This window comes from Pseudomonas asuensis (genome assembly GCF_014646755.1).
GTDB lineage: Bacteria > Pseudomonadota > Gammaproteobacteria > Pseudomonadales > Pseudomonadaceae > Chryseomonas > Chryseomonas asuensis.
The window spans coordinates 113701-229043 of record NZ_BMNW01000005.1; the positions used below are offsets into that span (position 1 = coordinate 113701).

Here is a 115343-nt window from a genome sequence, read left to right on the forward strand (position 1 = left end):
TCCGGCAGACAAACAAGAGATGCAGCGTCTGATCGAGCAGTACCACAGCGGTATTGTTCCACTGGTTGTGCCTTTAACACTGCTCAAGCATCACTTCCGCCGCCATCCTCATGATTATGTGATTGAGCAGTCCTACATGCAGCCACACCCGGAAGACTTGAGCCTAAGAAATGCCATCTGATATGCAACCTCTACCCCACCCGCCCTCTGCCGAAACCGAAGGGGACGGCGACTACCAAGCCGCCTTGAATGAAGGTTGGCTTCCTATACGCGAGGTTGCTCGCCGCACAGGCGTTAATGCCGTCACCCTTCGTGCCTGGGAGCGGCGTTATGGCTTGATCATTCCCAAGCGTACGCCTAAAGGCCACCGGCTTTATGGCGAAAGCCATATCGAGCGGATCAAGAATATCCTGGCTTGGATTAACCGCGGTGTTGCCGTTGGCCAGGTCAAGACACTTCTGGACAGCCAACGACCTCTTTCATCGCCCAATGATACGCCTTGGGTCTCGCTACGCCAGGAAATGCTGGACGCGACTCGTGAACTGGCGGGTCGGCGCCTGGATGAGGCTTACAACCGTACAGCTGCCCTCTATCCACCGCGGGTGTTATGCGAGCAGTTGCTGATGCCACTGGTTGAACACCTTGAGCAGCACCGCAAAGCGCCCTTGATCGGCCCCTTGGAGCAATCCTTTTTCCTTTCCTGGCTACGCAGCAAGCTTGGCGCGCGGATTTATCACAACAATTATCAGCTCAAGGGACAACCCGTTCTTTTCGCCAGTCTGGCAGAAACGCCCATGAACGCAGGACTATGGCTTAGCGCCTGGCTGCTGAGTAATGCCGATTGCCCCATTGAAACACTGGAATGGCCGCTTGCGCTGGACACCTATGCACTTGCAGCAGAACGTATGTCTCCGCGCGGGCTTGTTCTGTATTTGAACGCCCCGCTGGAGTCACAACAGACACAGCAGTTACGAAAGCTGGCCGAGACGTGTGTCATGCCACTCATTGTTGCCGGTCCGGCTGCCAAGCTGTTGGATGACGTTAGCAAGACCGCATTGAATGTTGCCTACGATCCTCTGGATGTTTTTAGTCGCCTTCAGGCGTTAGGGTTGATGGCAGAGCACGTATGACCCAACTTGTTTGGTTCCGTACCGATCTTCGTGTACGGGACAATACAGCACTGACCGCAGCCTGTGCGGCCGGTCCAGCGCTGGCTATTTATTTACTGACTCCCGGACAATGGCAAGAACACGATGACTCGCCAGCCAAGGTCGACTTCTGGCACCGTAATCTGAAAACTCTAACTGAAGCACTAAAGACACTCAACATTCCGTTATTAATCCGCCAGGTCCCCCGGTGGACAGATGCAGCGCCTGTTCTCGTCAAAACATGCCAGGAGTATGGAATTCATACTGTTCATGCCAATACAGAATACGGCATCAATGAGCAGCGCCGTGACGAGGCAGTCAACCAGGCTTTGAGCGGTTACTATGTTGATTTTCAGCGACATCTGGATCAGCTCTTCTTCGAGCCTGGATCAGTACTGACGAAAAAGGGCGGCTACTTCAAGGTCTTTGGTCAGTTTCGTAAAACCTGCCTTACGCTTCTGCAACATAGCCTTCCGCCTCTTCATTTACCGCCTCGTCCTCAGGCCCTGCGAAATATTGAGTCAGATGCCGTACCTGACCAGATAACCACCTATCCCGCAGTTTCAAGGTTAATACAGCAGCATTGGCCTGCCGGTGAAAACGAAGCACACGCCAGATTGAGCCGCTTTGTAGATGAGCGCATGGAGGTTTATCACCATGACCGCAACTTCCCCGCTCGCCCTGGTACCAGCGAGCTGTCTGCGTATCTTGCAGCTGGCGTACTATCACCTCGTCAATGCCTGCATGCTGTACTAAGCGCCAATCAAGGCGAACTGACCACCGGAGCGCCGGGCGCATCAAGCTGGATCGATGAGTTGCTATGGCGAGAGTTCTATAAGCATATCCTGGTGGGCTACCCCCATGTTTCGATGAGCCGAGCCTTTCACCGGCACACCGAAGCGCTTCCCTGGCGGCGAGACGAGAATGACCTCCGGGCATGGAAGCACGGCAAAACCGGCATTCCGATCATTGACGCCGCCATGCGCCAGATGTTGGAAACAGGCTGGATGCATAATCGGCTACGCATGATTGCAGCAATGTTTCTCACCAAGAACCTGCTGATCGACTGGCGTGAGGGTGAGCGCTGGTTCATGCAGAACCTGATTGATGGCGATTTAGCTGCCAATAATGGCGGCTGGCAATGGAGCGCCTCGACCGGTACCGATTCCGTACCCTACTTTCGAATATTCAATACCTATTCTCAATCAGAACGGTTCGATCCCAAGGGTCAATTCATTCGTACTTGGGTTCCAGAACTGGCAATGCTCGATAGCAAGGCTATTCACAACCCGTTCAAAAAGGGTCAGCGTGCTATCAAGGACTACCCAGCGCCTATCGTAGAGGTCACGGAGAGTCGTGAGCGCGCCTTGGCAGCATTCAGAAATCTCCCCAAGCCAGATAAAGGCCAGGCATGAAAAAGCCGGACTTAAAGTCCGGCTCTGGCAAAACGACTGCTATCAGATCGTGTGGCTGTAGAACAGCGCGTAGGATTCGATACCGTCGTTAGGCTTTTTAATACCAGCATTGGAGTAATGGGTTGCGCGAATGCCCACTCGCTGGGTTTCGCCGATCTTCACGCCAGCGCCAATGCGGTCTTCAAAGTTGAAGGCTGAGCCCAGATCCTTTTCGCCGACACGAGTGCTCGAAAAGACAGACACACCAATACCGGCTTCGATAAAGGGCTTAACAGAGCCATTACCGAATTCGTATACGAACACAGGTGCAAAAGACAAAGAGTGCTTGGCAGAAGAGTAATGGTCAGCGCCTTCCCAATAGGTGTAGCCAGCATCCCAATAACCTGTCAGTCGTCCTGTGGACGTCTCCCACCAGCTCTTGTTCCAATCAAAGCCCACACCCACGCGATAGGTCATATCACCCTGGCCTGTTGCGCCAATAGCACCAGATATTTCGGCGGCTTGGGCGGAAAGCATGGATCCGGCAGAAAGCGCGGCTGCAATGGCCAGCGGAAGCAATTTTTTCATCTGAAAGTCCTTGTATTAATTTGTAACACGTCAACCTTACATTATGGGAGACACTTTTCATCCTGAAAAGATAGCAAACTAACTGTTTTCAGAAAGACAGCGTTTCCACTGACGCAACTTTACCCCATAGGCTAGGCAAGACCGCCGAAAACTGCTCGACATCTCCACTCGTCCAGAAACGGCATTCTGAAGGAGCTCCCGTCGCCATCTGGTTTCGCTCATGGATCAACGAACCGAGTCGACGCGCAACAGCCGAGCCGGTATCGATAAGAGTAATCCCGGCAGGCAGCAGTTCCTTTAACAAAGGCTTTAAAAAAGGATAATGCGTACAGCCTAAAATGATCGTGTCACAGCCGGCAGCTAACAGTGGCGTGACATATCCCTTCAACAATGCTCGTGTAACAGGCCCCGTCAGGTCACCAATTTCCACTTGCTCGACCAAGCCTGGGCAAGGTTGGGTTATGACCTCTACCGTGCTGGCGAAACGGTCCAGCAAGGCAGCGAACCGCGCACTTTGAAGCGTTCCGGTTGTTGCCAGAACCCCAACGACCCCTGATCTTGTTGCTGAAGCAGCCGGTTTTACGGCGGGCTCCATCCCTACAATGGGCCACTGCGCATGGCGCTCACGTAGATCGTTCACAGCAGCCACTGTAGCGGTATTGCATGCCAGCACCATTGCCTTGGCACCTTGCCCAAGAAAGAACTCAGCCACGCGCTGGCAACGTTCACGGATAAAAGCCGGTTCCTTTTCTCCATAGGGGATATGCGCGCAATCTGCTACATATAAAAGCGACTCACCAGGCAAAAGACTATGGATTTCGCGCAGGACAGACAGCCCACCTACACCAGAATCAAAGACGCCAATAGGCGCATTACTGGGCATGGCGTTTTCCACACACCTCACAAGCCGGGTCACGACGTACCTTCAGCTCTCTGAAACGAGATGTGAGCGCATCGACCAATACCAGACGTCCCACTAGCGGAGAGCCGAACTCTGCAATTAACTTCAAGGCCTCCAGTGCCTGAAGGCTACCAACCAGCCCTACTAGAGGCCCGATGACACCTGCCTCGCTGCACGTCAACTCCGCCTCGCTACCATGACCGTAAAGGCAGTGATAGCAAGGGCTTTCTTCGCGTCTTGGATCGAATACGCTGAGCTGTCCCTCAAGTCGAATGGCCGCACCACTTACCAAAGGCCGCCTGGCTGATACGCAAGCGGCATTGACCGCCTCTCGGGTAGAAAAATTATCCGAGCAGTCCAAGACCACATCTACTTGCCCGACCGCAGATGCCAGGGAGTCGGCATCCAATGCAGAACGGTGAGCTATATAAGTAATTTCAGGATTGATGGCCTGTAGCCGATCCAACGCTGAATCGACCTTACTACGACCCACGTGTGTGGTGTCGTGTATGACCTGTCGTTGCAGATTGGTCATATCGACCGTATCAAAGTCGGCCAGATGTAACTCGCCAATACCTGCTGCTGCCAGATACAACGCAACTGGGGAGCCCAAGCCGCCTAGCCCAACTATCAACGCCTTGGCGTGTTTGAGCCGCAGCTGCCCTTCTATATCAATCTGGGAAAGCAGGATTTGCCGACTGTAGCGCAGCAGTTCCGCATCGGTCAGCACGGTAACTGTCCCAATGTAATGCGCTCATGTCCAGCCAGATCACGGCGGCTCTCAACCGATATAAAGCCTTGAGCAGTCAGTAGCGCGCTAACGGCTGGCGCCTGATCGAACCCATGCTCCAAGAGCAGCCATCCATTCGGCAGCAAATGATCCGGTGCCTGTTGAACGATAAGGCGAATATCATCCAGGCCGTCATCACCGGCTACCAACGCAGAGGTAGGCTCATAGCGAACATCCCCTTGAACAAGATGCGGGTCATCTTCGGGAATATAGGGAGGATTACTAACGATCACGTCAAAGCGCTCTTGGGTAAGCGCTGCAAACCAATGACTCTGCCGAAAAGATGCATTCGGAATATTGAGTCGTGCTCTATTGCGCTCGGCAAGCGCGACCGCACCGGTCACCCGGTCCACTCCCATTACCTGCCATTGCGGGCGCTCGTGGGCCAGGGCTAGAGCAATGGCACCGGTACCCGTCCCAAGATCCAGCACACGCCTTTGTTCGGCTCCCTCCAAGGCCAGTGTGGTTTCAACCAGAAGCTCCGTATCAGGACGCGGTATCAAGGTGTCAGGCGACACCTCCAGATCAAGCGACCAGAAACCCTGATGGCCTAGAATATAAGCTATAGGCTCCCCGTCCCGACGACGTTCGATAAAGGAGCCATAAAGATCCTTGGCCTCACGCGTCACGATACGCTCAGGCCAGGTACGCAGGAAGCTACGCGGTTTTCCTAACGCAGCCGCTAGTAGTAATTCAGCATCCAGGCGCTCGCTGGGTGAGTCCGGCAGGCGCGCCTCCTTGAGCAATGCCCCGATAGTGGCCATATCAGTCCCCTAAGGCCGCCAGTTGGTCAGCCTGATATTCCTGCAGGAGAGGCTCGATGACTTGCTGCACCGCGCCCTCCATAACCTCGCCTAAAGAGTACAAGGTCAGGTTGATGCGGTGATCGGTCACACGACCCTGTGGAAAATTGTAGGTCCGGATGCGCTCGGAACGATCCCCCGAGCCTACCAGCAATTTACGGGTGCTGGCGATAGCCTGCTGATGCGCCGCCTGCTGCTGATCGTTGAGCTTGGCAGCCAACCACGCCATGGCCTTGGCGCGATTCTTGTGCTGCGAGCGTTCTTCTTGACATTCGACGACAATACCGCTAGGAATGTGCGTAATACGAATAGCCGACTCGGTCTTGTTGACGTGCTGGCCACCTGCGCCAGAGGAGCGATAGGTATCAACACGCAAATCGGCCGGATTGATTTCGATAGCCGCCTGCTCGTCAGGCTCGGGTAACACAGCAACCGTACAAGCCGATGTATGAATACGCCCTTGGGATTCTGTCTCGGGAACACGCTGGACGCGGTGAGCACCGGACTCGAACTTAAGCTTGGCGTAGACGTTATCGCCCTCTACGCGGGCGATCACTTCTTTATAGCCGCCATGCTCACCCAGGTTTTCGGACATGATCTCTATGCGCCAGCCTTGACGTTCAGCATAGCGCGAGTACATACGGAACAGATCACCAGCAAAAATAGCAGCCTCATCCCCACCTGTTCCGGCACGGATTTCAAGAAAGACGTTGCGACTATCATTCGGATCGCGAGGCAACAACATCCGTTGCAGCCGCCCTTCCAGATCGACCAACGCGATTTCTGCCTGCCCAGCTTCTTCTTCGGCCATGGCACGCATATCTGGATCGCTGTCCTTTAATAAGGCACGAGCACCTTCCAAGTCGGACTGCACCTTGCGAAACTCACGAAGTGCCGCGATAACCGGCTCAATCTCTGCGTACTCCTTCGAGTACGCACGAAACTGGGTCTGATCACTGATGACATCGGCATCACCAAGTAACGCCGTCAGCTCCTCGAAACGATCATTCAATCCATCGAGCTTTTGCAGCAAAGAGGCTTTCATTTTTTATCCACGCCCTCATCGAGAGCGAACAGTTCCTGAGCCAAAGCCAACGCATCAACACGTCCTTCAGCAGATAATTTTTTGAGCTGTACACTGGGTGCATGCAGCAATTTGTTAGTCAGGCTCCGTGCTAGAGAAGCAAGCACCTGATCAGGCGCAACCCCGTTCGCTAGTTGTCGTTGTGCACGCGCCAGTTCTTCATCACGCAATTGTTCTCCCTGCTGACGATAAGCGCGCAGCACGTCTACCGCAGCCAACTCACGCAGGCGATGCATGAACTCATCAACACCTGCCAGAACCAACTTTTCAGCCGCCTGGGCAGCCCCTTGTCGACTCTTGAGGTTTTCCGTAATCACCTCATGCAAGTCATCAACGGTATAGAGATAAACGTCCTCTAACTCACTGACCTCAGGCTCAATATCGCGCGGCACGGCAATATCGACCATAAACATAGGTTTATGCTTACGCTGCTTAAGCGCTCGCTCAACCGCACCTTTGCCAAGGATAGGTAACTGACTGGCTGTAGAGCTGATCACAATATCGCTATGGGGTAGCTCTTGCGGAATATCGGCCAGCAGAATCGTATGCGCACCAAACTGCTCAGCCAAGTGATTAGCGCGCTCAAGTGTCCGGTTAGCCACCACGATTCGCTTGATGCCCTGCTCGTACAGATGCCTTGCCACCAGCGTAATGGTTTCTCCTGCTCCGATCAAAAGTGCCTGGCTGCGATTGAGATTGCTAAAGATTTGCTTAGCCAGACTGACTGCCGCAAATGCAACCGAGACTGGATTCTCACCAATTGCCGTATCCGTACGGACACTTTTAGCCGTATTGAACGTTGCCTGGAAAAGACGCCCTAACAAGGGACCTACGGTGCCTGCTTCGCGGGCCACCGCATAGGCTGACTTCATCTGACCCAGGATCTGTGGCTCGCCCAGAATCATGGAGTCCAGACCGGACGCTACTCGCATCATGTGCTGGACCGCCTCATCATCCTCGTGGATATACGCGCAGGCGCGTAGCTCATCCAGCGAAAGATGATGATAGCGAGCAAGCCATGCCAGAACGCTGTCCGCGATGGGCTGCTCCATTTCTAGGTAGAGTTCACTACGATTGCAGGTCGACAGAATGGCCGCCTCGCGACTCAGGGTCTCTCGGCACAGTTGCCGTAATGCCTCTACCATTTGCTCAGGGGTGAACGCTACACGTTCGCGTACATCCACTGAGGCGGTCTTGTGATTGATGCCAAGCGCGAGGAAAGCCATGCAGAATCGCTAAGTTTTTTGGAAAGCCGGTAATTGTCCTACGTCGTCGATTGAACGACAACTATCACGCCCATGTGCTTGCCTAATACCTTGTGGCATGATGGACTGAATGCAGAGAGGCCGCTTCGATCTCATGACTAAATATCTCGCGCTGCTGACCACTGCGCTGCTACTAGGTGGCTGCCAGAACCTGGCCAGCCACACGAATTCTGAACAAAGCAAACCTGAACAGGCTGCACCCGCTACTGCCCCAGCCCAGCCGGAAAAATATGGCTCCTTCAGGGAAGACACCTTATATGACCTGCTGGTTGCAGAACTGGCAGGGCAACGTAATCGATTCGACATTGCACTGGCCAATTATGTTGAGCAGGCCCAGAGCACCCAGGATCCTGGGGTAGCTGAACGTGCTTTCCGTATTGCAGAGTACCTGGGTGCAGACAGTTCCGCCCTGGATACTTCTGTTATATGGGCAAAGAACGCGCCAGACAACCTAGATGCTCAACGCGCCGCCGCTATCATGTTGGCACGTGCCGGTCAGTATGACGAGTCTATGACCTATATGGAGAAAGTTCTTCAGGGTCAGGGCGACACTCATTTTGATTTCCTTGCCCTATCGGCAGCTGAAACAGATGCGGACACCCGTGCGGGCTTGCTCAAGAGCTTTGATCGTCTACAAGCCAAATACCCTGAGAATGGCCAGCTGCTTTTTGGCAAGGCGTTGTTGCTTCAGCAGGATGGCCGGGTCGATGAAGCCCTGAAATTACTGGAAGATCACTCCGCTGCAAGACACGAAGTCGCGCCGCTGCTGCTTAGGGCCCGTATGCTTCAGAGCCTTGGCCGTAGCAAGGAAGCCCTTCCGCTGCTGGCAAATGGAATCAAGGAGCATCCGGACGACAAACGCCTGCGACTCGCTCATGCGCGCCTTCTGGTTGAACTCAACAAGCTCGATCAAGCCAAGCAGGAATTCGCGGATCTGGTTGCCCAGTTCCCCGACGACGATGACCTTCGCTTTTCACTGGCGCTGGTATGCCTTGAAGCTGAAGCCTGGAGCGATGCACGGACTTACCTGGAAGACTTGGTCCAGCGGGGTAGCCATGTAGACGCTGCCCATTTCAACCTGGGGCGTGTCGCTGAAGAGTTGAATGAGACAGAGCAGGCGCTGACCCAATATGCCCTGGTCGGCCCCGGGAGTGATTATTTGCCCGCCCAGCAGCGGCAGGCAGAGATACTGATGGGTCAGGGACGCTTTGAAGAAGCCAAAACCCTGTTGGCCGCTTCTCGTCAGCGTCAACCTGATTACGCTGTCCAACTCTACCTGCTCGAAGCAGAGAGCCTGACCAACAACAATCAGCCAGAAGCGGCCTGGAACACCATCCAGCAAGGTCTCAAGCTGTACCCAAGCGATCTTAACCTGCTTTATACCCGGGCCATGGTCTCGGAGAAACGGGGCGACCTGGGTCAACTGGAAAAGGATTTACGCCTTATCCTAAAACAGGACCCTGATAACGCCATGGCGCTCAACGCGCTTGGATACACTTTGGCTGATCGTACAACGCGCTATGCCGAAGCCCGCACATTGATCGAGAAGGCTCATCAAATCAATCCAGATGACCCTGCCATCCTCGATAGCATGGGATGGGTCAACTACCGGCAAGGCAAGCTTGAGCTTGCAGAACAATATCTACGCCAGGCGCTACAGCGCTTTCCCGACACAGAAATCGGGGCGCACTTGGGTGAGGTTCTCTGGGTACGCGGTAAGAAGCAGGAAGCACGCAAGGTATGGGCTGCCGCTGCTGAGCAGTCCCCTGATAATGCTGTGCTACGCAGCACGCTTAAACGATTGACAGGTTCAGAAACGCTGTGAAATTCAATATCCGCTTTTTCCTCATAACTGCTCTTCTGGCTTTTTTGGCTGGCTGTGCAGGGCAAGTCACTCACGAAACTGTCGAAGGGCACGGTAACGCTGCTGCCTGGAAAGCCCACAAAGAGCGCATTACGACGCTCGATGGCTGGCAGATCAACGGGAAAGTTGGCATACGCGCGCCTAATGAATCCGGCAGCGGTACGCTTTTCTGGCTGCAGCGGCAAGGGTATTTTGATATACGCCTGTCGGGTCCCTTGGGCCGTGGCGCTGCCCGTCTTACCGGCAGACCAGACGATGTAACACTGGAAGTGGCCAATCAGGGCCGCTATCACGCTGATTCCCCCGAGGCGCTTCTTGAGCAGCAGCTTGGCTGGCGTCTACCTGTTTCTCATTTGCTCTGGTGGGTCCGCGGCCTTCCGGCTCCCGATAGCCGTAGTCAACTTACGCTAGACAGCGATAGCCATCTATCCCGCTTAGTACAGGACGGCTGGACAGTAGAATACACTCGCTACACCGAGCAGAAGGGTTACAGCTTACCTGAACGCCTGAAGCTAAAAGGCCAAGATCTGGACGTGACACTGGTTATCAAGGACTGGCAACCGCGCCAGCTGGGCCAATGAAAGACATATTGACCTTACCAGCCCCCGCCAAGCTGAATCTCTTTCTTCACATAATAGGTCGCCGAGAGGATGGCTACCACGAACTGCAAACACTGTTTCAGTTTGTTGATTATGCGGATGAGCTCAGATTTGCAGCACGCGATGACGGTCAAATCCGATTGCACACGGCTCTTCCCGGTGTTGAGCATGACTCCAACCTGATCGTCCGTGCAGCCCGATTGCTTCAACAATCAGCGCACTGCTCTCTCGGGGCAGATATCTGGCTGGATAAGCGGTTACCCATGGGGGGCGGTATAGGCGGCGGCAGCTCAAATGCCGCGACGACCCTGCTCGGACTCAACTATTTGTGGAATCTCAATACCAGTGAAGACGCTCTAGCGGCACTCGGGCTTACGTTAGGTGCTGACGTCCCGGTATTCGTACGGGGCAAGGCAGCCTGGGCGGAAGGCATTGGCGAACGCCTGACTCCAGTAGAGATAGACGAGCCCTGGTACCTTGTGGCTGTTCCACAAGTATTTGTAAGTACAGCAGAAATTTTTAACGATCCCCTGTTGACACGTGACACTCCTCCCAGTAAAGTTCGCCCCGTTCTCGAGTGGGGCGGTCGAAACGACTGCCAGAGCGTGGTAGAAAAGCGTTATCCAGAAATACATAACGCTTTGATCTTGCTAAACAAATTTGTTTCAGCTAGGTTAACCGGCACTGGAAGTTGCATATTTGGGGGATTCCCAAGTGAGACCGAAGCTGTTAAAGTTGCGGACCAACTTCCAGCTACCCTGCCAAGCTTCATAGCTAAGGGAAGCAACACTTCAATGTTGCACCGTAAACTGAGAAGTTTGTTCTGAGAAACAGATACAGGTGTATCTGATACGTCACAGGGGCGTCGCCAAGCGGTAAGGCAGCAGGTTTTGATCCTGCCATGCGTTGGTTCGAATCCAGCCGCCCCTGCCATTTCCTTTTCATCAGGTCCACCCTCAGCCGGCAGGTACTGCAGCGTGTCCAAGATGATGGTCTTTACGGGGAACGCTAACCCCGATCTGGCACGGCGCCTCGTGCGTCAGCTGCACATTCCTCTAGGTGATGTTTCTGTCGGTAAATTTTCCGATGGCGAAATCAGCGTCGAGATCAATGAAAACGTTCGCGGTAAGGACGTCTTCCTGATTCAGCCGACCTGTGCACCTACGAACGATAATCTGATGGAACTGGTCGTGATGGCTGATGCCTTCCGCCGTTCTTCAGCCACCCGAATCACTGCTGTTATTCCCTATTTTGGCTATGCACGCCAGGATCGCCGCCCGCGCTCCGCACGTGTTGCTATAAGCGCCAAAGTAGTGGCTGACATGCTCACCGTTGTCGGTGTCAACCGCGTTCTGACTGTCGACTTACATGCCGATCAGATTCAGGGCTTCTTTGACATCCCCGTTGATAACATCTATGGCTCCCCTGCCCTGGTCGACGACATCGAAGATCAGCGTTTCGAGAACCTGATGATTGTATCTCCCGACATCGGAGGTGTTGTTCGCGCTCGCGCCGTGGCCAAAAGCCTTGGCGTAGATCTTGCGATCATTGATAAACGCCGCCCGAAAGCCAACCAGTCAGAAGTGATGCATATCATCGGTGACATCGAAGGCCGCACCTGTGTGCTGGTCGACGATATGGTTGATACAGCCGGTACGCTTTGCCACGCGGCCAAAGCTCTCAAAGAGCATGGCGCCTCCAAGGTATTGGCGTACTGCACGCATCCTGTGCTTTCTGGTCGTGCAATCGAGAACATCAATAACTCTGTTCTTGATGAGCTTGTCGTGACCAACACCATCCCGCTTTCTGCTGCTGCACAAGCATGTACTCGTATCCGCCAACTGGACATTGCGCCAGTCGTAGCCGAGGCCGTGCGTCGCATCAGCAATGAGGAATCCATCAGCGCCATGTTCCGTTAAGGACAGGCGTTGGTATAACGGCCCCGCATAATGCGGGGCTTTTTAGTCAATAGTCTGATCGCTGGTCGCAAGTGATTCAGGCAATTGTCTTTTTTAGGAGACTACAAATGGTCGACTTTACTCTGAATGCCCAAGCGCGTTCCGACCTGGGGAAAGGTGCGAGCCGCCGCCTTCGTCGTAATGCCGAACAAGTTCCTGCCGTAATTTATGGCGGTGAACAAGCGCCTGTATCCGTTACGCTGCAAGGCAAGGATCTGGCCAAGCTGCTGAATAACGAAGCTGCATTTAGCCACGTAATCAACCTGAACGTTGATGGCCAGAACGAAAGCGTTCTGATCAAGGCCCTGCAGCGCCACCCTGCCAAGGGTTTCGTTCTGCACGCTGACTTCCTGCGCGTAGTTGCTGACCACAAGCTGACTGCAACTGTTCCGCTGCACTTCATCAACCAGGAAACGGCTGTTGGTGTTAAGCAGGGCGGTGGCGAAGTTTCGCACAACGTGAACGAAGTTGAAGTTTCTTGCCTGCCAAAGGACCTGCCTGAGTTCATCGAAGTCGACATGTCCAAGGTTGAGCTGAACCAGATCGTTCACATGAGCGACCTGAAGCTGCCGGCCGGCGTTGAGCTGGTATCCCTGGCTCATGGTAGTGACCTGCCTGTAGCAAGCATCCACCTGTCCCGCGTCCAGGCTCCGGCTGAAGGCGAAGGTGAAGGTTCTGCTGAGTAAGACATTGCCTAAGGCTTGTTGAGGATAAGGCAAGGCTACTGCAACAGAATATTGTGAGCGTATCTTCCAGATGCGCTTCTCGATAAGGTTATTCTGTCTGTATAGTCGCTGCCTTAACCTTATAGACAAACTTAGGAAGAAGGGCTCCCGTTATGACTGCCGTACAACTGATCGTTGGCTTGGGTAATCCAGGCGCTGAATACGAACAGACACGGCATAATGCGGGGGCCCTTTTTGTTGAGCGTCTGGCGGCTCAACAAAACGTTAGTTTGGTCGCTGATCGCAAGTATTTTGGCCTGACAGGTCGATTCACGCATGCAGGTCATGACGTTCGTTTATTGATTCCAACCACCTACATGAACCGCAGCGGTCAATCTGTCGCGGCGCTTGCAGGCTTTTACCGTATTCCTGTGGAGGCCATTCTGGTCGCCCATGATGAGCTGGATATGCCACCCGGTGTTGCCAAGTTAAAAAAAGGCGGTGGGCACGGTGGTCATAACGGCTTGCGCGATATCATTGTTCAATTGGGCAACCAAAACGGTTTTCATCGCCTACGGCTTGGCATTGGCCATCCAGGGCATAGCAGTCTAGTCTCCGGCTACGTATTAGGCCGAGCGCCACGTGCCGAACAAGAACTGCTGGACACCAGTATCGATTTTGCCCTCGGCGTGCTGCCGGACATTCTGGCCGGGGATTGGACCCGTGCCATGCAGCGCTTGCATAGCCAGAAGGCCTAACCTATTCCGCGAGGGACAATTTCATGGGATTTAACTGTGGCATCGTCGGCTTGCCCAACGTTGGCAAGTCCACTCTATTCAACGCCCTCACCAAGTCCGGCATTGCTGCAGAAAACTTTCCATTCTGCACCATCGAGCCGAACAGCGGCGTAGTACCAATGCCCGATGCTCGACTCAATGCATTGGCCGAGATCGTCAAACCTGAGCGCGTTATTCCTACGACTATGGAGTTCGTGGATATTGCCGGCCTAGTAGAAGGTGCATCCAAAGGCGAAGGCCTTGGAAACAAGTTCCTGGCGAACATCCGTGAAACCGATGCCATTGCCCATGTGGTTCGCTGCTTTGAAGACGAAAATGTTATTCACGTAGCCAACTCTGTCGATCCCAAGAGAGACATCGAAGTCATTGATCTGGAGCTGATCTTTGCGGACCTGGAAAGCTGCGAAAAGCAATTGCAGCGGGTAGTTCGCAGCGCGAAAGGCGGTGACAAGGAAGCCTTGGCTCAGAAGGCGCTCCTGGAAAAGCTGATTCCTCACTTTGAAGCAGGCAAACCTGCCCGTAGCCTGATGAAGGGCATGGATGACGAGCAGAAGCGCATGGTACGCGGCTTTCATCTACTGACTAGCAAGCCGGTCATGTATATCGCCAATGTGGCTGAAGATGGATTCGAAAATAATCCTCACTTGGATGTCGTCAAGGCTATTGCCACCGAAGAAGGCGCTATCGTCGTTCCCGTGTGCAACAAGATCGAAGCTGAAATTGCTGAGCTGGACGATGGCGAAGAAAAGGATATGTTTCTTGAATCGCTCGGCCTGGAAGAGCCCGGCTTGAACCGTGTGATTCGCGCAGGCTATGAGCTGCTTAACTTGCAAACCTATTTTACTGCAGGGGTAAAGGAAGTACGCGCCTGGACTGTCAAGATAGGCGCTACAGCACCGCAGGCAGCGGCTGTTATTCATACTGATTTTGAGAAGGGATTCATCCGTGCTGAAGTAGTCGCCTATGACGACTTTATCCAGTACCGGGGTGAAAACGGCGCTAAGGAAGCAGGTAAATGGCGTCTGGAAGGTAAAGACTATATCGTCAAAGATGGCGATGTGATGCACTTCCGCTTCAACGTCTGACCGGACTAGCGGACCTGCCTGACAGGTCCGCCCTCTTCTCCCCTGCCTATAGAAAACGCGCAAAGACGATACTCCTCGCGCTACTGCCTGACTGGCAAAAAACAGTACACAGCCGTGTCAGGTCATTGCTCCACCTATATGGCTTGTCAGCCCTGTTAGCTATAGCAGAAGGCATGAACTGACCAGGCTTAAAGAAGCCACTGCCATCCTAATAACTTCCACTGCGCTTCATCGCTGCATAAAGCAATGGCGATGTCTTGGTTGGTGCCTGCCTTAAGAAATTAAGGTGCTGCGAAAGCAGCAAAATAAGCTATTGGGTTGTCAGCTGGCGAAATATACGCAGCTCGCAGCGGTAAGATAGATGCAGAGCCACGCTGCGATATAGCAGCGTGACTCCAATGAATAGCGCCGGATTAGTTGCCGGCGGACAGGCCTGCATAGAGGCGTGTCAGCTCATTCATTTGCTTGAACAGCGTATCGGCACTAGAGGCCATTGCAGTAGGGACATAGTTTTCGGGGGTAGTCAGGTCTACTGCTGTACGGGTGAACTTCCACTGAGCCTCAGCTTTACGCAGCGACGTGGCAATCTCAGGATTAGGAGCGCCCGCGGTATCGAGCTCCGTCATAACTGTGTCGAACTCGCCAACGGACTTGTCAAACGCATCGTCCAGCCCAGGCGCTTGAACATCCCAGCTCTTGGCCATGTATAGCATGGCGATACGCTGGCTCAGTACGCGGTTCCAGCCACTACGGTTTACAAGACGGGAAGACTCGCCGCCATTATTCTTTTCAACAAGGTCAGTCAGCTTTTGACACTGCTCTAGCAGCTGATCACTTACGCTCAGCATGGTTACCGCTTGATCCTTGTCAGGAGTGGCCTGCACCAGCTGCTTGTATTGCTGCCAAGTCTTATCTATTTCGCTTAGTTTGTTACGAATTTCAGTCGTAGGCGCAAACTCGACGAGTGATTTGTGATGATCATCGAACAGCGCAACGGTATCTTTGAGCTGCTTGGTTGCGACGTCTACCCGTACGCCGGAGCCCATCATCAGATAATCTTTGGCCATACGCTGGCCCAACGTGCGCTGCAGACCGGCCATGTTCATGGCTTCTTCAGGGGTGATGTCAGCCCAGCAAGAGGCGCTGATAAGACTGACGCCCAATACGGCTACACGCAAAAAATCCTTTAGCATTTACTTCTCCAGAAGGGCCATTCGCTGGCCAGGCAAAGCGGGGCCTTTTTTCAAAACAACAAGGCACCGCGAACACTTAAAGCTCCGCGGTTATCGGTTTAATTAGTGCGGGGTCTGGCATGAAGTCGAGCCATCACAGTGAGTGATGTCATAACGCGGTCGATTCATGGGGCCACTATTGTAACGCCTTAAAAAGTCAATAGGACGTTTTTACTAGGGCATAATGTCGCCCCTACGCAGCAGCTTATCTGGAATAGGGGCACATCAAGGTTAGCCTGGACGATTAGCCACTGACTCGTAGAGGGCCACCAACGGGAACGTATTCAACAGGTGTTTCGGCTGGCATTGTCTCGATGGGATCTTCCTTGTAGCCAAACCCTTCTTCCTTGAGGTTGATGGAATGGGTACTGTGCTCGCGGGCAGTCGTATCGCTTAACTTGGTAAATAGACGGTCATCATCTTGCAGAGTGAAGCGGTCTCCTGGGCGGAGCTGGGCGAAAGTAATAGGGGTAACGGCGGTCATCTAACAGTCTCCTTTAGGTCTCTCATGAATGGAGAGTTTCCAACCGGTCAAGGTTCCGGGCGGTAGCCGAGACTTGCTTCTTGAGCACTCATTACACACATAAAAAGGCCCGCCCAAAAGCGGCGAGCCAAGACGTGGAAGCTTTCAGCGTTTGACCTTACGCTTGTTTCGATACTGGTCGATAACCACAGCCACAACGATAATCATGCCTTTGATAATGTCTTGGATATAGGCATCGACGCCAAGAAAGGTGAGGGCGAATGTCCTGATAGATGCTGCCGCCCTCCAAGCGCTCGGAAGTCTCGCTGTGAATTACGGTGCATCCCAGCTTGATCACTAAGGTCACCTCGCTGACTTCATGCACCTTCCGCAGTGCAGTCAGCAGGTCGTCCGAGTCGCCTGCAATTATGAACTCTTCTTCAGTGCCGACCACCAGATCGAAACACGGTAGTATGCGCTGAACGTGAGCGCTAACCTCCGCATTGGCAATAAAAGCATGAAGGATTCGTCGATGTCTTCTTCGCGCAGTGTCATGTCGGCGCAGTTTTCGCGATAAAACATCAGGGGAAAGGTTTCGTGGTCCTTGATTCCCAGCAGGACTATGGCAATCAGCCGTTCGGAATCGACCTTGATAGCACGCGTATCACAGCCTTCCTTGTCCAGGGACTCCACCAGGAAACTACCCATATGGTCGTCGCCGACGCTGGTCAGCATGGCGGACTTCAATCCCAACCGGCAGTGCCGAAGGCGATGTTGGCGGACGAGCCGCCCAGATACTTGGCAAACTGCTCACCTCTTCGAGCCGTGCCCCGATCTGCTGTGCACACAGATCGACACCAAGGCGCCTAAGACATATGACGTCCATTGGCAAAGGTTGTATTGCCCATGGTAGCTCCTATTTATTTTTGTCGCCTGATTCTGGTCGCTGGGCATAATCTGCTGGATGGGGTCCATTTCCCAGTAGGCTCGCCCTTCCATATTCTATGGGCGATATTGCATGACCGCGGCTGGATCGAGCTTGGCGAAAGCCTGCGGCTGCGCACGTCCTATCCGCTTCTGCCCTGGATTGGCGTGATTGCACTAGGCTATGCGGCGGGCCCGTGGTTCACTCAACTGAACCCGTCCGAGCGCCAGAAGCGCCTCTTGATCGGAGGGCTGGGCGCCCGCTGCTCTTCTTTGTATTGTGGATGATCAACGGCTATGGCCAGGCGCAGCAGTGAGTAACGGGCGAGACGCCCCTGCTGACCATGATGAGCTTTCTGAACATCACCAAGTACCCGCCACCCCTGCTGTTCCTCTCGCTCACCTTGGGCCTTGGCCTGCTACTGCTGGTGCTGTTCGAGCGCAAGTCAGAGAGTCGTCTGTTGGGCTGGTTTACCGTATTTGGCGCAGCACCGATGTTCTTTTACATCCTGCATCTGTATGTGCTGGGTGTGCTGTACCGGATTACGGTTGCCCTGTTCGGTCTCAATCAAGGCACGTATTTTGGCTTTGATCGTGTCTGGGCACTCTGGATCAGCGCTGTAGTCTTGGCTTTTGCGCTGTACTGGCCGGTGCGCTGGTTTGCGGGCCTCAAGGCACGCCGCCGCGATATCGCTTGGCTGAAGTACTTCTAAAAAAGACGGGGCGCCCATAGGCGCCCCGTCTTTTATGCAGTGCTCACCTGTTTTACAGGCCTTATTGCCGACGCTCCCAGACCTCCAGTGCATACGCAGGGCGGCCTTCCTCCGACGGATGCTCATCACGCGAGACCCGCTGCCACTGCTGCTCATCCCACTCAGGGAAATACACATCCCCTTCAGGCGCCAGCGCAACACGGGTGAGGTAAAAGCGATCCGCATCGGGCAATGCCTCGATAAAAAGCTGCGCCCCGCCAATCAGCATGACTTCACTGGCGCCCTGCTCTTTGGCCCAGGCTTCCGCTCGCGCCACAGCATCGTCCAATGACGTAAAGGTTTCGGCACCTTCGAGCGTCAGATCGGTCTGACGGCTGACGACCAGATTCAAGCGTCCGGGTAAGGGACGACCCAGCGAATCCCAGGTCTTGCGACCCATGATCACCGGCTTGCCCAGCGTTACGGCCTTGAAGTATTTGAGTTCTGCCGGCAGATGCCAGGGCAGACGGTTTTCGTGGCCGATCACGCCGTTATCGGCGACCGCCACAATCAAGCTAAGAGGAAGTGTCTTGTTCATAGTCGCGCAGCATAGCAGAGCTAAAACGCCTTGCCAGTGGCCTGCCGGTTAACACGCCGGATGCCGACCGTTATCCTCCACGCATCCCCAGGACGAGTTTGACGAGTGACCGAATCCACTACTATCCCCTCCGACCCTACCCTTGATGCGCTCTGGCTGACTGAAGCCGTACGCCTGACTGAGGAAGAAGCCAGCCCGCTGGAAGACAGCGAAGCCAATCGCCGTGCACGTGCAACCGGCGGCACCTTTGTCCAGCGTCTGATCCTGCGTGCTCATCTGCTAGGCCAGCGCGACGGCCTGATCGAAGCCCGCCGCCACTGGCGCCAGGGCGCTACCCTAGCCTTCTGGCTGCTTGCTTTTCTGGCGGTCCTGTCCGGCGCAGGCCTGGGCTTTGGCGCGCTGGGCGATGGTCTGCGCCCCGTAAACGTTTTCTGGGCGCTGGGCAGCCTACTGGGACTGAATCTTCTGACCTTGCTGCTATGGCTGGCCGGCTTTTTTGGCGCAGGCCGCAGTACCAGCCTGTTAGGCCGCCTCTGGCTCTGGCTTGCCGGCAAGCTGGCCAGGGATGCCCGTGCCGCCCAGCTCGGCCCGGCGCTGATTATTCTCCTGGGTCGCCAGCGGCTGGTGCGTTGGGGGCTAGGCACCCTTGTCCATGGGCTGTGGCTGCTGGCCTTGAGCGCAGCCTTGGGCATTCTGCTGGCCTTGCTGGCCACCCGTAGTTACAGTTTTATCTGGGAAACCACCATTCTGAGCAGCGATACCTTTGTCGCCATGACCCACGCGCTGGGCGCCTTGCCCTCGCTGCTGGGCTTTCCCATGCCGGATATCGACACTATCCGCGCCAGCGGTAACGCGGCGCAGGGCTTGGAAGCCGCACGCCATGCCTGGGCGGGATGGCTGGTAGGTGTACTGACCGTCTATGGCCTCGCGCCCCGTGCCCTTCTGTTCATCCTCTGTTTCTGGCAATGGCAACGCCGCCGCCAGCAGCTGGCACTGGATACCGAACAACCCGGCTATGCACTGCTGCGCGAAAAGCTGATGCCTGCCACCGAACGCTTAGGTGTCAATGATGCAGCCCCCGAGCAATTACCAGAGCCTTCTGCCGGACATCTGGAGATTGCTGGCGAAAGTGCCGTACTCGTAGCCATCGAGTTGGACGATACCCGCCCCTGGCCGCCAGCACTGCCAGAAACAGTGCGCGATGCCGGTGTGCTGGATGATGGACAGCAGCGCCGCCGCCTGCTGGAACAATTGACCCGCTATCCGCCCGTGCGCCTGGTAATTGCCTGCGACCCACGCCGCTCGCCGGATCGGGGCACCCTGTCTTTGATTGGTGAGCTGGCTCGTTGCGCAGGTACTACCCGTATCTGGCTACTACCCGCGCCTGCAGGGGACCAGCTGGATGCCGACCGCCTTGATGACTGGCGCCAGGGGCTGGATCGAATGGCACTTCCCCACGGAGAACGGTCTCCGCTGGAATGGCTGGAGACCGGACATGAATAAGTGGCGCTTGAACACTGGTGGACATCGCCCCAGCTTCACTCCAACTCGCCAGAGCGTTACGGTAACAGTGAGCGAGGCGATGCCCAACAACGCCTCCTGCGTCTCAGGAGAACACCCATGACCCAACCGCTCGTTCTGGCTGTCGTGGGCCATACGAATGTTGGCAAGACGTCCCTGCTGCGAACGCTGACCCGCGACATCGGGTTTGGCGAAGTCTCCCATCGCGCCAGTACCACGCGGCATGTAGAGGGCGTCCGGCTTTCAGTAGACGGCGAAGCCCTGATTGAACTCTACGACACACCAGGCCTGGAAGATGCCATCGCCCTGCGGGACTATCTTGAGCAACTTGACCGCCCCGGCGAGCGGTTGGACGGCCCTGCTCGCGTGGAGCGCTTCCTCGATACCGCCGAGGCCCGCAACCGCTTCGAGCAGGAGGCCAAGGTCCTGCGGCAGTTACGCAGTTCGGATGCCGGACTGTATGTCGTCGATGCTCGCGAACCGGTACTGGCTAAATACAAGGATGAATTGGCCGTACTGTCCAGCTGCGGCAAGCCACTGCTGCCAGTGCTGAACTTCGTGGCAGCCGAGCAGCATCGTGAAGAGGAATGGCGTACAGCGCTGGCGCGCCTGGGGCTGCATGCACTGGTGCGCTTCGACAGTGTCGCCCCGCCCGAAGACGGCGAGCGTCGCCTGTATGAGAGCCTGGCCTTGCTCATCGAGCCGGCGCGCCCTCGACTGGAGCGGCTGATTGCCGATCACGAGGCTCAGGCAGTGGCACGCCAGCACGGTGCTGGTGGGCTTATTGCCGAATTACTGATTGATGCTGCTGCCTGCCGCTATGTAGTGCCGCCAGAGGAGGACGCAGTAAAGGCCGCAACTCAACGCCTGCGGGACGACCTGCGTAAGCGTGAGCAGCGCTGTGTGGAGGATTTACTCAAGCTGTACGGCTTTCGCTCTGGCGATGCACGCGCCGCTGACCTTCCGTTGCTGGATGGCCGCTGGGGCGATGATTTATTCAATCCCGAAACTCTGCGCATTCTGGGTATCCGCCTGACCGGGGGTGTTGCTGCCGGTGCTGCGGCAGGGGCCGGTATTGACCTATTGGCGGGTGGCCTGATGCTGGGTGCTGCAACGGCACTGGGCGCCCTGGCAGGCGGATTGCTGCAAACCGGCGGTCATTATGGCCAGCGTCTGCTTGGCAAGCTACGCGGCCAGCGTGAGCTGACTGTGGATGATGCGGTACTGCGCCTGCTCGCCCTGCGCCAGCGTCAACTGGTCAAGGCACTCAATGCCCGCGGTCACGCGGCCCTGAAGGCCATCGAAGTGGAAACACCTGAGGATCAACGCTGGCGTGAGGGCAAGCTTCCTGCTGCCCTGAATCACGCCCGCGCCCATCCAGAATGGTCTTCGCTCAACGCGTCCCACAAGCTACGAGACGCCAACCGCCGCGAGCACATCGAGAGTCTGGCGGGACAGCTAGCCCAGCAGCCTGACTAACCGTCAGGCGCTGGCTCGCCCTTCTTCGTACAACCGCTTTACTGCCTGCTCATCGGCTTTCAGGAGGCCCGGCAGGATATCGCGCAGAAAGTCCACCAGGGTTCGGATCTTTGCATCCAGGTACTGACGGGAGGGATACAAGGCATACACGTTAAGCGGATACAGGCTGTGACCCGGCAGGACCTGTTGCAGCGTTCCGTCTTTCAATCCCTTGACAGCGGCATAGATCGGTAGCGCCCCGATGCCCATGCCAGAGGCAATGGCTTCCATCAACGCATCCGCCGTATTGACCTGAAACAGGGTCTGGTCAATGGTTACCAGCTCTTCGCCTTTTGGGCCTTGGAACAACCATTTATCCAGTGACATCGCTTTGTTCACCAAGCGCAGGCAACGGTGCTGACGCAAGGCAGCTGTTGTTTGAGGCGTGCCGTACTTTTCCAGATAAGCCGGTGAAGCGCACAGAATGCTGTGGGTACTGCCCAGGCGTTTGGAGAAGTAGCCTGAGTCCTTGAGCTGCGAAGCCAATATGACGGAAACGTCGTAACCGTCTTCGAGAATATCGGTAAAGGTATTGGTTAATCGGAGATCGAAATTTACCTCCGGGTACTTTTCGCAATAGCGGGCAATCGTCTTGATCAGATAATGCTGCCCTAGCCCAGTCATACTATGGATTTTAAGCTTGCCTACCGGATGCGCATGGGCATGACTGGCTTCGGCCTCTGCCTCTTGGATATAGGCAAAGATCTGTTGGCAACGCTGCAGGTAACGCTCACCGGCCTCGGTCAAGGCAATCCGGCGAGTGGTGCGGTGAAGTAAACGGGTTTGAAGGTGTGTTTCCAGGTTGGTGACCGCCTTGGAAACGTAAGCGGTGGTAAGCTCAAGGCGTTGGGCCGCCGCGGTAAAGCTGCCGGCTTCCACAACACACATGAAAGCACGCATATTAAACAGATTGTCCATCATACTCCTCTCAGAGCGGCAGATTCTGGCACAACTCCCCACCCCTTGATTACTCGCTTTATAGTTAATAATCCTTCACGATTTTCCTGCTTATTCCCGCCGCCCTGATCTACATAGAATGGATAGCGCTCGCCTGAGCTAGTGATTCTTTGAGTAGGCCACTGTGCTGCAATTGTTTCGGAAAACGCTTCCGCTTCCCGCCCCATCCCACCTGATCATGCTGCTCCTGTCAGCAGCCCTGTTCGGACCATTGTCTCGTCTGTTCAAGACGATCTTGCCGCCGCTTCACGGTCAGCCCGCGCTCCCCCTGCGCTGACCGCCCTACTGCTGTTTACCCTGACCGATCCATACCGTGCGCCTTTCTGAGCGTCGAGGTTACCGTTGCGCGCTATTTCTTTTGTCAGCCGATTACCGAGCCGTTCGGCCTGGCGCCGCGCCCTGCTGGAATGGGCCCGAACCGATGGCATTACCTGGGCATTCATCTTCAAGGCATTGCTGACCGCCCTGATCGCACTCTGGTTGGCCTACCGACTGCAACTGCCCCAACCCAGCACCGTATTGGTGACGGTATTCATTGTCATGCAGCCCCAGAGCGGACAAGTACTGGCCAAGAGTTTCTATCGCATCATCGGCACTCTAGTGGGCCTGAGCGTCATGGTGCTGTTTATCGCTCTGTTCGCACAGGAGCGCATCCTGCTGCTTGGCTCGCTCGCCGTATGGGTAGGGATTTGTACTGCCGGAGCCGCCCGCTACCGTGACTTTCGCGGCTATGCCTTTCTGCTGGCTGGATACACAGCCAGTCTGATCGGCTTGCCAGCCACTAGCCATCCGGAAAATGCCTTTATGCAGGCCCTGTGGCGCGTATTGGAGATTGGCCTGGGCATCTGCTGCACCGGCGCAGTGAGTGCTGTCGTACTGCCGCAAACGACCCGAACTGTGCTGCGTAATACCCTCTCCCTGCGTTTTCGTGATTTTGCCCGCATGGCCCATGAAGGCTTGAGCGGCGCATTGATGCGTGAAGGGTTCGAAACCCTGGCGGCACGGTTTGCCGCCGAGTCGGTAGGGTTTGAAAGCCTGCGCAGCGCCAGCGCCTTTGAAGACCCGCACCTGCGCCAGCGCAGCGGACGGCTGGCTAATCTGGGTAGCCAATTCATGCAGCTCAACACCCGCTTCCATGCGCTGAACCAGTTACTGACCCGGATACGGCAGCACCCCTTGCTACTGGATGCCATCACCCCATGCCTGACGGAAATCACGTCTCTTCTAATACCTTTTGGCGAGCGACTGACCACTGAAAACGATGCAGCCCGTCTAGCCGAAAAGCTTGCTCTGCATCGCGAACCGCTGATGCAGCAGATTAGGGAGTCACGCGGCCAGCTTCAGGAAAAGCAGGTAAGCGACAGTGACCTGCTGGATTTCAATACGGCGGCAGAGCTGCTCTATCGCTTTGCCGAAGACCTGTACAGCTACTGCCTAGCGTATGCCACCCTGAATGGTCCCAGGCCATCCAAAACACCGCCACCCGAGAGCTTCACTCCTGTTGCCAACCCCATGGCAGCGGCTATTTCCGGCGTTCGTAGCGCCCTTGTTGTCCTCGTGCTGGGGCTTTTCTGGATTGAAACCTCCTGGCCCAGTGGCGATACCTGTGCGCTGGCAGCTGTGCTGATTTCGGCGCTCTCATCTACATCGCCCAACCCACGGCGCTATTGCCTGCAGTTGGCCGTCGGTACGCTGGCTGGCTCCCTGGCTGGCTTTTTCCTAGTGTTCTGGGTGCTGCCCCAACTGGACGGCTTTCCCCTGCTGTTTTATGCCTTGTCGCCTGTGTTTGCCATTGGTGCGTTCTTTATTACCCGCCCCCAATGGGCCGGCTATGGCACAGGGCTGATGGTGTGGTTCTGCTCGGCCGCCTTACCGGCCAACGTCACGCTGTATGACGCCAATACCTTTTTCAACCAGTACCTGTCCTATCTGCTCGCCGCCTTTATCGCCGCGGTCGCCGCTGCGGTCATCATGCCGCCAAATCGCCCATGGTTGTGGGGGCGTTTGGAGCAGGATCTTCGAATGCGCGTCGTGTACGCCATCAGCGGCAAACTCAAGGGCTTGGCATCAGGCTTTGATAGCAGCACCCGTGACCTGCTCAATCAAGCCTATGTACTTTCCACAGGCCATACGGCTGTACAGCGCCAACTCCTGCGCTGGATGTTCCTGTCTCTAGAGATTGGTCATGCCATCATTGAGCTGCGCTACGAACAGGAAAACCTGCCGCTGCATCCCTGCTATCAGGAATCCAGACCCTGGCGACAAGCTATCCGCATCATGGGCCGCGCGCTGATCCGCCTGTTCGTGCAACCCAGTCCCAAGCACATGGAGCGGGCCTTGTCGGCAGTAGATCATGCCATCGAAACGGCACAGACCGCCCAGATCCATCAGGAGCCCAACTCGGGCCAGTTCGAACGCTCGCCGCTACGCCGTGTGTGCAGTTACCTGCATTTCATCCGGACCTCGCTGCTGGACCCCAACTCGCCATTGAGCAAGCACAATAGAGGCTTCACGCAGACACGCTCTACCAGACTGGATGAACTATAGGTGTGCTATACGGCAGCGCTACGCAGCCGCGTTGCCCAGATAGCAGTCGCTACAATCAGAAAACCACCGATCCAGCCTTGAACCGCCAGGCTTTCCTGCAGCCAAAAAACCGCGAACAGGGCACCAAACACCGGCTCGGTCCCCATCAGGAGCGAAACACGGGTCGGGCTGGAATAGCGGATAGCCTGGATCTGGACCACAAAGGCAAACAGGGTGCAAAAGACAACCAGGTATCCCGTGGCTAGCCAGAATGTGTACGTGGCTGGCAAGGCAGGTAATCCCGCCGGCAGCAGGCAGGCCATTACAAGGCACCCCAAGCCAGCCACCGCAGCTTGCACAGCAGTAAGCGCAAGAGCAGGAATAGCCTGTGTGCTGAAGTAGCGCTTCGTCACGCACATCATGAGCGCGCGAAGAACAGCCGCTGCCACCATGAGTGCATCGCCCAGATTGAACTGTAGCTCGCCTGTGCCCTCTCCCGTCAGCAGCCAGATACCCAGCAGCGAGACAGCTGCGGCAAGAAAGGCTTCCCGTGCGGGTCTCTGACTCAACAGCACCCACTCCAGCAGCGGTGTGAAAATCACAAACAGGCTGATCAAGAAGGCGGCCTTGCTCGCTGTAGTCTGTGCCACGCCAAAGGTCTCGCACAAAAAGATCGCTAGCAACATCAGGCCCAGCGGTAGCCCCGGCCGGATTGCCTTTCGCCCCTCGCCTCGTAATTGGGGCAACAGCAACAGCGCCGTCAGGCAAAACCGGATAGCCAGAAAACCAAGCACGGGATAAAACAGTAAGGCTGTTTTGGCAATGCTGTAACTGGAACCCCAGACTATTGCCACTAATAGAAGGCTAATGTCAGCCAGCCAGACAGGGCGCTGGGCAAGATGCCCACCATGCGACAACATGAGAGGCATGCTCTAGGAAACAAGGCTGCTTAGTATGACGGCATGCTCGAAATGACATAAGCCAACGAACCTGCATAGAACTTGTTCCCCAGGCGCATGAATCGGCAGCGCTGACGACTATTGAAAACAAGATCAAGCTGCCTGGATGCTTCGCACGTGCACAGCACCCAGGCAAAGCATCAAACGGCGACGGGCGCCTTGATGTGGGGGTGGGACTCGTAGCCAACCAGCTCGAAGTCATCAAACGTGAAGTCGAACAGATCCTTCACCTCTGGGTTGAGCTTCATGGTAGGCAGAGGCAGCGGCTCGCGGGTCAGTTGCAGGTCCGTCTGCTCCAGGTGGTTGGCATACAGGTGGCTGTCACCGCCCGTCCAGATGAACTCGCCCGGCTCGTAACCTGTTACCTGCGCCACCATCATGGTCAGCAGCGCATAGCTGGCAATATTGAAAGGCACGCCCAGGAAGATATCCGCCGAGCGCTGGTAGAGCTGGCAGGAGAGCTTGCCGTCCGCCACATAAAACTGGAACAACGCATGGCAGGGTGGCAGGGCCATTTCGTCCACCAGGGCGGGGTTCCAGGCGGAGACGATCAATCGGCGCGAATCGGGATTCTTCTTGATCATCTCGATGACGTTGGCAATCTGGTCAATATGGCGGCCATCCGGCGCGGGCCAGCTGCGCCACTGATAACCGTAAACCGGGCCGAGGTCACCGTTTTCATCGGCCCACTCATCCCAGATGGAAACCCCATTTTCCTTGAGGTAGGCGATATTGGTCGAGCCTTTGAGGAACCACAGCAGCTCATGAATAATGGAGCGCAGGTGCAGTTTCTTGGTAGTGACCATGGGAAAGCCATCGGCCAGGTTGAAGCGCATCTGATAGCCGAACACGCTGTAGGTGCCGGTGCCGGTACGGTCGCTTTTGAAGGTGCCGTGCTCACGCACGTGTCGCATCAGGTCTAGGTACTGTTTCATGCTGGGCTCGGTGCGGCGTCTTTAGGGACGCAGGAGAAAAGTCAGCCCCTATGATAGCGGAAGCCGACTGTTTGGATCACGCGCCCGGTCGTCGCGCAGCCAGTTGGGCCATCTTTCTCTAGCAACAACGCACTCTCCTGAAAAATGAGAGGAACAAACGCTCGCTTAGACGCTCACACCTCCTAGTGCTGTTCCGTCGTATGCAAGTCGACTGTCGAGATGGCGCAACGCCAATAGCTTGGCCGGACGCTCATCCAGGCCCTGCGCCGCCATAACCGGCATGGAAGGACACCGAACGGCTGTTCGTGTCTATAGCCTCTTCAAGACAAAAGACCGCGACGGCATTCCAGCTATTTGCTTCCACGCTCCAATCGAGGAATCCGCAATGTGCTCTGCCAATACCACTTCTTCCAACGACCAAAACACTGAGCGTGACCAGCTGTGCGTGAACACCATACGCACCCTCTCCATGGACGCCGTGCAAAAGGCCAACTCGGGTCACCCAGGCACGCCCATGGCGCTGGCACCCGTGGCCTATACCTTGTGGAGCAAGTACCTGCGCTATCACCCTGAGCATCCGGACTGGCCCAACCGTGACCGGTTCGTCCTGTCGGTCGGCCATGCCTCGATGCTCCTGTATTCGCTGCTGCACCTGGCAGGCGTCACCGAGATCGATGAGCATGGCAAGCCCTCCGGTAATCCGGCGGTCAGCCTGGACGACATCAAACAATTCCGGCAGATGGACTCCAAGACCCCTGGCCATCCTGAGTACCGGATGACAACCGGCATAGAAACGACTACCGGCCCGCTTGGCCAAGGCTGTGCAAACAGTGTGGGCATGGCAATGGCCCAGCGATGGCTAGGACAACGCTTCAACCGTGACGGCGCCACCCTCTTCGATTACAACGTTTATGTGTTGTGTGGCGATGGCGACATGATGGAGGGCATTAGTGGCGAAGCGGCTTCCATAGCCGGGCACCTGAAGCTGTCCAACCTGTGCTGGATCTACGACAACAACACCATCAGTATCGAAGGCCACACAGACCTGACGTTCAGCGAGGACGTAGGTACGCGCTTCAAGGGTTACGGCTGGAACGTGGTGCATGTCAAGGATGCCAACGACGCCCTGACCTTTGGTCAGGCGATCGAGTACTTCCAGGCCCATGACGATGCGCCAACCCTCATCATCGTCGACAGCATCATTGGTTATGGTGCGCCCAACAAGCACAACACCGCAGCTGCCCACGGCGAGCCCTTGGGCGCTGACGAAATCCGTCTCGCCAAGAAATCCTACGGCTGGCCCGAAGATGCCGACTTCCTAGTGCCGGATGAGGCCCGTACCTGGCTGCGCGACCAGATGGTTGAACGCGGACAGAGTCAGTTCGAGCAATGGCAAGCAGCGCTGAAAACCCTTGAACAGCAGGAGCCCACTCTTGTAGATGAGCTTAACCGCATGCGCGCCGGCCAAATGCCTGAGGGCTGGATGGATGCATTGCCTGAGTTCGAAGCCAATGCCAAAGGTGTTGCCACCCGCGAGTCCGGTGGTAAAGCATTGAATGCCTTCGCCAGTAAAGTCCCATGGCTGATTGGCGGCTCGGCAGACCTGGCACCATCTACCAAAACCAAGCTGACCTTTGAGGGCGCTGGCAGCTTCTCGGCGCAAAACCCGGGCGGCCGCAACCTCCATTACGGGGTACGCGAGCATGCCATGGGCGCTATCGCCAACGGCCTCGCACTCTGCTACCTGCGTTCCTTTACTGCGACCTTCCTGGTATTCAGCGACTATATGAAGCCGCCGATTCGCCTGGCCTCGATCATGGAGCTGCCTGTAGTGTTCGTCTTTACCCACGATTCCATCGGCGTCGGGGAAGATGGTCCTACTCACCAACCTATCGAGCAACTGACTCAACTGCGTGCTACACCCGGTCTTCTGACCCTGCGTCCCGGTGACGCCAATGAAGCGGTTCAGGCGTGGAAGGTTGCGCTTGAGCAGACCAATCGCCCCTCCTGCATCGTACTCTCACGTCAGCCCATGCCAACGCTTGATCGCACCCGCTATGCCTCGGCCGAAGGCACCGCGCGCGGTGCATACGTTGTCGCTGACGCAGAGAACGGCAAGCCCGATGTCATCATCATGGGTACCGGCAGCGAAGTGGGCTTGTGTGTCGAGGCCTATGAGCAGCTCAAGGCCAGCGGTATTGCCGCTCGCGTAGTCTCTATGCCGTGCTGGGAGCTATTTGAGCAGCAGGATGAAGCCTACAAAGAAAGCGTACTACCTGATGACGTAACCGGCCGGGTTGCTGTCGAGCAGGCAGGCCCGATGGGTTGGGAACGTTACGTAGGCCGCAAAGGCGCCATGGTTGTCATGAACAGCTTTGGTGCTTCCGCGCCTATCGGTAAGCTGCAGGCGAAATACGGCTTTACTGTAGAAAATGTTGTCAAACTGGCTACCGAACAGGCAAAAGCCGGGAGGTCATAATGAGCAGCCTCTTGCGTGAGTTGGGCGTAGCCGGTCAGGCCGTCTGGCTGGACTTTGTCAGCCGGGAGTTTCTACGCAAGGGTGAGCTGCAAACGCTCATCGAGCGGGATGGCCTGACCGGCGTTACGTCCAACCCGTCGATTTTTGAGAAGGCCATGGGGCATGGTACGGATTACGATGCCTCATTGGAGCGTTTTCTCAACCGGGCCGATGCCTCACCGGTCGATGTCTATGAGTACCTTGCCGTTGAAGACATCCAGCAGGCTGCCGACATCCTTCGGCCTGTCTATGACCGTTTAAACGGCAGGGACGGCTACGTCAGCCTGGAGGTGTCGCCTTATCTGGCTATGGATACTGAAGCCACCCTGATAGAGGCACGCCGGCTCTGGAAGGCTGTCGATCGACCGAATCTGATGGTCAAGGTACCCGGTACCGAGGCGGGCGCCGCAGCCATCCAGCAGCTGATTGCCGAAGGCATCAACGTTAACGTGACACTGCTGTTTTCCCGCGAGTCTTATCGCGCAGTAGCCGAAGCCTACATGGCTGGGCTGGAGGCGCGTGCTCAGGCGGGAGAAGACATCAGCCGCATTGCCAGCGTTGCCAGCTTTTTCATCAGCCGGATCGATTCGGAAATCGAAAAGAAGATCGATGAAAAGCTAAAAGCTGGTGGCGATGAAGCCACACTCAAATCGCTCAAGGGTCGTGTAGCCATTGCCAATGCCAAACTGGCCTATGCCGACTATCAGACCATGATGGCCAGCGAGCGTTGGCAAGCCTTGGCAGCTAAAGGCGCTCAACCCCAACGACTGCTGTGGGCCTCTACCGGCACCAAGAATCCAGAGTATCCCGACACGCTGTATGTTGATGAATTGATCGGACCCGACACTGTAAATACCATGCCACCCAAGACCATGGATGCCTTCCGTGATCATGGCACCGTCAGGGAAACGATTACTCAGGGTCTGGATGAGGCTCGAGCCACGCTTGAAGCCGTCGAGCGCCTTGGGTTGGATTTACCAGGAGTGACGGCAGATCTGGTAACGGCAGGTGCCAAACTCTTCTCCGATGCAGCCGATGACCTGCTTGGCGCTGTTGGAGGTAAACGCCTCAAGCTGCTCGCAGGCAAGCTCAACCAGGCGGCATTCAGCTTGCCAGATGACCTGTCTCAGGCAGTCGAGCAACAGCTGGAGGTAGCTCGCCGCGAAGGCTGGTCGCGTCGCCTGTGGGAAGTGGATGCCTCACTTTGGACCAACCAGGACGAAGCCAAATGGGGCGGCTGGTTGAAAGTAGCCACCGAACCTCATATCAATACCTCCGCCCTGGTGATTCTGGAACAATCGCTCAAGGCAGAGGGTTACACCACTGCCGTACTGCTGGGTATGGGCGGTTCAAGCCTTGGGCCGGAGGTACTGGCAAAGACCTTGGGCACTACGCCGGAAGGCCTGCGCTTGCACGTACTGGACTCTACTGACCCAGCTCAGATAGCGGCCGTTGAACACTCTATTGACTACGCCTGTACGGTCTTTCTGGTTTCCAGTAAATCTGGTTCGACTCTGGAACCTGAGATTCTCAGCACTTATTTCTTCGATGCCGCCTGCAAGGCAGTCGGCCGTGAGCAGGCCGGTCATAATTTCATCGCAGTTACTGACCCAGGCTCAAAACTCGAAAGCAGCGCCAAGGCACAGGGTTACCGCACCCTGTTCTATGGTGATCCGACTATCGGAGGACGTTATTCGGTACTGTCTGCCTTTGGTCTCGTGCCCCTGAGCCTGCTTGGACACGATGTGGACAGCGTGTTTGAGATTAACAGGCCAATGGTATTGGCGTGTGGGCCTAGCGCTCCCCCATCAATCAACCCAGGCGTATACCTTGGGGTGGTCATGGGTGAAGCCGTCAAGGCCGGGCGAGACAAACTGACGCTGTTCGCCTCCCCCCAGGTTGCCAGTATTGGTGCCTGGCTTGAGCAGTTGCTGGCCGAGTCCACAGGTAAACAAGGCAAGGGCATTATCCCGGTCGATCTGGAACCCCCGACCGATCCGTCTCACTACGGGGATGATCGCTTATTCGTTTATCTGAGAGCCGATAATGATGGCAGCGAATTGGATGCCCAAGTCGATGCTCTTGAAAAAGCCGGACACCCGGTTGTCCGAATAAACCTGATGCGGCCTGACCTCATCGGTCAAGAATTCTTCCGCTGGGAGGTAGCCACTGCCATGGCAGGTGCTGTAATAGGCATCAATCCTTTCGACCAGCCTGATGTCGAAGCCAGCAAGATCAAGACACGCGAGCTGACCGATGAGTACGAGAAAACCGGTCAGCTCTCAAGTGAAACGCCCTTTTTCACCGATGGCGAGCTGGCTTTTTACAGCAACGCCCCCTTGGAGGGAGATTCGGCCGAACAGGTGCTTAAAGAACACTTTACCCGGCTTAACCCTGGAGATTACGCAGCTATCCTTGCGTACATTGAGCGTAACGGTGCCCATGAAGCCCTGTTGACTCGGCTGCGCACCCTGTTACGAGATCGCTACCGTGTCGCCACGGTTGGCGGCTTTGGACCACGTTTCCTACACTCCACTGGCCAGGCCTACAAAGGTGGGCCAAACAGCGGGGTTTTCCTACAGATCACTGCAGAACCACAGCAGGATCTGGCCATCCCCGGACGCAAGGTAAGCTTTGGCATTGTTGAAGCTGCCCAGGCTCAAGGGGACCTTTCCGTGCTCGCCGAGCGAGGTCGTCGACATTTACGTATCCACATTCAGCACGGCAATAGCGAAGCGGGGCTGCAACGTATCGTACAATTAGTCGAGGCGGCTATCGCCTGACGTAAAAGCTCGTGGAGGCAACAACATGCAACTTGGCATTATCGGACTAGGCCGGATGGGCGGAAACATTGCCCGCAGGCTGATGAAAAACGGGCATGAGGTCTTCGCATATGACCACAGCGCCGACTCCATCGAGACGCTGGCCAAAGAAGGCGCTAAAGCAACAACAGGTCTTGAGGACATGATCCAGCAAATGGCTAAGCCACGTGCCTTATGGGTCATGCTGCCGGCGGGTGACCCAACCGAACAGACTATTGAAACCCTGGGCCAGATGCTGGAGCCGGGCGATACCATCATTGATGGCGGCAATACCTATTACAAGGATGACCTGCGCCGCGCCAAGGCGCTGGCTGAAAAAGGTATCCACTACCTCGACGTGGGCACTTCCGGTGGCGTCTGGGGCCTTGAGCGCGGCTACTGCATGATGATTGGCGGCGACAAGGAAACCGTAGATCGTTTGGATCCCATTTTCGACACCCTGGCCCCTGGCTATGGCAACATCGAGCGCACCCGTGGCCGCAATGCCCCGGACGAGCGTGCCGAACGTGGCTATATTCATGCAGGCCCGGCTGGCTCGGGTCACTTCGTGAAGATGATTCACAACGGTATTGAATACGGCATGATGCAGGCGTACGCCGAGGGCTTCGACATCCTCAAGATGCGCGGCTCCGGAAATGTACCGGAAGAAGAACGCCTGCAGCTGGATTTGGCAGACATCGCTGAAGTATGGCGCCGCGGCAGTGTCGTTTCCTCCTGGCTTCTGGACCTGACCGCTCAGGCACTAGCTCAGGACGTGGAGCTGGAGAAATTCAGCGGGTTTGTATCTGACAGTGGCGAAGGTCGCTGGACCATTGAGGCAGCCATCGAGGAATCTGTGCCCGCCCCAGTACTGACGTCCGCACTGTATGCCCGTTTCCGCTCACGCCAGAAGGCGACTTATGGCGACAAGCTTCTGTCGGCCATGCGCTTCGGCTTTGGCGGGCATGTAGAAATCCCGCAGTAACGTTTTCCGAGCAGGCTTGAAGGTGACGCATCAAGGCGCGCCTTCAAGCAGCCTGTCGCTCTTTTCCGAAACAGCCTGATGGAGCGATAATGACGAACCATCCTTATCAACTGATGCTGTCGGATGTCGACGGCACTCTCTTGCGTACCGATAAACAACTAAGTAAGGCCACGATACAGGCCGTACAAGAATTGCATGATGCTGGGATCGATTTTACCCTGGTCAGTAGCCGTCCCCCGCGGGCCATGCACTGGCTGATCGATGCACTCGATCTTACGCTCCCCGTGGCGGCCTTCAATGGCGGTACTCTACTCCAGCCAGACGGCACGCTTTTGCAGACACACCGTCTGCCACGCGATGCAGTGGACAGCGTATTCGAGAAGCTCAAGGATGAAGACCTGGATATCTGGCTCTTTGCTGATGATGAATGGATCGTTACCAATCCAGACAATCATTACATAAGTCATGAGAAAAAAGCGCTGGGTTACGATCCGCTAATCGTTGAGCATTTTGACGACTACCTTAACCGAGTCGACAAACTGGTAGTGGTCAGTAGAAATCACGATCGCCTCGCCAGTTTGCAACCGGAGCTGGACCAGAGATTAGGACAAAAAGCACACACTGTGCGCTCGCAGCCCTACTACCTAGATATCACCGCCGCTCAGGCCAGCAAAGGCCATGCGCTGATTGCACTGGCTGAACAACTAGGTATCCCGCTCGCTCGCACCGTAGCCATCGGAGACGGTGAAAACGACATCTCAATGTTCAAGAAAGCCGGGCTTTCCATCGCCATGGGACAGGCAGAGGATGACGTTAAGGCTCACGCCACACACGTAACAGCCGAAACCGACAAAGACGGTCTGGCAGAAGCCATCCACCGATTTATCCTGACGAAAGGCTGATCCGGCCGGTATAAAAAAAGCCACCTCGCGGTGGCTTTTTTCGTATCAGCTATTGGTGGGCGGTGCTGTGAAGCGTTCAACATCACGCTCGTTGGCACTTTCCGTCACCGTTGACTCCATGGCCTCTTTAAGCCCCTCTAGCCGCTTCTTCTCGGCTCGACGTGTGAAGTACCAGGCCAGGAAGGTAAACAGCGAGACCGCTAGCAGAATCAGGCTGGCAATTGCGTTGATTTCCGGCTTCACACCCAGACGCACAGCAGAGAAAACCTCCATTGGCAAGGTAGTCGAGCCAGGGCCGGATACAAAGCTTGCAAGTACCAGATCGTCCAGCGACAGCGCAAAGGACATCATCCCACCTGCGGCCAGCGAAGGCGCAATCATTGGGATGGTGATCAACATGAACACCTTCCAGGGACGCGCGCCTAGATCCATGGCTGCTTCTTCAATGGACAGGTCAAGCTCACGCAAACGCGCCGATACGACAACCGCTACATAAGAGGCGCAAAAGCTGGTATGGGCGATCCAGATCGTCACCACACCGCGATCCTGCGGCCATCCAATAAGTTGAGCCATAGAGACGAACAAGAGCAGCAGCGACAGGCCGGTAATCACTTCAGGCATTACCAGCGGCGCCGTTACCAAGCCACCAAACACCGTACGGCCACGAAAGCGCGGGATACGTGTCATTACGAATGCTGCCAGAGTCCCTAGGATCACCGAGGAGATCGCCGTGTAAAAAGCGATCTCCAGCGAGCGCCCTACAGCGCCCATAAGCTGGCTATTGTTCAGGAGCCCCGCATACCAGTGCACCGACCAGCCACCCCACACGGTTACCAGCCGCGAGGCGTTGAACGAGTAGATCACCAGAATGACCATCGGCAGGTAGATGAACAGCAAGCCCATTACTAGCATCAGGTTCGTGAACTTCAGGCCTCTCATAGCTTGCCCTCCAGTTCCTTCGCCTGATTCCTGTTAAACAGGATGATAGGCACGATCAGGATAATCAGCATGACAACCGCCAAGGCCGACGCTACGGGCCAGTCGCGGTTATTGAAGAACTCCTGCCACAGTACTCGACCAATCATGAGTGTTTCCGGCCCACCCAAGAGTTCTGGAATCACAAATTCACCCACTGCCGGAATGAATACCAGCATGCAGCCCGCAATGATCCCATTCTTGGACAATGGCACCGTAATCCGCCAAAAGCTGGTAAAGCGGCTAGCACCAAGGTCGGAAGCGGCCTCCAGCAACGTTAGATCGTGCTTTACCAGATTGGCAAACAACGGCAGGATCATGAATGGCAGATAGGAATAAACAATCCCCAGGTAGACCGCAAAGTTCGTATTGAGCAGGCGCAGGGGTTCATGAATCACACCGATAAACATCAGGAATTCATTGATCAGGCCATTGGTAGACAGCAGTCCCATCCAGGCGTAGACCCGGATCAGAATGGCCGTCCAGGTAGGCATCATGATCAGGAGAAGCAGAACCGTCTGCACATCCTTACGCGCCCGGGCTATTGCATAAGCCATGGGATAACCCATGAACAGGCAGATCAACGTGCTGATGCCGGCAATTTTCAGCGATCCTAGATAAGCCTGCAAATACAGCGGATCTTCCGTGAACATCAGGTAATTCCCGAAATTCAAGGCGATATCCAGCTGCTGGTCGGCATAGGTCAGCAGTTCGGTATAAGGCGGAATCGCGACGTCCGCGATGGAGAAACTGATCTTCAGCACAATGGCGAACGGTAGCAGGAAGAACAGGATCAGCCATGAGAAAGGCCCTGCCAATACAAATCCTCGCCCTAGGCGAAGACCTGTCAAGCGTGCAATCAAAACGCTTAACAGCATGTAAATGATGAGCCCTGCAAACAGATAGGCCAAACCTTCCGTTACTTGCCAGATGGCAGTGCCTAGCGACCAAACTACATCATGAAAGGTAAGCGTTACGTCATCGGCAGATGACGAGAACGATATTAGATTCCTAACCCACATGATAAGAACGGCCAATATCACTACACCGATCACAGCGGCGACTTGAGCCGCCGAAGGTCGATGCAGCCAGCGCCTAGGTATCAGCGGCTTCGAGGAAGTGTTGAGACTCATGATTGCAGTACCACGCCACTGTCATCTTCCCAGTACACCACGACAGGATCGTCCCACGTCGGGCGCTTGCCCAGGCGTACGGCGTTAGCGATAAAGCACTGGACCAGTTGTCCAGACTCCAGTTTGATGTAGTACACCGAATGCCCGCCCAGGTAGGCGATGTCGTGTACCGTACCATTCAACCAGTTGTAATTCGGATGCTCATGATCATCCGGCAGACGGCTGGCCATCAGGAGCTTTTCCGGGCGAATCGCATAAGTCACACGCTTGTCTTCAGCACGGGTACTGATACCGTGACCTACGTAGATATGCCGTTCGAACTGAGGCGAGGCAATAATGGCGTGATCTGCATCATCCTCAATGAGTTCACCGTCGAACAAGTTCACGTTACCGATGAACTCACAAACCAGACGACTGGCTGGAGTCTCATAGATATCCATCGGGCTACCCACCTGCGCAATCCAGCCCAGGTGCATAATCGCGATGCGCTGAGCCATGGTCATGGCTTCTTCCTGGTCGTGCGTCACCATTACGCAGGTCACACCCACACGCTCGATAATCTCTACCAGCTCCAGCTGCATCTGCGAACGCAGCTTCTTGTCGAGTGCACCCATCGGTTCGTCGAGCAGTAAAAGCTTGGGTCGCTTGGCCAGCGAACGGGCCAGAGCCACCCGCTGGCGCTGGCCACCGGATAGCTGGTGCGGCTTGCGCTTGGCATATTGAGTCATATGCACCAGCTTGAGCATCTCGGTCACGCGCTGGTTAATCTCTGCCTTGGGCAACCTGTCTTGTTTCAAGCCGAACGCAATGTTCTGCTCGACCGTCATGTGCGGAAACAGGGCATAGGACTGGAACATCATATTGATGGGCCGATCATACGGCGGTATATCCGTGATGTCCTGTCCGTCCAGGAAGATCCGTCCCTCGGTTGGCCGCTCAAATCCCGCTAGCATACGTAGCAGCGTGGATTTACCAGAACCGGAGCCACCAAGCAGCGCAAAGATTTCGCCTTTATTGATGGTCAGCGATACATCATCAACTGCCACCGTTTCATCAAATTTCTTGGTTACCCGATCGATCTTCACCAGCACTTCTTTAGTCTGCTGAACACCGGTCACGGCTTTTTTAAAGGCACCGGAGGCTATCGCCATTATTTACTCCCCAGGGGTCTTGAAATCCTGTCTGACAGCCATGGCATGAGGTTCTAGGGTCGGTGCGGAAAACCCCTCCGCCGTTCTTGCCCTAGCGCCGACCGTGCCTCTTTTCACCTTGTTACCAGACAGGCATGCAGCCTGGCTCACTGGCCAGACTATCGAATTTGGAACGCTATTTACCGGATTTGATCCGGGTCCAACTGCGTGTACCAATCCGCAATATCTGCGGAGGTAATTCCGCCATCACGTACAACTTGTCCATAACCTCTTGAGGCGGGTAAACCTTTTCGTCCTGGCGCACAGCCTGATCCATCAGTTCGCCTGATTTAGGATTAGGGTTAGCGTAGCCAACAGAATCGCTCACCTTGGCAATCACTTCAGGCCGCAGCAGATAGTTGATAAACGCATATGCTTCTTTCACATTGGACGCATCCTTGGGAATGGCTAGTAGGTCAAACCACAGGTTTGCGCCCTCCTTGGGAATGGCATAAGCGATCTTGACGCCCTTGCCGGCCTCCTCGGCACGTGATGCCGCCTGGAAAACATCTCCCGAATAGCCAAATGCTACGCAGATATTACCGTTTGCCAGGTCAGAGACGTATTTCGAGGAATGGAAGTACGTTACATACGGGCGAACCTGCAGGAGCTTCGCCTCAGCTTTCTTGTAATCGTCAGGATTTGTGCTGTTAGGGTCGAGGCCCAGGTAGTTCAACATGGCCGGAATGACTTCATCCGGCGAATCCATAAAAGAGACGCCGCACTTGGTCAGCTTCTTCATGTTTTCCGGCTCGAACAGCACGGCCCAGGAGTCAATCTTGTCGGTGCCAAGCACCTCTTTGACCTTGTCGACATTATAACCAATGCCGTTGGTTCCCCACAGGTAGGGCACACTATGCTCATTGCCCGGATCGTTGGTCTGCAGCTGCTTGAGCAGGGCAGAATCCAGATTCTGCCAATTGGGTAGCTGGCTGCGGTCCAGTTTCATGAAGGCGCCAGCCTTGATCTGCTTGCCCAGGAAATGGTTGGACGGCACCACCACATCGTAGCCGGTTCGACCAGCAAGGAGCTTGCCTTCGAGGGTTTCGTTGGAATCGAACACATCATAGATCGGCTTGATTCCAGTTTCCTTCTGGAAGTCCTCCAGCGTGGTTTCACCGATGTAATCGCTCCAATTATAAATATGTACGACTTTCTCGGCGTGGGCCAATGGGGCAAAGGCCAGCGCAGCGGCAGTGGCAAGCAGCGTCTTACGAAGGGAAAGAAACACTCGGTCGTCCTCTTGGTTAGTGGCCAGTCCATACCTGACTGTGCGGCCGATTTCCTTGTTAATAATCTATAAATGAATTACAGGTTTGACGTGACAGTTACGCCAACAAGAGCCATTGACTCCCCCTGGAAAGCATCCGGAAATAGGCCTGCGTCAGGAATACCGCAGCCCCTTGGAATCATAGCGATCACAGGAACTGACAACAGCGCATTGGTTTATTGCACGGCCTGCTATACAACGGGCCGCGTTGATACAGGATGAACATGGAAATGTCACGGACAAACTGATTTTTCGTTTGGGCGCAGCGTATCGCTACTACAGCCAGACTCGATATCAGGTCAGATAGTTGCTGCGTCACAGACATACCCTGTCCTTCCGAACAAGCCCTCCCGGCAGGTACCGGAAGGGCTTGTGAGTCGCTTACTTGCCAGACTTGATCGTTGTCCAGGCACGCGTCATGGCACGCTGTACCTTGGCTGGCAGGTCCGGGAAGGCATACAGCTTGCTCATGACTTCCTGGGTTGGGTAGATACCTGGGTCGTTGCGAATTTCGTCGCTGACCAGTGCTGTGGCTTCCTTGTTGCCGTTCGGGTACTGAACGTAGTCGCTAACCGCGGCAATGATTTCCGGCTTCATGATGAAGTCGATGAATTTATAGGCGCCTTCGGTATTTGTTGCATCCTTTGGAATGGCCATCGTATCGAAGAACGTGCCGGCGCCTTCCTTAGGAATGTTGTACTTCACCGTCACGCCGTTGTTGGCATCAGTAGCGCGGGCCTTAGCCTGAGCGATGTCGCCCGAATAGCCGACCGCCACACAAACGTTACCGTTGGCCAGATCCGAAATGTACTTGGACGAGTGGAAATAGGTAATCGACGGGCGAATCTGCATAAACAGATCCTGAGCCGCCTTCAGCTCGCTGGTATCCTGGCTATCGGGCTTGTAGCCCAGGTAATGCAGGCCGGCCGGAATGATTTCGGTCGGCGAGTCCAGCAGCGCCACACCACAGCCCTTGAGCTTGGAGATGTTTTCCGGCTTGAAGATCAGGTCCCACGAATCCACCGGGGCGTTGTCACCCAGTGCAGCCTTTACCTTGTCAGGGTTGTAGCCAATACCGATAGTGCCCCATAGATAGGGAATGGCATACAGGTTACCTGGGTCGCTAATCTCAAGGGCCTTCATCAACTGGGGATCGAGGTTTTTCCAGTTGGGCAGCTTGTTTCTGTCCAGCGTCTGATAGACGCCAGCCTTGATCTGCTTGGCCAGAAAAGAGTTGGAAGGAACGACCACATCATAGCCCGACTTGCCCGCCAGCAACTTGGCTTCCAGTACTTCGTTGCTGTCATACACGTCATAAACCACCTTGATGCCTGTTTCTTTCTCGAACTTGGCAATGGTGTCTTCAGCGATGTAATCGTTCCAGTTGTAAACGTGCAGAACTTTGTCGTCTGCCATCGCGTGACCGGCAAAGGCGCCAGCCAGACTAAGTGCGAGCAGTGTCTTGCCAAAAGCTTTCATGCGGAAATGCTCCTAAACAGGGTCGTATAAGTATTCCGGAGGAGGCTTTTTGGAACCTCCCCTGGTGCGTCTGGCCAACGCACCGGCGCAGTCTGGCAAGGTCTGGCGCATGGCTCAAGAGCGCGCCACCATTCCTTTTGATTTTTGCCATCACCCAGGGTGCTTATCTGTCAGACAAACAGCCCTGGATGCTCGTTCTGCTCGCGACTCGTGTTAACTACCGGTGCAAGTCGGCAGCAGTCAGATCCAGGCACTTGCGTACCAGCATCATCAGCTCATCGATCTGTTCAGGCGTAATGACCAGCGGTGGTGAAATGATCATGGTATCCCCCACTGCGCGCATGATCAGGCCATTGCGGAAACAATGTTCCCGACAAATCATGCCTGCCTCACGGCCCGTGAAGCGCGCCCGTGTCTGCTTGTCCTGTACCAGCTCCAGCGCAGCTACCATGCCAATGCCCCTCGCCTCGCCTACTAACGGGTGATCGGCCAGCGTCTGCCAGCATTTCTGCAAATAAGGTGCCGTTTCGCTTTTAACTCTCGCGATAATGCCTTCGTCGCGCAGGATACGGATATTTTCCAGCGCCACCGCTGCTGCCACCGGGTGCCCCGAGTAAGTAAAGCCGTGATAGAACTCGCCGCCCTGGTTCAGCACCTCGACAATCTCGTCCCTGACAATCACCCCTCCCATCGGGATATAGCCTGAGGTCAGCCCCTTGGCGATGGGCATGAGGTCAGGCGTCATACCGTAATGCTGGCTGCCGAACCATTCCCCAGTACGCCCGAAACCACAGATAACCTCATCGGAGATGAACAAGATGTCGTATTTCGCGAGGATTTCGCGAATCCGCGGCCAATAGGTCTCTGGCGGAACGATTACACCTCCAGCACCCTGGATCGGCTCGGCAATAAAGGCGGCAACCTTATCTTCGCCCAGCTCCAGAATCTTTTTCTCCAACTGATCGGCCACCTGAATCCCAAACTCGTCCGGGCTCATGTCGCCACCCTCACCATACCAGTAAGGCTGATCAATGTGCTCGATTCCTGGAATTGGCAGGTCGCCCTGTTCATGCAAGGCCTTCATGCCTCCCAGGCTCACGCCGGCAACGGTTGACCCGTGATAGCCATTCCAACGGCCAATGATGACCTTTTTCTGCGGCTGCCCCTTGGTCGCCCAGTAATGGCGAACCATGCGCAGCACAGTATCGTTGGACTCCGACCCCGAACCCGTAAAGAAAACGTGGTTCATGCCCTCCGGGGCAATATCTGCAATGGCCTTGGCCAGTTCGATGGCTGGCGGATGCGCTGTCTGGAAGAAGAGATTGTAGTAAGGCAACTCTCGCATCTGCCGGGTAGCAGCCTGAACCAGCTCCTCGCGTCCATAACCAACGTTTACACACCACAGCCCGGCCATTCCATCAAGGATGCGATTGTCGTCGCTGTCCCACAGATAGATGCCTTCGGCACGCGTGATGATGCGCGAACCTTTCGCGTTGAGCTGCTTGTAATCCGTAAAGGGCGGCAGGTGGTGGTTCCGGCTGAGTGCCTGCCAGTGTGCGGTACGCTCGCTGACGGTCCTGTCGTTCATAACACCTCCTGGGTTGAAATGCGCCGGCTGCACCGGCGCGGTCAGGTCATACGCTCATCAACAGGAACTCACGCTCCCAGGAACTGATGACCCGTTTGAAGTTTTCATGCTCGGCACGTTTGACGGCCACATAGCCTCGCGTGAAACGTGTGCCCAGGTATTGCTCTATGGTCACAGACTGTTCCATACGCTCCAGGGCCGCCTCCAATGTCAATGGCAGACGCAGGTTGCGCCGCTCGTAGCCGCGCCCCTTGACCGGAGCGCTAGGCTCAATGCCCTCGATCATGCCGAGATAGCCACACAAAAGGCTGGCAGCCAGCGCAAGGTATGGGTTGGCATCTGCACCTGCCAGACGGTTCTCCACGCGACGATTCTGTGGGTCCGAGTCAGGTACACGCAGACCTACGGTGCGGTTTTCTTCACCCCACTCCACGTTTACCGGAGCAGAGGTGTCTGGCAGGAAGCGACGAAACGAGTTCACATTGGGGGCGAACAGCGGCAAGGCTTCGGGAATGTATTTCTGCAACCCGCCGATGTGATGACGGAACAGCTCGCTCATCGTGCCGTCGTCTTCCGAAAACACCGTCTTGCCTGTCTTCAGGTCCACGACGCTCTGGTGCAGATGCATCGCGCTGCCGGGCTCACCGGTCATGGGCTTAGCCATGAAGGTCGCGGTAACGTTGTGCTTCAAGGCGGCCTCGCGCATGGTCCGCTTGAATACAATGATCTGATCCGCAAGATGCAGGGCATCGCCATGACGGAAATTGATTTCCATCTGGGCAGTGCCCTCCTCGTGGATCAAGGTATCCAGGTCCAGTTTCTGAAGTTCGCACCAGTCGTACATATCTTCAAAGAGCGGATCGAACTCATTGGCAGCATCGATCGAGAATGACTGGCGGCCCGTCTCCTGGCGGCCGGAACGACCTACCGGAGGCTGCAGGGGATAATCCGGATCATCGCTACGCTTGGTGAGATAGAACTCCATCTCGGGTGCAACGATCGGTTTCCAGCCTTTATCGGCATACAGCTTGAGCACCTTCTTGAGGATGTTACGCGGAGATAGCTCGATCGGGCGACCCTGCTTGTCGTAGGTGTCGTGAATGACTTGCGCCGTGGGCTCGATGGCCCAGGGCACGACAAAGACAGCATTTTCGTCGGGCCGGCAGAGCATGTCGATGTCGGCCGGATCGAGAAGCTCATAGTAGATATCATCCTCGACATAATCTCCCGTCACGCTCTGTAGCAGAACGCTCTCCGGCAGGCGCATGCCCTTCTCATTGATGAATTTCGAGGTAGGCGAGATCTTGCCGCGGGCGATGCCGGTCAGGTCGGAAATCAGGCATTCGACTTCGGTGATCTTGTGTTCTTTCAACCACAGGGTGAGCTGGTCAAGCTGGTTAGCCATAAAGACCTCAAGGTTTTGGAAAACCTGCCCGAAAGGTGTTTGGACTTACCGTCCAGGCAGGATGATACGGCGGTCAAAGACCGTCGTCAGCGCTGCCCGGCCCGCTGCCGGCAGGCATCGCCAAAGGCGTTGAAAATCGCCAGGTAATTCGGATTGGAGCCAACTTGCCACTCAGGGTGCCACTGCACCCCAACGGCAAAGGCTTGTGCCCCCTCTACAGAAAACGCTTCCACCAGACCATCAGGCGCCAGAGCTTCAGCTCTAAGCCCTGACGCCAGACGCTCGACTCCCTGGCCATGCAGCGAGTTGACCTGGAACTGCTCGGGCAAGCCCATGCGCTCAAGTACCCCGCCCGACTGGACGTGAACGGCATGACTGGGGGCATATTGGATATCGAGCGGATCATCCGGCTGCTCACGATGATCCGCAAATGGCCCTGCTTCATGGACCTTTTGATACAGGCTGCCTCCCATAGCCACATTCATCTCCTGAAAGCCGCGGCAGATGCCAAGAATAGGAACGCCAGCATCTACGGCTGCCCGTATCAGAGGAAGGGTGGTGCGGTCACGCTCGGGATCATGGGAGGTGCCCGGTGCACTGGACGGCCCCCGGTAATGATGAGGCTCCACATTGGAAGGCGAGCCGGTAAACATCAGCCCATCAAGGCGCTTGAGCAACGTGGGCTGATCGAGAAGATCAGCCAGTGCGGGGATGACCAGTGGCAGGCCACCCGCCCCCGTTACGACGGCGCGCAGATACTTGTCGCCGGCTATATGGAAGGTATGCAAACCGATCTGCTTGGTGCAGGCGGTCACGCCGATCAACGGCAGGCACGACATGGGACACCCGTTACGTTTGCCATGGCTGGATGACTTTGAGAGTAGTCTTGTTCATTTTTTTCCACAACCGTTCTTTAAGAACTGCCTATGCAGTCTGTGCACTCCTCTTCAAGCGGCGCGCTGCGGGCGATCAAGCGGAGCCCTCTGCCCCAATGAAAGGCCTTGATGCGGCCTTCAAGCACCAACACAGAGCAAAGTTGACTTTAGGTGCCCTTTCGGATTGACTCCTAGGAGAAGTCCCCCGCTGATTGATATTTTTAACAACTATAGGTGTTGCATCATGTCGGTACCCCCGCGTGCCGTTCACTTGAATGAAGCGACCGACTTCCTCCAGGCACATCCTGAAGTGCAGTTCGTCGATCTTCTGATCTCGGACATGAACGGCGTGGTGCGTGGTAAACGCATCGACCGAAACAGTCTACCCAAAGTCTTCGAAAGAGGAATCAACCTACCCGCCTCCCTTTTTGCTCTCGACATCACCGGCTCTACCGTAGAAAGCACAGGCCTTGGCCTTGATATTGGTGACGCTGACCGCGTCTGCTACCCCATCGCCGGAACGCTCTCCATGGAGCCCTGGCAGAAGCGTCCTACCGCTCAACTTCTAATGACCATGCACGAAATGGAAGGCGCGCCATTCTTCGCCGATCCTCGCGAAGTGCTGCGTCAGGTCGTCGAACGCTTTGCTCAGATGGAACTGACGGTTGTTGCAGCCTTTGAGCTTGAGTTCTACCTGATCGACCAGGAAAACATCAATGGTCGGCCCCAGCCGCCCCGCTCGCCTATCTCAGGCAAGCGCCCGCAGTCCGTTCAGGTCTACTCCATTGATGATCTCGATGAGTATGCTGACTGCCTGCAAGATATTATTGACGGCGCTCGTGCCCAGAATATTCCAGCCGATGCGGTTGTGGCAGAGTCCGCCCCAGCCCAGTTCGAAGTTAACCTCAACCATGTGGCCGACCCGATCAAAGCATGCGACTACGCGGTGCTGCTCAAGCGGCTGATCAAGAACATTGCCTACGACCATGAAATGGACACCACCTTCATGGCCAAGCCTTATCCTGGGCAGGCAGGGAACGGTCTGCATGTGCACATTTCACTGCTGGACAAGAATGGTAACAATATTTTTACGAGCGAGGATCCCGAGCAGAACGCCGCGTTACGTCATGCCGTCGGCGGTGTGCTCGAGACCCTGCCCGCCTCGATGGCCTTTCTATGTCCCAACGTGAACTCCTACCGCCGCTTCGGCTCGCAGTTCTACGTACCCAATGCACCGAGTTGGGGGCTGGATAACCGCACCACGGCCCTGCGTATCCCCACCGGTACACCGGATGCCGTACGGATCGAGCACCGCGTAGCGGGTGCTGACGCAAACCCTTATCTGCTCCTGGCAGGCGTGCTTGCGGGTATCCATCACGGCCTGATCAATAAGATCGAGCCTCCGCCAGTAACAGAAGGCAACTCCTACGAGCAGCATGAGCAGAGCTTGCCAAACAACCTGCGCGATGCTTTGCGGCAACTGGACGACAGCGAAATCATGGCGCGGTATATCGATTCGAAATACATCGATATTTTCGTAGCTTGCAAGGAGCATGAGCTGGAGGAGTTCGAGCACTCTATCTCGGATCTCGAATATAACTGGTATCTGCACACCGTTTAGCGTGCTGGTTTTAGATAACGGCCGCTCGTCCTCGCCGGGCGGCCATTGTCTATATGCGAGAACGCCGTCACAATTTGCTGCTTTTCGTACCGTCCTGGCCTTAAATCCAAGGAAGGTCCCATGATGGAACACAAGGAGTTTCCATGCGAAAGCTGCTCATGGCATTGGCCATTCTCCCTTTGTTTGCACAGGCCGAAGAGGTCTTGCATGTGTATAACTGGGAAGATTACATCGACCCGCAGGTCATCAGTGATTTCCAAAAAGACACAGGCATTCGTGTCGACTATCACACCTTCGCCTCATCTGAAGAGGCCAATGCGGTGCTCGATAGCAACACACCCGTCGATGTCTATTCCCCCTCCCATGATGAAATCAAGCGCCTCATCCGGGAAAACAAGCTTCAAAAGCTCAATTCGGAGCAGCTGCCTAACACCGGCAAACTAGACCCGTATGTTTCAGGCATCCTGAACGCCGTTGATCCGGGTAACCGTTATGCGGTCCCCTACCTATGGGGCGCGGTAGGCTTGGCAATTAACGTTCCCAAAGCACAGGAAGCCTTTGGCGGCCCGCTACCGGAAAGCTGGAGCGTGCTGTTTGATCCAGAGCAGATCAAGCGTCTTTCCAAATGCGGAGTCAACCTGCTGGACGATCCTATCTATGTTGCTTCGATCCTGATGAACTATCAGGGCAACATTCCCGAGCGCAGCTCTCCCGCGCAGATGGAGAAAATCGCCAAGGACCTGATGAGCATTCGCCCCTACGTTCGCTCCATCGATAACGACGCCACGGTTGATGCCTTCAAAAATGGCCAACTGTGTGTAGCCATGGTGTACAGCGTAGGGGATGCAATCAATGCCCGTAAGGCAGGCCAGCCGGTCAGCTATGTCGTGCCACAGGAAGGTACCTATGTGTTCGTGGACACGCTGGTTATCCCCAGTAAATCACGCAATGCTGAACTGGCGCACCGCTTCATCAACTATGTGATGAGCGCTCGGTCCCTGGCCCGTATCACCGAAGAGACGTCCTATCCAAACGCCAACCCGGACTCGATGAAGCTGCTTTCGCGGGAGCTTCAGAAAGAGGAGGCCCTCTATCCCAATGGAGCACTGCGCCGTCGATTGTTCGCCTTGATTCCACCCCCAATCGAAGCCCGTAAAACATTCGAAGGCCTCTGGCAGACGTTCAAGGCAGCCCGCTAGTACACCAGGTCAAAGACTTAGTGAGCGTTGAACTGGGTCCAACGGCTGGCCAGCCATGAAGAGGGCTTTATCCGGTTCTGACGAAACGCACTATGCTAGAGCAGGCGTCGTCAGAACTGGGCCGACCTTCAAGCCATGACACCTATAGAGTCATGGCCCGTCAACCGGTACTAGCAGTTACCAACGTATCCAACAGGCCTTGGCAGCTGCTTAGCGGATATCAGCAGAGCAGGACTTGGCACGTTTCAGCCTTTACGACGTCGCCAGAGTGGTGGGTCCGCTGCCTTTCCTGCGTTATCCCTTCTTTCTTAGCGTAGCGCTGCTGCCTGAGACCACCTGCGACACTCATATAGCGTCTCGTGCCGGCCTGCAGGCACGGCTTGATCATGCCATGGCGCTGGGTGATTGCCTCTGTGTCAGATCGATTCAGCAATATGGCATTATCACGGCTATTGGCAGCAGAAAGCTCTTGAGTCTCACTGCCTATCCCAATCTTTACCTTCCGCCTTATGTGCCAAGCGAACGGAAGCGGTCCAGCCAAACAGTTATCAGTTGATTCGATATTTCTCTGCCCATTTATTGTGTGCATAACCGATACGGCTTAAATTCATTTTTAAGCCGTCTATTTATCCGCTATAAAGCACGCCTTCGCCCGTTGACATATTGTCTTGACGGTAGTGGTAATTGAATCTGCTACCGTTATTGGTATGTCCTGCTTATTTGTGACCGTAACCCAAACCTCTACGGTCCGCTCAAACCCTTCATGGAGAATTGCAATCATGAGTCTGCTCGCCTCGACACCTCGCGCCGAAGGCTTTCGTATGCCTGCGGAGTGGGAGCCCCAAAAGCAGGTCTGGATGATCTGGCCCGAGCGCACAGACAACTGGCGCCTCGGTGCCAAACCAGCCCAACTGGCCTTCGCCGAAGTGGCACACGCCATTGCACGCTTCGAGCCGGTGACGGTAGGCGTTTCAGCCGCGCAGTTCGACAATGCCTGTGCACGCCTCAATCACCCTGCCATCCGTGTCGTTGAAATCAGTAACGACGATGCCTGGGCGCGCGATACCGGTCCGACCTTCGTTACCAACGATCAGGGCGAAGTACGCGGTGTGGACTGGACCTTCAACGCCTGGGGTGGCCTGGTAGGTGGATTGTATTTCCCCTGGAAGCGGGACGATCAGGTTGCCAGTAAAATCCTGATGATGGAAAGCTGCCCGCGTTACCGGACCGAAGACTTTGTGCTGGAAGGCGGCTCTATTCATGTCGATGGCGAAGGGACGCTTATCACAACAGGCGAGTGCCTGCTCAATCGCAACCGTAACCCGCATCTGTCCCAGCGTGAAATCGAAGCGATCCTAAGTGATTATCTTGCTGTGGACAAAGTCATCTGGTTGCCGGACGGCCTGTATAACGACGAAACCGATGGCCATGTGGATAACTTCTGCTGCTATGTACGCCCTGCTGAGGTCTTGTTGACGTGGTGTGATGACGAAAACGACCCGAACTATGCGCGCTGCCGAGCAGCGCTCGAAGTGCTGGAAACCAACACCGATGCCAAGGGCCGCACCTTTACGGTACACAAAATTCCAACGCCCGGCCCGCTGTACGCGTCGGATGAAGAATACGAAACCGTAGATGCCTCAGTGGGTAGCCAACCGCGTAAGTCGGGCGAGCGCCTGGCGGCCTCGTATGTCAATTTCCTGATCGTCAATGGAGCCATCATCGCACCGACGTTCGATGTTCCAGAAGATGCCGAAGCCCTGGAAGTCCTTCAACGCTGCTTCCCGGAACGCGAGATTGTTCAGGTCCCAGGCCGCGAGATTTTGCTAGGGGGCGGCAATATTCACTGCATTACCCAGCAACAGCCAGCGCCTAGATCGCGAAGCTAAACATTCGCCTTCACTGCGCTTATGAGATCCGGGGCCTTGCATAAGGCTCCGGTTTTTTTGCGTGAGAAAACGATGGAAGCATAACGGGGCTCCTCCTGATAGAGCTGAATTGTCCGCCTGGATGTAGTGTCAATACTCATACGATGCTCTACAGCAAGCCTATAAGACACACCCCAACGGACCCATCACATGAATGTTCTTCTCGTACTGACGTCCCACGATCAACTAGGCAATACAGGCAAAAAAACCGGCTTTTGGCTGGAAGAATTTGCGGCGCCCTATTACGTATTCAAAGACGCTGGTGCCACGTTAACGCTAGCTTCACCCAAAGGAGGCCAGCCTCCTCTTGATCCGAAAAGCGATGAGCCGGAAGCGCGGACAGAAGCGACAGAACGCTTCCGTAATGATCCCGCCGCACAAGAGGCCCTTGCCAATACGGTAGCACTCGCAAGCGTCAAGGCGGACGACTACGACGCTGTCTTTTATCCAGGCGGCCATGGCCCCCTCTGGGATTTGGCAGAAGATCAGAACTCCATCGCGTTGATTGAAGCCTTTTACACCGCTGACAAGCCAACGGCTTTGGTTTGCCATGCGCCCGGTGTACTGGCCAACGTTAAAGACGCTGCTGGCGAGCCCCTGGTCAAAGGTAAGCAGGTAACAGGCTTTACCAACACTGAGGAAGAAGCGGTTCAACTGACCGATGTTGTGCCCTTCCTCGTAGAGGATATGCTCAAGGCCAAAGGGGGCCTCTATAGTAAGGGTGCTGACTGGGCCCCTTACATATTGACCGAGGGACACTTGATTACAGGCCAAAACCCCGCTTCTTCGGAACCGGCTGCCAAAGCATTGCTCGAGCAGCTTTCCCGGTAACCCCAAGCAGCTTGACCGGAAACGTAACGGATGAAATAAAATGCCGCCCCCTAAAAGAGGGCGGCATTTATAGATGACAAGTCATCTTGATCGGTGGCGTCATTCGCGCATCAAAGTAGCGGAATCGAGTAACTCAGCATCAGGCGATTCTCGTCTTGATCACGGGTATTTGCTACATCATTACGCCATACCGCATTGCGCCATTGAACACCCAGGCCTTTCAAGGCACCCGTAGGTACGGTATAGCCCAATGTAAAATCGCGCTCCCACTCGCTCGGGTTACTACCAGCCGCCTCGATATGATCTCCCTTCAGGTAAACTACGCCTGCTGTAAGCCCGGGCATACCTATTTGTGAGAAGTCATAGGAGTAACGCACTAGCCAAGTTCGTTCGCCTGCACGTGTGAAGTTCTGATTCTGCGAGAAGGTAATCAGATATGGCGTAGCGCCATCCCCCTGGTTCAGAAAGGGGAAATTGCTGTCTCCATTGAGCACTTGGTAACCGCCGCCAAAGGTATGACCTGCCACGCTGTACAGGAGCTGACCGCTGTACAAATCGTTATCGACCTTACCCTTCGTTACGCCACTGCCATAGTAACCATTGGAGTAGTAGCCTGAATTATGTCCATTGGCACCGTCATCCGTGCTGTGGAAGTAGCGCAAATCACTTTTTAGCATACCCGGCCCGACCTGCCAGTTATGCACTAGCCCCAGGAAGTGCTGCTTGTAATAGTCTTCAAGGTTCGCGTAGTAGTAACTGACCGTCAGGTCCTTGGTCAACGTATAGTCGCCGCCTGCAAAGTAGAACTCGTTACTACGCTCGGTACCGCCCAGAATGCGCAGACTGTCCATGTTTGAAGAATTACGCGCCTTGGAATGCTCCAGGCGACCGGCATTTAAGGTCAGACCCTCGATTTCCCTGGAGGTGATCATGCCGCCCTCAAAGGTTTGCGGTAGCATGCGGCTGTCGTTATAGGTCACGACCGGCAGCGTCGGCATCAGCGTGCCGTAACGCAGTTCGGTCTTGGAGACGCGGACTTTCGCCGTCAGGCCCAGCGTTGAGAAATTATCAACACCACTGCCACTGCTGTTAGCCGGAAAAACGCTATTGGCGTCTGTACCATGCGTACCTTTGCCAGAGTCAAGTTTAAGCCCCAGCATGCCTAAGGCATCGACACCAAACCCTACCGTCCCTTCAGTAAAGCCGGACTGGTAGTTAAGCATGAACCCCTGCCCCCACTCCTCTGCCTTAGAGGCAGATTTAGGCGCAGCCGAATCACGGTTGTCTTGGTTGAAGTAGAAATTACGCAAGGTAAGGGTAGCTTTACTGTCTTCCAGAAAGCCCGCTGCGTGAGCAGCGCTGTTTAGGGTCAGGCCAAGGCAGCTGGCAGCCATGGCTGCGGCAAGAGGTTTTACGTTCAAAAGATGCTCCACAACTCACAACAAGATCGGCTCGTACGGCCGCACGGCTAGCCGGCAAGAGAGCAGATAGATCAGCGGTTGGCTTTATAGCGCCCTGTGCTTCCAGTCCCTGGAGAGTAAGGCTGCTCGCTAACGTATCCCCTGTCGGCGACGCAAAACTAAATGTAAACAAATGTTTCGTCCATAGCACAGTGCCATCTTTTTGGGCAAAACACTTTTTCACTGGGCCGATTGAATATCCAGCGAAGGCGGTTGTTCTTGGCTAATCACAGGCTTGAAAACGCTTGCCATGACGGGTAAGCCCTAATCTGGCTAGAGTTGCGAAGGGGTATATGCGCTGCCTTAAGGCAAACCATTTTGCACTAGGTAGCGCTTTCACATGTCTACCTATCGGTACAGTTCACGCTGTGAACAGGCATAAAAAAGCCCGTCATAAAGACGGGCTCTTTTGAACCGCTCGATTAGAGCAGCGGCAGCGAGTAGCTGACGATCAGACGGTTTTCGTCCTGATCGCGCTGGCCAGGGAACTCAGAACGATACACGGCATTTTTCCATGTAACGCCCAGCCCTTTGAACGTGCCTTCAGGAATAACATAAGCGACGGAGATATCACGCTCCCACTCGCTCTTATCACCTGTTGAGTGTCTAGCGTTATCCGCGTTCAGGTAGGTAACACCTGCAGTCAGGCCTGGTACGCCAACAGTTGCGAAGTCATAGGCGTAGCGAACCTGCCAGGTATCTTCGCCAGCACGAGCAAACTTGGCAATCTGGGCATCAGTATTGATGTATGCAGAAGCGCCTTCGCCAGTGTTGATGAAGGGGAAGTCACTGGAACCGTTCGTAACCTGATAACCAGCAGCTACTGTGTGGCCAGAAATGGTGTATGCAAACAGTGCGCTATAGAGCTGGTTGTCTACCTTGCCGCGGGTACGGCCGCTGCCGTAGTAGCCAGTAGAGCCATAAAGAGCTGTTTGCGTGTCAGCATTTTTATTATTGCCCTCACCTTTGCTGTTGAAGTAGCGCAGGTCAGTTTTGAATGTACCGTCGCCTAGCTTGACGCTATGACCCAGGCCCAAGAAATGCTGGTTGTAGAAGTCTTCCAGCTGGCCAAAGTAGTACTGCAACGTCAGGTCTTTAGTGACAGCGTAGTCAGCACCTGCAAAGCGGAACTGGTTGGAATCACTAGCGGTACGGCCGCTGTTGGAGCCGCCAATTGAAAGCGATTCACTGCTGCTGGAGCCACGAGTCTTGGTGTGCTCAAGCTGACCCGCAATGAAGGTTACACCATCAATTTCCTTGGACGTAACTTGACCGCCCTGGAACGTTTGAGGCAGCAAGCGGCCATCGTTGATGGTTACAACAGGAAGCTTTGGAGAAAGCGTGCCGTAACGCAGTTCAGTCTTGGAAATTTTAGCTTTGGCAGTCAGGCCCAAGCTGCTGAACTCGTTTTCATAGCTTCCATCTGTATCCAGAGGAAAGCTACCGCTAGCACTAGGCTGACGCTCTGCCGTGGACTTGCCGACACGACCGCCGCCATCCAGGCGCAGGCCCAACATACCAACAGCATCGACACCAAAACCAACGGTGCCTTCAGTAAAGCCGGATTGATAGTTCAGCATGAAACCTTGGCCCCACTCTTCCACTTTGGAAGGGTTGGCAGAGCCATTACGGTTATCGGTGTTGATATAGAAGTTCCGCATCGAAAGCGTTGCCTTGCTGTCTTCTACGAACCCAGCAGCTTGAGCGGAGGAAAAGGAGTACAGAGACAAGCAAGCGCTGGCGACAGCCAGAGCCAAAGGCTTCTTACCCATGAAAATAGATGCTCCAAACTATTTTTGTGTTGCTACTGAACTTATCGGTTGATAAGAACAGAACTTAAGCGTAGACCACTAATAACCCCGTTTTAATGCTTTTAGGAATAAGGTTTCCCCGTCTTATTTCCTACAGCTATTAAAACTGTTATTGGTGGCCAGTTCCTTTGCAGCGAGCAAACTAAATGTAAAAAGGGTTTTAGTCTAGCCCTGAACGATTTGATCTTTACCTTGCCGCTTGGCTTTATACATGGCTTCGTCAGCACGGGCGTAAAGGGCGTCGAGTCCTTTGTCATCTTCTTTGACAACGGCCAATCCCTGACTGATCGTGACTCGTAGAGGGCCCTGGGGAGTAGGCACCATCAATTGGCGTACCGCTCGTTGCAAGCGCACCCCTATTTGCTCCGCCAGCTCTCGGTCACAGCCCGGCAAGAGCAAGGCAAACTCTTCTCCACCAATACGGCCAAACAGGTCTCCTCGGCGGATCATTTGAGCGCCACATTCGGCCACACGCTGGAGTACCAGATCGCCCATTTGATGGCCAAAGCGATCATTGATTTTTTTGAAGTCGTCAATATCGAAAAGCAGAAAAGCTAGCGGCTCAGCGGTCGTTTTAGCTAACTCAAAGGCACGCTGTGCGCTTTCGAAAAAGTGACGCCGGTTACTGCTTCGCGTCAATACATCAGTAGTGGCCAAGCGCTGGAGTTCTTCTTCCATGCGCTTTTTCTCGGTAATGTCTTCAGCAATGCCGACCACCAGGAGCGGCATACCTGCCTCACTGCGCTGGCTGACGAAACATTTATCGCTCAACCAACGGATTTCTCCATCGCCTCGAATAATGCGGTATTCACGCGACTCCATGGCGCCCTGTTGAAGCACCTGATTAAGCGTTTCCTGCACGTACTCCACATCGTCTGGATAAACGTTGTTTATCCAGACGTCATAGCTTGTCATGGCAAGCGCGATAGGTCGGCCAAAGACCTGCTCATAGGCAGGGCTTACATAGATGATTTCACCAGTCTGCCAGTTGAGTGCCCACAGGACTGAATTAACGCTCTCAAGCAGAGCGCTAAAAAGTCTTTCACGTTCCCGCAGACGCTCAGCCTCAGCACGCGAATGCAGTAACGCGAGCATTGTTTCATCCGCAGAGAGCGGACCTAGCAGCTGTTCGTCCATAATGTCGCCGTTATATCAATCCAGCAGCATAAGAACATCATTAAAATTTTCAGTTCCACTGCCTAAAAGACAAAAGCCCGCCATTTGGCGGGCTTTTGTACAGGTTTCTTTAAGAAAGCGCTGAAGCCGTCGCCGGTCGTAATGAGTACGTCTTCAGGTGCTCTGCAAATTCTTTCAAGGATTGAATGCCGCTTGTTTCCGCCTCGACAATCCATTCCTTCATAGCCGCTAGCATGTCATGTCCGTTCGCGCTGGTCTTGACCCAGATATGCTGTAATGCCAAACGTTTCTCATAGATCAGCTTGAGCGACTGACTTTGCTCCAGCAATGATTGAATTGTAGCGTGTTGGCGCTCTTCAAGCAGACTGGTTTCACGGGACAGTAAGCGCTTTGCTCTGCGGATTAACGGACGCTTGGCAGGATCTGCCGAGAGCCATTCCTGCTTAACTAAAGGCGCGATGACCTGCTTGCGATATTGCGCCATGATCTGAAAGCGATTGTTAAGAATGGCCATGGCGGTGTCCATGTCCAACAATCCCTTTCCTTCTACGCGATGAGCGATAGGCGCTACGCGGTTGACCTTTGCCAACTTGAGCCAGGAGAACAGCTTGATCCAGGCCCAACCCATGTCGAACTCCCACTTCTTGACCGACAATTTGGCTGAGTTTGGATAAGTGTGGTGATTGTTGTGTAGCTCTTCACCGCCAATGATGATGCCCCAAGGAACCAGATTGGTAGCAGCATCGCGGCACTCGAAATTACGATAGCCCACAGCGTGACCAAGACCATTCACCACACCGGCTGCCCAGAATGGAATCCAGGCCATCTGGATCGCCCAGACGCTTAGTCCAAGCGTACCAAACAGGGCGATATCGATTAAGAACATAACCAGAATACCGCCATTGGGATAGCGGCTATACACGTTACGCTCGATCCAGTCGTCCGGGCAGTTCTTGCCATAGATACGTAAGGTTTCTTCGTTCTTGGCTTCAGCCTTATAGAGCTCGGCACCCTTGCGTACAACCGTGCTCAGCCCTTTATGGACCGGGCTATGAGGATCATCTTCGGTTTCGCACTTAGCGTGGTGCTTACGATGAATGGCTGTCCATTCACGAGTATTCATGGCCGTGGTCAACCACAGCCAGAGACGGAAAAAGTGCTTAAGCGCCGGATGAAGATCCAGCGAGCGATGAGCAGAATAACGGTGCAGGTACACCGTGACGCTTACGATGGTGATGTGCGTGAGCACCAGCGTAACCGCGATCAGTTGCCACACTGAAAGATTGAGCAAGCCGTTGTACCACATAGTGCTGGCGTTACCTCAGAAGGGGTAAGAATGAATACGCTCAGTGAACAGGCGTTCGCCCATTATTGCTGAGTATTTACAGATGTCCACTTATGCTTTTGCTACGAATAATGTCACCGCTCGGCTTCTTAAAACTATAAGGCATAAGAAAATCGCTAAACATTATTTTCAGAAATAAGCTCTTTCTATCACTATGCATTCACGCCGTTAACATGACATGACGATCAGGAAGACTCCATGAGCGCAACGCCCTTTCGCAGTCTGGATAGCCATAGCGATACCGTCCTCAATGATATTCAGAGCGCCCTGCAGGGTCTGCGCTTTGGCTCGGTTGAAATTACCGTCCATAACGGGCAGGTCGTACAAATCGAACGCAAAGAAAAATTTCGTCCACAGTTACCTTCTAACAATAAGACTTGAACGTCTATGCGACGTTCGTGCCATGCCACCGTCTATCCTAGTAGCCAACTCTAAATAAAAAGTCACAAGGAGCCGTTTCATGTTTATCCGCCGTTTCGCTTTGGCCGCGTTGGCCGGCGTATTGATTGCAGGGCCGGCCGCCGCCGCAACGGAGCTGTTGAACGTGTCTTATGACCCGACACGCGAGCTTTATCAGGAGTACAACGCAGCGTTCGCCAAGCACTGGAAAAGCGAAACGGGTGAGGAGGTAACCGTCAAGAATTCGCATGGCGGATCAGGCAAGCAAGGCCGCTCGGTTATCGATGGATTACGCGCTGACGTAGTCACGCTGGCCCTTGCCGGCGATATTGACCAGATCAGCAGTCGTAGCAAGCTGTTGCCAGATAATTGGCAGACGCGCCTTCCGGATAACAGCACGCCGTATACCTCGACTATTGTTTTCCTGGTGCGCAAGGGTAACCCCAAGGGTATTCATGACTGGGCCGACCTGACCAAAGAAGGTGTAGAAGTCATTACACCCAATCCGAAGACGTCTGGCGGGGCTCGGTGGAATTTTTTGGCCGCCTGGGCCTGGGCCAAGAAGGAATACGGCAGCGACGAGAAAGCACAAGCCTATGTACACGACCTTTATAAGCGTGTCCCCGTGCTGGATACCGGAGCGCGTGGCTCGACCATCACGTTCGTAAATAACCAACTGGGTGACGTACTTATTGCCTGGGAGAACGAAGCGTTCCTGGCCAAGAAAGAGCAAGGCGGTGATCAACTCGAGATTATCGTGCCGTCGCTGTCCATTCTGGCTGAGCCACCGGTAGCAGTAGTGGATAAGGTGGCGGATCGCAAAGGCACACGCAAGGTTGCCGAGGCTTATCTGCAATACCTCTATAGCGAAGAGGGTCAGCGCATTGCAGCCAGGAATTTCTACCGCCCCCGTAACGAGAAAGTGGCAGCCGAATTTGCCCAGCAATTTCCGAAGCTTGAGCTTGTCACGATCGATAGCGCCTTTGATGGCTGGAAATCGGCGCAACCCAAGTTCTTTAATGACGGTGGAATCTTCGACCAGATCTATCAAGGCCATTAATGCCTGAAGCGTTATAAAGAATGGCCCTGGTTAACCGGGGCCTTTTGCCAGGTCTGCAGGCCTGACTAAGGAAACACTATGTCGCGTCGTACTTCCCCGGTCATACCCGGCTTCGGATTGACCCTGGGCTACACCATTGTCTATCTCAGCCTTCTTGTGCTGATTCCGTTGGGGGCCATGTTTGTCCATGCCGCTCAGCTTACCTGGGACCAGTTCTGGGGCATCATTACCGCACCACGCGTCTTGGCCGCCTTGCGCCTGAGCTTTGGAACTGCGTTTGCGTCAGCTGTCATCAATAGTGTTATTGGCGTACTGCTGGCATGGGTGCTGGTCCGCTACACGTTTCCCGGACGCAAGATCATCGATGCCATGATCGATCTGCCTTTTGCATTGCCCACTGCCGTGGCCGGTATTGCCTTGACGGCGCTATATGCCCCGGCCGGATTGATTGGCAGTCTGCTGCAACCACTGGGAATCAAAATTGCGTTTACTCCGCTTGGCATCACACTGGCGCTGGTATTTGTCACCTTGCCGTTCGTAGTCCGTACCGTACAGCCCGTGCTGGCGGACATTCCCAAAGAGATAGAAGAAGCAGCCGCCTGCCTGGGGGCTAAGCCATTACAGGTGTTTCGCTACGTATTGCTACCGGCAATCCTTCCGGCATGGCTGACCGGCTTTGCCCTGGCGTTTGCTCGCGGTGTGGGCGAGTACGGCTCGGTCATCTTTATTGCTGGCAACATGCCGATGAAAACGGAAATCCTGCCACTGCTGATCATGGTCAAGCTTGATCAATACGACTACACCGGCGCTACGGCCATTGGCGTAATGATGCTGGTGGTGTCGTTCATCCTGCTGCTGGGGATCAACCTCTTGCAGCGCCGTATCGAGCATCCTTGAGGGAACACCATGAGCACATCGAATCTCCCCTCCCTCAGTGCTGCCCGGCGCGGCAGCCCCTGGGGACGTCGCATCCTGATCACAGCTACCTGGATCGTGTTTACACTGTTCCTGTTGCTGCCCCTGTATATCGTCCTGTCGGAGGCCCTTAAGGAAGGGTTTGGCACGTTCTTTAGCGCCATTATCGAACCGGATGCCTTGTCAGCGCTGAAACTGACGCTCATCGCGACCGGTATATCGTTGCCACTAAACGTAGTGTTTGGCGTGGCGGCGGCCTGGTGTGTGAGCAAGTACGAGTTTCGTGGCAAGAGCATCCTCGTCACGCTCATTGATCTGCCCTTCTCCGTTTCGCCGGTCATTGCTGGCCTGGTGTATGTACTGCTCTTTGGCGCGCAGGGATTGCTGGGCCCGTGGCTACAGGATCACGACATTCAGATCGTGTTTGCCGTCCCTGGCATTGTGCTGGCCACCCTGTTTGTCACCTTTCCCTTTGTGGCACGCGAACTGATCCCGTTGATGCAGGAACAAGGCACGCAGGAAGAAGAAGCGGCACGACTCCTGGGCGCCAGTGGCTGGCAAATGTTCTGGCATGTCACCCTGCCCAATATTAAATGGGGCCTTATCTATGGCGTAGTGCTTTGCAATGCACGCGCTATGGGTGAGTTTGGTGCGGTATCGGTGGTATCCGGCCACATCCGCGGCGTGACCAACACCCTGCCGCTGCATGTCGAGATCCTTTATAACGAATACAACCATGTGGCCGCGTTCAGCGTGGCCTCGCTGCTGCTGGCCCTGGCCCTGCTGACCCTGCTGTTCAAGCAGTGGAGCGAAAGCCGCCTAACCAGCCAGAACAGCACTCGGGAGACGCATTGATGAGCATTGAAATCCGTAACATCAGCAAACGCTTTGGTGCCTTCCAGGCGTTGAACACTATCAACCTTGATATCCAGAGCGGTGAACTGGTTGCTCTACTCGGGCCCTCCGGCTGCGGCAAGACCACTCTGCTCCGGATTATCGCCGGGCTGGAAACACCCGATAACGGCAACATCGTTTTTCATGGTGAAGACGTCTCTGACCGTGATGTTCGCGACCGGAATGTAGGTTTTGTGTTCCAGCACTACGCTCTGTTCCGCCACATGACCGTGTTCGACAACGTGGCGTTTGGTCTACGCATGAAGTCCAAACGCGAACGGCCCAGCGAGAAAGTGATTGCCGAAAAAGTCCACGAACTCCTTAATATGGTGCAATTAGACTGGCTCGCCGACCGCTATCCTGAACAGCTCTCCGGCGGCCAACGTCAGCGGATTGCCCTGGCGCGTGCGCTGGCAGTAGAGCCGAAGATTCTGTTGCTCGACGAGCCCTTCGGCGCGCTGGATGCCAAGGTACGTAAAGAACTGCGCCGCTGGCTGGCTCGTCTGCATGAAGAAATCAACCTGACATCTGTCTTCGTCACCCACGATCAGGAAGAAGCCATGGAAGTGGCGGATCGTATCGTGGTCATGAACAAGGGCGTGATTCAGCAGATCGGCTCGCCGGGTGAGGTGTATGAGCAACCGGCCAGTGATTTCGTCTATCACTTCCTGGGCGACTCGAACCGCCTGCAGGTAAACGGCTCGGAAATCATGTTTCGTCCCCATGAGGTTTCCATTAGCCGGGAAGCCTTAACGGGGCACCAGCCAGCTGAAGTGCGTGATGTGCGTCCGTTGGGCGCAACAACGCGTGTAACCCTGCGCGTTACCGGACAGGATGAGCTGATCGAAGCGGAGGTGATCAAGGATCACGACAGCCTCATCGGCCTTCACAAAGGGGATGCGCTTTACTTCCGACCCACGATCGGCTGACCAGTCAGACACAGCAGCCAGCCGTTTGCGGTCTGGCTGCTTTTATAGCTTGTTATAAATAGATCGCACCGCGCGTATTCACATACAGCGAATAGAGCGAATGGCTGCTCGCCATGAAGAGGCGATTACCGTTCAAGCCTCCGAAACACAGATTCGGGCAGCGCTCCGGCAAACGGATATGACCAATCGCCTTGCCGGCCGGGTTGAAGACCATCACGCCGTCCAGCTCCTCTGGCTTGGCCTCCGGCACACCCGGGCTCCCCCAGCCACACCAGAGATTGCCGTCTTCGTCGCACTTGATACCATCCAGCGCCCCGTAATTTACACCTTCGATATGCTTGCGCCGTTCACCTAGCGTACCGTCATCGTTGACCACATAGGCCCAGACCAGACGATTCGGCTTGGCACGCCCCTCGACCACATATAGGGTCTTTTCATCTGGCGAGAAGCACAGGCCATTAGGCCCTGCCAGATTATCGATCACCCGGGTAACCGCTCCCGTCTTACCATCGATACGGTAAACCCCATGAGGCAGCTCGGTCTGGACCTTATGTCCTTCATAGTTACTGTCAGCCTGGAACGGTGGATCGGTAAACCAGATGGAGTCATCACGCTTCACCGCAATGTCGTTCGGCGAGTTGAAGCGCTTGCCTTCGAACTGATCCGCCAGGACGGTAATGCGACCGTCGTATTCCATCCGCGTGATGCGGCGGCCTTCATGAGTAGTGGTTGACCCTTCGCAGATCAACAGGCGGCCCTGACGATCCCGGCACAAGCCGTTGGAGTAATTAGAAGAATCACGGAAAACACTCAGGTCACCGGTGATCTCGTCCCACCGCATGATGCGGTTATTGGGAATATCACTAACCAGCAGATACCGGCCATCACCAAACCAGACCGGCCCTTCGAGCCAGCGCATGCCGGTGCCGAGCTTTTCAATGCTGGCGTTGAAAATACGGTATTTGAGAAAGCTTTCATCCAGTATCTGAACCAGCGGATCCGGGTAGCGCGAACTGAGCGGCTCAGGGTCTGCTGCCTCTGCAAGACCGAAGCGGCCCAGGGTTACAGAGGCAGCCGAAAGGACGAGTGATGTCTTGAGGAAGCGTCTACGGGTATCGTCAGCCGTAGCGCCATGTTGCTGTTGATCAGCCATGGGGGCATTATTCCTTGTTCTTATTATGGATAGCCTGCCGAAGCATGGCGACAGGCCTGTCATCCTCTCGACAGCAATGCTCGCGCTGCATACAGCCCAGGAGCATTCGAAGAGGAAAGACAAACTCTAGACAAGTCATCATATGACCTGCAAGGGAAAGGCTGTAGAACATCTCACAAAGCCGTCCAAAGGCTCTATATCGACGCCTTAAATCATCAGACAACTATTTTACAACCAATAAAAAACCGCCGCGAAAGCGGCGGTTCTTGTCATACAACGGATCAGGCCAGTTCGTCGAAGCACTCGCCGATAATGCTGATACCGCGCTGCAGGTCTTCATCGCTGACAGTCAGCGGAACCAGGATACGCAGCACGTTCCCGTAGGTGCCGCAGCTGAGCATGATCAGGTTCTTTTCACGGGCACGAACCACGATCTGGCTGGCCAATGCACCATTAGGCTTGTGGACGTCACCGTCTTCACCCAACTCGACCGCAATCATCGCCCCTAGGCCACGCACATCCACAATCGCCTTGTGCTTGGCAGCAATAGCGTTGAGACCTGCCGTCAGCTGCTCGCCCACAGCCTTGGAGCGATCCAGTAGTTTTTCTTCCTCGAACGCATCGATGACAGCCAATGCCGCCGCACACGCCAGCGGGTTACCGGCATAAGTACCACCCAGGCCGCCAGCGCCCACGGAATCCATCACAGTCGCGCGACCCGTAACACCTGACAGCGGGAAGCCGCCCGCGATAGATTTTGCAAAAGTGACCAGATCAGCATCAACGCCCATCTGCTCCATCGCGAAGAAAGTACCGGTACGGCCAGCACCGGATTGAACCTCATCGGCAATCAGCAGGATGCCATGATCGTCGCACAGCTTACGCAGGCGAACCATGAACTCCTTTGGCGCCGCATAGAAACCGCCCTCGCCCTGCACCGGCTCAAGGATGATGGCCGCAATATCACCCGGCTGTGCGTCGTTCTTGAACACACGCTCCACGCTGGCGATGGCGTCGTCCACGGTGATGCCATGCAACTCACAGGGATACAGGGCACGGAACACACCGCCCGGCATCAGGCCCATGCCAGCCGAGTACGGAGCGACCTTGCCGGTAAGCGACAGGGTCATCATGGTACGGCCGTGGTAGGCGCTGGTAAACGCGATGACACCGGCGCGCTGAGTGGCTGCACGGGCGATCTTCACCGCATTTTCAACAGCTTCGGAGCCTGAGTTGAACAGCGCGGTCTTTTTTGGGAAATTGCCCGGCACCAGCTGGTTGAGCTTTTCGCAAAGGGCGACATAGGGCTCATACGCCAGTACCTGGAAGCAGGTATGGGACACCTTTTTGAGCTGCTCCTGCACGGCCGCTACAACCTTGGGATGCAGGTGACCGGTGTTCAGTACGGCGATACCACCGGCAAAATCCAGGTATTCGTTACCTTCGACGTCCCATACCTTGGCGTTCTCGGCGCGGTCGACAAAGATCGGGTGGGTCTGCCCAACGCCACGGGGTACGGCGGCGTTACGGCGGTGCATCAGGGAAGCGTTTGTATCAGTCATGGTGTCCTCTTGAGCTGCTCATCGTCAGCCAGATAGGGATTAAAAGCGAGCACCAGTCGCAGGGCAGCATACGATGATCGACTGCCAACAACGCCAGCGACTCGCCAGGGGTATTGCGTTACCACACCGCTCGCCCAAGGCGATGACACCCTGAGAGAGGGAACCACAAGGCGGCTACCGGAAAGTTGGTCTGGCCTTGGGCCAACCTACGTCCGGTAGCCATCAACGTCTGTTAGCCAGACGCCGTGGCGATCAAACACCCAGGCAGAGGTATTTGATTTCCAGATAGTCTTCCATACCGTACTTGGAGCCTTCGCGACCCAGGCCGGACGACTTCACGCCACCGAACGGTGCCACTTCGGTAGAGATCAGGCCAGTGTTGATACCCACCATGCCGGACTCCAGCGCCTCAGCCACACGGAATACACGGGACAGGTCGCGGGCATAGAAGTAAGCCGCCAGACCAAACTCCGTATCGTTCGCACGGGCAATGGCTTCTTCTTCCGTCTTGAAGCGGAACAACGGTGCCAGCGGTCCGAAGGTTTCTTCCTTCGAGACTTTTGCATCTGCCGGTACGTTGATCATGATGGTCGGCTCGAAGTAGCTACCGCCCAACTGGTGAGCCTTGCCGCCTGTGATCACTTGAGCACCGTGGGACACCGCGTCCTCGATGTGCTCCTTGACCTTGGCAGCCGCCTTGTCATCGATGAGCGGGCCAATCGCCACGCCCTCTTCCAGGCCGTTGCCTACTTTGAGCTTCTCGACCGCTGCCTTGAATTTCTCGGCAAACGCGTCGTACACGCCATCCTGCACATAGATGCGGTTAACGCAGACGCAGGTCTGACCGGCGTTGCGGTACTTGGAGACCAGAGCGCCTTGAACAGCTGCATCCAGGTCTGCATCGTCAAACACGATGAACGGCGCATTGCCACCCAGCTCGAGCGATACCTTCTTGATGCCTGGGGAGCACTGCTCCATTAACTTGGCCCCAATCTCGGTGGAGCCGGTGAAGGACAGCTTGCGCACAGTCGGGTTGCTGGTCAGCTCAGCGCCGATTTCGGACGCGCTGCCTGTGACCACGCTCAATACCCCTTTCGGAATACCGGCACGCTCGGCCAGCTCGGCCATCGCTAGTGCGGTGAACGGCGTCTGGCTGGCAGGCTTGATGACCATGGTGCAACCGGCTGCCAAGGCAGGACCGGCTTTACGGGTGATCATGGCTGCCGGGAAGTTCCAGGGCGTAATCGCCGCAGTCACGCCAATCGGCTGCTTGATAACAATAATGCGCTTGTCCGCCTGATGGCCCGGAATGGTATCGCCATAAACGCGCTTGGCTTCTTCAGCGAACCACTCGATAAAGGACGCGGCATAAGCGATCTCACCCTTAGCTTCGGCCAGTGGCTTACCCTGCTCTAGCGTCATCAGGCGACCTAGATCGTCCTGGTTCTCGATCATCAGCTCAAACCAACGACGCAACTTTTGCGAACGCTCCTTGGCGGTCAGACCACGCCAGGCCGGCAACGCGCGCTCGGCTGCATCAATGGCGCGCTTGGTTTCAGCGCGGCCCATCTTTGGTACTGTTCCCAGGGTTTCACCCGTAGCCGGGTTGCCTACGTTAATCGTTTGGCCGCCGTCGGCATCCATCCAGGCTCCATCAATATAAGCCTGCTGCCGGAACAGTGAAGCATCTTTCAATTGCATGAAGGTCTCCTCGAAGAGATTTCAGGTCGACGGAGCCACTTTATTAAGCCCCGCTGACAATATTCTGAATGGGAAAGGCAACAGCGCTTTCCGTTCAACTCTTTTATCGCGAATCGATAACCATCCCTCACCCTTGAGTGAAAGGGTTATAGAGAGGCATTGATTGGCGGTATACAGCGGAACACAGCCCATCGCCGGACGGGCCGATGGATGACGCGGCGAACGCCTGCCAAATCAAACGGCAAGCGTTCAAAATCTCAAACGCATGCTAGGCCTCTGCCAAGCCAAGCGCAATATGTGTTCGATAAAAACAACGCATGCTGCTTTATAGAAGAAATAAACCACCCGAGAAGCTACCAAGCCAACCCGCTGATTTTGCTTGGAAACACGAACGCGCAACAGGGCATGGACGTTCCGCCCTGACATGAGTATCATGTCGCCCTCGTAACGCATCCGTAGCTCAGCTGGATAGAGTACTGCCCTCCGAAGGCAGGGGTCGTGGGTTCGAATCCCGCCGGATGCGCCAGATACCGTTTCCACATGCGCTGCATGTAGCGAAACACCAAAAGCCCGCCTTGTGCGGGCTTTTTCGTTTCTTATCCCCTTTCAGCCTTGAGCAGCGCTTCGTACTGCGGGCTGATTTCGGTCAGGATGACCAGGGCGGCAGCGCCGAGGGCGACGGTATCGGAGCCCGCAGCGCCTAGTTGGATGCGAGGGTATTCACGGTCCGGGCGGCGGCTGACCGAGACGGTTAGCGGCGCAAGTCGGTTTACCAGTTGTTTGAGGATCGGCTCAGGCAGAAAGCCGCTGATGAGGATGGTTTGCGGGTCCAAGAGGGATTCGAGGATGTTGATGGCTTGGCGCAGGGCGGGTACGGCCTCATCAAGCCAGGCGTCGACGTCTTGTTTGAAGGCGGCAGTGTTGCAGTCCCAAGTGGCGATATCCTGATCGGCGGTTTGTCCCAGGTGCTCAAGCAACGAGGCGATGGACACATACCGCTCCAGACAGCCCGTGTTACCGCAGTAACAGGTCTTGCCGTCTGGAATAACGGACATATGGCCGATCTCCCCGGCGTTATGCCAGTGACCAGGGTACAGGCGGTTCTCCAGATACAGCCCTGCCCCCAGGCCGCTGCCAATAAACAGATGCACGAAGTTTTGCAGATCGCTGGCGACGCCGTGCAGCCGCTCGCCCATGGTGGCAGCGGTGGCATCGTTCTCAATAAGCACGGGCAGTTCCAGGGCCTCTTCGAGGCGCGAAGGAATAGTGGGGTCATCCCAGCCGGATAGGGCCGTTGGGCCAACAGCAGTCATCCCTTCTACATCGAACGGCCCTGGCAGAGCTATACCCACACCAATGAAGCGCGAGGTAGCAAACTGCGCCCGAAAGCGAGCAACGGTTTCAGTGAGCAGGGGCAGTGCTTCGTCAAAGGCGGGGTAATCGACCGGCAGGCTGGCCTGCGCCTGACACTCTCCGAGCAAATTGAGCAAAACAGCAATGATGCGATGCTGCTCTATATGAAAGCCGATGGCATAGCCGCCTTCGGGGTTGATAGACAAGGGAACAGGCGGCTGCCCCCGCCCAACTTTCTCCGGCGCGTGTGTAAGCAGCACGCCCTCCTCCTGCAGCTCCGTTACGATGTTCGAGACGGTTTGGGCCGTGAGTGAGGTCAGTCTTGTCAGGTCGGCACGGGTCAGCCGCCCGCCAAGGCGGATAGCCTCCAAGATGACCCGGCGATTATGCAAGCGGGCGTGTTCAGCGTTGGTGCCGGTGGTCACGATACGTTTGGTAGATGCCTTTCTCATGGTTCCATCATCATGACCGCGCATTAATTAAATCAAGTTGAATTAATATAATGTCTATGGTTTTCTAGAGACGGTTCGCTGCTTAGTCTCTCCTCCACACGGCAAGGCGACCTCTTTATTACAACAATGCCGAATCGACAGAGCTGATCGATGGTAAGAAGATTTTTTATCTACCTATCCTTTATCTTTCGAGCGAAGAGATCGTCATATGTCATCTTCAACCGTCTATGGGTAGTTCTCGATCAGCTTTACGATCATCCAGCTGAGCGACCTGGCCACGCTGATCCCGCCTCTGACAACCGTCATGATCCTGGTGCAATCTGCTTCTCAGATCATTGCACTGTTCGTGCTGCGCACGAACCAACCACACGTGTAAAGGCCTTATGCGATGTGGCTTTACCCGGTGCCGGCCGTTATTGGGCGGGTGGGCAACAGGGCTTACCTACTGTGGGCACGTATACATCGGCTTTCATAGTAATAGAGCCATGACACTAGCACCTGAACCAGAGAGCCTTACCATGCCTGATCAGGGTGTACTGCTGGCCATCGATGTTGGTGGTACCAAAACCCATATTGCCTGCTATGACCCTACCAGCGAATGCTTGGTGACTCGGGTCCTGACTACCCATGCCGAGGGCTTGCAGGGTGAACCAGCCCTGATGCGCCTGCTTGCGGCTGCACGGGAGTGCTCGCTGCAGCTCGATGCGACAGCCATTAGTAGCGTGGCGGGTGTATTTCCAGGTGTTATACGTGGCCATACCTTATTGATGGCGCCCAATACGCCCGGCTTTGAAGGACTCGACCTACACGGCTTGATCGTTCAAGGGCTGGGCACGTCTGCAGTGATGCTGGACAACGACGTGAAGGCCGGCGCGCTGGCTGAAGCACGCTGGGGTAGCCTTCAGGGCGCCGACCATGCCCTTTACTTGAACCTGGGAACAGGGCTCTCTGCCGCAGCGATTGCCAACGGCAAGTTGATTCGGGGCCATAACGGCGCGGCAATGGAAATTGGCTACCTGTTGTCGCCGTTCCTGGACCCTGCACGCGTGTCGGAATGGTATAGCTACGAGCAAGGTGGCGCTCCGCTGGAAGAGCTGTTTTCCGGAGCAGCGCTCAATCAGTTAGCTATTGAGCTGCTCGGTCCGAACCATAAGGCGCTTGATCTGTTCTCAAGCGATAACCCACACGTTCAACAAGCGCTGCATGTTCGCATTGCGGCCTGTACCGCTCAGGTAGCCAATCTGGCGATAGCTCTGGATGTCGGCCGCATCGCCATTGGTGGCGGGCTTTACCGGCAGGCAGCAACGCTCGCCCCGCTCATCCAGCAAATGATCTGTCGCACCGTTCCCTTTGCGCCTGAGATCGTCACGGCACACTTCACTCATGACGCACCGCTCTGGGGCGCGTTGAGTATGGCTATGGATGCCGCCGGGCTTACCTTTATTCCTGAGCACACTCTCAGTCAAACCAAGCTTCTTTCCACCCCTGACGCCAAAGCGTCCGAAGGCTGACGCCCCTAAGGTAACTGCAATGTCTCTGATGCTGAATGAAACCCAATCCATTCCCGCCGTTCTGCAGCATATGCTGGAGGATGATAGTGCCGTTACGGCACTGGCAGACCGTCTGGCTCGTAATCTGCCCGACCTTATGATTACCGTGGCGAGGGGCAGTTCGGATCACGCAGCCGCCTACCTTGCTCATCTAATGATGTCTCAGATCGGTATTCCCAGCCTTTCGATTCCACTCTCGCTGGTCAGCCTCAATCAGCCGCCCTTACGCTTAAATAACGCCTGGGTGGCTGCGCTTTCTCAGTCGGGCAAAAGCCCGGATCTGATCGCCAGTGTTCGTTATCTGAAATCACGTGGTGCTCGCGCGACAGCCTTGGTCAATACGCCCGACTCGCCTTTGGCAGCAATGGCTGACGGTGAAGTATTGCTGCCCGCCGGGCTTGAGCAGAGCGTGGCAGCCACCAAAAGCTATGTTGCTATGCTCATGGCAGCTGCCCAGACGGTAGGCCATCTGGAACGCAATCTGGATATGCATCCCTCAGGCCTCCTAGAGGCACTCAAGGCATTACCTCAACAAATGGAGCGTGCTGTTCATGCCGACTGGTCAAAGGCTGTTGAAGTGTTGACTCCGGCAGACAAGATGCTGGTGATCGGTCGCGGCCCAAGCCTTTCGATTGCTCAGGAAGCCGCTCTCAAACTCAAGGAAACCTGCGGGATTCAGGCCGAGGCTTTTTCCAGTGCGGAAGTGAAGCATGGCCCGATGGAGATCATTACCAAAGGGTATCCGATTCTGGTCTTTGCGCCAGCAGGCGCAGAGCAAGCAGGCACACTGGCGTTTGCCCAGGAGATGCGTGAGCGGGGAGCCAAGGTGCTGGTCGCGGCAGCCGCCGATAAGGAAGGGGTTAACCTGCCCACCATCCAGACCGACCATGCCCTGCTGGAGCCCTTCACCATGATCCAGAGTTTTTATGTGCTTGCCGAGGCATTGGCAACTGCACGTGGCTGCAACCCTGACAAGCCGCACTACCTGAAAAAGGTCACCGAGACGCATTAGTGGCTGCCCCACCCTGACGCCACAGTAAAGCTCCGACACTCCACTGGTCGGGGCTTTTTGTTCTCACTTAAAGCTTGAATCCCCCTGGCCGATAGCACTCGCATATCGGGCGTACTGTGCGCCGCGCATCAGTTAAATGGAAAGGGTCATGGGACGTACGCCGCTTACGCAAAAAGCATTTATTGGATCAATGCTATTGCTTTTACCTTGCCTGACATGGGCAGAAGAAGCGGCTGCGAGTGAGTTGTCCGTGAGTGATATTGCAATCATGCTGGGCATTGTTGGCGTGCTGATAGCCTGGAGCGTATACGAGGGCTTGCGCAGCAGCCGAGTGACAAAAAGACTCGCGCCCCATCAGGCCATCATTGCTGCCAATACGCCTCCGGTAACACCCTGGCAAGCCCATGCGGAAAACTGCCCGTTCTGTGAAGCCCCAATGGCGTTACGCACGGCCAAGGCAGGCAAGCGTTTTTATGGTTGCAGCCGCGCGCCCATTTGCCAGGGAACCAAGCTTATCGGCCATCATGCAAGGGCGCGGGCCTCTCGCCTGTCTAGCCTCTAATCGCTTTGCTTACGCCGGAATGTGAGCCTGCCCTCTTGCCTTGAGGGTATATGCCGGCCGCAGCCGCCAATGCCAGGGGGGAGACCCTTCGGCCAGCGGACATAAGTGCACATCTGAGGATTGATCCGGCAAGACTTTTCGCGCCATAAAACTCGCACAGGCATCGGCAGTCATCAGATCATTAGCGTCCAGCTTAATAGGCTTATTCATACTCAGGGATAAGCGCGCCTTATTAGCTAGCTTACTTCAAGCACAGTAGCCTTTAGTCATTGTGGATATTGCCCGGCCGTTAGTCACGCCGCTCCGTTCCTGACGCGGTTCCCCCTCAAGACTTGTCGGGCTCAGCCGATCCTTTGTAACAACTTTTACAGGCTGAAACATGCAGCGTCATTGCGTGTGCACGTCGAGTCGGACTCAATGAATAGTGATCTTTCGGCGTCTGATCGCGCCCAGATTTTGGAAACAGCAACGGATCGCTTCTGGAGCAGGGGTGTGCTTGGCATCAAGGCGGTGCTGAGTATTCACATCATTTTTCTTTTGACGTTCATTGCGCTGGACGTCAAAGCCCTCTGGCTGACCAACATTGGCAGCGTGGCCATCCACTTCTATTGCCTACAGCTACTAAAGGCCAAGCGCTATCGATTGACAAGCACGCTGCTGATGTCGGAAATCGTCATGCATGCCGTAGTCGCAACGATAGTCCTAGGATGGCATACCGGGTTTTATTATTATCTGCTTTGCATCATCCCTATCGCGCTATTCAACTACACCGTCGCGCCCTTTTGGCGCTGGATAACCTGCATATTGATCTGTACCTGCCTACTGATAGGCAAGGTAATGGATCTTTTTTTCGCCGTTGAACCCCTGTTCATGTTGAGCCCCGAGGTTACAGAGCTGTTCAGCCTGTTCAACCTGGGCTCCGCCATGGTGATGCTTGTGTATATCTCAGCGCTGACAGCTTCCAGCTCGATTGCAATGCAGGCAGATCTGTTCACCTTGGCCAACAAGGACAGCCTGACCAACCTATATACCCGCGGGCGTTTGCACAGCGAGGCGCAGCGGCTGTATCGCAGCCCCCAGACCTTCAAACCGATCTCGTTGATCATGCTGGATGTGGATCACTTCAAGAACATCAACGATACGTTCGGCCATGACGTGGGCGACATGGTCCTGCAACGGGTGTCATCGGTTATTGCCTCTTCGGTTAGAGGCACTGACGTAGCTTCGCGCTGGGGCGGCGAAGAGTTTTTGATCCTGATGCGTAATACCGACCTCAAAAATGCCGATAGGATTGCCGAGCGAATCCTGGCTGAGATTCGCGCGATACGGTTCGAAGTAGAGGGGTCCACCATCATGGTGACCGCAACACTGGCTACCTGTGTGATTGGCGAGCATGAATGCCTGAAGGATGCCATCAAGCGTACCGACAAGGCGCTTTACCAGGGTAAGCAGCAAGGCCGAAACCGCGTCATGCCTGCCGCTCAGCCGGTGGTAGCCTGAGCGGCCTGCCAAGAATGGACGTCCGGACTAGACGCGCTGTTCTATCACCGCTCGTCTAGTGGAAAGCGCAGCATTAGCCAGTGCAGGAAAACCCGATTGACCTCATCGGGTCGCTCTTGTTGGGTCCAGTGCCCGGACGCTTGAATTGCACCACGCTGGAGGTCATGTACGTACGTTTCCATCCCTTCTGACATGGAAGGTGGCAGGAAGGCATCCTGATCCGCCGTAACCATGAGTGAAGGTACATCTATCTTGGTAGGTAGATTGGCCGAACGCTCCCAGTTACGTGTGATGTTGCGATACCAATTAATGCCTCCAGTAAAGCCGGTTCGGCTGAAGGTATCGACAAAAACGTTGAACTCCTCCTCGTTCAGAAAGGTTTCCCGAGAGTCCTGTTCGGGCTGATAGGCCTCCAGCCAGCGCACCAGTGCAAAGGCTGAGCCCTCGTCAGAGGCCTTGGCATTTGAAATACCTTCGCCATCGCCTTGTCTGCTTTCAGGTTTTTTCATCAAAAAACTGAACACATTGCGGGCGTCTCGGTTGAAGACGCTATCCGCTTCACCAGGCTTTTGGAAATGCACCTGATACATCTCATCGCCCATGCGCTTACGCATGGCCTCAATAGGCTCGACGGGCGGACGCGGCAGATAAGGCGTATTAAGGCCAATAACGCCAGCCGTACGGTCAGGGTGTAGAAGTGGCATCTGCCAGACGAGCAGACCACCCCAGTCATGACCACAAAAAATAGCCTTCTCTACGCCCAGATGATCCAGCAGGCCGACAAGATCGCCCGTCAGATGCTCCATGTCATAGGCCTCAACCGCCTCAGGGCGTTCGGTCAGGCCGTAGCCGCGCTGATCCGGTGCGATGACCCAGTACCCAGCCTCACTTAGTGCCTTGATCTGGTGACGCCAGGAAAAGGCCAGCTCGGGAAACCCGTGGCAGAGCACGATGGGAATTGCCGGTTTGGCGCCAGCCATTCGGGGGCCAGCCTCGTAATAGGCCATCTGGATACCATTGACCGGGGCCATATTAACTGGCGGCATCATGGGAAGTGCTGGGGCAGACATGGGCCTCTCCTCTGGTAAATACGTTCTTTAACGGACTGCGCTCAGAGAAAAGGGTTTTGTATCGTAGTGTTTTGTTGCGTTTATGCTGAATCTGCATCGAAGCTGAGCCGATTCGCTTCAAACGAGGCGGATTAAGCCGTCGTTTTAATACAAAGTGCTATCTACTTGTCATTCACAGGCAAATCTTATGAACAGTAGACACGGACGATCTGTCCAGAATCAGGAAGGTCTGTGGCTGATACACAGTCCATAACAACGATGCCTTTCAAGGCACCCTGATGAGCAGAGGACTTAGCATGTCGACCGCCCTTCCAATTCGCCCCCTACCGTTTGACCCTTCCTTTGAACAGATCGCGGATGATGAGGCCGAGACCACCCGCGAGTTGGTTGAAACAATGCGCACGATCATCGAGACAACGTCCAAGGATTATGGGCATGCGGTACGCAGCGTACATGCCAAAAGCCACGGATTACTGCAGGGGCGTCTGAAGGTATTAGAAGGCTTACCTCCAGAGCTGGTCCAGGGGGCGTTTGCCAAAGCAGGGGAATACCCCGTTGTGCTGCGCTTTTCAACCAACCCCGGAGATTTGCTGGACGATAGCGTCTCTTCGCCACGAGGGCTGGCCATCAAGATCATTGGCATGGAAGGTGACCGCCTGCCAGGAAGCGAGGGCCAGCTGACGCAAGACTTTGTGATGGTCAATGCATCCGCCTTTTCAGCACCAACGCCAAAGGCGTTTCTGAAAAGCCTGAAGCTTTTGGCAGCTACCACAGACAAGGCGCCGGGCCTCAAGAAAGCGCTTTCGGCAGTCCTGCGCGGCACTGAGAAGGTCATCGAAGCCGTCGGCGGAGAAAGCGCAACGCTCAAGTCCCTGGGTGGCCATCCGGAAACCCATATCCTGGGCGAAACCTTCTACACCAGCGTGCCACTGCTGTATGGCCCTTACTATGCCAAGATGAGTGTGGCACCGGCTTCGCCTGAGCTGACGGTATTGGCCGATGCGCCTCTCAATGTGAATGGCAAGCCCAACGGGCTGCGTGACGCAGTAAGCGACTTTTTTGCCCAGCAAGGTGGTGTATGGGATGTACGGGTTCAACTGGCTACCGATCAGGAAAAGATGCCTGTCGAGGATGCATCCGCACAGTGGCCGGAAGATGAAAGCCCTTATATCATCGTTGCCCGGATTGAGGTCGATCCACAGCCCGCCTGGACAGAGGCTCGCGCCAAGGAAGTAGATGACAGCATGGCCTTCTCACCCTGGCATGGACTGGCAGCGCACCGCCCTATTGGTGGCGTGATGCGCTCGCGCAAGCCAGCCTATGAAATGTCGTCCGGATTCAGAGAGCAGTTTAACGGCTGCCCTATTCACGAGCCACGCTCACTGGGCACGTTACCGCAATGAGCATGACCTGCCGGCGTCGTTAGAAGGTGACGCCGGCAATCAATGCGATGTTGGTATAGGGCTGGCATTCACCCGTACGAACCTGCACACGGGCCTTCTTGCACAGCACTTTGAGGTCTTCATGGCTCACCAACTGACGCTTGCCAAGCTCGCCCGCAGCACTTAGCCGCTGAATTTCAGCCAATGCGGGCGGATGCTGGGCAACCGTTTCTTCTGCCAGCACATGGGACTCGATCTGCATCTCGCTCACGATGACTCTTAGTGTGGTAGCAAAATCAGGCACGCCGTGGGTTACCGCAAGATCGATACACTCCACGCCAGGGGGTACCGGCATGCCGGCGTCACCAATCACGATCACATCGCCGTGGCCAAGGCTGGCAATCACGCGGGATAGCGCACTGTTAAGCAAGGGTGTCTTTTTCATAGGCGCTCTCAGGACTTCAATTCACGGCGATAAGGAATGGAGGGTTGCGCACCGGCACGAGTGACGGACAGCGCAGCGGCCTGTTGGCCCAGGCGAACGGCCTCATCCAAAGACAGCCCCTCGCCCAGGGCAGCGGCAAAGCCGCCAACAAAGGTATCACCGGCCGCCGTGGTATCCACCGCCTGGACAACCTGCGCCGGGAAGTGCTGCTGGCGCTGGGCATCCTTATACAGCACGCCCTGAGAGCCCAGGGTCAACAGGATACGCTTGGCGCCTGCGTCGAGCAGCGCTTGCGCTGCCTCGGCGGCCGTTTCCAGCGAGTCGACCTGGATACCCGTCAGCAAGCTGGCTTCGCTCTCGTTCGGAATCAGGTAATCCACATTGCCGTACCAATGGGCAGGCAAAGGCCCTACCGCTGGAGCAGGGTTCAAGAGGACCGTTTTCCCCAATTCGTGGCCGCGGGTCAGGGTCTTTTCAACGGTTGCGACGGGCACCTCCAACTGGGCGATGATCACATCGGCTGCCTGAAACGCGGCGTCATACCGGGTCAGATGCTCAGATGACAGCTCACCATTGCCACCCGCCACAATTACGATGCAGTTCTGACCGTTATCATCTACCAGGATGGAAGCAATGCCGGTGGATACGCCTTCCAAAGCCTCAACAGAAGAACAATCGATTCCTTCAGACTCAAGACCACTACGCAATATCTCGCCATAGGCATCATGGCCGACACAACCGATCATAGTGACCTGGGCGCCCAGACGGGCACAGGCTACAGCCTGATTGGCGCCCTTGCCGCCAGGTGCAGTAACAAAGCTGTGACCTGCAAGGGTCTCGCCACCAACGGGTACGCGTGGGGTCCGTACCACCAAGTCCATATTCAGACTTCCCACGACGACTATTTTTGCTTGCATCTTATGGACTCTCGTTCAATTCGATAGACGCAGTGGACTCGCGCACCACCAGGGTAGGCGCCACCACGGTATGTTCAGGTGTGGACCGGTGCCGCTGCACAAGGCGGGCCAGCAATTGCTCGGCGGCACGCTCGCCCAACTGCAGGATGGACTGCCCCACTGTAGTCAATGCTGGATAAAGGTAGCGGCTCACGGCGATATCATCGAAGCCTACAACCGAAAGATCCTGCGGCACACGCAGGCCGCGCTCGGCAGCGGCGCGCAGGATACCGATTCCGATCATATCGTTCCCGGCAAAAATGGCCGTAGGCGCATTTTTTTCCAACAGCTGTGCAGCAGCGGTATAGCCGGCAGCGCTGGTGAATTCAGTATTGAGTAGCCATGCTGGCTCTACTGCTTGCCCGGCTTCACTCATGGCACGGCGATAACCGGCCAGACGCTCCTGGGCAACCAGCGTTTCAGCCGGCCCGCCCAGACAGGCGATGCGCCGATGCCCTAGCTCCAGCAAATGCCGGGTTGCCAGATAGCCGCCCTCTTCATGGTTGATCTGTACCAGATCCGCTTCAACGCCCTCCAGAGGACGGTCAACCAATACCATAGGCACTTTAACCGAGGCTAATGCCTGGGCAAACTCACCATCGCCGCCCACAGTGGCCACGATCAATCCGTCGATACGGCGCTCCAGCAGCACGCGCAGGTAGCGTCGCTGCTTGCTGTTGTCATCGTCGGAATTGCACAGGATTACGCTATAGCCGTTACGCTCACAGTGATCCTCAATGCCTCGCGCCAGCTCGGCAAAATACGGGTTGCTGCCATTGGGCACAAGCAGCCCGATGGTGCTGGTAGCCTTGGCCTTGAGCGAGCGGGCCACGCCGCTAGGGACGTACCCCAACTGGTCGATGGCCGCCTCGACCTTGGTTCGTACCTCAGGACTGACCGGACGAGTACCATTGAGTACGTGCGACACCGTGGTATAGGAAATACCGGCCAGCGCCGCCACGTCCTTGATGGTCGCCATGGTTAGGCCCGACGCTTGGCGCGGTGGCTGCGGTAGGTGTCGAGCACCACGGCCACCACGATCACCGCACCGGTAATGATACGTTTGGTCGGCTCACTGGCACCAATCTGCGCAAGCCCTGCCGCCAGCACAGAGATGATCAGGACACCAAAGAACGTACTGATGACCGAACCACGCCCACCCATGAGGCTTGTACCGCCGATGACCACCGCCGCGATGACTTGCAGCTCAAGCCCGGCACCGGCATTTGGGTCAGCGGCTTCCAGGCGTGATACCTGGAACAATGCTGCCAGACCAGCCAGCAGGCCCATAAGGGCAAACACCAGGATCTTGTAAGGCTTGGGATTGATACCGGCCAGGCGCACTGCCTCTTCGTTGGTACCGATGGCGACCAGATAGCGTCCGAACACGCTGCGTGTCAGCAATGCATGGGCAATCGCGATCACCAGCAAGGCGATGATAAAGGACGGCGAAATACCAAAGGCGAAAGGTGTAGACAGCCAGCCATAGGCATCACCGATATAAGCAGTCCGCGAATCGGTCAACTGATAAGCCAGCCCCCGTGCCATTTCCAGCACACCCAGGGAAACGATAAAGGATGGAATACGCCACGCCACGGTAACAGTGCCCGTTACGGTGCCCGCCAAGGCTGCGCAGACCATGCCCAGGACCGCGGCTGGGAAAATGCCCCATCCCCAATTGAGTATCGCGACGCTGACGACCGACGCCGCCAGTGCCAGCACCGAACCTACGGACAGGTCGATTCCACCGATGATAAGGATCAACGTCATCCCTACCGACAGCACCATCAAGTCTGGAATCTGGTTGGCCAGGGTAGTAAAGGTGCTGTAAGACAGAAAATGGCTGCTCATGGTAGAGAACAGCACGATCATGGCCAGTAGAGCACCCGCCAATCCCAGGTAAGTGCCAAGGCCGGACACGCTACTGCTGCGCTTGGTCGCGGCTGGAGTTACGGTAGTGTTCATACGGAGAATTCCTGAAGGGGAGAAACCGCTTCGCCCAGCATGGCCTCACGGCTGCTGTATCCGGCAAAAGCGGCAGCCAGGAGACGGTCCTGGCTCCAATCGTTACGGTCAAAGGTTTCCATGAGACGGCCGGCGGACAGCACGGCAATCCGATCGCAGATCAACATCAGCTCACGCAGGTCACTGGACACGACGACAAGCCCTTTGCCCTGCCGCGTCAATTCACCGAGCAGCCCATAGATATCGAACTTGGCGCCAATGTCGATGCCCCGTGTGGGCTCATCGAATAACAACACCTGACAGTCGCGCTCAAGCCAGCGGCCAATCACGACCTTCTGCTGGTTACCGCCGGAGAGTTCGCCCACCGGCTGATGCGGGCTGGAACTGCGAATACGCATGGCCTTGATCTGCCGCTCTGCCAGGGCCAGCTCGGAAGAGGACTGAACCACACCGTGCCTGGCAACGGCAGGCATGTTACCCAACGCTAGATTCGCGCAAATGGATTGGGTGAGTAGCAGCCCCTCCCCTTTACGGTCTTCGGTAATCAGGGCAATGCCATTACGCACGGCTTCCGCCGGAGAGCTCACCTTGGTTTCACGTAACGGATTACCTACGAAAACGCGTCCGCTGTCGGCACGGTCAGCACCGTAGATCAGTCGCAGCAATTCCGTGCGGCCGGCGCCGATCAAGCCGGAAATACCGAGGATCTCTCCTGCACGAACCTCGAACGATACGTCGCATACCTTGCCAGCGCGGCTCAGCTTTTCGACCCGCAGCACGGGCGCACCAATATGGCGCTCGCCCAGGTCGATATGCTCGCCCAGGTCACGCCCCACCATCAGCGCGACCAGCTGATCGGTGTTGTAACGGCTGATGGACTCGGCGGCGACCAACCGGCCATCACGCAGAACCGCGATCCGCTGGGAGATGCGCTTGAGTTCTTCCAGACGGTGGGAAATGTAGACAATGGCAACCCCGCGGGCTTGCAGGCGCTCGATCTGCTCGAATAACAGATCAACCTCGCGCGCCGTCAGCATGGCCGTAGGCTCGTCGAGAATCAGGATGCGGCAGTCACCGATCAGGTTTCGGGCAATCTCGACCATCTGCTGGTGGCCGACCCCCAGGTCAGAGACCAACGTATCCGGGTCGATGGCATCCAGCCCGACCTGCGCCATGGCCAGCCGTGCCTGTTCGCGCAGCCGGCTGCGCGAAATCCACCCGCCCCGACTGGGCAGATTATCAAGGAACAGGTTTTCGGCAACGGTCAGAGTCGGCAGCAGGTTAAGCTCCTGCATGACCATGCGCACACCCAGGCGCTCGGCCTGGGTACGGCTGCCGGGTGTATACGGCTGGTCGAGAAAAGTCATCTGCCCGGTCGTAGGCGGCGTCAGCCCTGCAATGATCTTGGACAGCGTGCTCTTACCCGCGCCATTTTCACCTGTCAGCGCCAGCACCTCGCCGGGGTACAACTCAAGGTTGACCTCAGCCAGGACGGGTTGTGCATAGGTCTTGCCGATGCCGGTAATGGAAAGGACTGGCCTGCCCGACATGACGGTCTCCTTTAAAACTCAGGTGCTACATAGAACTCCGGCGCAGAGCCGAACACTGTCGACTCTGCGCCAAAGCCTTGCAGGAAAAAGAAGGATTACGGCTTGGTGACAAGCTCGACAGGCGTTTCGATTACGCCGTCGACGGCCCCTGTGGACTCGCCTTTGACCAGCTTGAGTGCAGCATCGATACCAAAGACAGCCTGCTTACTGGCGTACTGGTCGGCAGTAGCCAACACGCGGCCATCTTTAAGCATGGGCTTGATGGCGTTGATGTTGTCGTAACCCACCACCAGCACTTCGCCCTTTTTACCTGCGGCACGAATAGCGGAGACGGCACCTAGCGCCATGCTGTCGTTACCAGCCAGCAAGGCTTTCAGATTAGGATGCTCGTTGAGCATGGCGGAAGCCACCGCATTCCCCTTGTCAATCTCCCAGGAGCCGGACTGCACGCCAACGATTTTCATGTTGGCCGCTTCCATTGCATCCTTGAAGCCTGCGGTGCGTTGTTGCGCGTTGAAGGTGGTAGAGACGCCTTCAATGATGCCCACTTCATCGCCGGACTTGAGCTGCTTGGCCAGGTACTCGCCTACCAGACGGGCGCCCTTGCGGTTGTCCGGGCCTACGAAGGGAACATCGAGTTGCTTGCTCTTGAGTACATCCTGATCAAGACGGTTGTCGATGTTTACGACCTTGATGCCAGCGTCCATGGCTTTCTTGATGACGGGCACCAATGCCTTGGAGTCTGCCGGCGCGATAACGATGGCATCGACCTGAGATACGATCATCTGCTCGACGATACGGATCTGGCTGGACGTATCGGTTTCGTCCTTGATGCCATTGGAAATCAGATCGAACTGATCAGAATGCTCTTTCTGGTAGCCCTTGGCGCCATCTTCCATGGTACGGAAGAACTCATTGGCAAGTGACTTCATCACCAGAGCAACCTTGGGCTTGTCCCCATCCTGGGCATAGGCAGCGGACAGTGGCAGAAAAGCCGAAGTTGTAGAAAACAGAACAGCAGCAGCGAGAAGCCGCATAGGGAGGGATGCGTTCATGGTGCACTCCATTATTGTCTTTGTTATGGCGCAAACGTTTGCGTGGCGGAACTATGAGAAGAAATGATCCGATTGTCAATTAGGGAAATGTGATAGCAGACGGGTTGTCAGGTGAAGGAAAATTTGGATAACACGCGTATCGAGCCGGCCATGACCGGCTCGATACAAAGCTTATGGCTTGGCGTGCTGAGTCGCTTCGATCAGGTCAAGGCGTTCCTTCCAAGGATCGGATTTGAGGACCGCCCCCTCCTCAGGTGTGAAATCCATGACCAGGTTGCTGTCACGGTTGAACGGTAACCAACGGGCTACGTTTGTACCGTTGGGATTACCCGTCTTGATGAAATTGACAAAGATGGCATGGGCCTCGTTTGCCATGGCCTGATCCTTATCCGTCACCTCCTCGCCGTAACGTGCTTCCAGTGTCTTGAAAAAATACGGAATCTCGCTGGCATGTTGCGCCCCGTTCGTTTCGCTACGCAGCGAGTCTGCGACATAGGAAAAGCGATAGAGAAAGGCCTGCCGATCGTTTTGGGAGATCTTGTTGGCTACGAAGCGGGCCGGCTCGGTCATCATGCGATCCATGGCGACCGCTGCCCCTACAGCCTGCACGTCTCCGGTGTTTTGCGGGTCATACAGTTGGCGGGCGCGACTCGCCTCATCTCCAAACGGTGCGAACAACTCATCCATTGTCCTGGCCGTGTTGAAGCCAAGGTCAGCGCTGGTCGAGCCAATAATCATGGGGACTTTGTTTTCCTGGCGGGCGCTGTAGACCTGCTCCGGTGTACCCACCACGATACGCCCGTCGAGCACCGGGCCACCGACATAGGTGGAGGCATTGCTGCCCATCGTCATCATGTTCAGATCGCCTAGCACACGGTTGGCAGGCAGCGCGCGTAGTGCTTTCAGCGCTTGGGGATCAGTACCCTCCACGCCTACGCTGCGGGCGAAATTCTTGCCGATGGTCTCAGCCGACGGATTGCCCGGCAGATCACGGCTGATCTCGTGCAGCTCGCCCGTCAGCGAACGCCCGCCACCCGACATGACGATGGCACGGTTAAACAGACCTCGTGTGAGCGGCGTGGTTGTAATGTTGAGTACCGAGCCGCCGCCAGCAGACTCACCCATGACGGTGACGTTGTTCGGATCACCGCCGAACTGGCGAATGTTGCGCTTCACCCATTGCAACGCAGCGATCTGGTCCATGTAGCCATAGTTGCCCAGCGGACCTTCCTTTGCAGCCGTCAGCGCGGGATGCGCAAAGAAGCCAAAGCGGCCGATCCGGTAGTTGAAACTCACAAAGACCACACCATCACGGGCAAAGGCGCTACCGTCATAGACCGACGGCGATGCTCCGCCATTCACATAGCCACCCCCATAAATCCAGACGACAACCGGCAGTGCTGCCTTACGGGTTGCCTTGTCCTCGGCTGGGCGCCAGACATTCAAATACAAGCAATCTTCGGAAGGCTCTGCTCCCAGTGGGGCTGCATCGCTGGCGATCGGCTTTTGCATACAGTCAGCGCCATAGGCTGTGGCTTCGCGGACACCGCGCCAGGGCTTGACACGCTGCGGTGCTCGCCAGCGATTTTCACCCACGGGCGGTGCAGCAAAGGGAATGCCCTTGAATGAAATGACATCCCCCGACTGGCTACCCTTCAGGCGGCCGCTATCAATGCCAGCCTCAGTCAACGCACTGGTCTGGGCAAAGGCCCCAAGGGGGGCCATGAGCAAGCCCATCGTGATCAGTTTCTTTATGGATGGAGTCATTGTTTTTCCTTTTGGCAGATCAATTGGGGCAAATCCATGCGGAGCACTGAGGTGCCTGCGGGTGTGACGTTTAGGCCACTGCCGAGGTTCCGCTCCTTCACCATACAGAAGCTCGTTTAACGCAAGGTTTAAGCAAGCATCTCCGCCTTGCTGACTAAAACCTTTTGTCTGCGAACGTTGCTACTTGGCGGATCAAACTATTCTTTGCACTGTCACAGCGGGAGTTGATGGCAATGAAACATCACCTGTCCTCAACCATGAGATGGCGCGCGTAAAAAGCGTAGCCGAAACCCGATGCGGTATCGACTCTCCACACTTTCCGTGGCTCATACGGAAAAGCCCCTGGTAACGGAATGCCGCAGCCTGATGACTGCCGATAAAAGGACCCAAGATGAGTATCGCCTCAATCATCGCCCTGATTCTTATTTTCGTCGTAGGAATCCCGTCTTTCAAAATCATCAAGGAAACACTGGCTCGGGCACGCCTGCTGGAAGACCAGCTGGTTGCCATCAGCACTCAGCTCAGGGACGTCGAGTTCAAGCTGGAAGAGCTGGATGACAAACTTGCTGACGCACCAACCGCCTACGCTTCAGAGCGTACGGTACGGGTCGAGAAAGAAACCGCTCATCCCTGAACGGGCAATCGCCTGGGTTAAGTCAGTCTGCCTATGACGCAGATGTCGCTACAGACCGGTCTACGGTGAACGCCTTCTATTTACGGAGCTTTCGCCATGCATACACGTACACTTGGCAAGACCGGTCCTCAGGTATCCGCGCTGGGCCTTGGCTGTATGGGCATGTCGGACCTCTATGGCCCGGCTGACCGTAGCGAAAGCATTGCCACAATCCACGCAGCGCTGGACGCCGGCATCAGCCTGCTTGATACCGGGGACTTCTACGGCATGGGCCATAACGAGCTGTTGATTGCCGAAGCGCTCAAGGGCCGCTGCCGGGAAGACGTGACGATCAGTGTAAAATTTGGTGCCTTGCGAGGGCCGGATGGTACCTGGATGGGGTATGACGGCCGACCGGAAGCCATCAAGAATTTTCTGGCATACACGCTCAAACGCCTGGATACGGACCATGTGGATATCTACCGCATTGCCCGCCTTGATCCGAACGTTCCGATTGAGGATACCGTAGGCGCCATTGCCGACATGGTCAAAGCTGGCTATGTGCGTCATGTAGGTCTTTCCGAGGTGGGTGCTGATACGATCCGCAAGGCGGCTTCCGTTACTTCTATCTCTGATTTGCAGATCGAATACTCGCTGATTTCCCGTGGAATCGAAGCCGAGATACTGCCCACGTGCCGCGAGCTGGGAATTGGCGTTACAGCCTACGGCGTTCTTTCGCGAGGCCTTATCAGTGGTCACTGGACCAAGGACCGCTCAGGTGAAAAGGATTTTCGAGCTATTAGCCCGCGTTTTCAGGGCACCAATCTAGAAGCCAATCTCAAGCTGGCCGACACGCTCAAAGCTATAGCAGCGAGCAAGGGTATTACGGCGGCACAACTGGCCATTGCCTGGGTTCTGGCGCGTGGTGAGGAAATCGTCCCGCTGGTAGGTGCACGTACCCGAGAGCGTCTGGAAGAATCACTGGGCGCACTAAAGGTCACGCTGAGCGCAGAGGAACTGGTGGAAATTGAATATGCCATTCCTGCCAGCGCAGCCGCTGGCGAGCGTTATCCTGCGTCACAACTGGTTCATATGGACAGTGAAAAGCGGCGCGACTGAGCGGCTCGCCTGATTCCCTTTATGAATGAACGGGTGAATTTTTGTCATTTGTAAGGCACGAACGTGACCCGCAGAATGACCTGATATAACAATAGCTAGGCCTATCTAAGGAGCGGTTTGCCATGACGACGCAGGCTTTTGTCGATCCCGATGAGATCCGTGCCCGGTTCTCCCGCGCCATGTCTGACATGTACAAGGCTGAAGTGCCACTGTACGGGGCGTTGCTGGAACTGGTGGCCGATATCAATCAGCGTACGCTGGCAAACGATCCAGCGTTAGCAGAGCAACTGCGCCAGACGGGTGAAATCGAGCGGTTGGATCAGGAGCGCCATGGCGCGATCCGCGTCGGCACGGCGCAAGAGCTGGCTACGCTGCGCCGTCTGTTCGCAGTTATGGGCATGTATCCCGTGGGTTATTACGACCTCTCCGAAGCGGGCGTGCCGGTGCACTCCACTGCGTTTCGTGCCATCCATGAGGCCTCCCTGCAAAAGAGCCCGTTTCGCGTTTTTACTTCCCTGCTCCGCCTGGAGCTGATTGAAGACGAAGCGCTCAGGCAAAAAGCAGCCGATATCCTGGCGCGGCGTATTATTTTTACTTCTCGGGCGCTGGAGCTGATTGCCCGTAGCGAGACGGACGGTGGACTGAGCGAAGAGGATGCCACTGCATTCATTTGTGAGGCTCTGGAAACCTTTCGCTGGCATGGCGAGGCCACTGTTAGCGCCGAGGTGTACCAGCAGTTGCATGATCAGCATCGCTTGATTGCCGATATCGTGGCGTTCAAGGGGCCGCATATCAACCATCTGACGCCTCGGACGCTGGATATAGACGCCATCCAGCAGAGCATGCCGTTACGCGGTATCACGCCCAAGGCTGTTATCGAAGGACCGCCGCCCCGTCGGTGCCCTGTTCTGCTTCGCCAGACCAGCTTCAAGGCATTGCAGGAGCACGTCAGCTTTATCGATGCGCAAGGTCATGCCGTTGCCGGTAGCCACACGGCTCGCTTTGGCGAGATCGAACAACGTGGTGTGGCGCTAACACCCAAAGGCCGTGCGCTGTACGACAGATTGCTAAGCACCACCCGCACTCATGCACCCAGTGAAAGTAATGCTCAAGCTTATATGCAGGCATTAAGTAATGTCTTTGCTGACTTGCCCGATGATTATGAGCTCCTGCGAAAGCAAGGCTTGGCCTACTTCCGCTACTTTGTGACTGCGCAAGGGCTTGCGGCTCGAAACGAGGCGCCTATGGATCTGGAAACCTTGATCAGTGCCGGCTATGTCGCTTATGAGCCACTGGTCTATGAAGACTTCCTGCCCGTTAGCGCAGCAGGCATTTTCCAGTCCAATCTGGGTGATCATACCCAGGCCTACTATGCGCAGGCATCCAGCAAGGACCGCTTCGAGCAGGATTTGGGCGCTTTGGTCCTGGATGAGCTAGCTCTCTACGCGGACACTCAGGCGCGCTCGCTCGACGTCTGCGCGGATCAATTGGGAATAACCCTTTTGTAAGGTCAAATCAGCCAAGAGTGCTCCCATTATGAAATCGAGAGCCCTCTTGCTGCCGAACTAGAGCGGCTGCGGTATTACTGCTGTCCGTACAGCGCGTCCAGTCTAAAGATATTTCATTTCTTTACCGATACAGAGCAAGTGAACCTTATTGCTTTCTCCCATCGGAGCGCTTCTCATGTTGTCCAATTTAACAATCGGCAAAAAGCTGGGTGCAGGCTTTGGGCTGATCATCGCGATCATCTGTATCCTGGTGTATGTAGCTCGCCACGGCTTTTCCGAGGTGGATAACTCGGTCAAGTGGAACATTCATACCTATCAGACCATTGATGGGGCTAATAATCTGTTGATTAGCCTAACTAACATCGAAACGGGTATGCGTGGATTTGCCTTAAGCGGTCAGGACGACTTTCTGGAACCCTATAACGCGGGAAAAACGGCGTTCGAGCAAACCTGGACGAAGCTTAAAAAGCTAACATCTGATAACCCGACCCAGCAAACTCGCCTAGATGATCTCAAAACCACTCAGATGAAGTGGATGAACGAAGACATTGAGCGTTCCATACAGCTGCGGCGTGCTGTTGTACAAGGCTCCTCCTCCATGGACGATATGGTGCAGCGTATTATTGATCGCCAGGATAAGGCAAAGATGGACAAGATGCGCCAGCTGATCGCCGACTTCAGCAACGACGAGTCGAAGCTGCTTGGCGTGCGTGCCGAGGCCATGCAATCTGCTGAGCAAAATGCTATCTGGACAATTATCGGCGGTGGAATCCTGGCTGCCGTAGCGGCTCTGGTCATTGCGTTCAGCCTGTCTACCTCCATCAAGCGCCGTCTGGATGATGCCATCAAGGTTGCCCAGGCTATTGCCGCTGGCCGTCTGGATACTCAGATCAGCAGCACTGGCGAAGATGAAATTGGCAGCCTGCTCAAGGCTTTCAACGCCATGCAGCAGCGCCTGCGGGAAATGATTTCCGAGATCAAGGGTGGTGCCGAGCATCTTCTGACAGCCGCTCACGATATCTCCAATACTTCAGAGCAGCTAGCAGTAGCCGCACGGGATCAATCGAGTTCGGCATCTTCCATGGCCGCTACCGTGGAAGAACTCACCGTCAGCATCAGCCACGTTTCGACCAGTGCGAACGAGGCCCATGCCATCTCTACTGACTCCGGCAAGCGTTCCATTGAAGGTGGCAACGTCATCCGTCGCACCCTGGAAAGCATGACGCAAATTGCGGGTACCGTGCAAAGCTCGGCTGAGCAGATCTCCGAATTGGGCCGTCATGCCGATCAGATTACATCCATCGTGAACGTGATCAGTGAAATTGCCGAGCAAACCAACCTGTTGGCCTTGAACGCCGCGATCGAGGCTGCCCGTGCCGGCGACCAGGGTCGTGGCTTTGCGGTGGTGGCTGATGAAGTCCGCCTGCTGGCGCAGCGCACTGGCAAGTCCACCCAGGAAATCGCCGACATGATCAAAAAGATCCAGGCGAGCACCCAGGATGTTGTTGGCAGCATGAACGTTGGCGTGACTCAGGTGAACCAAGGCGTAGAGCTGGCTCACTCTGCTAGCGAAGCCATTGACGAGATTCGTAACGGCTCGGATCGCATCATCTCCGTGGTCAACCAGATTTCCCTGGCACTTCGTGAGCAATCTGTTGCCAGTCAGGACGTAGCGCGCAGCGTAGAGCGCATTGCACAGATGGCGGAGACCAATAGCAACTCCATTGAAGGCGCCTCGCGTAATGCTTCAAGCATTCAGCACTTGGCTCAGTCGCTGGACAAGCAGGTCGCGCAGTTCCGTCTGTAAATCTTGCGCACCGAAAAGCCCACCTTCTGGTGGGCTTTTTCTTGGGTGCGTCAATAACGCCCAATGAATTTCACTACGCTTTATCCCGCACTGCGCTTAGAATGCGCGCCCTGCTTCAAAAGCAGGTTGACGTCATGGGTTCCCTCACCCCATTCCACCAAAAAGGATGCATTATGCAACTGACCTCTTCCGTCAGGCGCTCGGCACTGGCCGGCCTGATTGGCTTTCACATTCTTATCATTATCGCGAGCAACTACCTCGTTCAACTGCCGCTCAACCTGTTTGGCTGGCACACGACCTGGGGCGCGTTCAGCTTTCCGTTCATCTTTCTGGCAACCGATCTGACGGTCCGCATTCTCGGTAAAGGCCCGGCGCGCCAAGTCATTGCCCGCGTGATGATACCGGCGCTGATCGTCTCCTATATTCTTTCCGTACTGTTCCAGGAAGGCGCATTCCGTGGCATGGAAGCACTGGCACAGTTCAATATGTTTGTACTGCGTATCTCGCTGGCAAGTTTTTTTGCCTATGTGCTGGGCCAGTTGGTGGATATCCATGTCTTTGATCGCCTGCGTCAGCTGCGCCAGTGGTGGATAGCGCCCACAGCCTCGACGATACTGGGTAATCTGCTCGACACGTTTGCCTTTTTCTCCATTGCTTTTTGGCACAGCGACAACCCATTCATGGCCGAGCACTGGGTCGAGATCGCCTGGGTCGACTATACCGTGAAGCTTAGCGTTAGCCTGCTCCTGTTCCTGCCGCTGTACGGTGTATTGCTAAGCGCTATTGAACGCATGCTACTGCGTCGCGCCTGACAGCATTCTTCTAGACATGTATCCACCTGCCGGGCAAGGCGGCAGGTGATGCAAGGTCTGGAAATACCCTGAAAAAGCATTCCAGGTCTGGATCGCTAGCTTTGTGCGGTGTTTTACAGTTTCCGAAACAGAATCGAACTGTTCTCCTGCGCAAACATCTCTTACCCTCAGCCGTTGCGTTGAGGGTTATTCAGGACTGGCCTGTGTAATCCAACAGAGCATCGGACCCATTGCCCCAGCGCTTGACGACACTTTAGTCACATAGGTTCATGTATGCACCGCAGAGATCTTCTGAAAGCTTCACTGGCCTTTGCCGCGTATACCGGTCTTCCTACTACGACCGTATTCGCTGCTCAATCCCTGTCTGGTTCTTCCAGCCAGGACGTAGAACCCTTCGAGTTCGATTTGCTGAAAGCTCAGGCCAAACAAATGGCCGCCAGTGCCTATGTGGATACGTCCCAGCAGCTGCCGCCCACGCTGGCAAAAATGACGCCACAGCAATTCAATGCCATCCAATACGATGCTGATGAGTCGCTTTGGCATGACCTCAAGGGCCAGCTGGACGTCCAGTTTTTCCATGTCGGCATGGGCTTCAAGCAGCCGGTCCGCATGTACAGTGTCGACCCCGTGAAAAAGCAGGCCACGGAAATTCATTTCCGGCCAGAGATGTTCAAGTACGAGAACAGCGGCGTCGATAAGTCACAACTCAAGGGCGACCTGGGCTTTGCAGGTTTCAAGGTGTTCAAGTCTCCTGAGCTGACGCAGCACGATATCGTCTCATTCCTGGGCGCAAGCTACTTCCGCGCCGTGGATGACACCAAGCAGTACGGCCTGTCAGCCCGTGGCCTTGCCATCAATAACTTCTCGGACACCGTGGAGGAGTTTCCAAACTTCACCAAGTTCTGGTTTGAGACGCCTGAGCCGCACAGCACGCGCTTCGTCGTTTATGCCTTGCTCGACTCCCCGAGCGCGACCGGTGCGTATCGCTTCGACATCGACTGCCGTGCTACGCAGGTAGTGATGGCAATCGATGCCAATGTCTATGCCCGAAAAGAAATCAAACAGTTGGGTATTGCTCCCATGACGAGCATGTTCAGCTGTGGCACCCATGAACGCCGCATGTGCGACACCATTCACCCACAAATCCACGACTCCGATCGCCTCTACATGTGGCGCGGTAATGGAGAATGGGTGTGCCGTCCGCTGAATAACCCCGCCAAGCTTCAGTTCAATGCGTTCGAAGACAAAAATCCCAAGGGTTTTGGCCTCGTGCAGAGCGATCATGAATTTTCCAGCTATCAGGATACAGTGGACTGGTACAGCCGCCGTCCAAGCCTGTGGGTTGAGCCGACGACGGAATGGGGTGAAGGCAGCATTGATCTGCTCGAGATCGCGACCACTGGCGAGACGCTGGATAACATCGTGGCCTGCTGGAATCCCAAGGTACCAGTCACAGCCGGCAAAGAGCTGCGTTATGGTTACAAGCTCTACTGGAGCGCTCTGCCACCGGTTAGAACACCGCTGGCGCAGGTCCATGCGACGCGCTCCGGCATGGGCGGCTTCGTAGAGGGCTGGGCACCGGGCGAGCACTACCCAGACGTCTGGGCACGCCGATTTGCGGTGGACTTCGTGGGCGGCGGTCTTGATACCCTTCCCCAAGGCACTGGGATCGAGCCCGTCGTCAAGGTATCGAGCGGTGAGCTGAAGGACTTCCACGTCCTTTGGATACCGGATATCAAAGGCTATCGTGTCATTTTCGACTGGTACCCCACCAGCGACAGCGTAGACCCGATAGACATGCGCCTGTTCATCCGCACCAACGACCGAACGCTCAGCGAAACCTGGCTGTATCAGTACTTCCCGCCAGCACCTGATCGCCGTCGTTACCCTTGATCTATAGGGATAGCGCAATAAAAAGCGGCTCCTGTGAGCCGCTTTTTATTGCGTGAAAAGAAGTTTCAGCCGGTAGGCAACTGAGTTACAGAACGAACCGGCGAATCATGCCATTGAGGTCGGTCGCCAGACGCGACAGCTCTTGGCTGGCCACACCAGTCTGATCGGCACCCGAGGCAGTCTGTTGGGACAAATCACGAATACGCACCAGATTACGATCAACCTCACGAGCGACTTGCGCCTGCTCTTCAGCGGCTGTTGCGATCACCAGGTTACGCTCATTGATACCCACAACGGCGCGAGTAATGCTTTGCAGAGCCTGTTCAGCGGCGCTGGCCTTGTCCATGGTCGCACCCGCCTGCTCGGCGCTGCGTTGTAAAACGTTTACGGTTTCATGTGTTCCTGTTTGAATCTGGCCAATCATGGTTTCGATTTCGCGGGTGGATTCCCCGGTACGATGAGCCAGGGCACGTACTTCATCCGCCACGACCGCAAAACCACGACCGGCATCTCCCGCACGCGCGGCTTCGATGGCCGCGTTAAGTGCCAGCAGGTTGGTCTGCTCGGCCACAGCGCGAATAACATCGAGGACTTTGCTGATGTTTTGTGTTTGCGCAGCCAGAGCTTCGGCTCGTTGCGAAGCCCCCAGGACATTGCTCGCCATGTATTGGATCGATTGAATGGTTTCGCTGAGCTGAGCCTGGCCTTGTTCGGCAGTACGGGTAGACGCCTTGGATTCCTCCGAGGTGGCTACCGCATTGGAGGCAACCTCATCCACCGCAGCACTCATCTCGGTGACGGCCGTCGCCGCCAGATCCAGCTCACTGTTCTGCTGCTGAATATCCCGCTTGCTTTCATGGGTGATATGACTCATTTGCTCTGCGGCGGCCGCAAGCTGGTTGGCAGAGCCTTCAATTTCACCCAACGTAGTACGCAGATTCTGCTGCATGAGGCTTAAAGACTGAAGCAACTGGGCGGCCTCATCTATGCCTTGGGTATCAATACGGCCACTCAGATCGTTCCTGGCAATCTGTTGAGCCACACTGACAGCTGACTGAATCGGCGAGATGATACTGCGGCTGAATAACCAGGCAAGCAGTGCACCCAACAGAACGGCCACACTGATAGCCGCAATGGCAACGGTACGCGCCTGAGTATATGTGCTGCTGGCAGCATCTCCGGCTTTTTGAGCCTCTTCTTTATTGTGGTTCGCCAGTGTTTCAATTTGCGCGTTAATAACATCTGCATAAGAAGCCACACTACGCAATGTCTTCAGTGCTTCTTCGGTTTTTTGCTCGTCCATCAGGGAAATAATTCTAGATACAGCTCCCTTATATACCTGATAGGTCTCACCCAGCGTTTTCATTGCCTCTATTTCTTCTGGCGTGTTGGCATCCTTGTTATAAGCCGCCATGACTCTCTCGATCTGAGCAGTTATTTTTGAAAACCGCTCCTTATAGGTAGCGCGCTCCTCCGGCGAGTTGTATGCATAAAGCTGCAACGCATTAATTCGCAGACGTGCAAGAGCAATGCCTAGCTCATCACCCAAGGCCAAACTGGGCAGTGCTTCATGTTGAATAACTTGGCTAGACTTTCTGATATCCGCCATCTGCGACAGGCAAAAAATGCCAAGACCAAGCAGCAGGGCAATAATAAGACTAAAACATAACGCCGTCCGCTGTGCGGTTTTTATACGTCTTAACATATTTAAGTCCTTTGCCTAAAAAGGCAGACTACAGGGCTATAAAAGCGCGGACTGCCCAGTCCGCAGGAGGGGATTTCGGTATATAAACTATCGGCCAAACAACAAGAAGCATGAATACATTTTAAATATCGAAGGTTAACAAAAAGTTTATTAACAGCCGCTAAGTTAAGTTAATATCAAGACAACTTCATAACATGTCTGCTTATAATTAGATAACTACTGTTTATTAGCCTTCATCATGCTCATCGAACGCCTTCATCCACACCATGCGCTTAGTTACCGTCATTTAATGTTTGAAGCATATGAGCTGCATCCAGAGTCTTTTACATCCAGCGTGTCTGAGCGCAAGGCTTTGCCAATGGCTTGGTGGGAGTCCCGTCTTGAAAAGGATGCGGTGTTCGGGGCATGGGACAACAATGAACTGATTGGTGTGGTCGGCCTGTCCTTCGAGTCTTGCGAAAAGATCCGACATAAAGCCACCTTGTTTGGCCTATACATTCTGCCGCGCCTTAGGTATCACGGTATCGGCTTGCGTCTGATCTAGACAGTCCTAAGCCATGCACGGGGCTGCGAGCATATCCGCCTGGTACAGCTCACCGTCACGGAAGGTAATCGCACTGCGCAACGCCTGTATGAGCGTTGCGGCTTTGAGGTGTTTGGCATAGAGCCTATGGCTGTAGCCGTTGGCGCTACCTTCATGGCCAAGGTTCACATGTGGCAGAGAATCAATTCCATAGCCTGAAGCTGCACTTTTCGTCACCAGTGATGAACCCTGCGGACAATCTGTCCGCATTACACAATCGATGCCCTCACAACCAAATTCATCAGCCGGTCGCCACTGCTGATGGCTGGGCCAATGCGCCAGCAGCGAGTTCTCTTGATGATCTCCTGGCGCCACTTATGGAGGCACACGGACCTTACGATCAGGACCAGAACGCTTATGGGATCAAGAGCCTGGTACAGACGAACGTTCTGCTGCCGCGCCTTATAACTAAAGGGCTTCTGCTGGAGCGCTGAAACGGGAAGAAGTTATAAAATCAGGCCCGCCTGCGATGCCAAGCGGGCCGTTTTGGCTAAAGACTCAAACCTCTACACCGGGTAATACCTTGCCTGGATTAAGAATCCCCTGGGGGTCCAGCGCCATTTTCAGGGTGCGCATGGTGTTCACCGCGGCACCATGCTCAAGCTCCATGAATTTGATCTTGCCTGATCCCACGCCATGCTCACCCGTGGCCGTTCCATCCAGGGCAATGGCACGATGCACCAGCCGCTCATTAAGCGCTTCGGCTTCTGCCAACTCGGATTCGCTAGAAGGGTCAACCACCAGCCCCAGGTGGAAATTACCGTCCCCCACATGCCCGACCATGGCAATGAAGAACGAGGCGGCCTGCACGTCTTTTTCGGTTTCGGTGATACAGGGGGTCAACTGCGAGATAGGGACGCATACGTCGGTACTCCATACCCGCCCGTTCGGACGCATGGCCTGCATGGCGTAGTGCACGTTGTGACGGGCCTTCCAAAGCGTATTACGTGCGTCGGCATCCGCTGCGGCGACAAAACTTAGCGCACCGTTGCCTTCGGTGATCGACTGGGTGAGCTCTACCTGCTCGGCGACACCCGCGGGTGAGCCGTGGAATTCAAAGAACAAGGTAGGCCGTTCATCCAGCTCCATCTTCGAATAACGGTTCACTGCCATGATGGTTCGCGCATCAAGTAGCTCGACCCGTGCAACCGGGATACCGTATTGAATGATCGTCACTACCGAGGTCACGGCGCTTTCCACATCGGGAAACGTGCACACCGCAGCAGAAGTGGTTTCAGGAATGCCGTACAGCCGCAAGGTCACTTCAGTAATGATACCCAGCGTTCCTTCCGAGCCTACAAACAGGCGAGTCAGGTCATAACCCGCCGAGGACTTGCGGGCGCGGTTGGCCGTCTTGATGATCTGGCCATCAGCCAACACTACGGTCAGTGACAGGACGTTCTCGCGCATAGTCCCGTAACGCACTGCATTGGTTCCGGAAGCACGCGTTGCCGCCATACCACCCAGGGTGCTCTCTCCGCCCGGGTCGATGGGGAAAAACAACCCCGTTGTGCGCAGCTCGGTGTTGAGCTGCTGGCGTGTCACTCCGGCCTCCACTGTAACGTCCAGGTCCCCTGGGCGCACCGCCAGGATACGTTGCATCCGGCTGAGGTCGATACAAATACCGCCCTTGAGTGCACAGACATGCCCTTCCAATGACGTGCCACCGCCAAAAGGAATGACCGGAATACCGTATTTGGCGCAGACCTTAACTATCCGGGAGACCTCTTCTGTGCTGTACACATAGCACACGGCATCAGGCATCCGGGTCGCATGATAGGACTCACCATGACCATGCTGCTCCCGCTCCGCAAGGCTGGTTACGATCCGTTCGTCAAGAAACGCCTGTATCTCTTCGATGGCCGTAGAGAGTGGCGAGAGAAAAGGATGCTGCGCATTCATAGACCTTTCACCTTGTTCTTGTTGTGTGAAACTGATGCTCTAAGCTTAGCCACTTCCTGCTGGCTCACGATTCAATCCATTGAACGTTTTTCAATGGTATATAGATAGCCTGGAAACATTTCCTGAAGGATCAGCTATGCCAGAGACCACGCACCTGCTTGCCTTTGCAGCCATCACCCTGGGTATGGCGCTTACGCCCGGCCCAAATATGGTTTACCTGATTTCCCGCTCTATCTGCCAGGGCCGTAAGGCTGGGATGATATCCCTCGGCGGTGTGGCACTGGGTTTTGCGTTTTATATGGTCTGCGCCGCCCTTGGCATCACTGCCCTGCTGATGGCTGTGCCTTTCGCTTATGATGCGCTGCGAATTGGGGGTGCGCTGTACCTGTTATATCTGGCGTGGCAGGCAGTCAAACCTGGTGGCAGTTCACCCTTCCAGGTCAGGGACTTGCCTAAGGACAACCCACGTAAGCTCTTTGCCATGGGTTTTGTGACCAACCTGCTCAACCCTAAGATCGCCGTGATCTATCTGTCCCTGCTGCCGCAATTCATCTCGCCTGCACAAGGCAGCGTGTTGATGCAGTCGCTTACGCTGGGGACAACTCAGATCCTGATCAGTGTCACCGTGAACGGGCTGATCGCCTTTACTGCCGGCTCTATTGCAGCCTTTCTGGCCGGGCGGCCGCTATGGCTGTTAGTGCAGCGGTGGCTGATGGGAACGGTACTGGCGGGGCTGGCGCTAAAGATGGCGACTGAAAATCGACCTGCCTGAGCCCAACATAGGCCTGGCCTGTCCGGGAGCAGGCCTAGGCAGACGCCATAGCCCTTCGCGGGAATATGGCGGTAAAGGTCGTTCCCTTTCCAGCAGATGAGGTGACGTGAATATCGCCCTCGTGGGCCCGTATGATTTCACGCACGATGAACAGACCAAGCCCTACACTACGCGCCTTGTTGTTGCCGCTGCCACCCCTAGTCATGGGCTCGAACAAATCAGGCAGAACGTCCTCTGGAATGGGCGTCCCATGATTATGAACCGAGATCCAGAAGGTATCCTCTTCGATGCCGGACCGTACGGTAACCGTACGGTCTATGGCACCATAGGCCATGGCATTGGAGACCAGATTACCAATAACCTGAGTGATGCGATCAGCGTCGCCCATGCAGACACCCTCTCCGCACGCACTATGCTCCATTGCTCGATCAGGAAACGCCAGGGTCAGCTCGGTAACGCTGGCGGATACCAGCTCATGCAGTTGGATAGGCTCATGGGATAATGTAATCCCCTGCCCCACCCGAGCAACGGTAAAGTCGAGCAGGTCAGCAATCAGCCGCTGCGCCCGGTCCGTAGAATGCGTGAGATGACTTAGCACCTGCGCCTGAACAGGCGTGACCTCGCCTCGTTCCAGCAGATGAATCCCCATTCGGATGGCTGATAACGGGTTACGCAGGTCATGGCTGACGATCCCCACCATCTGTTCGGCAAACAAGGCACGATCCTCTGCCTCGGCCCGCTGCTGGCTCAGCTCGGTAATGTCCTGCAGAATGCCTACGAACTGATGCAGCGAGCCATCTGCCTTGAACAGCCCCCTCCCTGAAGAGCTGACTGTTCGCTGGATACCATCCACGCCATTGAGCCGGTAAACACAGCGATAGGCCTCACCATAGGTGTTTAAGGCCTGTGAAAAGGCCAACTGCTCCCGTTCACGATCCCCTGGTTCAATGAATGAGGCATATTGCTGATCAGTAATAGTCTGTGGCGCATCGAACCCCAGCAGACTGGCAACCCCCTCTTCATAACGGCGCTCAGCCGTTTCGGGGTCAACGTCCCAGACCAGTAGTTGGGCGGACTCAAGCGCCAGCCTAAGTTTGGCCTGAGCCACTTCAAGCGCCTGCTGCGCCTCACGCTGCTTGATCAGTAGCTCTTCGGCCCGCTGTCGCGCCAGGACATGCTCACGCTCGTACTTATGACGATCCTCGGCCACAAAAACAGCTAATTCATGAAAAACCCCAGCAGGGTATTCGTGACGAACGGCATTGAGAATGATCGGGATCGTATGTCCCGCCTGGTGAACCAGATCAAGTTTTACCTCGGCCACGGAACCCTGGATCTGCAACAGTGGTGCCCAGTGCGTCTGGTGGAAAATACGCCCGCCCATCGTCAGCAGATCTTGTATCCGCCGTAAACCGACCAATTCAGAGGCGCAATAGCCCATCCACCGACAAAACGTTTTATTCACACGGCGAATGACACCGTCCCGGCTGGTTACCAGAAGCCCACAGGCCGCCTCGTCAAAAAGCATTTCAGCATCCGGCAAGCCGGTGTTGTCAGACGACACAGGCATCACAACATAGCGTGCCGAGGAAGGCATTCATGGCATTGATACTCGCATCCGGCTCGCTCAGGTGCGGACAATGCCCGACATTATCAATGACCTGCAGGACGCTGTTTGGTAGCGTCCGATGCATATATTCGCCCACCTGAACCGGTGCGATCAGATCATCGCTGCATTGAAGGATCAACGTGTCGGTTTGAAGCTTGGCAAGGTCTGCCCGGTTATCCGAAGTAAACGTGACACGGGCAAACTGCTTGGCAATCTCTGGATCGGTGCGGCAGAAACTATTAGTCAGTTCAGTACCCAACTCCGGCTGGCCCGGCGCACCCATAATGGCAGGCGCCATCGTGCTCGACCATCCTAGGTAGTTGCTTTCCAGGGTTTCCAGCAATGACTCGATATCACTGCGGCTAAAACCGCCGAAATACCCGGTATCGTTGATGTAACAAGGCGACGGACCGATCATGATATGGGCAGCAAAGCGATCTGGAGCAGCGATATCCGCCAACATGCCAATCATTGCGCTGACTGAGTGGCCCACAAAGATCACAGGTCCCTCGGCAAACTCATCGATGATCTCAAGCACATCGTCGGCATAGCCCTTCAGGGCGTTGTATTTTTCCCAATCATAAGCGGCAAGATCGGATAGGCCGCTGCCAACAAGGTCATACAATACCGTCCGGTATCGCTTGGCAAATACAGGAGCGAGAAAACGCCACATGCTCTGATCACAGCCAAATCCATGGGAAAAAACCATGGTAGCTGGCCCGCTACCCGTGACGTGAACGTTGTTGCGCGTCTGAACATTCATGCCTTCAGCTCCCAAAAGATGGCGGCGCAGGATTGTTTCACAAGCAAACCCCTACGTCAGCTGGGATAACCATCGTCTTTTAGTTTTCTGAAGGTGCTTGCAGAGAGAAGATGCAGTACCAAGGCAGGCGGGAACCAGAGCAGGTACCCTAGGGCAGGCGGGATAATGCACAAATGGTACGCCCTACCCAAAAGGCAGGACGTACCGCAGCAAGGTCAGGACAGGCTCATATCGATCACAATACGTCCTTCGATCTTGCCCTCGTGCATCCGGGCAAAGATGTTATTGATATTTTCGAGAGGTTCAGCCGCAACGGTTGCCTTGACCTTGCCCTCACCAGCAAACTCCAGGGCTTCCTGCAGATCCAGCCGTGTTCCTACGATAGAGCCACGAACGGTGGTGCCATTAAGCACCATGTCAAAAATCGACAGAGGGAATTCGCCTGGCGGGAGACCGTTCAAGGCAATCGTACCGCCACGCCGAGTCATGCCGATGGCCTGCTCGAAGGCCTTCGGCGAAACAGCCGTAACCAATGCACCGTGGGCCCCACCGATTTCCTTCTTCAGATAACCGGCCGGATCCAGCTCACGGCAATTAACGGTCACCTCAGCCCCAAGTCGGCGCGCCAGTTCCAGCTTGTTGTCGTCTACATCGACGGCCGCCACGTTCATGCCCATGGCCTTGGCATACTGCACTGCCATGTGCCCAAGGCCACCGATTCCAGAGATGACTACCCATTGGCCGGGCTTGGTCTCGGTCATCTTCAGGCCTTTATAAACGGTCACACCAGCGCACAGCACTGGCGCGATCTCGATAAAGCTCACGTTATCCGGCAACCGCCCTACGTAGCCTGCATCAGCCAGGGCATACTCGGCAAAGCCGCCATTGACCGAATAGCCGGTGTTCTTCTGCTCCTCGCACAGGGTCTCCCAGCCACCCAGGCAGTGTTCGCAATGGCCGCAGGTTGAATACAGCCATGGAATACCGACCCGGTCGCCCTCCTTCACATGGGTGACTCCGGCACCTACCCCCACCACATACCCAACCCCCTCATGCCCTGGGATAAAGGGAGGATTGGGTTTGACGGGCCAGTCCCCTTCTGCGGCATGCAGATCGGTATGGCACACACCGGAAGCTTCGATCTTTACCAGGACCTGCCCTGCCCCTGGCGTGGGGACATTTACCTCCTCGATTTCCAGCGGTTTACCAAACTCACGAACGACGGCAGCTTTCATTGTTTTAGGCATGACGTGATCCCTCATGGATACATGACGTATGGAGTCGTGCTGGCAAAGGTCAGGTCAAACGCTTCCGGCGCTCCATACCATTAGCCTGGAGCAAATAGCGCTGCGGAATCATGATCTGGCTCAAGAGAAGCTCAGATCGAATCCTCATAGGAGGTAAGCGGTAGCCAGAGAGGGCCAGTGATCACTCACCAGCCCTCATGACAGGCTTAGAAGAAACCCAACGGATTGGTGTCGTAGCTGATCAGCAGGTTCTTGGTCTGCTGATAGTGATCCAGCATCATCTTGTGGGTCTCGCGACCGATGCCGGACTTCTTGTAGCCACCGAATGCCGCATGGGCGGGATAGAGGTGATAGCAGTTGGTCCACACACGCCCGGCCTTGATACCACGGCCCATGCGATAGGCGCGGTTGATGTCCCGTGTCCAGACACCCGCGCCCAGGCCAAATTCGGTATCGTTGGCAATGGCGAGCGCTTCGGCTTCATCCTTGAACGTAGTAACACCAATGACCGGTCCGAAAATCTCCTCCTGGAACACTCGCATCTTGTTGTGTCCCTTGAGCAGAGTCGGCTGGATGTAATACCCGTTGGCAAGATCACCCTGCAGGGTTTCCACGGCGCCGCCAGCCAGAAACTCAGCCCCCTCACTGCGGGCAATTTCCAGATACGAGACAATCTTTTCAAACTGCTGTTGAGACGCCTGTGCACCTACCATGGTGTCTGTATCCAACGGATCGCCACGCTTGATTTGTGCCACTTTTTTCATGACTTCCACCATGAACGGCTCGTAGATTGATTCCTGCACCAAGGCACGGGACGGGCACGTACACACCTCCCCTTGGTTGAAGAAACCCAGCACCAGCCCTTCAGCTGCTTTCTCGATAAAGCTCTGCTCCGCGCCCATGATGTCGTCGAAATAGATGTTAGGTGACTTGCCACCCAGCTCGACAGTGCTTGGAATGATATTGGCCGCCGCGCACTTGAGGATATGCGAGCCTACCGGCGTCGAACCGGTAAAGGCGATCTTGGCGATACGTGTGCTGGTGGCCAGCGCCTCACCTGCCTCCTTGCCGTACCCTTGTACGATATTGATCACGCCGGGCGGCAGCAGATCGCCGATCATCTCGACAAAGAGCGTAATGGAGAGCGGCGTCTGCTCGGCCGGCTTCAGGACCACGCAGTTGCCTGCTGCAAGTGCAGGTGCCAGCTTCCAGGCGGCCATCAGCAACGGGAAGTTCCAGGGGATAATCTGGCCGACTACGCCCAGCGGCTCATGGAAATGATAGGCCGCCGTATGCTGATCGATCTCAGCGGCGGTACCTTCCTGTGCTCGAATGCAGCCTGCAAAGTAACGGAAATGATCAGCGGCCAGCGGCACGTCGGCATTGAGGGTTTCACGCACGGCCTTGCCATTGTCCCAGGTTTCGGCAATCGCCAGCCTTTCCAGATTCTGCTCGATACGGTCGGCAATCTTGAGCAGCGTCAGCGAGCGCGCCTGAACTGAGGTCCTGCCCCAAGCCTCTGCTGCGGCATGGGCGGCGTCCAGCGCTTTTTCGATATCCTCGGCAGAAGAGCGAGGGAACTCACCGATTACAGAGCCATTGACCGGTGAGGTGTTAGTGAAATACTGGCCTTTGACGGGTGGTACAAACTCACCGCCAATATAGTTGCCGTAACGGGATTGCAGAGTGATCAGAGCACCTTGGTTGCCAGGGGCTGCGTAACGCATGGTGATTCTCCCGATGTTGTGTTTGTTATGAGGGTCGGTAATACGTATGAAATAACAAAGCCTGAGCCAACTGTAGCCAATGTGCGCAGCAGGTGACTTTGGCTGTCCTGCGCGGGTCGACATGGATCGTTCAGCAGGTCAGTGGCAACACAGGTTTTACCACTTCTGGCACCGTCGACGATATCCATTTGCATTTGGCTAGCGCCTGATCAAGCATAGGCGCTATTACGCACTTCGCTGAATCATGACAGCTCTTACGTCAGCGCTTGGCCCACATGGGTGGCTTAAAGATACGCGTGGCTGACGGCAGCTTTCGGGAGCTCCCGATGACCGGCTCAATACGCTGGTGGTGAGCTGACCATGCGTAAACGACACGATAGGCCACCTTGTTGAACCAGTTGCTTTTGAAAAAGCGCAAGGCAAATCCTGACGCTGCCCATTGAGGCTCGCCAAGCTCTACCTGGGCATCGGTGGTCAGGCAACGTCCGCTAGCGGCGCAATGTACTGCTAGTTTTGGCAGCCTTTGTGGGATCAGAGTGACCTGTGTGGGTGATGTATCAGTGATATCTTGCCTGATGAACACACCTGCATCTGCTGCCCTTTGGGACAGCGTTGAAAAGGCCGCCCTGCTTCAGGTATCTGAACATGGATGTTGGCAGATGACATGCACCGCCGGATGCCTTGGCCTGAGCCACAACACGCTCTACCGCAAACGAAACAACAGCCGAACGTTGCGCCGTGAGCTGCTCAAGCAGGCCTATCTGGGGCGATGGCCACCGGTCGTGTCAACGTCTTTGGGACTGTAAGATGCACACGCCAATGCGAAACCCATCGCCAAAAATAGGCACCTTTACGGTACTATCCGCGCTTTCTCGCCTCATCAGAGCAACAGGTCTGATGAGGGCTTGCCCAGGCATTGAACACATCAAGTTGCCAAGACCATGAATGGATTTTCAAACCGCTACCGTTTTCACGCGGTGTTATTTTTTTTGCTTTTGCTGACCCTGGCCGTGGTCTCCCGGCTGTTTTACCTTCGAATTCATGACAGTGAATTTCTGATCGACCAAGGCGAGCGGCGCAGCGTTCGTCATATCCCTATCCCGGTCACCCGTGGCCTCATCACCGACCGCAATGGCTCGCCATTGGCCGTCTCCACCGAAGTCTCCACGATCTGGTGCAATCCTTCGGAAATGAAGGAAAGCATGGACCGGGTGCCAGCACTGGCTGCGGCCCTGCATCGTCCCGCAGGCGAACTCCTGTCCTATATCAGTGCCCGCTCGGAAAAGCACTTCCTCTACCTTGCACGTGGTCTTTCGCCTATTGAGGGCGAAGACATCATGGCGCTCGATATCAAGGGCGTGCATCAGCTCAAGGAATATAAGCGCTATTACCCAAGCTCGGACCTGACTGCCCAGCTGATCGGTCTGGTCAACCTGGACGGCGAAGGTCAGGAAGGCGTGGAGCTGGGTTATAACGAGTGGCTCAGCGGAAAGGCCGGTGTTCGTGAGGTATTGATCAACCCGCGTGGCTCCATCGTCAAGAACATCAAGGTCGACAAACAGCCCAAGCCCAGCCAGGACGTTGCTCTATCCATTGATTTGCGCCTGCAATTCGAAGCCTATCGCGCCTTGCAGGAAGCAGTTACCAAATTTGGCGCCCTGTCCGGCTCGGCCGTACTGGTCAACCCCAAAAATGGTCAGATCCTGGCCATGGCGAACTTCCCGTCCTACAACCCGAACAACCGTGCCTCCATTAACCCGACATTCATGCGTAACCGGGCCCTGACCGACGTGTTCGAACCCGGCTCGGTCATCAAGCCGTTCAGCATGTCAGCGGCATTGGCGACAGGTAAATTCAACGAAAACACTCAGGTCAGCGTAGCGCCGGGCTGGTTTGTCATTGACGGGCACACGATTCGTGACGTTGCGCGCCGGGATCTCCTTACCATGACCGGTGTACTGATCAACTCGTCAAACATCGGCATGAGCAAGGTAGCCCTCGAAGTGGGCCCCAAACCCATCCTTGAGCAGTTGGGCCGGGTCGGCTTCGGTTCGCCTCTCTCCCTAGGCTTTCCAGGCGAGAACGCGGGTTATCTGCCCAACCATGTCAAATGGTCCAGAATCGCTACAGCCAGTATGTCGTACGGCTATAGCCTGGCCGTTAATACGGCTGAGCTGGCTCAGGCCTATACAGTCTTTGCCAATGACGGGAAGCTTGCGCCGCTTTCGTTGCTGCGGGATAACCCACAACAATTGGTGCCGGCCATGGACCCTCAGGTGGCCCACCGGATTCGCATGATGCTCAAAGAGGTCGTAGAAGATCCAAGCGGCGTAGTGCGGGCGCGCGTACCGGGCTATCAGGTAGCCGGTAAAAGCGGTACGGCACGTCGTTCTGGCGGTGGCGGTTATAAGGAGCACGCCTATCGCTCGATGTTCGTAGGTATGGCCCCCGCCAGCGACCCCAAGCTGGTCCTGGCCGTGATGATGGACTCCCCCACCAAGATCGGCTACTACGGTGGCCTGGTTTCGGCCCCCGTGTTCAGCCAGATCATGTCAGGCGCCCTGCGTGCGTTAGCCGTTCCGCCAGACAATCTGCCGCCTACCAATACGGCCCAGAGCGAAACGCCAGCGCCTCACTCCCATACCTAAAAAGGGTCTACCGGAAAAGGTTCGCATAGATCTTTTCTTACCCTAAAGAAAAAACCCCGCCTAGGCGGGGGTTTTGCTGACCGCTCGATATCCGTATCGAGTGCCATCCTGGCGGGTCTTTCATCCTTGAGGCTCATGAGCGCGTCCTGCGCTGCATTCCATAGGTGAAAAGATTACGCTGCTGCCGCCCTCCCCTCTAGCGCCAATCCTAGTCAATCGTTGTAAGCCTTTGCCTACATCGGTAGTGCCTGCCCGGCACTGATGCCATTACCGTAAGCTCATGAAACAAAGCGCCGGGTGTCATTTAGAACATCCGCAACCCACCTTTTTCTAACCGCTTGCCCGGCGATTTTCTGTAAATCTGGCTTACACACCAGCGTCATATACCTGTGCTTAGCTCGGGCGACACGACGTGATGGCACCGGCTGTCATCCAGACTTTGACTGTTGAGGTTACACCTTGAACACCAGGACATTACCCAGAGGTTCACTGATACCGGCCGACATCGAAGCCACCCTGTCCGAACTTACAGTCTTACGTGACGAGATGGTTGCTGCTGCCTGTGATGCGCCCATCCTGGCAGAGCATGTTCACCAGAGCTATGCCGAGAGCGCACGTAATCTGCTGAATTATCTAGCCCTGCGTCGCCACGATATCCGCCCGCTCCAAGCCCGTCTTGCTCAGCTAGGGCTGTCTTCCCTGGGGCGCTCGGAAGCTTACATTCTGGCGTCCGTCACCACCCTTATCGAGGTGCTGCAAAAACTCTCTGACAGTAAAAAGACACCGCTATCCTATGAGCCGCTAGGCATGGATCGGGGCGAACAGCTGCTGCATGAGCATACCGAAGCCCTGTTTGGCCCGCCTCCGAACGGACGTAGCGTACGGATCATGGTGACCATGCCCAGCGAGGCGGCGCATGACTATTCTCTGATCCATGAGCTACTGGCTGCCGGCATGGATAGCCTGCGCATCAACTGTGCACATGATGATGCCAGGGCCTGGGGACGGATGATTGAGCATGCACGCCGCGCAGAGAAAGCCCTTGGCAGGCCCTGCCGCATCATGATGGACTTGGCGGGGCCCAAGCTGCGCACTGGACAGATCAATGCCGGTCCGGCTGTACTTCGGATCAAGCCAACCCGCGATGATTTTGGCCGGGTCGTCAAGCCAGCCCGTGTCTGGCTGACCGCCAGGGAGCAACCGCAAGCACCACCGACAGTGGCGGATGCCAGCCTGCCGGTAGCAGAGGAATGGTTATCACGCCTCCAGCTGCATACTCAAGTGACGCTTCATGATGCTCGCGGCTCTAAGCGGGACATCGAAATCGTCGACATCACCCGCGAAGGTTGCTGGGGTGAGCTCCATAAGACAGCTTACATCACGTCGAATACAGTCTTGGTGATTAAGGATCAAAAGGGTAAGAAGCGTGAAACACGCATTGCACCCTTTCCGGCTCAGGAACAGGCTATCAAACTGGTTGAAGGCGATGTGCTGATTCTAACCAAGGATCAGCACACCGGGCATTCGGCGACTTACGACAGCTTTGGAGAAGTCCTGACTCCAGCCTCCATTGGCTGCACCCTCCCCGAAATCTTCGATGATGTACGGGCCGGCGAGCCGGTCTGGTTCGACGATGGCAAGATTGGTGGAATCATCGATTCGGTACAGAGCGAAACACTGCGTATCCGCATCACCCATGCCCCAGGCGGAGCGAAGCTCAAAAGCGATAAGGGCATCAACTTTCCAGATAGCCACTTGCGTCTGGATGCACTCACGCCCCAGGACATCGAAGCCCTGGAGTTTGCGGCTGCACATGCCGACGTCGTCGAGTTCTCTTTCGTCAACACAGCGGACGATGTTCGCGCGTTGCTCCATCACATTGACCGGCTGAACGCCCATGAGCTGGGCGTCGTACTCAAGATCGAGACGCGTCGGGGCTTTGAAAACCTGCCGTCGCTTCTCTTTGCCGGGATGAATCTCCCGCGCTTTGGCGTCATGATCGCACGGGGCGACCTGGCAGTAGAAAGCGGTTTCGAACGGCTGGCTGAGCTTCAGGAGGAAATACTTTGCCTGTGCGAGGCAGCCCATGTTCCGGTGATCTGGGCAACCCAGGTACTGGAGACCCTGGCCAAGAAAGGTGCCCCCTCACGGGCTGAGATCACAGACGCTGCCATGGGCGTACGGGCTGAATGTGTAATGCTCAATAAGGGGCCGCACATATTAAAGGCTGTACACACGTTGCATGACCTCCTGGCACGTATGCAGGCGCATCACAGCAAGAAACGGGATCTACTGAGAAAGCTTCAAGTCGCGCAGCAACCTGCCTTGGCAGCTAATTGCACGGAATGATGCATCATCGTCTTTAGTAGGCACCATTTTGTAGCCAAGCGCTCTACAAAGGAGGTTCTATAGTCCAAAACAGTGCCAGAGCACCCCGTCTCTGGTACGTTTACTACGGACATCATAGGGAATACACGCCAGCGGCGCTGCTTGGCTCCACCCTTGCACAGCCGTTGGCTTCGCCATAAGCGAGCCCCGTTATAGTGACTTGAGTGAACGCCAATCCGAATGGAGATCCCATGAGACATATCTTTGCCGGCGCCGTTTGTATACTGGCGTTGAGCGCCTGCGGTAAATCAGAACTTGTTCAACCTGAACCCCCTATCAGCACGCTGCAATCCGGTATCAAAAAAGAAAATTTCGATACTGGCATTCGCCCTCAGGACGATTTCTTCAAAGCCATCAATGGCCAGTGGCTGAAGAACACGCCCATCCCCGCTGACAAAACCAGCTACGGGGCCTTCCACGCCATTGCCGATACGACTGAAAAACAATTGCACGCCATTATCGAAGAGCTGGCCGCAACGTCCGGCAAAGCGGCGGGTAGTAATGAGCAGAAAATCGGGGACATGTATGCCTCGTTCATGAATGAGGCAACCATTGAGGCGCAGGGACTTAAACCCTTGCAAGGCCAATTGGACGCTATTGATGCCATTCGTGACCGACGCTCGCTGCTTATCACAATGGCCCGACTCCAGCAGCTGGGTATCGATGTTCCACTCCAACCCTATGTCTCGCAAGATGCCAAGGACTCCAAGCGCCATGTCGCTGAGATCAGCCAAGCCGGCCTTAGCCTGCCCGACCGGGATTATTACCTGATCGATGACAAGCAGTTCGCCGAAATTCGCTCCGGTTTCGTCTCGCATATGCAACGCATGTTGAGCCTGGCCAACATAGCAGACCCTGCCGGAAGCGCGCGCAAGGTTGCTGCGCTGGAGAAGCAGATCGCCGAGGCCCAATGGGACAAGGTCGACAACCGTGACCCTATCAAGACCTACAACACCTATAAGCCCACGCAGCTACGAACGCTCACCAGCGCCATCGACTGGCCGTCCTACCTGCAGGAGACCGGTTTTGCCGGTCAGCAGCAGATCATTGTTGAGCAGCCCAGCTATATCACCGGGCTTGGCAAACTGCTGACCTCAACGCCGCTCTCCACCTGGAAAGCCTACCTCAAGTGGCAAGTGTTGCATGCTTATGCACAGGCACTACCCCACGCCTATGCCCAGGAGGACTTTGCCTTCTTCCAGCAAACCCTGAACGGTGCAAAGGAGCAGCGCCCACGGTGGAAGCGTGGCGTAAGCGCTGTGGAAGGCAGCCTGGGTGAAGCCCTGGGCAAGGAATACGTAGAGCGTCATTTCCCGCCAGAAAACAAGGCCCGCATGGAAGCCCTGGTACGCAATCTTATTGCCGCCTACGGGCAGGCCATGGACAAGCTTGACTGGATGAGTGAAGACACCCGTCAGGCAGCCAAGGCCAAGCTGGCAAAATTTACCTACAAGATCGGCTACCCCAACCAGTGGCGCGACTACTCGCCTCTGCACATCGCGTCAGATGACCTGATCGGCAATCTGCAGCGTGCTCAGGCATTCGAATACCAGCGTAACCTTGCCAAACTTGGCAAGCCGGTCGACCCGAATGAATGGGGCATGACACCACAAACGGTCAATGCTTATTACAACCCGCTGCGTAACGAAATTGTCTTCCCGGCGGCCATTCTGCAACCACCCTTCTTCAACATGAACGCGGAAGATGCGGTCAACTATGGCGGTATTGGTGCAGTCATCGGTCACGAGATCAGCCACGGCTTTGACGATCAGGGCTCGCAATTCGATGGTGACGGGAATTTGCGGGAGTGGTGGACCAAGGCCGACCGCGAGCGCTTTGAAAAACGTGCAGCAGCACTGGCAGAGCAGTATTCAGCCTATGAACCGGTGCCGGGTTATCATATCAATGGCCGCTTTACGCTTGGCGAAAACATTGCCGACCTGGGCGGTGTGACCATCTCCTACTCCGCCTACCATCTGTCTTTAGGTAATCAGCCCGCGCCCGTCATTGATGGTATGACTGCCGAGCAGCGCTTCTTTGCCGGCTGGGCACAGGTCTGGTGTACCAAATACACACAGCAGAACCTGCTCAATCGCCTGAAAACCGATCCACACTCGCCAGCGCAGTATCGTACCAATGGCGTTCTAAGCAACGTGCCTGGCTTCTATGAAGCCTATGACGTCAAGCCAAGCGATCAGATGTACCTGGCACCAGAGAAGCGCATCAAGATCTGGTAATAGCAAGCTCTCCCCTGTGCGCCTGAGCACTCAGGCGCACAGCTGGAGTAATAGCAGCAGACCCTGCTATTTAATACATTGATACTCGATTGCAAGCATTGGAGCAGCTAACCACATGGGCTCAACAGGGAGTGGGTTTTGAAGACTCATCCCCGGCTGCTAGCAACCAAGGCCGCTGGAATGGTCACCATTGGCACCACATTGGCATTGGCTGCCGGTGATTAGCGGCAACCAGCGCCACGCTTGGGATAGTGAATATCTATGTTTCTAAGCTATAAATGATGCCGGAGCGAAAGCCAAGTCAGGCGAGGGTATGCTCCTCGATCATTGTATTCATTTCCACTTGCGCCGCATGGCGCGTCGTGAACGGACCGCTGATGCGCTCACCGTTCTGCACAAGGTACCAGCAAACAATAAAACCTGCTTCACGAAGCGCAGCAGGCACAGCGCTACCCACAACTGACATGATTTGAATAATGGGCATAAGGACCTCTATCTACTCTTAAGCCGACCTCTACAGTACGCTCCGCTTCACCACTTGAGAAATCGACAGGATTGATAGTGGTCATTAACGGTTCAACCGTCCGACGAAATGATGGCCATATGATTATCGAAGCCGTTACTACCCTTAGCGATACGCAGTATCAGAGTTTGCTTAGCCTTGAAGTATTACCCGAACAGGTGGCCTTTTCAGGCACTTCCGAAGCGGCATTGGCGGCCTTGCATAAGCATTCATCCAATCTTGTACGAGGGTTTGCCCTGCTGGAAGCGGGACTACCGATAGGCCTGTTTCTGCTCAAGCGACCACCGCTTTCACCTCAGTGGGTCAGTGCTGATGCTTGCTCGCTGCATGCCTTGCAGATTGCGGTTCAAGCGCAGGGGCGTGGGTTGGGCAAGGCTTGTATAGGTGCACTTCCTGAACTCGCCTATAGGCAATGGCCCGGTATCAGGAGTATTCAGCTGGCAGTAGATGCCCATAATGAAAAGGCGTTGGGGCTTTATCTAGGCGGGGGCTGGGTAGACGATGGCGAGACGTATAACGGACGAGTCGGACTGGAACGTCGCCTGACCCTGACGTTGGATAAACTCAACCGGTGAAACGGAAAAACCCCGCCGTAGCGGGGTTTCGTTGACCATGCTCGACATCCTGTCAAGCTGCCATCCTGGCGGTCATATCGGATCCTTGATCTACCATGAGCGCTTCCGTGCGCTGCTCCGATGTGAATAGATTACGCTGCTCCCTTCGTTTCCCCTAGAGCCAACCACTGCGAGTCCTTGTAAGCTTTTACCTACAAATGCTGGCCACTCGCCTTTCGTCCGTTTCGCTTGTTATCCCGCCTTTCAGCAAGAACCCTTACCACCGCTGTCGGGTCTTTCCCTGTATCAGCCCATCATTACAAGGAATTCAAACAGCATGACGCCTAATCGAGGCCTTACCCTGCTAGCCCGTGGTGGCTATGCAGCCCGAGGTGTGGTGTACCTTATCATTGGTGGATTTGCCGTACTGGCGGCCATGGGTTCAGGACAGCCTGTCGATAGCCATCAAAGTCTGCAAACCGTCCTGGCCCAGCCCTCGGGTAGCGCCCTGCTTTGGGTTGTAGTCATTGGCCTTGCCGCCTTTGCCGCCTGGCGAGCCGTGCAATGCTTGCAGGACTCAGACCATCACGGTACGGACCTGAAGGGGCTGACTATCCGTATCGGACTCTTCGCCAGCAGCGTGACTTATGTACTTCTGGCACTATTTGCCTTAGGGCTTTTGATCAGTGGCTTTAAGGGCCCAGGCGAAGGCGGCGGTTCCGGCGGTGGCGGCCAGGCACAAGACTTTCTCTCGCACCTGCTTGGATGGGATCACTCAAACCTAGTGATACGGCTAATCGCCTTGATCCCGCTGGGCGTGGGCATTGCTCATATCGTCAAGGGGTGGAAAGCTTCTTTCGAGCGGTATTTCGAGGCCGATGAAGACGTCATGCGCGTGGTACGCCCTGTCTCGCGTTTCGGTCTGATCGCACGTGGAGTAGCCTTCATCGAGGTTGCTGTACTGCTGGTCATTAGCGGCTCACGCTACGATGCAACGAATCCGCCAGGTATCAAGGATGCCCTTAACGGGCTTCAGAGCCTGCCTTTCGGGCATACCATTTTGTTGGTAGTCGCGTTAGGGCTAATTGCCTTTGCAGCCTACAGCTTTGCCGAAGCGGTATGGCGCCGTATCAATATGAACATCCCGGTATGACAGGATGCCCTGCAAGGATGATCGCAGGGCACTTCTTTACCTACCGGAACAGCGTATCGACATAGTCCGCACCAATGCCAACACGCTCGAAATGCTCGCGGCAGAGCTTGATGTAATCATGCACATCAAAATAGCCGGCTGCGTTTCCAGCCTCGTCCAGCCAGATCAGCGGGCCCTTGACGATAAAGAACACCTTCATCGGCTCATCGTAATCATAAGCCACCAGCGTGTGCCCTTCGCCAGGCGTTTCGTAAACGAAATCACCGGCTCTGGCCGTCCAACCATGCTCCAGATAGCCCCATTTCCCTGAAATGGTATAAGCAAACACCTCATGAGGATGGTAGTGACGGTTCACCAGACCTGCCTGTTTAGCCATGAGCACGTCGCACCATTTGTTCTCAGAGGGCGAGATCCATAACGGGCGACTTGAGACGGTATCGGTAAAAGGCACGTAGTAACGCTCGTCTTCAGTGGGTGCGTCCTCGATATAGACCTCGGGTTTGGCATCCGGCTTGAAGCAGTTTGGAATGGGCTGCAGCTCTTTCCAGAACTCGTGACGCGCTAATTCAGCCATGGCAATGATCCTCTTATTATTGTTCTACTGACTATAGCCAGCTTAAAAGCCTTTGCAGGTGGCCTGTCCAGGAATGCTCAGGATTGAGACTTAGGCAGCTTTTTGGACCATGTACTGATTGTAGAAATCAATAACGGCAAGGTTCTTGTGCTTGGCCTCGAACATGATGTCGAACTCGTCCAGGAAGGATTTGGCATATTCGTTACACCAGCGGTTCCACATCCGGTCGCTATGTCCATACAGATCGCGCTTGTTGACCTTGGTCAGCAGGTTATCCATTTCAATCTTGTCGTCAGCCGAGACGCCCAGGTCCATCAGCATTTCCTGAGACTGCGAGTAATGCATGGCCGGACGAACGCCACGCCAACTGTCAACAATGCGTTGCACACGGGGGTCATGACGATCGATATACCCGCCTTCGTGAATCCAGCAGTGGTGGATATCCAAAACGACGGGCGCATGGCCGGCCAGTTCGAGACAGGCATCGACGCCGTATTTCTTCTCCTCATTTTCAAAAGTAATGCAATTACGGGCGACCTCCGACAGGCGCGGCCAGATATGCAGGATGCCTTCGATCCCAAGTTTGCCTGCAATATGGATATTGCATTTGAAGTCCTGGAACTGCCGTCCATAGCCCATCATGCGAATCATGTCAGCATGGTATTCGAACTCACGGATGCTGTTTTCTACCGTCTGCGGGTTGTCCGAACCCAGGACGCAATACTGCCCCGGATGCATGGATAGACGAATGTCATTGCTGCGTGCGTAATTGCCGATGAGCTGGAACTGCTCGGAAATAAAATCCTGAATGGCCGTCGACTTATAAAAATAGGCATAACTGGGATGACTATAGAGCGGCAGAATATCGCTACTCATCCGCATCATATGCAGATGCGATGGCAGGGCGTTGACGTACTGCAACAGGCGCATCTGGGCTTGAAGGTTGTGCTCGATGACATAGAGCAGCTTTTCCTCAGCGGCTTCGGTCGTCTGGCTGGACAGCCAGCGCAGCGTAGTGGTCTTGCCATTGTAAAGCCGCTCGATGGCTTCGATCTCTTTTGCAGGCAGGCTTCGGTCGGGATGGCGATAGTTACAGGCAAAGCCGATCCGGTACATGGCAAACTCCTTGAAAGGCGAGCGGACGAGGCGCGTACTTTGTGGCCGTCCTGAGTGACATGTTATTAGGAGGTTCTATTCTGGCCGAAGTGCCTGAAAACCGACCGCTGCCAATCAATCAGGACTACAAGCGCTCCTTTAAATGCTTTGCAATGAAATCCAGAAACAGGGTGATCCGTAGCGAAAGCTGAGTATTGCGGTAGTAGACAGCGTTGATGATCTGAAAGGCGTCCTGCACCTGATCCTCCATAACGGGTACAAGCAAACCCTGCTCGCGGGCCGAGCGCGTCATGTAGTCAGCCAGACACACAATCCCTTCTCCCGCCAGCGCCAAAGCCTGGATCGTCATACCGCTTGAGGCGGAGATATGGGGCGAGACTGCCAGCATAGCGCCCCGCTCGTTTGGTAGCGGCCACTGATTGAGGTGATCGAGCTGGCTAAAGCCGATCAGGGTATGCTTTTGCAGGTCGGCTACCGTAAGTGGCGTTCCCTGCCTAAGCAGATAATCAGGGCTGGCCAGTATGCTGACCCGGCTTTGCCCCAGCGGGCGGGCATGCAAGGTAGAGTCGCGCAGCTCGCCGATTCGGATGGCGACATCCGTACGTTGCTCCAGCAGGTCGATGAAACGATCGTTGGTGTCCAGCTCCAGCGTAATGCCGGGGTACTGTTCGCGAAAATGGCCTACGAGCGGAACGATAACGTGGCACATGAAGGAGGGTGCGGCGTTCACCCGCAGGCGGCCCGCGGGTCTTTGCCGCCGGATCGCCAGTTGCTCTTCGGCCTCATCGACTGAGGCAAGGATGGCACGGACCTGAGCCAAAAAATGGCGCCCCTCATCAGTAAGTTCCAGCCGGCGGGTTGTGCGGCGCAACAAGGTAGTGTCGAGCTTTTGCTCAAGCCGACTGAGGGCGCGGCTCACCCCTGAGACAGTCTGCCCCAACTGGTCGGCAGCCGCAGTAATGGATCCCGTTTCAACAACGGTTTTGAACACCAAGTGTTCTTCCAACGTGGTTTTCATACCTGTACCCGCGTAGCCATTCTTGACTTAAAATCAATTATCTTTTCCAGTTTATCTACTTTAACGGCAAGCATGCTCAGAGGACACTGTACCGCTTTCTGGCGCACCCCTTTGCGCCCCACCCGTTTAAGTGGGAGCTTTCATGAAGATTCTTTTGATCAACGGCGGCAAGTCATTTGCCCATTCCGCGGGTCGTTACAACGATACGCTGCACAATCTGGCTGTAGGGCATTTGAGCGAGCTGGGCCATACCATTCAGGAAACGGTGATTGAGTCAGGCTACGATGTTAAAGCCGAAGTCCAGAAATACCTGTGGGCCGACGCCATCATTTATCAGATGCCGGGTTGGTGGATGGGTGCGCCCTGGACCGTCAAGAAGTATTTGGACGAAGTGTTGACTGAAGGCCACGGCTCGCTGTATGCCAACGATGGCCGTACCCGTAACGATCCTACCAAGCAATACGGCACTGGCGGGCTGCTACAGGGCCGCCGCTATATGCTGTCGCTGACCTGGAACGCACCGCGTGAGGCATTCGACGAGCCAGGTAATTTCTTTGAAGGCAAAGGCGTGGATGGCGTGTATTTCCCCTTCCACAAATCGCAGCAGTTCGTAGGCCTTGAAGCCCTGCCAACTTACCTGGCAAACGATGTCATCAAGGCACCGGACATCGAGCGTCATCAGGCTGAATACAAGGCGCATCTGACCCACGTATTTGGTCAGCAGTAATAACGTAGTATCACCTGAAGCCCGGTCTAGACCGGGCTTTTTCATGCCTGCCTCAATGTTATCGCACAATGTAATTGTCATATCTCTGCCACAGAACTGAAAAACCCGCTGCGTACGCTCCTTGGCCTTTGCATGGCTTGTACTGCTCTGTATCTATTCGTATACACAGAAAGGAGTCGTTAGTGAGACCTTCAAACGTCAGTTCGTGTGTGATCGCTTCCTCGTTCGCTTTATCTCTGCTGGCTGCCTCGGTACATGCTGCAGGCCGTGCCGACAATAACGCCCTCAACGGTGTTGACGTGCTGTCCGGCTTTAACAAACTCTGGACACCCGGCGCGACCTGGAACACCGGAACGCCAACTGAGCTGGGTGCGCCGATTCTTCAGCGCAATATTCAATATGTAGTGGACCTGTCCAAGACACGCACCCATGAGCAGGAAGTGGCGGCTTACTTCGATGACCGCCGCAACCAGAGCTACAGCGCGATCAGTGGATTAGGCTCGCTGGCGGAAGGATACCTGGCAGGCTCTGGCGCCTTTACAACGATTACCACATTTGACGACTCCAACCAGACCGTAAAATACGACGACAAGGGCAGCGGCGCGGGCGAGAAGTCCTCGGCTCTGGGCAAGGTCGTAGAGCTGGTCGGCGCGGTACGCAACGACGCCTCCACCACCCCTGCCAAAAATGCCTATCAATATCCACGCCCCTGGCGTCAGGCGCAGGAAGAGATTATCCAGCCCTCCCTTCGTCCGGCTCGCAGCAGCACCCCGGAAACCGACGGTGGCTTCCCAAGCGGCCATACCAATGCCGCCTATCTCTCGTCCATTGCGTTGAGCTATGCCGTTCCCCAACGTTTTGACGAGCTGATGCTACGCGCCTCGGAACTTGGCAATAGCCGAATCGTGACGGGCATGCACTCGCCCTTCGATGTCATAGGCGGGCGCATCACGGCCACTTATTTTGCCATCGACAATCTGACTAACAATGCCCAGCTCCGCAACGAGGCTTATCAGCAGGCACAGGCGTACTTCACCCAGCAGTGCGGCGGAGACATCAACAACTGCATGGACCCGATCGACCCTGCGACTGACCGCTTCTCGCAGCATGCTCAGGACAAGGCACTCTACACATCGCGCCTGACTTATGGCTTTGAGCCGGTAGGTCCGACCGATTTGGCCCCGGTCGTACCGGTCAACGCCGAAGTATTATTAGAGACCCGCTTTCCCTATCTAGATGCCAGTCAGCGTCGCGACGTACTCGCCAGCACGGAGATCTCGTCCGGCTATGTTGTTATCGACGAGTCAAACGGGTATGGCCGCCTGAACCTGATGGCAGCAGGCGACGGTTACGGCGCCTTTACGTCCGACGTCACGGTCAACATGGATGCCAGCCTGGGTGGCTTCAACGCCATGGATGCCTGGCGCAACAACATCAGTGGCACGGGTGGCCTGATCAAGAATGGCAGCGGTGAGCTGACCCTGAGTGGGGAAAACACTTACACCGGCGGCACGACGATCAATGGCGGTACGCTCAGGGGCTATGCCCGTGCGTTCGGTAATGGCGTAATCACCAACAATGCAACCCTCGTTCTGGATCAGTCCGTCGACGACACAATGGCCAATACCCTCGCGGGTAACGGTTCGCTGATCAAGACCGGTGCCGGTTCGCTGGACCTGACCGGTAACAGCAGCTTCTCGGGGGCCACGTCAGTCAATGAAGGCCGCTTGGCAGTAAACGGCAGCCTCGCCAACTCCGCCATTACCGTGAACCAAGGTGCAACCCTTGGTGGCAATGGCACGGTTGGCAATCTTACCGTGGCAGAAGGTGGTGTCGTCGCGCCCGGTAACTCTGTCGGACAGTTGAACGTGAATGGTAACGTCACGCTGGCCAATGGTGCGGTCTATCAGGTTGAAACCAATGAGGCTGGCCAGACGGATCGTCTCGTGGCTACCGGTAGCGTGACAATCGACAACAGCACGCTGTCACTGGTGCAAAGCGGTAGCTGGCAACCTCTGACACGCTATTCCATCCTGACGGCCAATGACGGTGTCAGCGGCACCTTTGCCAACGTCACCTCCAACTATGCCTTCCTGACGCCCACACTGAGCTACACCGCTAACGGTGTTGAACTGGCACTGGAGCGTAACGGCACCTCTTTCGCGTCCCTGGCTACCACCCGTAATGAGCGTGCCGTAGCAGCTGGACTGGACAGCGTAGTGGCCAGTAGTGCGTTGTGGAACCAAGTTGCACAGCTGGACACGGCCACGGCGCAGCAGACCTTCCGTGCGCTATCGAATGAATTGCATGCGTCTACGCAGACAGCGCTGGTGGAAGAAAGCCGCCTGATCCGTAACGCCATGACGGATCGCCTGCATAACGCCCACGCATCCGATACCAACACTCTGTCAGGTGTTCAGAACCTGACAGGTAGCGACGCGCGGGGCGTAGTCTGGACGCAGGCGCTGGGTGCCTGGGGTAAGACCGATAGCACCCATAACGTCTCCGGCCTGGACACGCACACTACCGGGGTTCTCCTGGGTGCCGATGCGCCGCTTAACGATACCTGGCGCGTAGGCGGATTGGTGGGCTACAGCCATAGCGACTTTGATCTGCGCCATGCCTCAGGCTCCTCCAAGAGCGACAATTATCATCTGGGCTTGTATGCCGGAGCGCAATGGGATGCCCTGAGCCTGAAGCTAGGCGCCGCGCATACCTGGCACGATATCGAAGCCAAGCGTACGCTTTCCGTGCTGGGCAGCGCCGAGCGTCTGTCGCCCGACTATGATGCAGGTACTACGCAGGTCTTTGGCGAGCTGGGCTACCTGATCAAGCAGGATCAAGTCACCCTGGAGCCTTTCGCAGGCCTTGCCCATGTCCGTGTATATACTGACAGCTTCCATGAGCGCAGCGGCACATTGGCACTAGACAACAAATCCCAGGATACCGACGTGACCTTTAGCACGCTGGGTCTGCGCGCGTCGACTACGACCTCGGTTGGCAATGTGCAACTCAAGCCCAGTGCAATGCTGGGATGGCGGCATGCGTTTGGTGACGTAACACCCGAGCACAAAACAGCCTTCGAAGGTGGCAATACGTTCACGCTGGAAGGCGCACCGATTGCGCGAAACGCAGCGGTACTCGAAGGTGCTGTAGAGATGGCCCTGAGCGAAACAGTCAGTGTAGGCGTGAGCTATGGTGGTCAGCTCAGCAGCGATACTACCGATCAAAACGTCAAAGCCAACGTCACCCTGCGCTTCTAAGCGTTAAGATGGCCTCCCTGGAGGCCATCTCCTCTCTTGGCATTGAAATGGTTTGAGACTATAAAGTGTGACGGTCGTCAGATCTTTATTGCCAGTTCCCCAGTCCTGCCAGTAGATTCCGCGCTCAATGC

95 protein-coding genes, 2 tRNA genes and 5 pseudogenes (1 of these 102 running past the window's edge) are annotated in these 115343 nt (G+C 55.6%); 53 read left to right on the top strand and 49 right to left on the bottom strand.

All coding sequences use genetic code 11. From position 1 onward, the window contains the following. The 3 genes in view from IEX86_RS12465 to phrB are tightly spaced (at most 1 nt apart) and all read left to right on the top strand, a layout consistent with a single transcriptional unit that may run on beyond the window. Window positions 1-181 carry the 3' portion of a YbgA family protein gene (locus IEX86_RS12465; RefSeq protein WP_188866458.1) on the top strand. The gene continues 791 nt to the left of window position 1, outside the view, so only the last 181 of its 972 coding nucleotides appear in the window; the start codon falls outside the window, past its left edge; the stop codon is at window positions 179-181. Window position 182: 1 nt separating this feature from the next. Further along, a complete protein-coding gene (locus tag IEX86_RS12470) occupies window positions 183-1130 on the top strand; it encodes a MerR family transcriptional regulator (protein ID WP_229685325.1) in 948 nt (315 codons plus the stop codon). After that, complete coding sequence (gene phrB, locus IEX86_RS12475) at window positions 1127-2563, top strand: deoxyribodipyrimidine photo-lyase (protein WP_188866459.1); 1437 nt, start codon at window positions 1127-1129, stop codon at window positions 2561-2563. Before IEX86_RS12470 ends, phrB begins: the two co-directional genes overlap by 4 nt. A gap of 42 nt (window positions 2564-2605) precedes the next feature. Here the strand turns inward: phrB and IEX86_RS12480 are convergent, their stop codons facing one another. From IEX86_RS12480 to hemA, 6 genes are all read right to left on the bottom strand, one after another. Continuing rightward, window positions 2606-3130 carry an acyloxyacyl hydrolase gene (locus IEX86_RS12480; RefSeq protein WP_188866460.1) on the bottom strand — a complete coding sequence of 175 codons (525 nt, stop codon included), beginning with the start codon at window positions 3128-3130 and terminating at the stop codon, window positions 2606-2608. An 88-nt stretch (window positions 3131-3218) separates the two neighbouring features. Further along, window positions 3219-4013 (bottom strand): glutamate racemase, encoded by a 795-nt coding sequence (gene murI / locus IEX86_RS12485; RefSeq protein WP_188866461.1) that lies wholly within the window; start codon window positions 4011-4013, stop codon window positions 3219-3221. Continuing rightward, window positions 4003-4761 carry a molybdopterin-synthase adenylyltransferase MoeB gene (locus IEX86_RS12490; protein WP_188866462.1) on the bottom strand — a complete coding sequence of 253 codons (759 nt, stop codon included), beginning with the start codon at window positions 4759-4761 and terminating at the stop codon, window positions 4003-4005. The genes murI and IEX86_RS12490 overlap by 11 nt, the downstream gene beginning before the upstream one ends. Next, window positions 4755-5585 (bottom strand): peptide chain release factor N(5)-glutamine methyltransferase, encoded by an 831-nt coding sequence (gene prmC / locus IEX86_RS12495; protein WP_188866463.1) that lies wholly within the window; start codon window positions 5583-5585, stop codon window positions 4755-4757. The genes IEX86_RS12490 and prmC overlap by 7 nt, the downstream gene beginning before the upstream one ends. Window position 5586: 1 nt before the next feature. Beyond that, on the bottom strand, window positions 5587-6669 hold the full coding sequence (gene prfA / locus IEX86_RS12500) for a peptide chain release factor 1 (protein ID WP_188866464.1): 1083 nt from the start codon (window positions 6667-6669) through the stop codon (window positions 5587-5589). Further along, the gene (gene hemA / locus IEX86_RS12505; protein WP_188866465.1) at window positions 6666-7934 is read right to left on the bottom strand and encodes a glutamyl-tRNA reductase; all 1269 of its coding nucleotides are present in this window, start codon (window positions 7932-7934) and stop codon (window positions 6666-6668) included. The genes prfA and hemA overlap by 4 nt, the downstream gene beginning before the upstream one ends. 133 nt (window positions 7935-8067) lie before the next feature. On the opposite strand from hemA, the gene IEX86_RS12510 reads away from it, so the two are divergent. The 8 genes from IEX86_RS12510 to ychF all read left to right on the top strand — a co-directional run bounded on the left by IEX86_RS12510 (window position 8068) and on the right by ychF (window position 14941). Beyond that, complete coding sequence (locus IEX86_RS12510) at window positions 8068-9798, top strand: tetratricopeptide repeat protein (protein WP_188866466.1); 1731 nt, start codon at window positions 8068-8070, stop codon at window positions 9796-9798. Next, a complete protein-coding gene (gene lolB / locus IEX86_RS12515; protein ID WP_373290433.1) occupies window positions 9795-10418 on the top strand; it encodes a lipoprotein insertase outer membrane protein LolB in 624 nt (207 codons plus the stop codon). Before IEX86_RS12510 ends, lolB begins: the two co-directional genes overlap by 4 nt. After that, on the top strand, window positions 10415-11263 hold the full coding sequence (gene ispE / locus IEX86_RS12520) for a 4-(cytidine 5'-diphospho)-2-C-methyl-D-erythritol kinase (RefSeq protein WP_188866467.1): 849 nt from the start codon (window positions 10415-10417) through the stop codon (window positions 11261-11263). Before lolB ends, ispE begins: the two co-directional genes overlap by 4 nt. 31 nt (window positions 11264-11294) lie before the next feature. Continuing rightward, window positions 11295-11369 (top strand) — tRNA-Gln (locus IEX86_RS12525). Between the two features lie 44 nt (window positions 11370-11413). Next, entirely contained in the window at window positions 11414-12355 is a 942-nt protein-coding gene (locus IEX86_RS12530; RefSeq protein ID WP_188866468.1) for a ribose-phosphate pyrophosphokinase, read from the top strand. Between the two features lie 107 nt (window positions 12356-12462). Further along, complete coding sequence (locus IEX86_RS12535) at window positions 12463-13080, top strand: 50S ribosomal protein L25/general stress protein Ctc (protein WP_188866469.1); 618 nt, start codon at window positions 12463-12465, stop codon at window positions 13078-13080. A 152-nt stretch (window positions 13081-13232) separates the two neighbouring features. Beyond that, window positions 13233-13817 carry an aminoacyl-tRNA hydrolase gene (gene pth / locus IEX86_RS12540; protein WP_188866470.1) on the top strand — a complete coding sequence of 195 codons (585 nt, stop codon included), beginning with the start codon at window positions 13233-13235 and terminating at the stop codon, window positions 13815-13817. Between the two features lie 23 nt (window positions 13818-13840). Continuing rightward, window positions 13841-14941, top strand: coding sequence for a redox-regulated ATPase YchF (gene ychF, locus IEX86_RS12545; protein ID WP_188866471.1), 1101 nt, complete (start codon window positions 13841-13843; stop codon window positions 14939-14941). Between the two features lie 413 nt (window positions 14942-15354). Here the strand turns inward: ychF and IEX86_RS12550 are convergent, their stop codons facing one another. The 4 genes and pseudogenes from IEX86_RS12550 to IEX86_RS12565 form a co-directional block, all read right to left on the bottom strand. Beyond that, on the bottom strand, window positions 15355-16134 hold the full coding sequence (locus IEX86_RS12550; protein ID WP_188866472.1) for a type IV pili methyl-accepting chemotaxis transducer N-terminal domain-containing protein: 780 nt from the start codon (window positions 16132-16134) through the stop codon (window positions 15355-15357). A gap of 283 nt (window positions 16135-16417) precedes the next feature. Beyond that, complete coding sequence (locus IEX86_RS12555; protein WP_188866473.1) at window positions 16418-16657, bottom strand: hypothetical protein; 240 nt, start codon at window positions 16655-16657, stop codon at window positions 16418-16420. A gap of 144 nt (window positions 16658-16801) precedes the next feature. Continuing rightward, window positions 16802-16909 (bottom strand): annotated as a pseudogene (locus IEX86_RS12560) (ABC transporter permease); the annotation flags it as partial. A gap of 4 nt (window positions 16910-16913) precedes the next feature. Continuing rightward, window positions 16914-17522, bottom strand: a pseudogene (locus IEX86_RS12565) (PfkB family carbohydrate kinase); the annotation flags it as partial. A gap of 47 nt (window positions 17523-17569) precedes the next feature. Between IEX86_RS12565 and IEX86_RS25005 the strand changes: the two are divergent. Then, window positions 17570-18273: pseudogene (locus IEX86_RS25005) on the top strand (acetyltransferase domain-containing protein); the annotation flags it as partial. Window positions 18274-18334: 61 nt separating this feature from the next. Here the strand turns inward: IEX86_RS25005 and IEX86_RS12580 are convergent. Then, window positions 18335-18850: a dihydrofolate reductase gene (locus IEX86_RS12580; protein ID WP_188866476.1), complete on the bottom strand. Its 516-nt coding sequence runs from the start codon at window positions 18848-18850 to the stop codon at window positions 18335-18337. 105 nt (window positions 18851-18955) lie between these two features. On the opposite strand from IEX86_RS12580, the gene IEX86_RS12585 reads away from it, so the two are divergent. Continuing rightward, the gene (locus IEX86_RS12585; RefSeq protein WP_229685326.1) at window positions 18956-20353 is read left to right on the top strand and encodes a DUF2868 domain-containing protein; all 1398 of its coding nucleotides are present in this window, start codon (window positions 18956-18958) and stop codon (window positions 20351-20353) included. A 117-nt stretch (window positions 20354-20470) separates the two neighbouring features. Then, the gene (locus IEX86_RS12590) at window positions 20471-21850 is read left to right on the top strand and encodes a DUF3482 domain-containing protein (RefSeq protein WP_188866477.1); all 1380 of its coding nucleotides are present in this window, start codon (window positions 20471-20473) and stop codon (window positions 21848-21850) included. A 3-nt stretch (window positions 21851-21853) separates the two neighbouring features. Here IEX86_RS12590 and IEX86_RS12595 read toward each other — a convergent pair whose 3' ends face one another. Beyond that, a complete protein-coding gene (locus IEX86_RS12595) occupies window positions 21854-22807 on the bottom strand; it encodes a LysR family transcriptional regulator (RefSeq protein ID WP_188866478.1) in 954 nt (317 codons plus the stop codon). A 381-nt stretch (window positions 22808-23188) separates the two neighbouring features. Here IEX86_RS12595 and IEX86_RS12600 point away from each other — a divergent pair, with 381 nt between their 5' ends. Further along, entirely contained in the window at window positions 23189-25393 is a 2205-nt protein-coding gene (locus IEX86_RS12600) for an FUSC family protein (protein WP_188866479.1), read from the top strand. 5 nt (window positions 25394-25398) lie between these two features. Here the strand turns inward: IEX86_RS12600 and IEX86_RS12605 are convergent, their stop codons facing one another. Next, window positions 25399-26292 (bottom strand): DMT family transporter, encoded by an 894-nt coding sequence (locus tag IEX86_RS12605; RefSeq protein ID WP_188866480.1) that lies wholly within the window; start codon window positions 26290-26292, stop codon window positions 25399-25401. A gap of 179 nt (window positions 26293-26471) precedes the next feature. After that, window positions 26472-27266, bottom strand: coding sequence for a thymidylate synthase (locus IEX86_RS12610; RefSeq protein ID WP_188866481.1), 795 nt, complete (start codon window positions 27264-27266; stop codon window positions 26472-26474). A gap of 385 nt (window positions 27267-27651) precedes the next feature. Here IEX86_RS12610 and tkt point away from each other — a divergent pair, with 385 nt between their 5' ends. The 4 genes from tkt (at window position 27652) to IEX86_RS12630 (ending at window position 34472) form a co-directional block, all read left to right on the top strand. Beyond that, window positions 27652-29745, top strand: coding sequence for a transketolase (gene tkt / locus IEX86_RS12615; RefSeq protein WP_188866482.1), 2094 nt, complete (start codon window positions 27652-27654; stop codon window positions 29743-29745). After that, the gene (locus IEX86_RS12620; RefSeq protein ID WP_188866483.1) at window positions 29745-32567 is read left to right on the top strand and encodes a bifunctional transaldolase/phosoglucose isomerase; all 2823 of its coding nucleotides are present in this window, start codon (window positions 29745-29747) and stop codon (window positions 32565-32567) included. The genes tkt and IEX86_RS12620 overlap by 1 nt, the downstream gene beginning before the upstream one ends. A 25-nt stretch (window positions 32568-32592) precedes the next feature. After that, a complete protein-coding gene (gnd, locus tag IEX86_RS12625) occupies window positions 32593-33570 on the top strand; it encodes a phosphogluconate dehydrogenase (NAD(+)-dependent, decarboxylating) (protein ID WP_188866484.1) in 978 nt (325 codons plus the stop codon). Between the two features lie 89 nt (window positions 33571-33659). Next, complete coding sequence (locus IEX86_RS12630; RefSeq protein WP_188866485.1) at window positions 33660-34472, top strand: HAD family hydrolase; 813 nt, start codon at window positions 33660-33662, stop codon at window positions 34470-34472. 45 nt (window positions 34473-34517) lie between these two features. Here IEX86_RS12630 and IEX86_RS12635 read toward each other — a convergent pair whose 3' ends face one another. The 5 genes from IEX86_RS12635 to IEX86_RS12655 all read right to left on the bottom strand — a co-directional run bounded on the left by IEX86_RS12635 (window position 34518) and on the right by IEX86_RS12655 (window position 40519). Continuing rightward, the gene (locus IEX86_RS12635; RefSeq protein WP_188866486.1) at window positions 34518-35411 is read right to left on the bottom strand and encodes an ABC transporter permease subunit; all 894 of its coding nucleotides are present in this window, start codon (window positions 35409-35411) and stop codon (window positions 34518-34520) included. Further along, window positions 35408-36325, bottom strand: a complete 918-nt coding sequence (locus IEX86_RS12640) for an ABC transporter permease subunit (protein ID WP_188866743.1) — start codon at window positions 36323-36325, stop codon at window positions 35408-35410. The genes IEX86_RS12635 and IEX86_RS12640 overlap by 4 nt, the downstream gene beginning before the upstream one ends. A 251-nt stretch (window positions 36326-36576) precedes the next feature. Beyond that, window positions 36577-37731 carry a polyamine ABC transporter ATP-binding protein gene (gene potA / locus IEX86_RS12645; RefSeq protein WP_188866487.1) on the bottom strand — a complete coding sequence of 385 codons (1155 nt, stop codon included), beginning with the start codon at window positions 37729-37731 and terminating at the stop codon, window positions 36577-36579. A gap of 175 nt (window positions 37732-37906) precedes the next feature. Continuing rightward, window positions 37907-38977 carry a polyamine ABC transporter substrate-binding protein gene (locus tag IEX86_RS12650; RefSeq protein WP_308423895.1) on the bottom strand — a complete coding sequence of 357 codons (1071 nt, stop codon included), beginning with the start codon at window positions 38975-38977 and terminating at the stop codon, window positions 37907-37909. A gap of 444 nt (window positions 38978-39421) precedes the next feature. Then, a complete protein-coding gene (locus IEX86_RS12655; protein WP_188866489.1) occupies window positions 39422-40519 on the bottom strand; it encodes a polyamine ABC transporter substrate-binding protein in 1098 nt (365 codons plus the stop codon). A gap of 49 nt (window positions 40520-40568) precedes the next feature. On the opposite strand from IEX86_RS12655, the gene IEX86_RS12660 reads away from it, so the two are divergent. Further along, window positions 40569-40736, top strand: a complete 168-nt coding sequence (locus IEX86_RS12660; RefSeq protein ID WP_188866490.1) for a hypothetical protein — start codon at window positions 40569-40571, stop codon at window positions 40734-40736. On the opposite strand, the gene IEX86_RS12665 is transcribed toward IEX86_RS12660, so the two are convergent. The 3 genes from IEX86_RS12665 to IEX86_RS12675 form a co-directional block, all read right to left on the bottom strand. Continuing rightward, window positions 40737-42107 (bottom strand): aspartate aminotransferase family protein, encoded by a 1371-nt coding sequence (locus tag IEX86_RS12665; RefSeq protein WP_188866491.1) that lies wholly within the window; start codon window positions 42105-42107, stop codon window positions 40737-40739. A gap of 46 nt (window positions 42108-42153) precedes the next feature. Then, entirely contained in the window at window positions 42154-43512 is a 1359-nt protein-coding gene (locus tag IEX86_RS12670) for a glutamine synthetase family protein (protein ID WP_188866492.1), read from the bottom strand. Between the two features lie 86 nt (window positions 43513-43598). Further along, on the bottom strand, window positions 43599-44351 hold the full coding sequence (locus IEX86_RS12675; RefSeq protein ID WP_188866493.1) for a gamma-glutamyl-gamma-aminobutyrate hydrolase family protein: 753 nt from the start codon (window positions 44349-44351) through the stop codon (window positions 43599-43601). Window positions 44352-44631: 280 nt separating this feature from the next. Between IEX86_RS12675 and IEX86_RS12680 the strand changes: the two genes are divergently transcribed. The 5 genes from IEX86_RS12680 to IEX86_RS12700 all read left to right on the top strand — a co-directional run bounded on the left by IEX86_RS12680 (window position 44632) and on the right by IEX86_RS12700 (window position 49966). Further along, window positions 44632-46008 carry a glutamine synthetase family protein gene (locus IEX86_RS12680; protein ID WP_188866494.1) on the top strand — a complete coding sequence of 459 codons (1377 nt, stop codon included), beginning with the start codon at window positions 44632-44634 and terminating at the stop codon, window positions 46006-46008. Between the two features lie 143 nt (window positions 46009-46151). Then, the gene (locus IEX86_RS12685; protein WP_188866495.1) at window positions 46152-47207 is read left to right on the top strand and encodes an extracellular solute-binding protein; all 1056 of its coding nucleotides are present in this window, start codon (window positions 46152-46154) and stop codon (window positions 47205-47207) included. Between the two features lie 235 nt (window positions 47208-47442). After that, window positions 47443-47763: a hypothetical protein gene (locus IEX86_RS12690; RefSeq protein WP_188866496.1), complete on the top strand. Its 321-nt coding sequence runs from the start codon at window positions 47443-47445 to the stop codon at window positions 47761-47763. Window positions 47764-47986: 223 nt separating this feature from the next. Next, on the top strand, window positions 47987-49096 hold the full coding sequence (gene aguA / locus IEX86_RS12695) for an agmatine deiminase (protein ID WP_188866497.1): 1110 nt from the start codon (window positions 47987-47989) through the stop codon (window positions 49094-49096). A 189-nt stretch (window positions 49097-49285) separates the two neighbouring features. Then, a complete protein-coding gene (locus IEX86_RS12700) occupies window positions 49286-49966 on the top strand; it encodes a type 1 glutamine amidotransferase domain-containing protein (RefSeq protein WP_188866498.1) in 681 nt (226 codons plus the stop codon). 110 nt (window positions 49967-50076) lie between these two features. On the opposite strand, the gene IEX86_RS12705 is transcribed toward IEX86_RS12700, so the two are convergent. The 4 genes from IEX86_RS12705 to desA form a co-directional block, all read right to left on the bottom strand. Continuing rightward, window positions 50077-51387, bottom strand: a complete 1311-nt coding sequence (locus IEX86_RS12705) for an OprD family porin (RefSeq protein WP_373290434.1) — start codon at window positions 51385-51387, stop codon at window positions 50077-50079. A 461-nt stretch (window positions 51388-51848) separates the two neighbouring features. Then, window positions 51849-53198, bottom strand: a complete 1350-nt coding sequence (locus tag IEX86_RS12710; protein WP_188866499.1) for an OprD family porin — start codon at window positions 53196-53198, stop codon at window positions 51849-51851. A gap of 204 nt (window positions 53199-53402) precedes the next feature. Further along, window positions 53403-54374, bottom strand: a complete 972-nt coding sequence (locus IEX86_RS12715) for a sensor domain-containing diguanylate cyclase (protein WP_188866500.1) — start codon at window positions 54372-54374, stop codon at window positions 53403-53405. Between the two features lie 109 nt (window positions 54375-54483). Continuing rightward, the gene (gene desA / locus IEX86_RS12720; protein WP_188866501.1) at window positions 54484-55680 is read right to left on the bottom strand and encodes a delta-9 fatty acid desaturase DesA; all 1197 of its coding nucleotides are present in this window, start codon (window positions 55678-55680) and stop codon (window positions 54484-54486) included. Between the two features lie 237 nt (window positions 55681-55917). Between desA and oscA the strand changes: the two genes are divergently transcribed. The 5 genes from oscA to IEX86_RS12745 all read left to right on the top strand — a co-directional run bounded on the left by oscA (window position 55918) and on the right by IEX86_RS12745 (window position 59916). Then, on the top strand, window positions 55918-56100 hold the full coding sequence (gene oscA / locus IEX86_RS12725; RefSeq protein ID WP_188866502.1) for a sulfur starvation response protein OscA: 183 nt from the start codon (window positions 55918-55920) through the stop codon (window positions 56098-56100). 79 nt (window positions 56101-56179) lie between these two features. Continuing rightward, on the top strand, window positions 56180-57178 hold the full coding sequence (locus IEX86_RS12730) for a sulfate ABC transporter substrate-binding protein (protein WP_188866503.1): 999 nt from the start codon (window positions 56180-56182) through the stop codon (window positions 57176-57178). 78 nt (window positions 57179-57256) lie between these two features. Beyond that, entirely contained in the window at window positions 57257-58075 is an 819-nt protein-coding gene (gene cysT / locus IEX86_RS12735) for a sulfate ABC transporter permease subunit CysT (RefSeq protein WP_188866504.1), read from the top strand. Between the two features lie 9 nt (window positions 58076-58084). Next, window positions 58085-58948, top strand: a complete 864-nt coding sequence (gene cysW, locus IEX86_RS12740) for a sulfate ABC transporter permease subunit CysW (protein WP_188866505.1) — start codon at window positions 58085-58087, stop codon at window positions 58946-58948. Further along, window positions 58948-59916 (top strand): sulfate/molybdate ABC transporter ATP-binding protein, encoded by a 969-nt coding sequence (locus IEX86_RS12745; RefSeq protein ID WP_188866506.1) that lies wholly within the window; start codon window positions 58948-58950, stop codon window positions 59914-59916. Before cysW ends, IEX86_RS12745 begins: the two co-directional genes overlap by 1 nt. A 52-nt stretch (window positions 59917-59968) precedes the next feature. Here IEX86_RS12745 and IEX86_RS12750 read toward each other — a convergent pair whose 3' ends face one another. From IEX86_RS12750 to gabD, 3 genes are all read right to left on the bottom strand, one after another. Continuing rightward, the gene (locus IEX86_RS12750; RefSeq protein ID WP_188866507.1) at window positions 59969-61069 is read right to left on the bottom strand and encodes an SMP-30/gluconolactonase/LRE family protein; all 1101 of its coding nucleotides are present in this window, start codon (window positions 61067-61069) and stop codon (window positions 59969-59971) included. A 281-nt stretch (window positions 61070-61350) separates the two neighbouring features. Next, on the bottom strand, window positions 61351-62631 hold the full coding sequence (gabT, locus tag IEX86_RS12755; protein ID WP_188866508.1) for a 4-aminobutyrate--2-oxoglutarate transaminase: 1281 nt from the start codon (window positions 62629-62631) through the stop codon (window positions 61351-61353). A 252-nt stretch (window positions 62632-62883) separates the two neighbouring features. Next, window positions 62884-64332: an NADP-dependent succinate-semialdehyde dehydrogenase gene (gabD, locus tag IEX86_RS12760; protein WP_188866509.1), complete on the bottom strand. Its 1449-nt coding sequence runs from the start codon at window positions 64330-64332 to the stop codon at window positions 62884-62886. 449 nt (window positions 64333-64781) lie between these two features. Between gabD and IEX86_RS12765 the strand changes: the two genes are divergently transcribed. Continuing rightward, a tRNA-Arg gene (locus tag IEX86_RS12765) sits at window positions 64782-64858 on the top strand. 70 nt (window positions 64859-64928) lie between these two features. On the opposite strand, the gene IEX86_RS12770 is transcribed toward IEX86_RS12765, so the two are convergent. After that, the gene (locus IEX86_RS12770) at window positions 64929-66137 is read right to left on the bottom strand and encodes an ROK family transcriptional regulator (RefSeq protein WP_229685327.1); all 1209 of its coding nucleotides are present in this window, start codon (window positions 66135-66137) and stop codon (window positions 64929-64931) included. Between the two features lie 485 nt (window positions 66138-66622). On the opposite strand from IEX86_RS12770, the gene IEX86_RS12775 reads away from it, so the two are divergent. The 4 genes from IEX86_RS12775 (at window position 66623) to IEX86_RS12790 (ending at window position 70761) form a co-directional block, all read left to right on the top strand. Beyond that, window positions 66623-67648, top strand: coding sequence for an ROK family protein (locus IEX86_RS12775; RefSeq protein WP_229685328.1), 1026 nt, complete (start codon window positions 66623-66625; stop codon window positions 67646-67648). 19 nt (window positions 67649-67667) lie between these two features. Further along, window positions 67668-68699, top strand: a complete 1032-nt coding sequence (locus IEX86_RS12780) for an SIS domain-containing protein (RefSeq protein ID WP_188866512.1) — start codon at window positions 67668-67670, stop codon at window positions 68697-68699. 148 nt (window positions 68700-68847) lie between these two features. Continuing rightward, on the top strand, window positions 68848-69261 hold the full coding sequence (locus IEX86_RS12785; RefSeq protein WP_229685329.1) for a topoisomerase DNA-binding C4 zinc finger domain-containing protein: 414 nt from the start codon (window positions 68848-68850) through the stop codon (window positions 69259-69261). A 417-nt stretch (window positions 69262-69678) separates the two neighbouring features. Then, the gene (locus IEX86_RS12790; RefSeq protein WP_188866514.1) at window positions 69679-70761 is read left to right on the top strand and encodes a GGDEF domain-containing protein; all 1083 of its coding nucleotides are present in this window, start codon (window positions 69679-69681) and stop codon (window positions 70759-70761) included. A 44-nt stretch (window positions 70762-70805) separates the two neighbouring features. Here IEX86_RS12790 and IEX86_RS12795 read toward each other — a convergent pair whose 3' ends face one another. Then, window positions 70806-71831, bottom strand: a complete 1026-nt coding sequence (locus IEX86_RS12795; protein WP_188866515.1) for an alpha/beta fold hydrolase — start codon at window positions 71829-71831, stop codon at window positions 70806-70808. Window positions 71832-72127: 296 nt separating this feature from the next. Here IEX86_RS12795 and IEX86_RS12800 point away from each other — a divergent pair, with 296 nt between their 5' ends. Further along, window positions 72128-73234 (top strand): catalase family protein, encoded by a 1107-nt coding sequence (locus tag IEX86_RS12800; RefSeq protein WP_188866516.1) that lies wholly within the window; start codon window positions 72128-72130, stop codon window positions 73232-73234. A gap of 19 nt (window positions 73235-73253) precedes the next feature. Here IEX86_RS12800 and rbsD read toward each other — a convergent pair whose 3' ends face one another. From rbsD to IEX86_RS12835, 7 genes are all read right to left on the bottom strand, one after another. Then, window positions 73254-73658, bottom strand: a complete 405-nt coding sequence (rbsD, locus tag IEX86_RS12805; protein WP_188866517.1) for a D-ribose pyranase — start codon at window positions 73656-73658, stop codon at window positions 73254-73256. Between the two features lie 8 nt (window positions 73659-73666). Beyond that, on the bottom strand, window positions 73667-74575 hold the full coding sequence (gene rbsK / locus IEX86_RS12810; protein ID WP_188866518.1) for a ribokinase: 909 nt from the start codon (window positions 74573-74575) through the stop codon (window positions 73667-73669). A gap of 1 nt (window position 74576) precedes the next feature. After that, window positions 74577-75593, bottom strand: a complete 1017-nt coding sequence (locus IEX86_RS12815) for a LacI family DNA-binding transcriptional regulator (protein WP_188866519.1) — start codon at window positions 75591-75593, stop codon at window positions 74577-74579. 2 nt (window positions 75594-75595) lie between these two features. After that, entirely contained in the window at window positions 75596-76579 is a 984-nt protein-coding gene (locus IEX86_RS12820; RefSeq protein WP_188866520.1) for an ABC transporter permease, read from the bottom strand. Beyond that, entirely contained in the window at window positions 76576-78129 is a 1554-nt protein-coding gene (locus tag IEX86_RS12825) for a sugar ABC transporter ATP-binding protein (protein ID WP_188866521.1), read from the bottom strand. Before IEX86_RS12825 ends, IEX86_RS12820 begins: the two co-directional genes overlap by 4 nt. A 95-nt stretch (window positions 78130-78224) precedes the next feature. After that, a complete protein-coding gene (locus IEX86_RS12830; protein WP_188866522.1) occupies window positions 78225-79184 on the bottom strand; it encodes a sugar ABC transporter substrate-binding protein in 960 nt (319 codons plus the stop codon). Between the two features lie 171 nt (window positions 79185-79355). Beyond that, window positions 79356-80951 carry a carboxylesterase/lipase family protein gene (locus IEX86_RS12835; protein WP_229685330.1) on the bottom strand — a complete coding sequence of 532 codons (1596 nt, stop codon included), beginning with the start codon at window positions 80949-80951 and terminating at the stop codon, window positions 79356-79358. A gap of 391 nt (window positions 80952-81342) precedes the next feature. Here IEX86_RS12835 and IEX86_RS12840 point away from each other — a divergent pair, with 391 nt between their 5' ends. The 7 genes and pseudogenes from IEX86_RS12840 to IEX86_RS12865 all read left to right on the top strand — a co-directional run bounded on the left by IEX86_RS12840 (window position 81343) and on the right by IEX86_RS12865 (window position 88703). Then, entirely contained in the window at window positions 81343-81585 is a 243-nt protein-coding gene (locus IEX86_RS12840) for a hypothetical protein (RefSeq protein WP_188866523.1), read from the top strand. A 96-nt stretch (window positions 81586-81681) separates the two neighbouring features. Next, on the top strand, window positions 81682-82683 hold the full coding sequence (locus tag IEX86_RS12845; protein ID WP_188866524.1) for an aldo/keto reductase: 1002 nt from the start codon (window positions 81682-81684) through the stop codon (window positions 82681-82683). Between the two features lie 122 nt (window positions 82684-82805). After that, window positions 82806-84191, top strand: coding sequence for a 2-oxoadipate dioxygenase/decarboxylase HglS (gene hglS, locus IEX86_RS12850; protein ID WP_188866525.1), 1386 nt, complete (start codon window positions 82806-82808; stop codon window positions 84189-84191). A gap of 175 nt (window positions 84192-84366) precedes the next feature. Next, window positions 84367-85143, top strand: a pseudogene (locus tag IEX86_RS25670) (CHASE3 domain-containing protein); the annotation flags it as partial. Between the two features lie 129 nt (window positions 85144-85272). After that, entirely contained in the window at window positions 85273-85998 is a 726-nt protein-coding gene (locus IEX86_RS25675; protein WP_373290436.1) for a methyl-accepting chemotaxis protein, read from the top strand. A 173-nt stretch (window positions 85999-86171) separates the two neighbouring features. Beyond that, window positions 86172-86810: a 7-cyano-7-deazaguanine/7-aminomethyl-7-deazaguanine transporter gene (locus IEX86_RS12860; RefSeq protein WP_188866527.1), complete on the top strand. Its 639-nt coding sequence runs from the start codon at window positions 86172-86174 to the stop codon at window positions 86808-86810. A 273-nt stretch (window positions 86811-87083) separates the two neighbouring features. Continuing rightward, window positions 87084-88703 carry a glucan biosynthesis protein D gene (locus IEX86_RS12865; RefSeq protein WP_188866528.1) on the top strand — a complete coding sequence of 540 codons (1620 nt, stop codon included), beginning with the start codon at window positions 87084-87086 and terminating at the stop codon, window positions 88701-88703. 85 nt (window positions 88704-88788) lie between these two features. On the opposite strand, the gene IEX86_RS12870 is transcribed toward IEX86_RS12865, so the two are convergent. Further along, window positions 88789-90408, bottom strand: coding sequence for a methyl-accepting chemotaxis protein (locus IEX86_RS12870; protein ID WP_188866529.1), 1620 nt, complete (start codon window positions 90406-90408; stop codon window positions 88789-88791). Between the two features lie 238 nt (window positions 90409-90646). Between IEX86_RS12870 and IEX86_RS12875 the strand changes: the two are divergent. Beyond that, window positions 90647-91150 (top strand): annotated as a pseudogene (locus IEX86_RS12875) (GNAT family N-acetyltransferase). 339 nt (window positions 91151-91489) lie between these two features. On the opposite strand, the gene IEX86_RS12880 reads toward IEX86_RS12875, so the two are convergent. Then, a complete protein-coding gene (locus tag IEX86_RS12880; RefSeq protein ID WP_188866530.1) occupies window positions 91490-92893 on the bottom strand; it encodes an FAD-binding oxidoreductase in 1404 nt (467 codons plus the stop codon). 136 nt (window positions 92894-93029) lie between these two features. Between IEX86_RS12880 and IEX86_RS12885 the strand changes: the two genes are divergently transcribed. Continuing rightward, a complete protein-coding gene (locus tag IEX86_RS12885; RefSeq protein WP_188866531.1) occupies window positions 93030-93665 on the top strand; it encodes a LysE family translocator in 636 nt (211 codons plus the stop codon). Window positions 93666-93699: 34 nt separating this feature from the next. Here IEX86_RS12885 and IEX86_RS12890 read toward each other — a convergent pair whose 3' ends face one another. The 5 genes from IEX86_RS12890 to IEX86_RS12910 all read right to left on the bottom strand — a co-directional run bounded on the left by IEX86_RS12890 (window position 93700) and on the right by IEX86_RS12910 (window position 99594). Further along, entirely contained in the window at window positions 93700-95229 is a 1530-nt protein-coding gene (locus IEX86_RS12890; RefSeq protein WP_188866532.1) for a sensor histidine kinase, read from the bottom strand. Next, window positions 95219-96037 (bottom strand): alpha/beta fold hydrolase, encoded by an 819-nt coding sequence (locus tag IEX86_RS12895; RefSeq protein ID WP_188866533.1) that lies wholly within the window; start codon window positions 96035-96037, stop codon window positions 95219-95221. Before IEX86_RS12895 ends, IEX86_RS12890 begins: the two co-directional genes overlap by 11 nt. A 215-nt stretch (window positions 96038-96252) precedes the next feature. Next, window positions 96253-97284: an alcohol dehydrogenase AdhP gene (adhP, locus tag IEX86_RS12900; RefSeq protein WP_188866534.1), complete on the bottom strand. Its 1032-nt coding sequence runs from the start codon at window positions 97282-97284 to the stop codon at window positions 96253-96255. Between the two features lie 206 nt (window positions 97285-97490). Beyond that, window positions 97491-99011: an acetaldehyde dehydrogenase ExaC gene (gene exaC, locus IEX86_RS12905; protein WP_188866535.1), complete on the bottom strand. Its 1521-nt coding sequence runs from the start codon at window positions 99009-99011 to the stop codon at window positions 97491-97493. 259 nt (window positions 99012-99270) lie between these two features. After that, complete coding sequence (locus IEX86_RS12910) at window positions 99271-99594, bottom strand: hypothetical protein (protein ID WP_188866536.1); 324 nt, start codon at window positions 99592-99594, stop codon at window positions 99271-99273. Between IEX86_RS12910 and IEX86_RS12915 the strand changes: the two genes are divergently transcribed. The 4 genes from IEX86_RS12915 to IEX86_RS12930 all read left to right on the top strand — a co-directional run bounded on the left by IEX86_RS12915 (window position 99587) and on the right by IEX86_RS12930 (window position 106284). Next, window positions 99587-99817, top strand: a complete 231-nt coding sequence (locus IEX86_RS12915; RefSeq protein ID WP_188866537.1) for a hypothetical protein — start codon at window positions 99587-99589, stop codon at window positions 99815-99817. The two genes, IEX86_RS12910 and IEX86_RS12915, sit on opposite strands and share 8 nt — an antisense overlap. 135 nt (window positions 99818-99952) lie before the next feature. After that, the gene (locus IEX86_RS12920; protein ID WP_188866538.1) at window positions 99953-101659 is read left to right on the top strand and encodes a peptidoglycan D,D-transpeptidase FtsI family protein; all 1707 of its coding nucleotides are present in this window, start codon (window positions 99953-99955) and stop codon (window positions 101657-101659) included. A 459-nt stretch (window positions 101660-102118) separates the two neighbouring features. Further along, window positions 102119-104008 carry a pyruvate kinase gene (locus IEX86_RS12925; protein ID WP_188866539.1) on the top strand — a complete coding sequence of 630 codons (1890 nt, stop codon included), beginning with the start codon at window positions 102119-102121 and terminating at the stop codon, window positions 104006-104008. A gap of 230 nt (window positions 104009-104238) precedes the next feature. Then, window positions 104239-106284, top strand: coding sequence for a M13 family metallopeptidase (locus IEX86_RS12930; protein ID WP_188866540.1), 2046 nt, complete (start codon window positions 104239-104241; stop codon window positions 106282-106284). 301 nt (window positions 106285-106585) lie between these two features. On the opposite strand, the gene IEX86_RS12935 is transcribed toward IEX86_RS12930, so the two are convergent. After that, window positions 106586-106768 carry a hypothetical protein gene (locus IEX86_RS12935; protein WP_188866541.1) on the bottom strand — a complete coding sequence of 61 codons (183 nt, stop codon included), beginning with the start codon at window positions 106766-106768 and terminating at the stop codon, window positions 106586-106588. 119 nt (window positions 106769-106887) lie between these two features. Here IEX86_RS12935 and IEX86_RS12940 point away from each other — a divergent pair, with 119 nt between their 5' ends. Together IEX86_RS12940 and IEX86_RS12945 are read left to right on the top strand one after the other, a co-directional pair. Further along, window positions 106888-107382, top strand: coding sequence for a GNAT family N-acetyltransferase (locus tag IEX86_RS12940; protein WP_188866542.1), 495 nt, complete (start codon window positions 106888-106890; stop codon window positions 107380-107382). 316 nt (window positions 107383-107698) lie between these two features. After that, on the top strand, window positions 107699-108514 hold the full coding sequence (locus IEX86_RS12945) for a DUF1206 domain-containing protein (protein WP_188866543.1): 816 nt from the start codon (window positions 107699-107701) through the stop codon (window positions 108512-108514). 40 nt (window positions 108515-108554) lie between these two features. Here IEX86_RS12945 and IEX86_RS12950 read toward each other — a convergent pair whose 3' ends face one another. From IEX86_RS12950 to IEX86_RS12960, 3 genes are all read right to left on the bottom strand, one after another. Further along, complete coding sequence (locus IEX86_RS12950; protein WP_188866544.1) at window positions 108555-109088, bottom strand: 2,4'-dihydroxyacetophenone dioxygenase family protein; 534 nt, start codon at window positions 109086-109088, stop codon at window positions 108555-108557. A gap of 90 nt (window positions 109089-109178) precedes the next feature. Then, window positions 109179-110204 carry a UV DNA damage repair endonuclease UvsE gene (gene uvsE / locus IEX86_RS12955; RefSeq protein ID WP_188866545.1) on the bottom strand — a complete coding sequence of 342 codons (1026 nt, stop codon included), beginning with the start codon at window positions 110202-110204 and terminating at the stop codon, window positions 109179-109181. Window positions 110205-110328: 124 nt separating this feature from the next. Further along, window positions 110329-111222 carry a LysR family transcriptional regulator gene (locus IEX86_RS12960; RefSeq protein WP_188866546.1) on the bottom strand — a complete coding sequence of 298 codons (894 nt, stop codon included), beginning with the start codon at window positions 111220-111222 and terminating at the stop codon, window positions 110329-110331. 142 nt (window positions 111223-111364) lie between these two features. On the opposite strand from IEX86_RS12960, the gene IEX86_RS12965 reads away from it, so the two are divergent. Both IEX86_RS12965 and IEX86_RS12970 read left to right on the top strand, forming a co-directional pair. Beyond that, entirely contained in the window at window positions 111365-111949 is a 585-nt protein-coding gene (locus IEX86_RS12965) for an NAD(P)H-dependent oxidoreductase (RefSeq protein WP_188866547.1), read from the top strand. Between the two features lie 212 nt (window positions 111950-112161). After that, the gene (locus IEX86_RS12970; RefSeq protein WP_188866746.1) at window positions 112162-115212 is read left to right on the top strand and encodes an autotransporter domain-containing protein; all 3051 of its coding nucleotides are present in this window, start codon (window positions 112162-112164) and stop codon (window positions 115210-115212) included. Window positions 115213-115343 lie beyond the last annotated feature (131 nt).

Coding starts and splice junctions, on each gene's coding strand:
- IEX86_RS12580 (WP_188866476.1), bottom strand. CDS start 18,850: ATGAACAAGACACTTCCTCTTAGCTTGATTGTGGCGGTCGCCGATAAC.
- IEX86_RS12680 (WP_188866494.1), top strand. CDS start 44,632: ATGTCGGTACCCCCGCGTGCCGTTCACTTGAATGAAGCGACCGACTTC.
- IEX86_RS12555 (WP_188866473.1), bottom strand. CDS start 16,657: ATGACCGCCGTTACCCCTATTACTTTCGCCCAGCTCCGCCCAGGAGAC.
- IEX86_RS12790 (WP_188866514.1), top strand. CDS start 69,679: ATGAATAGTGATCTTTCGGCGTCTGATCGCGCCCAGATTTTGGAAACA.
- IEX86_RS12845 (WP_188866524.1), top strand. CDS start 81,682: ATGCATACACGTACACTTGGCAAGACCGGTCCTCAGGTATCCGCGCTG.
- IEX86_RS12610 (WP_188866481.1), bottom strand. CDS start 27,266: ATGAAACAGTACCTAGACCTGATGCGACACGTGCGTGAGCACGGCACC.
- IEX86_RS12895 (WP_188866533.1), bottom strand. CDS start 96,037: ATGAATGTTCAGACGCGCAACAACGTTCACGTCACGGGTAGCGGGCCA.
- IEX86_RS12825 (WP_188866521.1), bottom strand. CDS start 78,129: ATGTCGGGCAGGCCAGTCCTTTCCATTACCGGCATCGGCAAGACCTAT.
- IEX86_RS12935 (WP_188866541.1), bottom strand. CDS start 106,768: ATGCCCATTATTCAAATCATGTCAGTTGTGGGTAGCGCTGTGCCTGCT.
- pth (WP_188866470.1), top strand. CDS start 13,233: ATGACTGCCGTACAACTGATCGTTGGCTTGGGTAATCCAGGCGCTGAA.
- IEX86_RS12800 (WP_188866516.1), top strand. CDS start 72,128: ATGTCGACCGCCCTTCCAATTCGCCCCCTACCGTTTGACCCTTCCTTT.
- IEX86_RS12535 (WP_188866469.1), top strand. CDS start 12,463: ATGGTCGACTTTACTCTGAATGCCCAAGCGCGTTCCGACCTGGGGAAA.
- prmC (WP_188866463.1), bottom strand. CDS start 5,585: ATGGCCACTATCGGGGCATTGCTCAAGGAGGCGCGCCTGCCGGACTCA.
- IEX86_RS12730 (WP_188866503.1), top strand. CDS start 56,180: ATGTTTATCCGCCGTTTCGCTTTGGCCGCGTTGGCCGGCGTATTGATT.
- IEX86_RS12655 (WP_188866489.1), bottom strand. CDS start 40,519: ATGAAAGCTTTTGGCAAGACACTGCTCGCACTTAGTCTGGCTGGCGCC.
- IEX86_RS12830 (WP_188866522.1), bottom strand. CDS start 79,184: ATGAACGCATCCCTCCCTATGCGGCTTCTCGCTGCTGCTGTTCTGTTT.
- IEX86_RS12685 (WP_188866495.1), top strand. CDS start 46,152: ATGCGAAAGCTGCTCATGGCATTGGCCATTCTCCCTTTGTTTGCACAG.
- potA (WP_188866487.1), bottom strand. CDS start 37,731: ATGGCGATAGCCTCCGGTGCCTTTAAAAAAGCCGTGACCGGTGTTCAG.
- IEX86_RS12710 (WP_188866499.1), bottom strand. CDS start 53,198: ATGGGTAAGAAGCCTTTGGCTCTGGCTGTCGCCAGCGCTTGCTTGTCT.
- IEX86_RS12700 (WP_188866498.1), top strand. CDS start 49,286: ATGAATGTTCTTCTCGTACTGACGTCCCACGATCAACTAGGCAATACA.
- IEX86_RS12670 (WP_188866492.1), bottom strand. CDS start 43,512: ATGGCTAACCAGCTTGACCAGCTCACCCTGTGGTTGAAAGAACACAAG.
- IEX86_RS12550 (WP_188866472.1), bottom strand. CDS start 16,134: ATGCTAAAGGATTTTTTGCGTGTAGCCGTATTGGGCGTCAGTCTTATC.
- phrB (WP_188866459.1), top strand. CDS start 1,127: ATGACCCAACTTGTTTGGTTCCGTACCGATCTTCGTGTACGGGACAAT.
- IEX86_RS12480 (WP_188866460.1), bottom strand. CDS start 3,130: ATGAAAAAATTGCTTCCGCTGGCCATTGCAGCCGCGCTTTCTGCCGGA.
- IEX86_RS12965 (WP_188866547.1), top strand. CDS start 111,365: ATGAAGATTCTTTTGATCAACGGCGGCAAGTCATTTGCCCATTCCGCG.
- IEX86_RS12945 (WP_188866543.1), top strand. CDS start 107,699: ATGACGCCTAATCGAGGCCTTACCCTGCTAGCCCGTGGTGGCTATGCA.
- IEX86_RS12860 (WP_188866527.1), top strand. CDS start 86,172: ATGCAACTGACCTCTTCCGTCAGGCGCTCGGCACTGGCCGGCCTGATT.
- IEX86_RS12595 (WP_188866478.1), bottom strand. CDS start 22,807: ATGGACAATCTGTTTAATATGCGTGCTTTCATGTGTGTTGTGGAAGCC.
- IEX86_RS12940 (WP_188866542.1), top strand. CDS start 106,888: ATGATTATCGAAGCCGTTACTACCCTTAGCGATACGCAGTATCAGAGT.
- IEX86_RS12950 (WP_188866544.1), bottom strand. CDS start 109,088: ATGGCTGAATTAGCGCGTCACGAGTTCTGGAAAGAGCTGCAGCCCATT.
- IEX86_RS12785 (WP_229685329.1), top strand. CDS start 68,848: ATGGGACGTACGCCGCTTACGCAAAAAGCATTTATTGGATCAATGCTA.
- gnd (WP_188866484.1), top strand. CDS start 32,593: ATGCAACTTGGCATTATCGGACTAGGCCGGATGGGCGGAAACATTGCC.
- IEX86_RS12750 (WP_188866507.1), bottom strand. CDS start 61,069: ATGGCTGATCAACAGCAACATGGCGCTACGGCTGACGATACCCGTAGA.
- desA (WP_188866501.1), bottom strand. CDS start 55,680: ATGTGGTACAACGGCTTGCTCAATCTTTCAGTGTGGCAACTGATCGCG.
- cysT (WP_188866504.1), top strand. CDS start 57,257: ATGTCGCGTCGTACTTCCCCGGTCATACCCGGCTTCGGATTGACCCTG.
- IEX86_RS12470 (WP_229685325.1), top strand. CDS start 183: ATGCAACCTCTACCCCACCCGCCCTCTGCCGAAACCGAAGGGGACGGC.
- IEX86_RS12630 (WP_188866485.1), top strand. CDS start 33,660: ATGACGAACCATCCTTATCAACTGATGCTGTCGGATGTCGACGGCACT.
- IEX86_RS12885 (WP_188866531.1), top strand. CDS start 93,030: ATGCCAGAGACCACGCACCTGCTTGCCTTTGCAGCCATCACCCTGGGT.
- IEX86_RS12775 (WP_229685328.1), top strand. CDS start 66,623: ATGACACTAGCACCTGAACCAGAGAGCCTTACCATGCCTGATCAGGGT.
- IEX86_RS12795 (WP_188866515.1), bottom strand. CDS start 71,831: ATGTCTGCCCCAGCACTTCCCATGATGCCGCCAGTTAATATGGCCCCG.
- IEX86_RS12675 (WP_188866493.1), bottom strand. CDS start 44,351: ATGTCGTGCCTGCCGTTGATCGGCGTGACCGCCTGCACCAAGCAGATC.
- hemA (WP_188866465.1), bottom strand. CDS start 7,934: ATGGCTTTCCTCGCGCTTGGCATCAATCACAAGACCGCCTCAGTGGAT.
- IEX86_RS12635 (WP_188866486.1), bottom strand. CDS start 35,411: ATGAGAGGCCTGAAGTTCACGAACCTGATGCTAGTAATGGGCTTGCTG.
- IEX86_RS12770 (WP_229685327.1), bottom strand. CDS start 66,137: ATGAGAAAGGCATCTACCAAACGTATCGTGACCACCGGCACCAACGCT.
- IEX86_RS12960 (WP_188866546.1), bottom strand. CDS start 111,222: ATGAAAACCACGTTGGAAGAACACTTGGTGTTCAAAACCGTTGTTGAA.
- IEX86_RS12620 (WP_188866483.1), top strand. CDS start 29,745: ATGAGCAGCCTCTTGCGTGAGTTGGGCGTAGCCGGTCAGGCCGTCTGG.
- IEX86_RS12865 (WP_188866528.1), top strand. CDS start 87,084: ATGCACCGCAGAGATCTTCTGAAAGCTTCACTGGCCTTTGCCGCGTAT.
- murI (WP_188866461.1), bottom strand. CDS start 4,013: ATGCCCAGTAATGCGCCTATTGGCGTCTTTGATTCTGGTGTAGGTGGG.
- ispE (WP_188866467.1), top strand. CDS start 10,415: ATGAAAGACATATTGACCTTACCAGCCCCCGCCAAGCTGAATCTCTTT.
- IEX86_RS12930 (WP_188866540.1), top strand. CDS start 104,239: ATGAGACATATCTTTGCCGGCGCCGTTTGTATACTGGCGTTGAGCGCC.
- IEX86_RS12745 (WP_188866506.1), top strand. CDS start 58,948: ATGAGCATTGAAATCCGTAACATCAGCAAACGCTTTGGTGCCTTCCAG.
- uvsE (WP_188866545.1), bottom strand. CDS start 110,204: ATGTACCGGATCGGCTTTGCCTGTAACTATCGCCATCCCGACCGAAGC.
- IEX86_RS12715 (WP_188866500.1), bottom strand. CDS start 54,374: ATGGACGAACAGCTGCTAGGTCCGCTCTCTGCGGATGAAACAATGCTC.
- IEX86_RS12605 (WP_188866480.1), bottom strand. CDS start 26,292: ATGTTGTCGCATGGTGGGCATCTTGCCCAGCGCCCTGTCTGGCTGGCT.
- IEX86_RS25675 (WP_373290436.1), top strand. CDS start 85,273: ATGGCCGCTACCGTGGAAGAACTCACCGTCAGCATCAGCCACGTTTCG.
- IEX86_RS12915 (WP_188866537.1), top strand. CDS start 99,587: ATGAACACACCTGCATCTGCTGCCCTTTGGGACAGCGTTGAAAAGGCC.
- IEX86_RS12920 (WP_188866538.1), top strand. CDS start 99,953: ATGAATGGATTTTCAAACCGCTACCGTTTTCACGCGGTGTTATTTTTT.
- IEX86_RS12835 (WP_229685330.1), bottom strand. CDS start 80,951: ATGACTCCATCCATAAAGAAACTGATCACGATGGGCTTGCTCATGGCC.
- IEX86_RS12780 (WP_188866512.1), top strand. CDS start 67,668: ATGTCTCTGATGCTGAATGAAACCCAATCCATTCCCGCCGTTCTGCAG.
- exaC (WP_188866535.1), bottom strand. CDS start 99,011: ATGCGTTACGCAGCCCCTGGCAACCAAGGTGCTCTGATCACTCTGCAA.
- IEX86_RS12590 (WP_188866477.1), top strand. CDS start 20,471: ATGACCCAACCGCTCGTTCTGGCTGTCGTGGGCCATACGAATGTTGGC.
- rbsD (WP_188866517.1), bottom strand. CDS start 73,658: ATGAAAAAGACACCCTTGCTTAACAGTGCGCTATCCCGCGTGATTGCC.
- IEX86_RS12665 (WP_188866491.1), bottom strand. CDS start 42,107: ATGAACGACAGGACCGTCAGCGAGCGTACCGCACACTGGCAGGCACTC.
- IEX86_RS12880 (WP_188866530.1), bottom strand. CDS start 92,893: ATGAATGCGCAGCATCCTTTTCTCTCGCCACTCTCTACGGCCATCGAA.
- aguA (WP_188866497.1), top strand. CDS start 47,987: ATGAGTCTGCTCGCCTCGACACCTCGCGCCGAAGGCTTTCGTATGCCT.
- IEX86_RS12815 (WP_188866519.1), bottom strand. CDS start 75,593: ATGGCGACCATCAAGGACGTGGCGGCGCTGGCCGGTATTTCCTATACC.
- IEX86_RS12640 (WP_188866743.1), bottom strand. CDS start 36,325: ATGCTGTTAAGCGTTTTGATTGCACGCTTGACAGGTCTTCGCCTAGGG.
- hglS (WP_188866525.1), top strand. CDS start 82,806: ATGACGACGCAGGCTTTTGTCGATCCCGATGAGATCCGTGCCCGGTTC.
- adhP (WP_188866534.1), bottom strand. CDS start 97,284: ATGCCTAAAACAATGAAAGCTGCCGTCGTTCGTGAGTTTGGTAAACCG.
- gabD (WP_188866509.1), bottom strand. CDS start 64,332: ATGCAATTGAAAGATGCTTCACTGTTCCGGCAGCAGGCTTATATTGAT.
- tkt (WP_188866482.1), top strand. CDS start 27,652: ATGTGCTCTGCCAATACCACTTCTTCCAACGACCAAAACACTGAGCGT.
- prfA (WP_188866464.1), bottom strand. CDS start 6,669: ATGAAAGCCTCTTTGCTGCAAAAGCTCGATGGATTGAATGATCGTTTC.
- ychF (WP_188866471.1), top strand. CDS start 13,841: ATGGGATTTAACTGTGGCATCGTCGGCTTGCCCAACGTTGGCAAGTCC.
- IEX86_RS12870 (WP_188866529.1), bottom strand. CDS start 90,408: ATGTTAAGACGTATAAAAACCGCACAGCGGACGGCGTTATGTTTTAGT.
- gabT (WP_188866508.1), bottom strand. CDS start 62,631: ATGACTGATACAAACGCTTCCCTGATGCACCGCCGTAACGCCGCCGTA.
- IEX86_RS12840 (WP_188866523.1), top strand. CDS start 81,343: ATGAGTATCGCCTCAATCATCGCCCTGATTCTTATTTTCGTCGTAGGA.
- IEX86_RS12820 (WP_188866520.1), bottom strand. CDS start 76,579: ATGAACACTACCGTAACTCCAGCCGCGACCAAGCGCAGCAGTAGCGTG.
- oscA (WP_188866502.1), top strand. CDS start 55,918: ATGAGCGCAACGCCCTTTCGCAGTCTGGATAGCCATAGCGATACCGTC.
- rbsK (WP_188866518.1), bottom strand. CDS start 74,575: ATGCAAGCAAAAATAGTCGTCGTGGGAAGTCTGAATATGGACTTGGTG.
- cysW (WP_188866505.1), top strand. CDS start 58,085: ATGAGCACATCGAATCTCCCCTCCCTCAGTGCTGCCCGGCGCGGCAGC.
- IEX86_RS12510 (WP_188866466.1), top strand. CDS start 8,068: ATGACTAAATATCTCGCGCTGCTGACCACTGCGCTGCTACTAGGTGGC.